We start from the raw sequence: 115,343 nt of genomic DNA on the forward strand, positions 1-115,343 counted from the left end.
GGTCGGTTTGAATTTAAATGGCCTATCTAAAGAAGAGAAACAGGCTGCATATGCTGCTGACATCACGTACAGCACGAATAACGAGCTTGGCTTTGATTACTTGCGCGATAATATGGTTCTTTACAAGGAGCAAAAAGTACAGCGCCCGTTATTTTATGCTGTAATTGATGAGGTTGACTCGATTTTAATTGATGAAGCTCGTACTCCGTTAATTATTTCTGGTACAGCACAAAAGTCGACTTCTCTTTATATTCAAGCAAATGCGTTTGTCCGTACTTTGAAAAAAGAAGAAGATTTTACGTATGATGAAAAAACAAAAGGGGTTCAGCTGACAGAAGAGGGCATGACGAAGGCTGAGCGTGCTTTTGGCATTGACAACTTATTCGATATTACGCATGTTTCTTTAAACCATCATATTACACAGGCATTAAAAGCTCATTCAAGCATGCATCTTGATGTCGATTATGTCGTTCAAGATGGAGAAATTGTCATCGTTGACCAATTCACAGGCCGTTTGATGAAGGGACGTCGCTATAGTGATGGTCTTCATCAGGCAATTGAGGCAAAAGAAGGTCTGGAAATTCAAAATGAAAGCATGACGCTTGCTACGATCACTTTCCAGAACTACTTCCGTATGTATGAAAAGCTTGCGGGAATGACGGGTACTGCGAAAACAGAGGAAGAGGAATTTCGCAATATTTACAATATGTATGTTATTGTGATTCCGACGAATCGTCTGATTGCTCGTGATGATCGTGCAGACTTGATTTATTCATCGATTGATGGAAAATTCCGTGCCGTTGTTGAGGATATTGCTGAACGTAATGAAAAAGGCCAGCCTGTCCTCGTTGGTACCGTTGCGATTGAAACATCAGAAGTGATTTCAAAATATTTAACGAAAAAAGGGATTCGCCATAATGTCTTGAACGCGAAAAACCATGGCCGTGAAGCTGAAATCATTGCCGATGCTGGTGAACAAGGATCCGTTACGATTGCAACGAATATGGCAGGTCGTGGTACGGACATTAAGCTAGGTGAAGGGGTTAAAGAATTAGGGGGCTTAGCCGTCATTGGGACGGAGCGTCATGAGAGCCGCCGGATTGATAACCAGCTCCGCGGACGTTCTGGACGTCAAGGAGATCCGGGGGTTACCCAATTCTATCTTTCAATGGAAGATGAATTAATGCGCCGCTTCGGTTCTGATAATATGAAATCAATGATGGATCGTCTAGGCATGGATGATACACAGCCAATTCAGAGTAAAATGGTGTCCAAGGCTGTTGAATCTGCACAGAGACGTGTTGAGGGCAATAACTTTGATGCTCGTAAACAGCTTCTTTCCTATGATGATGTTCTCCGCCAGCAGCGTGAAATTCTTTATACACAGCGTAACGAAGTATTAGAGTCAGAGAATCTTCGCGAAATCGTTGAGAACATGATTATGGCTAACATTGAGCGTAATGTTGAAGGCTTCGCTCCTAATAACGGAGATGAGGAAGAGTGGAATTTACAAGGTCTGATCGATTTTGTGAATGGAAATCTTCTGCATGAAGGAGATATTACAATCGATCAGCTCCGTGGCAAGGATTCAGAAGAAATCGTTGAAGTCATTTTTGCAAAAGTGAAAGAACGATACGATGAAAAAGAAGAAGTTCTTCAGTCTGAGCAAATGCGAGAATTCGAAAAGGTAATCGTTCTTCGCTCTGTCGATTCGAAATGGATTGATCATATCGATGCGATGGATCAGCTCCGCCAAGGGATCCACCTTCGTGCATATGGACAAATTGATCCGCTCAGAGAATACCAGCAAGAAGGCTTTGCAATGTTTGAGCATATGATTGCTGCTATTGAGGAAGATGTTGCGAAGTATATTATGAAAGCAGAAATTCGCAATAATCTTGAGCGCCAGGAAGTGGCAAAAGGCCAAGCCGTGAATCCAAAGGAAGACGGAGAAAAGGTGAAGAAAAAGCCAGTCACCAAACAAATTGATGTTGGCCGAAATGATCCATGTATATGTGGAAGCGGGAAAAAGTATAAAAACTGCTGTGGCATTTAATAAATAAAGAAGGCCGGCGAGCCGCTAAAGATAGCTAAGCCGGCTTTCTTTTTTCTTTTTTAGAAGGTTGTTTAGGGTTAGGAATTTACAAAAATATACCTTTAATAAAAATAAAATTGACGAACACGAACTTTTATGTGAAATTATTTTAGTGAAGCAGTATAATAAGTATCATGTTTTTAAGCTAATCTGAAAGTTTAGTTTTTTAACGTGCTAAAGTGAAATTGAGACTTTACTTTAGTCTCTGCAAAAAACATCGCATAAGAAAGACTAAGGCATCGCCGGAAAAACTTAGCGAGTGCCAAGTCTTTCTAATAATGGTTACGATTTAAACTAAATAAGAGGTGACGAAATTGGAATTAGCAGAAATTCGCAATGAATTAGAAAAAACAGCTAAGCGATTGGCGGACTTTAGGGGGTCTCTTTGACTTAGAAAATAAAGAGGCACGGATTGCTGAGCTTGATGATACAATGCTTCAGCCTGGATTTTGGGATGATCAGCAGCAGGCGCAGGTTGTAATTGGGGAGCTTAATGGATTAAAGGATCAGGTTCATGAACTATATGATTTAAATGAAACATATGAAAACCTTGAGTTAACATATGAGCTTGTTAAAGAAGAAAATGATCAAGAGCTGCAGGAAGAGCTCGAGAGTGAATTAAAGGAAATGGCGAGGCGCTTGAATGAGTTTGAGCTTCAGCTTCTTCTTAGTGAGCCTTATGATAAAAATAATGCGATTCTTGAACTGCATCCAGGAGCTGGAGGAACGGAGTCTCAGGATTGGGGTTCCATGCTTCTTCGTATGTATACTCGTTGGGCAGAGAAGAAAGGCTTTAAGGTTGAAACATTGGACTATCTCCCGGGTGACGAGGCCGGAATTAAAAGTGTAACACTTGGAATTAAAGGTCACAATGCATATGGATATTTGAAGGCGGAAAAAGGCGTGCACCGTTTAGTAAGGATTTCACCGTTCGACTCTTCTGGTCGCCGACATACTTCCTTCGTTTCCTGTGAGGTCATGCCTGAATTTAATGATGAGATTGATATTGATATTCGCACAGAAGATTTAAAGGTAGACACTTACCGTTCTAGTGGTGCAGGTGGTCAGCACGTAAACACAACAGATTCTGCCGTGAGGATTACCCATATTCCAACCGGAGTTGTCGTTACTTGTCAAACTGAGCGTTCACAAATTAAAAACCGTGAACATGCCATGAAAATGCTTAAAGCAAAGCTTTATCAAAGGAAAATTGAAGAGCAGGAGCAGCAACTCGCGGATATCCGCGGCGAACAAAAGGAAATTGGCTGGGGAAGTCAAATTCGTTCCTATGTTTTCCACCCTTATTCAATGGTAAAGGATCATCGGACAAATACAGAGTCCGGTAATGTTCAAGGAGTTATGGACGGAGAACTTGATCCTTTTATTGATGGATTCCTTCGTTCGAAGTTAAGTTAAAATTAATGCCTTTGCCTAATTTTCAGTTTGGCAAAGGCTTTTTTATGTTGGAAAAATTGGCGTTTGCCTATGAAAGAAATGAGGCAATTACTTGACGTGGAATTTTTCTTACGACTGTATGCACTGCTGCTTAGTGAGTGCCGCTTTTATCATTGAAATCTTTACTATCGTTTTTTTCGCCTGTTAACTTATCAGATATAATGCGAAAGGTTTCTTCATGCTGATCCAGCTTGAACTCGATATGTTTAAAATGGCTTCTAAATTCTGTTGCATTATTTTGAACAGTGTTTTCAAGCTTGTTTAGACCTTTTTCAACATTCTCTAGGTTATTTTCAACATTTCCTAGACGGTCTTCAACATTCTCTAGCTTATTTTCAACATTTCCTAGACGGTCTTCAACATTCTCTAGCTTATTTTCAACATTTACAAAACGGTCTTCAACATTCTCTAGCCTATTTTCAACATTTCCTAATCTTCCTTTTACTTCGCCAAGCTCTTGGTCAACGGTATCAAATCTCTTCGAATGCTCTTTTAACTCGGCCAAAATTTCATTAAGAATATTCTCCATTTTCTCACCTCCTTATCGAGATTATATCACAGAGTCTTAATGAAAAATCCTATCAAAAATTATTTAATAGTTCGAGGGAAAAATCCATAATCTACTACAAAATGAGGTCTAACAATCTAAATCAGTATATTCCTTTAATACAGCAATCAAATGGCATTTACACATGATTATCCCCATGCTATACTCTGTCGGTAACTGTCGAATTAACAAAAAAATTAAGGCTTTTCGAGGCAGTATTTTTCACATGAATAGACGATACTTTGCTGACAGGGAATTAAAGGAGAAGTTGTATGGGAAAAAATAAGCTTGATTCAATAAAAAGCTCAAAATCGGGAATCATTCGAGAATATATTTACGTACTGATTGGTGCTGCTATCATCGCTTTTACTTTTAATGTGTTTTTGCTTCCGAATCGGGTCGCCTCTGGAGGGGTGAGCGGAATTAGTACGATTTTAAATGAGCTTGTTGGTTGGGAGCCTGCGTATGTACAGTGGGCTTTAAATATTCCGCTTTTTATTGCAGGAGTAATCTTACTAGGTAAGCAATTCGGTGTAAAGACACTTGTTGGAACGATTTTTCTTCCTTTTGTCGTTTTTTTAACAAAGGATTTTGAGCCATGGACACATGACCCTTTGTTAGCTTCTTTATTTGGCGGAATCGGGGTTGGTCTAGGTTTGGGAATTGTTTTCAAAGGGAAGGCATCTACTGGCGGGACAGATCTCGCTGCGCAAATTATAAATAAATATACCGGTCTTTCTTTAGGGACATGTGTTGTGATGATTGATGGCTTAATTGTTCTTACAGCAGCGATTGTGTTTGATATTGAAAGAGGCCTTTACGCCTTGCTGGCCCTCTATGTAACAAGTAAAACGATTGATATTGTTCAGATAGGGTTTGGCCGTTCAAAGATGGCATTGATTATTACGGATAAACAAATTGAAGTTCGTGAAGGAATTTTGAATAAAATTCACCGTGGAGTGACAAAACTAACAGCATACGGTGGTTATACTGATCATGAGCGCCCAGTTCTTATGTGTGTCGTTGACCAGACGGAGTTCACAAAGTTGAAACAATTAGTCAAAACCATTGACCCGACAGCGTTTATCGTGGTTACTGACGCTTCTGAGGTGCTTGGTGAGGGTTTCAAACGGGTGTAGAATATTGGTATAATGTAGCTGTAGTATGTAAATTTTCCAGAGGGAGGATTTTGCAGTGAAAAAGAAGCTTCTTGCATTACTTATGGGTACTTCTCTTGTTCTTGCAGCTTGCGGTGGCGCAAATGATGCAGATAAGAAGGACACAGACACAGGTACAACAAATGGTGGAGAAACCACTACAGCTGATGCTGGAGATGCTCAAAAGCTTTATGATCAAAAGTGCTCAAGCTGTCATGGAGGCGACCTTACAGGTGGAGTAGGTCCTGCACTTGATAAAGCAGGCTCTAAGCTTTCCAAGGAAGATATTGAAAACATCCTCGCTAACGGTAAAGGCCAAATGCCTCCTGGACTTCTTAAAGGCGATGAGGCATCAAAGGTTGCTGAGTGGTTAGCCGCTAAAAAGTAATAAGTTCTCAAAAGACGTTCTGTTATTGTTATTGCAGAACGTTTTTTTATTGCTTATGAATAATATTTTTCACTGTCTTTGGATGATAGAGGAAAATGACGGACAGTGGTCTATTTAGCTCTTTTTCAGACCACTTCTCCGCTGAAAACTACGAGTGGTGGTCAATTCAGCTTCCTTTCAGACCTCTTCTCTTCTTAAAAAATAGATTATTATAAAATTAGATAAAATAGGTATATTTTCATATTGAAAAGAAAATGTAATAATTTTTCAACGTAATAAGACAAATTATGATGTTATAATGGGGTGTATGGAATTTTCCAAGAGCATCGTAGTTATTTTCCGGTCGAATTTTGTCGTTTTTTAGCGAATGAAGTTTTCATAATATGAGATGAATGCGTTTTACTATATATAGGATTAATAGAAGCGAAGTCTCTTCCGCTTTTCTAAATAAACATAATAGATTAGGTGATGTTAATGATAGAAATGCAAGATGTATATAAGAAGTATCCAAACGGGGTTATCGCTGCCAATGGAATAGATGTGCATATTAAAGCAGGAGAGTTTGTGTACGTTGTAGGTCCAAGTGGTGCGGGGAAAACTACTTTTATTAAAATGATGTATAGAGAAGAGAAGCCAACAAGTGGAACAATCACAATTAATGGTGTAAATCTTGCAAAATTAAAATCTAGCAAGGTACCTCTTCTTAGACGTAATATTGGGGTTGTTTTCCAGGATTTCAAATTACTTCCGACTCTAACCGTGTACGAGAATGTTGCATTTGCTCTAGAGGTAACAGAGGAGCAGCCAAAGTATATTAAAAAACAGGTTATGGAAACTTTAGATCTAGTTAATTTGAAGCATAAAGCTCGGATGCTTCCGACTGAATTGTCTGGAGGGGAGCAGCAGCGTGTATCGATTGCACGTTCCATCGTGAACTCTCCTAAAGTGGTTATCGCAGACGAGCCGACAGGTAATCTTGATCCTGATACTTCATGGGAAATTATGAACATCTTTGATGAAATTAACACGAGGGGTACGACTGTGGTTATGGCAACGCATAATAAGGAAATTGTAAATACCATTAAACACCGCGTTATTGCAATAGAAGGCGGGAAAATTGTCCGTGACGAGCAAAGAGGTGATTACGGATATGAAAGCTAGAACCTTAAACCGTCATTTAAAAGAAAGTTTGAAAAGCCTCGCCAGAAATGGCTGGATGACCTTTGCGTCGGCTAGTGCTGTTACGGTGACTCTTTTATTGGTTGGAGTATTTTTTGTTATTATGATGAATATGAATAAAGCGGCAACGGATCTTGAACAGCAGGTAGAAATCCGCGTTCATATTGATGTCGCTGCAAATGAACAGGACCAAAAAGAGTTAGGTCAGAAACTTGAAAAGATTCCTGAAGTGAAATCAGTTCGCTATTCCCCTAAAGACGAAGAATTAGATAATCTTATCGATAGCTTTGGAGAAGAAGGGGAAGCCTATAGGCTGTTTGAACAAGATAATCCATTAAATGATGTTTTCGTTGTCAAGACGAAGGACCCGGCCGATACAATGATGGTCGCTAAGAAAATTGAAAAAATGGAATATGCAGCTAAGGTAAACTATGGGCAAGGGAGTGTTGAAAAACTCTTTTCCTTTATTAACTCAAGCCGAAATTTCGGAATTGTTCTGATCGTAGGATTGTTATTTACGGCGATGTTCTTAATTTCTAATACGATTAAGATTACGATAACGGCAAGAAGAAAAGAAATTGAGATTATGAAATTAGTAGGAGCGACGAATGCCTTTATTCGATGGCCATTCTTCCTTGAAGGGCTGTGGCTCGGTATTCTCGGTGCGATCCTGCCTATCATATTTGTCGCTACATCCTACCATTATATCTTTGATTTCTTAGAGCCGAAGCTAAAAGGCAATTTTATTGAGCTTCTCAATTATAATCCTTTTGTATATCAAGTATCTGCATTGCTTCTTCTAATGGGTGGTCTCATCGGGATTTGGGGAAGTATGATGTCTGTAAGGAAATTTTTAAGAGTATAGTGAAATTTGGAGGAAGAGGCTGCGGCTTCTTCCTTTTTTTGTTATATAGGAATTATAATTTTCGCTATCTGTTGATAACTTAAGATATAGTTTATCTACGTTCAGTTCCAGCGCCTACCTCCGACGTACAGGACGTACTAGTGTCGACAATGCGACAGGACAAGGAAAGCTACGTCAGCGACACATCGCACGACCAAAAGAGAAGCTTTTGGGAGGACGTCGCGTTTTTGTCGACCTCGAGGTCAAAGCTTGTCTAGTTACGGCTCCTAGGGACTCGCGTCATAAGCCGATCCCTTCCAGAAGACAAAGAGCGTCTTCTTACAGGGCTCGTCTTATGCAGTCGTCCCTAAACAGTCGCCTTCACATTTCGATCAATCCTCCCAGAAAGGTAAAGAACACCTTTCCGTGAGGCTCGTCTTGTGCTTGTCGGAGGTGAGCACAAAGGAAAGCTTCTTTGAATATTCATCTCAGAAACAATTTGTCCTTTAATTGTTCCGAAGGCGCTTGCGCATTTGTTCTTAGGCTATGATAAACTTCCCTGTTTATTTCCACTGCAGGCACTAAAGCGTAGCGGGCGGTCCGGAAGCCTCCTCGTCACTATCGCTCCTGTGGGGTCTCCCTTTGACTCGCTTTTCCCGCAGGACGTTGAATAATCTTCCCTGAATAAACACCGCACGAAGGAAATGCGAATGCATTTTCGAGGATCTCGCGCCTGCAGCAAGAATCAACAACAAATTAGCATTATCAACACTGAGCTTTAACACAGCATTTCGTTAAAAAATCTCCTCGCTATCCAAGCTACATTCCCACTTGTAATAAAATTCTCATAACCCGTCCCTTTTTTTCATATATTGAATTATTAATAGTCAACTTTGCCTATTTGCAATTAGGCAGATGTGAAGGAAAAAGCGGTAAGAAAGGAAGAGGGGTATGAACAGGAAATGGATAGCACTGTTAATGACTGGTTCCTTGTTGACCGGAGCTGGCGGTACCTATGCAGGAATGAAGTGGATCAGTCATCGTGCACTAGAGAATAGCATCGAAAACCATTCTTCCCAATTAGATGAGGGGAATTTTCCAGCAGAGATGAGCGACGAGGATCTAAAGAAAGTAGAGAAGGCTTATAGCTTAATATTAAACAGCTATGTAGAGAAGGTAGAAGTAAAGGAGCTTGTAGAAGGGGCAATTCAAGGGATGCTTGCGTCCCTCTCAGATCCATATTCCATCTACATGGACAAGGAGACAGTGAGGCAATTCAATGATACGCTTGAGTCCAACTTTGAAGGGATTGGAGCTGAAGTAGGCATGGAGGATGGGAGAATTGTTATTGTTTCTCCATTTAAAGATTCTCCAGCGGAAAAAGCAGGCTTAAAGCCGAGGGATCAAATTTTAAAGGTAGATGGTGAAAGTATTGAAGGCTTGGATTTATTTCATGCGACTTCAAAAATACGTGGGGAAAAAGGGACGAAGGTAAAGCTAGAAATTGCCCGTCAAGGATTGAAGGAGCCCCTCGTTATTCATGTCAAGCGGGATAAAATTCCTCAAATCACCGTTTATTCTGATTTAAAAAAGCAAAGCGGAAAGGCAATCGGTTATTTAGAGATCACTTCGTTTTCGAAAGAAACGGCATCTGAATTCAAGGGGCATTTACAAAAACTTGAGAAAAAAGGAATAGAAGGCTTAATTATTGATGTCCGTGGGAATCCAGGAGGGCTTCTTATATCAGTTGAGGAAATTTTGAATGAGTTTGTTACAGATAAAAAACCATATATACAAATTGAAAAAAGAAACGGAGAAAAGAAAAGATATTTTTCGAGCTTGAAAGAGAAAAAGGAATACCCTATCGCTGTTCTGATTGATAATGGCAGTGCCTCTGCTTCCGAGATATTGGCAGGTGCCCTAAATGAAGCGCAAGGCTATACCTTAATCGGGGAAAATACATTTGGAAAAGGGACTGTTCAGCAGCCATTTCCGATGGGAGATGGCAGTAATATTAAATTAACTCTCTTTAAATGGCTGACTCCAGATGGAAATTGGATTCATCATAAAGGTATAGTGCCAACACTTAAGGTAAAGCAACCAGCTCTTTATCATACACCTCCCCTTCAAGTTGAAGAAGCCTTAGTGAAGGAAATGAATAATGAACAGGTGAAAAATGCACAAGAAATTCTTGAATCTCTAGGCTTTGCCCCAGGTCGTAAAGACGGCTATTTCAGTGAATCAACGATGAACGCTGTAAGAGCCTTCCAACTGCAAAATGACTTAAAGGCTACCGGCAGAATTGATAAAAAAACCGCCTCGGCACTTGAACAGGCAGTAGCTGCGGAAAAGAAAAAAGAAGATAATGACATTCAGCTGCAAACGGCACTGAGATTTCTTGCTCGGTAATAAGTATTCATTAGCATGGGGAGTGGTCTCTGTGCTAATTTTTTTCGGTAATATAGCAATAGGCTTTAAGAGTACAATTTGGTAGAATATAGAGTAATAGATATTTGTGTGTGTAAGTGGAAAGCAACTTTTTTACATACTTTCAATCGTATTTTATTAGTAGAGGTAGGTGGATAGATTGGCTTTAGAATGGCTGATTGAAATATTAAAAGGAATAGGAAGGCTTTTTCTTCACCCTGTTTTCTATTACCTTTTCTTTATTGCGGCTGTATTGGGCGTTTCTCGTGTAAAGCGGGAGAGAAGGGATTTTCATGTTCGGGCAGAGAATGCATATTTTGAGCTAAGACAGCTGCTGCCGCTCGGAATCTTAATTGGGCTCATCACTTCACTTATTTCAATATCCGCAGGTCTCGTGATTCCAATGGAGACCATTCTCTTTACTGCTGCTTTTACAGTATTATGGAGTTTAACAACAAAGATACGGTGGATGGCGCCTGCGTATACATTGGGTTTCGCCTTCTTTGCTACGATATTTGCTATTGAGCAAAAATGGCCACTTCCATCCTTCTTAACCTCGGTTTCGGATCAGGAGCAGACGGTTTTTCCATCTATTGCTGTTCTTCTAGCTCTCCTTTTAATTGGGGAAGGGATCCTTATTTTCAAAAATGGACGGAAGGGAACTTCTCCTAAATTGATAAAAAGCAAGCGGGGGCAAAGGGTTGGCATTCATGAGGTGAAACGTATTTGGCTGCTTCCGCTGTTTTTAATTATTCCTGGTGAGGCATTGCAAGCTCCATTTGAATGGTGGCCAGTTTTTTCAGTTGGCGGAGGCACTTATTCCATTATACTCGTTCCTTTTGCTGTTGGATTTTTTCAGCAGGTTCAGGGAAAGCTGCCTACTGAAGCTATTAAAGCAGTCGGAAAAAAGGTCATGGTGCTTGGGATTCTCGTTTTGCTTTTATCCGTTTCGGGCTATTGGTATCCGCTCGCAGCCATTGCTGTCGTGACAATTGCGATTATTGGCAGGGAGCTTATTACTTTAAGACAGAGAATGATAGAGGGGAATCATCCTTTTTATTTTTCGAAAAGAAATAATGGCGTGATGATCCTAGGAATTATTCCTGGTTCTCCAGCTAGCAATATGGGTTTACAGGTTGGTGAACTTATTACAAAAGTGAATGGCGTGTCAGTCCATGATAAAAATAGCTTATATGAAGCACTTTTGAAAAATCGTGCGCATTGCAAGCTGGAAGTGCTTGATGTAAATGGACAAGTCCGCTTCGCACAAAGAGCCTTATACGAAGGAGACCATCATGAGCTCGGCATTCTATTTGTGCAGGATGAGGTTAGAAGGGGTAGTGAAGCGGTTTAGTGTCATTTTTCATAAATAATCGGAATCTAATCTTAATTCTTCGGAAACGAATTCATAAATAAATGGAATTTAACTAAAGTTTACCGGATTCTATTATCATTAAAAATTGGAGTGAATTAAACAAACATAAAAATTTAAAAAATGTACAAAAAAGCTAAGCGAGGACTTAGGTGAATAATAGAGGAACAGACCTTTTCATGAAAAAAGGTCTGTTTCTCTATTATTATTTTGTAAGAATATTCATAATAGATAAAAAGTAATTTCCGTTTTACTAGTTATCAACTTATAATAGGTTTAATCATTAAAAAATTCAATTATAGAGGAGTTTTTTAATTGAAATCTATAAAAGTCAAAGATATTTTGCAAAGGAAACACTTTGAAAATATTGAAGTGATCGCTAGAAATGAAGGGCTAAACCGTTTAGTTAAATGGGTTCATATTGTAGAAGCTCCTAATGTCGGCCATTTACTAAGGGGGGGTGAATTAATCTTATCAACAGGTGTTGCTTGGAGAGAAACAGAACTTTTTATCTCAATAGTTAAGCAATTTATTGAAGCTCAAGTGGCAGGTCTTTGCATTGAAGTAGGTACATACACCACTTCGATTCCGGAAAAGGTCATCGAGATTGCTGATCAATCACAGTTTCCAATCATACTTTTTCATAAAGAAGTACCTTTTGTAGAAATTACACATGACATCCATACACTCCTCATTAATAATCAATATAAAATGATTTCAGAATTAGAAGGCTACTCCCAAAGCTTAAATAAAAAAATATTAGCAGTCGAGCATTTTAGTGAAATTTTAAAGTTTATCCAGAGTTACTTACAAGTACAGGTAATCATTGTTATTAATAATAAAGAAATACAATTTACGCCAAATGTAACAGAATATGAAAGAATTAGACTTCTAAAAGTAATCCAAGCAAAAAGCGGGATTGATATTGCTGCACCTGAACGGCTATATTCAATTGCAAGATTACCGATTGATTTATTAGGTGATCATTATGCAGAGCTTGTTATTCTTTCTAAAGTAAGGGAATTAACAGAGTTCGATCAATTGATACTGGATAGAACAGCAACAGCTCTAGCTCATTTTTTTTTACGAGGACTTTATATAGAGGAAAAGCGTAAAGGAGAAGAAACGGAATGGATGACAAGATGGCTGGATGGTGAGCATAGTGAGGATTCAATAACTGAGTTTCTATCTTATCTAATACCTTCTAGTAATCTAAAGGGGGCGGTCACTTGCCTCTGTAAAATAGATTCATTACGAAATCACTCCCATGTCGATTTGACCTATTTTAAGTTATATTTCAGAACTATTTTTGAGCAGAGAGGTTTTACAATCCTATCAATTGAGAAGAGAAATATGATTATATTTATTTTGCTCAATGAAAGAAGTGCAGATACATGGAAGAAAAGAACAGAAGAAGGGATAGAAAGATTACTAGAGATAGAGTTGAAAATTTGCAAGCCGTTTATAGGGGTTGGAAAATATGTAGAAAAATTAGCCGATATCCCTATTAGCTATCAAACTTCTATTGAGACGATACGTATTAAAGATCGCTTGTCCAAACAGTCTCATAGTTATTTTTATGATGACTTGCATGTTTTTCGAATAATTTCCTTTTTAAATGGTCATTTAGATTTAAGTGAATATATTCTTGAATATTTAGGACCAGTTATTAATTATGACAAAATGACAAATAGTAAACTTATGGAAACCTTAAAGGTTTATTTAGCCTGTAATGGATCCAAACAAAAAGCAGCAAAGAAATTATTTGTTGTCAGACAAACTCTTTATCATCGATTAGAAAAGATTGAAGAATTACTTGGGCATGATTTTATGAATCATGAGAAAAGACTAGCAATTGAGTTTATGCTTATGGCATACGATTATTGTCTATCCTCAAAACCATTGGATGTATAGAAGTTAGAAACGCAGGGGTGTTCACAATGGGCATCCCTCTTTTTGTTAGTCAACTTTAGTCAATTCGTAAAAATATACAAGTTATTAATATAACAAAATGTCTAATGATTGGTGTGTAAGAATAAGAGATAATCGCTTTAATGATTTTCTAATAATTCAGAAAGAGGGGAAGGCGCAATGACAAAAACGAAAGAGGATTTAGATTTGATAAAAAAGGATACAGAATATGTATGGCATTCTATGAAGCCGTATAGTCCTGATTCCACTATTATTGCAGAAAAGGCAAATGGTTCTTGGATTACAGATCATAATGGAAATCGCTATTTAGATGCGATGGCAGGATTATGGTGTGTGAATGTGGGGCATGGGAGAACGGAATTAGCAGAAGCTGCCTATGAACAATTAAAAGAAATGGCGTATTTTCCTCTTAGTCAAAGTCATAAACCAGCGATCCAGCTTGCAGAAAAATTAAATGAATTGCTTGGAGAAGAGTATGTTATCTTTTTCTCGAATAGCGGCTCGGAGGCAAATGAAACCGCATTCAAAATAGCGAGGCAGTATCATCAGCAAAATGGAGAATATAGCCGGTACAAAATTATTTCCAGATATCGCGCATACCATGGGAGCTCAATGGGAGCACTTGCTGCAACAGGGCAGGCACAGCGTAAATATAAATATGAGCCATTAGCACCGGGATTTCTACATGTCCCGCCGCCAGATCTTTATCGTTCTTCTGATAAAAAGGATGCAAGACCACAAGATTTAGAGTCAGTCAAAGACATTGATCATGTCATGACATGGGAATTAAGTGAAACGATTGCGGCTGTAATTATGGAGCCTATTATTACCGGCGGCGGTGTAATTGTTCCTCCAGATGGCTATATGGCTGGTGTTAAAGAGGTTTGTGAAAAGCATGGAGCATTATTGATAGTCGATGAAGTGATCTGCGGGTTCGGCCGAACAGGGGAACCATTCGGTTTCATGAATTATGGCGTGAAGCCGGATATCATCACAATGGCCAAGGGAATTACAAGTGCCTATTTGCCATTATCCGCTACAGCAGTAAGGAAAGAAATATATAACGCCTTTAAAGGAACCGAAGAGTACGAATATTTTCGTCATGTGAATACATTTGGCGGAAACCCAGCTGCATGTGCGCTTGCACTCAAAAATATCGAAATCCTCGAAAAGGAAAATCTATTTGAGCGTTCCAAGCATTTGGGAGAGCAGTTGAAGAATAGTTTAATTGAGCTGCTAGCTAATCATCCATATGTTGGAGATGTTAGAGGAAAAGGGCTAATGATCGGAATTGAGCTTGTTAAGGATAAGGGGACAAAGGAACCGCTTGAAACTGAGCTGGTGAATCGAGTGATAACGGGCTGTAAACAGAAAGGACTAATCATTGGGAAAAACGGTGCGACCGTCGCAGGCTTTAATAATATTTTACAATTAGCCCCGCCGCTAAACATTCTTGAAGAAGACATTGAATTTATCATTCAGGTTTTAACAGAACAGTTACAAGCACTTTAAGGATGTTACGATAAGTAGCAATTTTTTTAAAGGTATGAAATGGTACTTTTAGATTTAGGGAGGTGGATCTTCTGTTTAACTTGCCGGCAGCAACATTTTGGTTGATTGTTCCATGGCCGTTTATTTGGATAGCGCTGGGTGTTATTTTGTATTTTAAATTGAAGAAAGAAGATGATGCAGAAGAAAGCGAAAACAATATTTAAGGGGATGTAGCCGTTGAACTTGGATGGGATTATTTTTGTCATTTATTTAGCAACCCTATTAGGTATTGGCCTTTGGTTTTCTCGTAAGTCATCACAATCTACTGAACTATATTTACTTGGGGGGCGCTCACTTGGTCCAGCTGTCACAGCGATGACGATGCAAACGACTTCTATGAGCGGATATATGTTTATGGGAGCACCCGCACTTGCTTTTCAATATGGCTGGTATGCACTCTGGTATGCCATTGGGGACGCTGGAGGCTCCATCATTAATCTTTCAGTTCTAGGAAAACGAATGAGAAGAATGTCAGAATTATTGGGAGCCCTTTCCCCAATTGAGTATTTAGAAAAAAGATTTGAAAGTAGTGCAGTACGCATCGTAGGGTCTATTATTGCGATTGTTTTCCTCTTTGCGTATGTTTTTGCTCAATTTATTGCTGCCGGAAAAGCGATGTCAACATTGACAGGTTTCTCTTATGAGGCCTCATTAATAATAGGGGTAAGTGTCATTATTATTTATACCGTTGCAGGAGGTTACCTTGCCGTTGCATACACCTCTTTCGTACAAGGTATCATTATGGTTGCAGGAGTTGTTGGAATAGGTGCCCTGGCGTATTTTCATGTTGGGGGTTTAACAGGATTAAATACTGCTTTGGAGCAAACTGATCCTACCTATTTAAGCATATGGGGGAAGGACTTGGCTTTTTATGGACAATGGGGTGTTGTGTTAGGTGCGATTCTGATTTTCTCCATCGTTTATATGGGGCTGCCTCATGTGGTCGTACGACATATGTCGATGCAAAGTACAAAGACAGTAAAAGGTGCGATCCTAATTAGCGCTTTGTGGAATCAATTTTTTATCTTTGTTCCCTATATATTAGGTCTAATTGGAATTATCGTCCTGCCTAATATTGGGGATCCAGAGATGGTTATAACCGAATTAGCCTATACTTTGTTCCCAGGATTTTTTGCTGCCATTCTTTTGTCAGCGATTATGTCGGCCGTCATGTCTACTGCAGACTCGATACTGATGCAAGCAGGTACGATTCTTTCCCGCGATGTATATCAACGGTTCATCAATAAAAAAGCAAGCATGAAAAATACAGTGCTCGTATCTAGACTATGTATTCTAAGCGGAGGAATTGCTGGGATCATTGTTGCGATTTATCAGCCGCCATCCATTTTTGGTTTAGTTATTTTTGCTGTAGGTACATTAGGAAACTGTTTCCTGGTCCCTTATTTGGCGTCTGTATATTCCAAAAAGGCGAATCATATTGGATGTTTATGTGCCATGATTGGTGGAGCAGCAACGAATATTCTTTGGACTTCTATGAACTTTGAGGCTGTCACGGGGCTTGATGCATTTTTAGCCGGTTTGCTCGTTTCTGTTTTAGGAATGGCAGTGGGTAGCCGCTTTGGGAGGAAACCATCACAGCCTATTATCGATATTTTTGAACAGGCAAAAAGTAACCGTTATTTTTCAAAGAAATTTGAACAAAATATCGCTCGTAATCTAGCACCGGAAGCCAAAAATATTGCTCAGTTTCTTGGCGATGAAAAGGAAAGCTTGAGGAATAGCCATTGATGAATACGATCTTAACTCAGGAACCTGAATTTGCAGAGAGTGATGTTTTTCGAGGATTGAAGCAATATGATCGGAAGGCAAATGTCTATGTACGACAATTACTCTTTTATCCATACTACTTTTTTGAATTTGAACTAAGCGCCAAGAGCTTGCTTAAGTTAAGTGGAAAAATCGCTTGTACGATTGATGGGATAAGCGGTAAAGAGGCAATCATTGATATGAAACCGGCCTTTTCTACTTGCTTTAATGAAACAGCTGACAAGCTTTCTGTTCAAGTTGAAGAAATGGAGGCAAGAAAGATAGCTGAGAGATTTGTCTTTCAAACGATTTCGCAAAAAACTAAGTTTATATCCATTCCCAGCTTGAAAATTTCAGATTGTTCTTTATTCTATAGGCCATTCTGGCTTGCAGAATACATCTTGAAAGAAAAAGGGAAACAGCAGCTAATTGTTGATGCAATTAGCGGAAGCTATCATCCATTATAGGCACACTATTAAAGAAGGGAGATTTAATTGACATGAATACAAAGGAACAAGTGACGGTTGAAAAGTTATATCATTTTATTGGTGGGGAAAAGAAAGAAGGCAAAAGTGATCGTTATGGTAAAGTTTTTATGCCATCGACTGGTGAATTGATGGCTTTAGTTCCGTATGCGACTGCCGAGGAAGTCAATGAAACGGTTGAAATTGCAAAAAAAGCTTCTATAGGCTGGAAGAAAACCTCAGTCGGCAAAAGAATTGAAGTGTTGCATCGTTTTAGAAGTTTTATAGTAGAAGAAACGGGCAAGATTGCTCATTTAATCGGCCAGGAGAGTGGAAAGACCATTTCTGATGCAATAGGTGAGATCTCAAGAGGGATCGAATCGATTGACTTGGCCATTAACGCTCCGCATTTATTAAAAGGGGAATATTCGGTTAATGTCGGCGGAGAAATCAATTCTTATTCCATTAAACAGCCGCTTGGTGTCGTTGCAGCGATTGCCCCGTTTAATTTCCCGTTTATGGTTCCAGTGGCCATGACTTCTATGGCGGTTGCTTGCGGGAACGCAGTTATTTTAAAACCATCTGAGCGTGTTCCAAATACAGCGCTCTATTTCTCAGAGCTATGGAAGAAAGCTGGCTTGCCTGATGGGGTTTGGAATATTATTAACGGTGATAAAGAAGTGGTAGATGCGATTCTTTCCCATCCTGATATTCCTGCGATATCATTTGTCGGCTCGACACGTGTGGCGGAATATGTTTATGAAGAAGGCTGCAGGCACCATAAGAAAGTTGCTGCTTTTGGCGGAGGGAAAAATCATATGATCATTATGCCTGATGCGGATCTGGATTTGGCCGTAAATTCCTTTATTGGTGCAGCCTATGGTGCCGCTTCCCAACGCTGTATGGCCATTTCAGCAGCAGTCCCAGTTGGAGATAAGACTGCTGAGGTTTTCGTTGCAAAGCTGAAGGAGAAAGTGGAAGAGTTAAAGGTAGGCACATTTGATGATAAGAGTGTTGACTTTGGTGCACTAATCACCCAAGAAGCAAAGGATACGGTCATCAAGTACATTGACGAGAGTATAGAAGAAGGTGCCTATTTATGTGTGGATGGACGCAATCCAAAGGTAGAAAATGAGAACGGCTTTTATCTTGGAGCAACTCTATTAGATCATGTTAAGCCACATATGCGTATATATCGTGAAGAGGTATTTGGGCCTGCTCGAATCGTTGTCCGTGTAGATAGTTTGGAAGAGGCCATTGAATTGATCAATAACCATGAATTTGGAAATGGTGTTACTATATTCACATCGAATGGCTCGGCTGCACGAACGTTTACGGAAAATATTGAAGTAGGCATGGTTGGAGTGAACGTGCCAATTCCGATACCAGTCGGTTATCATAACTTTGGCGGCTGGAAACGATCAAAATTTGGAGAAGGCCATATGTTTGGTCCAGATACAGCCCGCTTCTTTACCAAATCAAAAACCATTTCTGAAAGATGGCCTGAATCGAAGATAACTGACGATCAAGTAGCATTTGACTTCCCGAGTAATCGATAGTGTGATAGTATCTTATTTAACATGGCACCGGGAATTATTTACAAAATTGCACTCAAAAAGTTTATTACACAAAAACCCCCCTCCTTGAAAAGAAGGAGGGGGGTATAAAATTTATACCTTTATCGTGCTTGACTGATTCTTTTTTCCGCAAAGATCGTTTCGGTCATATAACACTTCTCCATTAACCATCGTGAGTTCAATTTTGACATCCTTTAATTTTTCTTGATCTACATGTAAAATTCTTTCACTTAAAATCGTAATGTCTGCCAGTTTTCCCACTTCAATGCTTCCCTTTATATTTTCTTCGAAGCTTGCATAAGCACCATTCCAAGTATAAGCACGAATCGCTTCTAATACGGAAATGCATTGATTTTCACCGACAACTTGGCCGTCTGTTGATTTTCGGTTTACAGCTGCATGAATACCGAGCAGCGGATCTAGGAATGTTACAGGGGCATCTGAAGCAAACGCGGCAATAATGCCTTTATCAATATAATCACGGGCCGGATACATATTTTGCACACGATCACCGTAATACTCGAGATAACGGTCACCGTTTACATACATAAACGCTGGATTAGGAATCGGGACGACGCCAAGCTTTTTCATACGATCTTGTAAATCGGGTGAAGCTATGCCAGCATGCTCGATACGATGGCGGTGATCTTCCCTTGGATGTTCGTTTAAAGCCGTTTCAATGCAATCTAATATCATCTCTATGGCGCAGTCACCTTGGGCATGCGCCGTAATTTGAAACCCCTTTTTATGCGCTGTGCCTAAAATATGATTTAATTCGTCCTGGCTATAATAAATCATTCCGTAATCATCTTGCTTATGAGAATAAGGCTGACGGGTAGCAATTGTCGGCCCGACACTGCTGCCATCAGTAAAAAGCTTCGCAGGGCCAATTTTAAAGCGGTCATCTCCAAGACCAGTAATCGGGCCTGCATTTACCATTTTTTCAACAAATTCATGTGAATTTGTCAAAGAGCCGATTAGTGCGTACACGCGCACCTTTACTTCCCCAGCATGAATGGCCTGCTGCATAATTCTTAAGGAATCTGCTCCATCTCCATAAGCACCGGCATCGTGAACACTTGTAATCCCCGCTTGAATGAATTCATCTGATGCAAGCTTCATCCCTTTGCGAATTTCATCTTCCGCATAGGTAGCATATTCAAATAACTGCATATGTGCATTTTCAATCAGCTTGCCTGTTAGCCGGCCATTCAAATCCCGTTCAATGATCCCTCCATCTGGATCAGGAGATTGTTCTGTAATACCTGCAATTTCAAGTGCTTTACTGTTGACTATCGAAGTATGGTTACATGTGCGGATGATGACAATTGGATGTTCGGTTGAAATAGCATCTAGTTCTTCCTTTTTCGGAAAACGGTTTTCCTTTAATGAAGATTCTTTAAAGCCCCAAGCTCGCACCCATTTTCCTTTAGGCGTTTCTTGACATTTTTTTCGCAAATCAATGAAAATATCCTCAAGTGATTTTATATGTGGAGCAATACAGCTTACTCCTAATAAATTGGTCCCATAAATCGTCAAATGTAAATGGGCATCATTGAATCCCGGAAGAAGGCTTTTTCCATTTACATTAATAATCTCTGTGTCCTCAGTTTGATATGATAAAACCTCTTCTGTGGATCCAACAGCTAGAATTCGGTTTCCTTTTACGGCCACTCCTTCTGCGATGCTGCTATGTTGATCGACGGTTATTACCTCGCCATTAATAAAAATTTTATCTGCCTCCATTATATCTACTCCTTCTATCTAAAATTAGATATATGAAAAAGCGCCGAGCCTCATCAAAGCATGGAGACACCGGCGAAAAAGCTTGCTGACTTATGCAGCATCAACATATTTTTCAACATCATGTTTCGCTTGTGGCTTTGTGATTAGGCTAACTGTAACCATGAAAACGATATTTGCCATTAACCCCATAATTCCAGCATGGATTCCAAATGGCGTGGATTCTGCGACAAGCTGATAATAATAGTTTACATATGTTCCAACTGCAAGACCTGTAACAACTCCAGGGGCAGTCGCGCGTCTCCAATATAGGGCACTATAAACACCAGGAGCGAATTGGACGATTGAGCCGTAGGCACCTAATAATAGTGCAACTAACCCTTGACCTCCGAAAACAGTAATATAGTAAGCTAATGCCCCAATGACGAATACACCAGCACGCATAATAAATAGTGTTGTTTTGTCAGAAAGGTTTTTCCATATATTCTTAATGACACCATCTGTAAATTCTAATGAGGCACTATGAGTAATCGCATCTGCGGTTGACATAGAAGCTGCTAATGCACCGGCTCCAACAAGCCCGTATAGCCATCCGGGAAGATTCATGACCGTTGTAATCAAAAATGGCAGGACTTGGTCAACGTTTGTGAGCTGTCCTGAATCAACAACTCCTATTGAAGCGAACCCGACTAATAATAGCGGGACAAGGAATAAAGCAAACACAGGATACGCAAGCACGGTCTTTTTAATTGTTTTTGGATTGGATGCGTATGATTTTGAGAACAGATGCGGCCACATTAAGAAGCCGATACAGGAAACGAGAATGGTTGTCGTATAAGCGACTTTGCCCATATTTGAGCCTTCTTTTCCAATCTGTAAGAACTCCGGTGTTTCACGGGCGATATTAGCAAACATTTCCGTTGTGCCGCCATGCAGCTGATAGACAATGGCTAACCCGACTGCCCATGACACAATAATCATTAATAAGCCTTGAAACACGTCTGACCATGCAGCCGCACGAAGTCCTCCTGTCGCAACATATACAACAACAATCCCATATGAAATAAGGGCACCTAACCAGAACGGAATACGTCCCTCTGTCATAATGTCAAAAATAATCGCCATTCCGGACATTTGTGTTGCTAAATATTGCACAGATGCAAATAGGGCAATTAACCCAACAATAATGGCTAATAAAGGACTTTTATATCTCCCTTTAAGAAAAGCTGAAATCGTGAAAAAACGAAATCTTTTCCCAATTTTCCTGATTTTTGGACCGATAATATACCATGGTAAAATAGCGAACGCTGTATAAGCAATAATATAAAGTGCAGGCGCACCTTTTGAATAAGCCCAGCCAGGAGCACCTAGGAATGAGAAGGCACTAAAGACAGATCCTCCCATTAAAAACCACATAACAAATAGGCTAAGTTTTCCGTCCGCAACAGCGAATTCATCTAAGGAACTGCCATCTCTTCCCCTTCCAGCCATGATTCCAACGATAAGAGCGATCACCAAGTAGGCAATCATCATGATTAAAGCAATTTGCCATCCGGGCATTAGACATCCTCCTCCTCATCTTTTTCTGGGTCAAGTCGGTATAGAGTGATTAATGCAATAAATGTAATCACAATCCATAATAATACCCAAAAAAACGAGAATGGCAGTCCCATAATAATTGGTGTAGCACGATTGCCTAATTCAAAGCCTGGAAAGATTAACATCAAAAACGGAATAATACCAATAACAATGTATAGCGTATTAAATGTTCGTTTACTCATGTTTCATCTCCTTATCGTGAAATTTTATAAGAGAGTGCTGAGTTTAGGGCCAGCACTGTTCCTAAAGTAGTTATTGATGTTTGGCTTGCAGGGAAATGACCGTTTCAAGAAGGACGTTTACTCCTTTTTCACAATCTTCCCAAGTCGTAAGTTCATCTTCACTATGGCTCTTTCCATTTAGACTCGGAACAAAAACCATTGCAGACGGCATCATCTCCGAAATAAATTGGGCGTCATGTCCGGCTCCACTTACCATTCTTCGATATGAATAGCCTAAGGATTTAACAGCTTGTTCAATATGAGCACAGACTTCTTCATCAAACCAAACAGTGTCGCGGCCCCATAATTTTTCTTTATTGATCGTACAGCCATTGTTATTTGAAGTTCTTCCTAAGCTTTGAATGATTTCTTCAATTTGTTTGATGACAGCTGGATCTTTATGTCTAGCCTCCAGTGAGAACACCACTTTGTTTGGAATCACGGTGTGGATGTTTGGAAAGACGTTTATTCTTCCGATTGTAAACACTAACTCTTTATCTAAAGCGCCAAGTTTTTCCCTGATTTCAGAGATAAGGTGATTGACAGCAAAAAGTGCATCTTTTCTCATATTCATTGGAGTTGTTCCAGCATGGTTGGATTCTCCTGACACTTCAATTTCATAGAAAACCATCCCAACTACACATTCTACAACCCCGATCGAAAGGGCTTCTCTTTCAAGGATTGGCCCTTGTTCAATATGCAGTTCCAAAAATGCTGTTCCGTTATTGAGGCGGGCCACTTCTTCGCCTGCATAGCCGATTTTCTGTAAAGCATGTTCAAACGTAATGCCATCAGAGTCGTTATTATTCATCATTATCTGTTTATCAAATTTTCCTGACAGAACGCCAGAGGCCATCATTGATGGTTCAAATCTAGCTCCCTCTTCATTGGTAAAATTAACAATAGTAATGGGCAACTGTAGTTGCATGTTATTTTCCACTAGCGTACGAACCACTTCTAATCCCGCAACAACTCCTAAAATTCCATCAAAGCGGCCGCCTTTTTTAACGGAATCCAAATGGGAACCTATAACAATCGGCGGCATGTCGAGAGCACCCTCGAGAGTGGCATAAATATTTCCCATGTCATCAATTTTGACAGTCAATCCTAGCTCACGGCAGCAAGCATAGAAATAATCACGTGCGGCTCGGTCCTCTTCTGACAAGGATAAGCGTGTAACGCCATTATTTTTTGTTCGGCCAAAGTTTGCAAATGATTCTAACGTATCCCTAAGCCTTTTTCCGTTAATCGCAACCTTTTGTTGTTTCAAAATAAAGATCTCCTCCTTTACCAATAGATCATTTGAAGCTGTCCTATCTATTTTTCACTAAAAAATTTTCTAACCTATTCAATAGAATGCTAGCTTTTTCCTTTTATTAATGTGAAAATCATTTTAAAGTCATTACTTTCCAAAAAGCGAAACATTAATTAAATTTGGCATTATTAGAATGATTAAATTTTATCAGAATTATCAGATAATATCTTTAGACAAAATGTAAAATGGTAATCGTTAAGAATTTTATTTTATGTAAAAAGGTGATCGCATACAGGGGGATTAAGTACGAAATGCAGCAGCATTTATATAAGTGAAATGAAAGTATAAAGATGAGTACAAAATATGAGAACTTGTTGAATAACCTCTATATTCATTATAAAACTGAAACAGAATAGGCGAATGTTGCTGATGTATTTCCTTTGTCTCCTATTCCTCTACTGATTCAGACGTAATAAACACGTGCCTTCGAAATAATATTCCATTTGCATGCATATAGTGGATTGCAGAGGGAGGGGTTGCCATGTGCGATGTGAAAAACGAAATAAAACAGATACAAATAACCTTTCGAAGATGGCCAAGATCGAAAAGGCTTGTGCTTATTTCCCTTTTAAGCAGCAGCGGGGCTATTTTTCAATCGGCAGGAGGATTCTTGCCGGGGATTGGGTATTTTATAAGTCCCTTGGCTACAGCACCAATTATTCTTTGCTCTATTTTTTCGATTCCGCTTGGTCTTGCTTCCTATGTATTAACAGCCCTTTTACTTTTGATTCTGCAGCCGTCCGAGCTCATTATTTTTCCATTTACCACAGGTTTATTAGGCCTTATGATCGGCAGTTCTTTTCATATTTTTCGAAAAAAAATCAGTTATATTTTGGGCGGATCGGCGGGGTTAACATTAGGGATTTGCCTTTTATTATATGGCGTGAAGTTCCCCGTGTTGGGGCCAGCCGTGTCTCATCAAATTAGTGTTTCCGTTATTGGATTGATTATTTTATTCTCTATTTTTTATAGTTGGATCTGGGTTGTATTGAGCACTAGGATCCTAAAAAGAATCAGAAGAATTATATGACTACCGGCCGGCTAGAATTTCATCGTTGACGGGAATCATGAAACACTTATGATAAAAAAATCGAGAGTGCAGGAGTTCAATAGTTTTCACTCATTCTCCAGCAGTATTTCAATAAGTGTCAGTTCATTTTTCGTTAATGCCTCTGTAAGCATGTTTTCAAATTCGTGTACATTCGCAGGCCGTACTCCTCTAATACCAAAGCTTTTTGCTAGCTGAACAAAATCAGGATTTCCAAAAGCTGTTCCATAATTATTAGCTAACTTTTTCATCATCATTTGTTCTTCCAATTTCAGTTTGGAATCATGGAGGACAATGATCACGAAAGACAAGCCTAATCTTGCTGCTGTCTCGATTTCAGCAAAGTTCATTAGGGCTCCACCATCCCCAGTAATACAGACTACCGGATCGGCGGGGCATGCTAATTTAGCTCCAATCGACCCAGGTATGGCTATTCCCATTGAAGCGAATCCGTTTGAAATAATAAGTTTCTCCGGCCTCTTTGGCTGATAAGTGCGGGCAATGGAGACTTTGTGAGAGCCTACATCCGAAATTACAATTGTATTTTCACTGGTTAATTTTTCGATAGAGTGCAGAAGAGATGTGATTGATAGAGCTGAAGCAGATTCTTCGTAAATATGGTAGGCTTGTATCATTTGTCCGCGTAAATTTCCGGATGGGATCCACGATTTTGCTTCTATTTCAAAATCGTTAATGGCTTGCAAAGTCTGTTTCACATTCCCAATCAGTTCGCTGTGAATAGGGTAATATTCATCCGATTCAGCAGGAACCGCATTAATATGGATAATCGGCACTTTCTTTTTATTCCATTCTTTAGGCAGATGTTCTACAAAATCAAATCCAATCACAATCAGCAGATCTGATTCCTCCATCCCGCGTAAAACCTCATCCTGCTCATTGAAACCAAATGTAAAATAATTGAGCGGATGGCTTCTAGGCAAAATTCCTTTTGCTTTCATGCTATGAGTTACAGGTGCTTGGAGGCGGTCAATAAATGCTTGCACCTCCTTTGCGGCCTCTTCTCTTACAACCCCGTTTCCGATAATAATAAAGGGCTTTTGACTGTTGTTGATACGCTGAATGGCCGCTTGAATTGCTTCACTTTCAGGCCTATAGATTGGAAGCGGTGTGACAGTCATTGCATTATCAGGAATCATTTGTGATGCTAAGTTTTCCGGTAATTCAATGATGACCGCGCCCGGTTTTTCCATTTTTGCCGTCCGAAACGCTTTATGTATTACTTCGGCAATCGTTTGTGAATCCTTGATTTGGATGCTCCACTTTGTCGCAGGTTCAAATATTCCTATAATGTCCAAATATTGATGGGATTCTTTATGCTGTCTATCATGTCCTGCTTGCCCAACTAGCGCGATAACAGGTGAATGATCCAGCGTTGCGCTTGCGATTCCGGTTAATAGATTTGTTGCCCCAGGCCCCAAGGTGGACGTGCAAACGCCCGCCTTTTTGGACAGCCTTGCATAAACATCCGCCATAAAGGCAGCTCCTTGCTCATGCCTCGTATTCACAAACTGAATCTGCTTTGATTTAGATATAGAATCAACAAGGTCAAGTGTCTCTTTTCCCACTATGCCGAAAATATAGTCCACACCTTCATTTTCTAAACATCGAACAAGAACATGGGTCGCTTTCATATGATCCTCCAAAAAAATATTCCACTTCAAATTTTGGTTAATCATAGTCTTACCAATTTGGTTAGAAAACTTCCATGGTTTTTACTAGCATTGTCATTTCTGTTAATCCTCAAGAATCCGAATGGCGTCCTGATCATAGCTTTCCACACCTTTTTTGAATGCTAGTCTTGTTTTAAATCGATAAGATAATGTGCCTGTCGATACTTGGGCAGAGTTCGGCAGGTGGAAAGTGAAAGGAATTTTATTGATAGCTTCTGACTGAATGCTCTTTGTTGTTAAAATAGTGACAGAATCTACAATTTTTTCGTTTTCTTCTGCTTCATCAATGATGACTAAATCACAATCTATCCTTTTTAGCTCTTGCAATATAGTGCCCCCCTTAATTAAGAAATATCCTTTTACCAGTTCACCTGGTCTATATGTTTCCTTTTCAAGTATGAGATCGATCTGTGCTGAACCTATTCCTAATAATGCCATATATTTTCTTAGTATCATGAATATCCTCCTGTTTTCATTTAGGGATCTGTTTTCGTCTATTTTTTTGCACTGCATGTTTTGCGTTGAGGCGTTTCTCAATTTTTGAATTCAGTTTTTTATCTTTCAAGAGATCCTCTTTGTTTTTTTGACCAATTCTACAAAGATCACTTTTCTTTCATAATTCCCTCTATTCTTTTAACGTTTGATAAGATTGAAAGTTTCATTTCATTTGCCTTTGATCTTGAAAAAATAAAAAACCTTTACCAGAGCCGGTAAAGGTTTTCTAAACAATAAAAGACCTTTACCAACAGGCAAAGGTCTTGCTAACAACGATTTCGCTGCCAACAAAGCCGAGAGATTAGGATCTCCGAAATGACGACTTCGTTGTAAAAGCTACTCCCCTTTAAAAGGATGTAGTATTAAATTTATAATTTTAGTTTAAAGATTCTTCTTTCATAAGTCAACTACTTCTCTCTAATTCCTAGTGCGTTTCTTAACCTATCAGAATATCATCACATGGATACCAAATTTTTTCTTATTCAGTAATCGAGCCATATTGTTGAATAAAACCTTCAAAGAAATATAGATTTACGTGTAAAAGTTTAGAGCTGTGAAAGTTTGTATTTAAAATAATATACGTAGGTTATTGTAAGAAGAACGTCACACTGAAATAGATAAAGTGAAACTTCCATCAGTGGGGGTCTTACTGCCCGTTAATCTGCGATAAAGTAATCTCATTTAATCGTCTTTTTAGGCGACTTTTTATTTTTATTGAAAAAACTTTTACAAATTTTAAGCCAAATCGAACTTTCAATTGTCTAATAGATGTAGGACGAAAAAAGAGAGGGTGAATTACGATTATACGTTTAGTGAAAAAAGCTCAAAAAGGGAATGACAAAGCCTTTTTAAAGATTTTTCAACAATATGAGGAAGATATTTATCGAATGGCCTTTTTATATGTGAAAAATCAAGTAGATGCTTTAGATGTTGTTCAAGAAGTAGCTTACCAGTCATTTAAAAAGATACATACATTGAAAAAACCAGAGTATTTCAAAACGTGGTTGATGAAAATTACGATAAACTGTGCAGTTAACATAGTTAAAAAAAATATAAAAGTGATTCAATTAATACCAGAGTTTGAAGAATTCGTTGGCTTAGATGATGAAGACATTCCCCTTTCTTTAACATTACAGAATTTGATAGACACGTTACAAGAGGATGAAAAGAGCATTGTTCTTTTAAGGTTTTATCAAAATTTTACGTTTAAAGAAATATCAGAGGTATTAGAGATCCCACTTGGTACGGCTAAATCGGTATTATATCGAGCGTTAGATAAACTTCGCAAAGAGTTTAAGGAGGCTGATATTTGTGAGTTATAAAATAAAGCAGGAATTAGAAAAAATTAAAATTCCAAAAGAATTACATGAGAGATCAAAATTTGGTGTAATGAAGGCGAAATCAGAAAAACCAAAAAGGAAATTAAAAAAGTTAGCGATTCCTTTGGTAGCTTCTGCATTTGTAGTATTTTCGGCTGGAGTAGGAGCAGCTCGTATACCAAGCTTTAATAATTTAGTAGCTACTGTTAGTCATGAAATTGCATTAATGCTTCAACCTATTGAAATCAGCAGCGAAAGTAATGGAATTAAAATGGAAGTGGTTGCTGCGATGAATGATAATGAAATGGCAGTTATTTATGTTACGTTACAAGACTTAACGGGTAACAGGATTGATGAAACTCTTGACCTTTACGATTATTCTTTAACTGGTGCTCAAATGTTTAATAGTCGAATTGTAGATTATGATGAAAAAATAAATACTGCTACATTACGAATCCAAGGAAATGGTGGGGAGAGCCTTAACGATAGAAAAATGAATTTTCGTATTACTTCCTTTTTTAGCGATAAACAAACATTTGAAGTCGTAGTTGATGCTAATCTTTCAGAAATAACAAGTAAACCACCTCAAACGGTTCGACTTGATATGAATAACATTCCAGGCGGCGGTGGAAATTTGTATAAAAAACTAGAAGGTCAAGGGGTAGTACAGGTTTTAAAGCCGAATGAAACTGAAATTACTCTTCCAGAAATAGAGTTTATGCATATTTCAAATATAGGTATCGTTGGTAATCGCCTTCATATTCAAACAAGATGGAATAAAGAAAATATTGATGATCATGGTTATTTTTATTTTGTTGATGATTCAGGTAATGAAATACATCCTACAAGTATCAGTTTTGGAATAGATGAAGCAGGTCATGCCAACTATGGTGATGAATATACTGAATATATTTTCGATTTAGATAGTGTAGATTTTGAAGAACAAGAATTACTGGGACATTTTGTTTCAAACGGAAAATATACAACAGGGAACTGGAATACTACCTTTAAAATGCAATCTGTTCAAGACGAAATTAATAGTGACTTGAATAAGGATTTTGGAACATGGAGTTCGGAAAGTGTTTCTATTTCACCATTAGGAGTAACTTTATACGGGAATGGTAAATTCAACGATTCAACCGAAATCGATGTAAGAGCTAAAATGACCGATGGCAGTGTTCAAACTTTGGATTCTATGACTAGTTTTAGTGAGGATGAAAAGGTTAAAGTTAAATTCATACCTTCTTTGCCTTTAGATGTTTCAAAGATTAAATCAATCAATATTGATGGTAAGGAAATAGAATTTTAATGATTGGAATTAAGTAAGAAAGATCATACACTGTATCTATTAAGCTACAGGTTTTGTTACTATCTTCAATTAAAGGGCGCGTTTATTTAGGAACGCGTCTTTTTCATGTCTCGGGCTTGACTGTGGAAAAAAGAAGACAATAATTCCTTATATTGTATTGTTTATGTAATATATATATGTAAAAAGTAAAATATATGTTACAATTTGAATATAGGCATAGTAGAGGTGAGTTTAGAGTTGAAGGATTTTACAGTGAAAAATAAGGTTAAGGTCGCTCGAATTGAGAAAGGCGGTTTAAATCAAGGTGATCTTGCAAAATTGGTTGGAGTAACACGACAGACAATGAATTTAATTGAAGCACAAAAATATAACCCCACTATTCGAGTATGCTTGCTAATTAGTAAGTATTTAGAGCGACCATTAGATGAATTATTTTGGATAGATGACTAACTTATTAAGGAGATGATAAAACGATGCAAGTAAATTTAATGACGATTATTATAGGCGTAATTGCTAGCTTTGGTATTGTAAGTATTCTAACGGGACAAATTCATTGGGGAATAATTGCAGGACTTCTTGTTGGAGTTGGCGGCGCTAAATGGATAAGGGTGGAAAAACAAAAAGCTAGTGATGAAATTGAGTATGATGAAAGAGTCAATAACAATATTAAACAAGTTTCATTTCAGACTTTTTCTATTTCTAACTTGTTACTGTTAATTTATTTGTTAATCTCAGACCAAATTCTGAACGAATCCTTGGTTAAGGCAAACTACCTGATTATTTATATAAGCATCACTTACCTTATTGCTTTCTATATCCTTCCGATAATTGTTAGGAAGAGATAGAAGAAATTAATAATTATATAGGTTCCAAAAAGATGAAGTAAATTTTAATGAGGGAGACATTATCATGAATCAACATTTTATAATCATATCAATCATTCTCTTTATTTTAGCGTATCTTGTAGGAGTTAGAAAGCAAACTTGGCTTTTATCGGGATATAATCAAAAACGTGTTAAAGATCAAGATAAACTGGCAAAATTGGTAGGTTCATTTAATTTTGCGATGGGGATTGTTATGTTGGGAGGTGCTTTTATAGACCATCCAGATACCCAAGTGTTAATTCCAATATTGATAATTGGTTATGTCATCTTACTTGGCTATGTAAATACAAGAATGGTTGAATAACTTTAATTTGTTCAAAAGTTGGGTTAATAATTTATCCCGCATTAACGGGCAGTAAGACCCCCACCTCAAGATTGAGAGAGAAGCGAGGAAGATAGGTGGGGGACAACCCAAGCTGCTTTCCAACAGCTTTTCTGATTTTTTTTAGACCCCGCCTTGCGTTGCTTTGCGGTAGCCAAATAATCCTTGAGGCCTCCAAGTGCAAAGGTTTTTAGCATTTTTCGAGAAAATCCTTACACTTATATTCGACAAAAAGAGGCTAAAACCCTTGTTAGAACTGGAGCTTTTGGTTATTCAGCAAGCCCTAATTATAGAAAATGGGTAGAAACATACAAAAATTGGCTGCATGAGTCCGGTTCAATACGGCATTCACACCAGCCAATTAGCTGTTAATATAAACTCTAACTTTTGGGGTCACATCACATCTTAACCTGTCCCTTTAGTCCCATTAAATAATATCTATCCAGATTTTTACAGCAGTGACCAATATTAGAATGGCTAAAATCGCTTGCAAGATTTTTGTGTTTATTTTTTTTCCGGCATTTGCACCAAGTGGGGCGGCGATTAGGCTAGCGATTATCATCACTGCTGCCGGTCCATATAGTACTTGATCAGTAATAACTTTACCTATTGTCGATCCGATAGATGACAAAAAGGTTATTGCTAATGATGAAGCGATTGTGACCCTTGTAGGTATCTTTAGGATTACAAGCATAATTGGTACAAGTAGAAATGCACCTGCTGCCCCAACAATTCCGGACCCGATACCAACAATAAATGCGGCTATAATTGCAATCAAGTAATTAAATTCCACTTGGTTGCTTGTTATATCATCTACATTTCCTTTTGGTACAAACATCATGATTGCAGCAATGGTTGCCATGATTGCATATACAAAATTGATACTATTGTCTGTTAACAAGTTAGAGCCAAACCCACCTATGAAACTACCAACTAAAACAGAAATTCCCATTGATAATATTAAAGCTTTATTCAGATATCCATCTTTTCGGAAGGCCCACACGCCACCAATGGTTGCGAAAAAAACTTGAACAGCTGAAATGCCGGCAACCTCTGCTGCAGACAGTGAACCTACCCCAAGCATGGTAGGGACATATAATAGTAGTGGATATTTAATGATGGAACCACCAATGCCTACCATTCCGGAGATAAAAGAACCGAAAAATCCGATTAAAAATAATACAATAATAAAGTCTAAATCCATTTGATCACCTGTTTCTAATCGGTGTTAGAATGTTACTATTGTGAATTACTCCTTATTGTAAGTCCCTAGCGAATACACGATATTTATGCATTTACTAGAGGCGATTAAGCGCTCCATCAATGTGTGATTGGAAACTTTCCCTTCGTCCAGGCTAAATATCCGCCTTTCACATTCAATACATTCTTAAATCCATTTGCCTGCATGAGACTTGCGGCAATTGCTGAACGAGCACCAGAACGACATTGCATCAAATATGTTTTTCCTTTAGGTAGTTCATCAAGTTGATCGACAAGTACACCTAGCATGTTGTGGTGTGCGCCAGCAATTCGACCTTCCTCCCATTCAGATTTATTTCGAACATCAATAAGATAATAACTATCATCCTGTAAATATTCCTGTAATTGTTGGACTGTTATTTCCCCATAACTTTCAACCCGGTCCTCATTTTCTAATGTAAGTGCTGGTTCAATCGCTGCAACTACCCGATCTAAACCAATGGAATGCAGACTATCTTTTATTACTTTTACATTTTTTTCGGAAGTAATTAAGACAATATTTTGGTCATATTTCAACAGCCAGCCAGCCCAGTTTGTAAATGATTTATTAAATGGAATATTGATTGTCCCCTGGTAATGTGCTTTGGCAAAATCGGAAGCACTTCTCGTATCTAACAATACAGTTTCATTTCCGAATTTTTCTAGCTCTGAAACATCTAACCACTGAACTGTTTGCTCTTGATTTATAAGTTCTGGTCCGATTTTGTTTAACTTTTTCATCATGACAAAGTATTTAGGGGGCTCAGGTTGACCGGATAAAAGGATCTTGACAAATTCCTCTTCATCCTCTGTTCGTAATGCCCAATTATTCAATTTTTCATAGCCTACCGTTGACATAGGAACTGCCCCAAGCGCTTTCCCGCAAGCACTACCAGCTCCATGTGCTGGCCATACTTGAAGAAAGTCAGGTAGTTTTTTGAATTTCTGAATGGAATGAAACATTTGTCTAGCACCTGATTCGGCAGTACCAGCTATACCAGCAGCTTTTTCCAATAAATCAGGTCTGCCAATATCACCAACAAAGACAAAATCTCCGGTAAAAATCCCCATCGGATGTTGGGATCCCCCACCTTTATCCGTTAAAATAAAGGAAATGCTTTCAGGGGTATGGCCAGGTGTATGCATAACCTTAAAGTTAATCATACCAAGACTAAATTCATTACCGTCTTTAAGCAAAGTATAGTTCAGATTATCCAAATATTCGTACTTCCAATTTTCATCACCTTCGTTGGATAGGTAAAGGTTCGCATTATTATGTACCCCCAGCTCTCTCGCTCCAGAAAGAAAATCGGCATGTATATGTGTTTCCGCAGCAGCTACGATTTTTAAACCTTCATTTTTTGCAGTTTCAAAATATGGTTTGGTATAGCGCGCAGGATCAATCACAATTGCTTCGCCAGTACGTTGACAGCCAATTAAATAAGACATTTGTGCTAAATTTTCATCAAAAAATGAACGGAAAAACATTCTCATTCCTCCTTAAATTATTTTTTATTGTTAATAATTCCGAGAAGTAATTCTAAGTACCGAAATCCTTTTTGAATCGTTGGGTCCTTTAATAAACGGTACATACCATAGAGAGAAAAATTGGGTGAGCTTTTATCCTCTTTGAATTGTTCATTTGTTTCTTTAATGACCCCGACTGCTTTATCCAATGGGACGATATCATTAATGCCCTTTAGCGCATATTCGACAGACGTTGTGTCTTTTAAAAAGTCATTTATAAATAGGGAAATTTCTTCTGTCTTTTTCATCAACGAAACTAATCTTGGTAACAGGTGTACGATTTCAAGTAAGGCAGCAAAATGTTCCTGGTTGATATGCAGTTTTTCCACTTTTTCTTCTACTTCTTGACTAAGGGTAGATAAAGATTGCTTGTCTCCTATAATACTTTCGATGAATTCCAATTTGTCATCCATCGCCTGTATCCTTGACGTAAAATCTGGCAGCTTTTGTACAAGGTAATATAGAGAGTCCATCTGTTCTTTATTTTCTAGTTCTCGTAAAATGTTCTCCAAGGTAGATTGCTTTTGAGTCGCTTCCAATTTCAAGCCTCCTTATTTTGGTGAGTATGTTGATATTGGCAGAAAAGTAGCTTTGCATTACATGGTTCCTTTCAGCATTCCATTCCAATACATGATTGGCAGAAGATTTTTCTTGATAAGATACATGCTCATTCTTTCTTTTGACTGGTCGATTGGAAACGTCTCCTGAGGAACATTATCATATTCAAATTCTGCCATTACTAATTTATTAACACCTGTCACCAAAGGACAAGAAGTGTAGCCATTATACTTCGCTTTCATTGTGCTGCCATTCATGACCGAAAGTAGATTCTCGGCTGCTACAGGTGCTTGTTTGCGTATTGCTGCACCAGTTTTGGAAGTAGGTAGACTAGCTGAATCTCCAGCACTGAAAATATTTTTGTACGTATTATGTTGTAGTGTATGTGGATCAACATCGACCCAGCCTGTCGCATTTGCGATCGGGCTACTTGCTATAAAACTTGGTGCCCCCATTGGTGGGGTAACGTGAATCATGTCATAAGCGACTGACATTTTTTCATTCGTTTCTATGTGCTGGAAAATTGCTGTTTTATTTTTGCCATCTATTTCAATCAGGTCTGTCATAAAGGTCGTTTCTATTTCTTTTCGATTAATGACCTCTTCCAATGTTTTCGCATAGCGTGGAACTGAGAAAATACTTCCTGTACCAGAAATGAATTTTATATTTGTTTTCGAGCGGACATTGGCTTTGTTAAAATAGTCGTCTGCTAAATACATAATTTTTTGTGGTGCGCCTCCACATTTAATTGGTGTGCTTGGTTGAGTGAATATAGCAGTTCCACCTGAAAAGTTTTTAATATTCTCCCATGTACTTTCCACATATTCAGCAGCGTAATTACTACATACACCATTCTTTCCGATTGCTTCCTTCAAGCCGTTAATCCTGTCCCACTTTATTTCAATTCCAGCTGTTACAACTAGAAAATCGTAATGGATTTGTGTGTTTTTATCCGTAACAACCGTATTTGTATCTGGAAGAAATTCCGTCGCTGCTTCCTTGAGCCATTGAACTCCGTCTGGGATAAGCGTATCTTGTTTTCGATGGGTGTCTTCCAGTTTAGATTGACCACCACCAACTAAGGTCCATAAAGGTTGATAATAATGATCTTCTGAGGGGTCGATGATCATTATATTTTCTTTTAAATATGGTGCATTTCGGATAATTCGCGATGCAATCGAAATCCCTGCTGAACCTGCACCAACAATAACAATTTCAGCATACTTAGTTTGACTCAATTTTCATACCTCCTATTGTGAATGATTTCATTTATTTTTAAAAAATCAGAACTCCAAATGGAAAAGGGAGTTCCACTTATTGTCGAGATATCTCAGTTATGACAGCCCGATAATCACGAAGTACAGTTTGTTTATATTAAGCTAATTCACCCTTTCTATAGGGGGTTATTTCCAGGAATATTGGTAAATTTTGAATTTGGTATTATCATTATCTTACTATAAGAAGATAATGGGGAGTGATAAAAAAATATTATAGGGTATAAATCTTTGTCATTTTTTGTGATAGGCTATGGGAATCTGAGTTATTCTGAAGGGTCTATATTGAAGCCCGCCTCTTTTAAAAAATGATTAAACAAGTTGATACTGTTTTTTGGAAATCTTGTTGGTCTTTTTACTATCCATAAATCTCTAGAAATGGTTGTATTCGAAATGGGCAGATGCTTGACAACCCCTAGTTCAAGTTCGTGTGTAACGGAAAGTTTAGGTAATATCCCAATCCCATGGCCTGATTCAACTGCACTTTTAATTGCCTGTGTACTTCCAAACTCTATATAGGAATGTATTTGTTCCAATACATTATTTTCCGCTAATATGGTTTCAATTATTTTTCTAGCACCTGAATCTTTCTCTCTCAAAAGTATTCTTTCTTCTGCTAACTCTTCGATGTTTATTTCCTTTTGACTATTCCAGCGGTGATTCCTAGGGATGACTAAGATCAACTCATCTTTAGCAAACCTCTTAATTTGAAAATCTCTATGCATTACGATACCTTCCACCAGTGCGATGTCGATTTCCAAATTTTCCAGCTTAGACATGATGGTAGGTGTATTTCCAATTGCTAAACTAAATTGAATCTGTTTATGCTTCTTTTGAAATTTACCCAGTATATCTGGAAGTAGATATTCTCCGATTGTTAAGCTAGCCCCGATATGTAAAGGTTCCTCGTAATCATTAGAGATGTTATTCATCACTTCTTCAGATCTATTGAAATATCCGACGATTTCTTTAGCATAAGGGTATAAGCTGGAACCTGTTTTTGTCACACGTAGCATACCACCAGTACGATCAAACAAAGCAACACCATAATGTTTTTCCAATTGCCGTATTTTACTTGTAACTGCAGGCTGGGTTACGTAGCTTGTCCGAGCAACCTGACTAATACTACCTTGCTCAACCACTTGACAAAACAATTTCAAATTTTCTATGTTCACATTGATTACCACCTTTGCTTAAATAGTATTGTTGGTAGGGGAGAGGGTTCTAGATGCTGAATGTGGGAAAAGCGGGATGGTGGGGGACGGTGAAACCTGTCCCCCACCATCCCGCTATTCGTAAACGGCTATTGACGTAAAAGTTTGCTCCAGATCAGTGATAATATCTTCGGTTCTGGTGCAAAACTTCAAGATAAATACAATTAATCTTTAAATCTAGGACATACTGATACTACTACTCTAAAAAAAGGTGTGTGATCAGTATGGAAAAGCAAAATGTATTCAAACGTTAAGTCCATTTTCAAGATGATTACCCCGATTTTATCAAGGTTCAGAAAATTTAAATGGTCTTAAAGAATCTAATGAAACCATTTTTTTCGAAATAAAAATAGTATTCTCCTAGTAAATTAATAGGCTCCTAACCTAATAGAGGCATAAAAAATCTAATTTTGTGATGGCCATTGTTATGATAGGAGGTGCTTTTATAGACCATCCAGATACCCAAGTATTATTTCCAACATTGATAATTGGTTATGTCATCTTACTTGGCTATGTAAATACAAGAATGGTTGAATAACTTTAATTTATTCAAAAGTTGGGTTAATAAATTTATCCCGCATTAACGGGCAGTAAGACCCCCACATCAAGATTGAGAGAGAAGCGAGGAAGATAGGTGGGGGGACAACTGCCCGTAAAAGCCCGTAAAATGAACACAGACTAAAAGCGCCACATCGTGTGGCAACGTCTGCACTAGCACGTCCTGTGCGTCGAAAACCCCCACTGATGGAAGTTTCACTTTATATATTGTTAGCTTGGTTTTTGAAGAACATATGTTAAAGTTTCCTTAAATATATGATTAAAAAAGACCGAAAAGGGGTGAGTAAAAGTGTTAGAACGTTCAATGGAGAATACAAGGGGATTAGAAGAAGAAAAGGGAGTGTTTTTATATAAGTGAAATTAAAGCATTAAGGTGATCGCAAAATATGGAACTTGTATACTAAATTTGGACATGCTATCACAGCTACTTTAAAGGGTTTTCCTTCTTCACGTTTCTTACCCCTTATGGGGAAAGGTAATTTACAAAGTATAAGATTTTAAACAACTATTTTAATCCCGTTCGGATTATCCGTACAGGATTATGCATGTTTAAACACAAGTCAAGATTAACGCGATTTGTCGGTAGGATTTCTTTTGAAATATATCCCTTTACTTATTTTCCATCTTTAACAAACTTGACCTTTTAAACCTAAATGTTCGATCACTTTCTAATAAATCCTTCTCTAACTCAAGAAGATGAACCTTTTCATTGTCCTATATCCCTTGTCCGAGTTTTTGCTGGCATTGTCATTTCTATTAATTCTCAAGAATCCGAATGGCGTCCTGATCATAGCCTTCCACTCCTTTTTTGAAGGCTAGTCTTGTTTTAAATCGATAAGATAATGTGCCTGTCGATACTTGGGCAGAGTTCGGCAGGAGGAAAGAGAAAGGAACTTTATTGATAGCTTCTGACTGAATGCTCTTCGTTGTTAAAATAGTGATAGAATTCACAACTTTTTCGTTTTCTTCTGCTCTATCAATGATGACCAAATCTTCTTCTTTAATAAGTCAACTACTTCTCTCTAATCCCTTGGATATAGGTCAAATCTCCTCATTTGTTTAGTCTGCATTTTTTTACGTAAAATTAATAATAGATTAATATATTTTAATTATTTTAAAGATAGCGTCGGATTTTAAAGAAATCCCCGAAATTTGACGAAATATATTTACGATGGAGACTCAAAATGAGGAAAAATTGGAAAAAAAGGCTATTACTCTTTACCGCATCTCTTGTTTTGGCAAGTAGTATCATTTCCCCAAGCTTTACATTAGCCTTGGGCAATTTCGATTTAAGCTCTGTTGTTGTACAAACACCTATCAACGAGTATCAAGCTGATCTGGCACCGGGTGTAAAAGAAAAGCACTACAGTTTTGAAGGAAAAGACGGAAATAAGATTGAGAGTTTCGTAGTAGAAGTTGATGCAGATAATCCGACGGTATCTATAGAAGCAGGGACACCTGATGACGGAGAAGCATTTGGTCTTCAGCCTGTAAGGGAGCAAGCGAATGCAGCCAATGGGGCTAACCATAAAGTCGTGGCAGCGGTGAATGCAGATTTCTATAATATGGCCACAGGTGAACCTATTGGCGTTGTTTACAAAGATGGACAAGCTGTAAAAGCTCAAAATGGACAAGGCTGGAATTTCTTTGGCATAAAGAAAACCGGGGAGGCTGTCATTGGCAGCAATACAGAATATGAAGGAATGAAGGACCAATTACAGGAAGCTCTTGGCGGAAATGCAATTCTAGTAAAAGACGGCCAAATCTATCAGACTCCACAAACAGGAGCAGACAAAGAGCCGCGAACAGCTGTTGGAATAAAAGAAGACGGCGATGTATTTTTTGTTGTAATTGACGGAAGACAAGAGCCTTATTCAGCTGGAATCTCCATGCCAGACTTGGCACAATTGATGATTGATTTAGGAGCAGTAAATGCTTTAAACCTAGACGGTGGAGGCTCATCTACCTTTACAACTCGTGAACTTGGCGGCGACGATCTTGAGGTAGATAATAAACCATCCGACCGTACTGAAAGAAGTGTAGCGAATTCTTGGCTGATAGTTTCTAAAGAGCCATCCGATCATCTTTTCAAATCGGCTCATGTTGAACCATATGATCAATCCTTTACCCCTGGCTCAACCATTCAATTTAGTGCTAAGGGAAGAGACAAGTCTATGGCATCTGCTCCTCTGCCTGCATCTGGTTTAACTTGGGAACTAGCCGATTCTTCATATGGTACAATCGATGAAAATGGAAAATTTATTTCAAACGGGAAAACTGGTCAATTTCATATTTTATTGAAACATGAAGGTAAAGAGGTTGGAAAAAGTATGATTGAAATCGCAAAGCCTGACGAGATGTACTTCACCTCATCTGAATTAACAGTGGCTAGAAATAGTGAAACCTCGTTAAACCTAGTAGCAAAATTTCAAAAGAGATTTGTAGACTGGAGTTTACGAGATATTGAATTTGAAATTCCAGAAGGTATGGGAACAATTGATGAAGCTGGAATCCTGCACACCGGAGATCAACCTGTTTCAGGGACAATCACAGCTTACTTAAAGGACTCAAATCTTACAGCTCAAGTGAATGTTTCAGTTGGAAAGCTTCCTGAAGTCTTATTTGACTTTGAAAATGAGCTTGGCGGATGGAAGACATCGACTGCAAATCGCGGTGAAATAGGGACGCTGAGTTTAGCTAAATATCCTGCACCAGTAAGATTTGGTGATCAGTCATTAAAAATGGATTTCGATTTTACAAATGCACAAACAGGGACAACACTTGGTGTTTATGCAGGCTCTGGTACAGATACAGAGATTGATGGAGATCCATCAAGTATAGGAATGTGGGTTTATGGAACTCCAGAAGTTCAAGGCTATTGGCTGAGAATGTTAATAGTAGATGGAAATGGTAAAAATCAGACACTTAACCTTACTCAGGAAAAGCCAGGTATTGACTGGATTGGATGGAAATACATTGAAGCGGAAATTCCTGAATCATTTACAGGCCCTTTCAAATTATCTGGGACCCAAGCGATACGATTGATGTCTACCAAATCTGGAATTACCGGACCTATGACAAAAGGCTCCATTTATTTTGATAATATCCGGGCAGTTTATGGAGAAAAAGTGGATGATCTATATCCCCCAGTTATTGAATCCATTAACGCAGACGGAAAAGAATTTACGAAAAATGCTGTCAATCTGACTGCAAAGGTTCATGAATATGAAGAGGATCCTTTTAAAACAGGAATTGATTGGGATAAGATTAGTATTTTCGTAGATGGGAAAGATTATTCCAAATCGGAAGGTCATTTTTCTTACGATATGGATGGATCGGTCTCATTAAGCGGTTTTAAATGGGCAGATGGAACACATAAGATCACCCTAATGGTTCCTGATAAATTTGGAAATCAGGCGATTAAAACTAGCTATTTTACTGTCAATACAGGTTCAGCAAAGATTGAAATCGCTAAAAAACAAGAGCAAGCATTCCTTGGGGATGTATTTGAACTAGCAGTTAAAGTCAAGAATCCATCTGAAATCTCGGGCTCTGCAATAAAAATGCACATTGATAAAAACTATCCAGTGGAAGATATCAAGTTTTCCAATGGATTTAATACAAGTACTTCGAACTATGAAGCGGAAACAGGTATCCTTACATTGAATCTTGTGAACAACGGTGAAACAGCAGAAATTTCAGATGCTGCAACCATTCAGATCAGAATTCCTGAATCGATGAAAGAAGACAGTAAGTTAAACTATGAAATAATGGAAGCTAACTTAACCTACAGGGATCCTAAAGAAGAAAACTTTGTCACCACTTATTCAATGGAACCAACTAGCATAGCAGTTGAAAGTGCTTACGACATTATTCCACAGCCTATACTAATCGGGAATCCAGTTGTCATAACTGTAAAAAATATCCATAACGAATTAGTAAGTGATATGGAAATCTTCGCAATTATTGAAGGTAGCACAGAGCCAGTTTTGCTAGGGAAAACGGACAAAGATGGTACCCTTCGTGTAGATTCGATCACTAATGATGTGAAGAAAATCGCTTTATATGGAGTTAAAGATGGGAAGTATTCATTTAAAGTGAACACGCAAACTTATCCATCTCTTACAACTGCAACAGAGATAAAAAATGTAATTTCAACTCCTACAGGTGACCCTAATAAATCAAAAGGCTTCACATGGATGTCGAGTCCTTTAGGAAAGGAAAATTCAACCTTCATTCAATTTGCAAGAAAAAAAGATTACGACAAGAAAGGTGAGCCATCACTTCAAACAGTCTCTGGTTCCTCAAGTAACCAGGTATTTTCTGGTGAGCAGGATATTACGAAAAATGGAATCGTTAGAGTGAATGAAGTAACATTAAAGAATTTACAGCAAGATACGACATATGTTTATCGTGTTGGTGACGGAGTCAACTGGTCACAAATGCAAGAATTCACAACATTAAAAAGTAAGAATAGCTTTGAGTTTGCTATTTTGGGAGACACTCAATCACCTTCTGATTTAAGTCACTTTCAAAAAATACTAGGAGATTTAGATAAAAAAGATTTATCGTTTTTGATTCATGTTGGTGATTTGATTGATGAATCCGCTAAATTCAAGCAATGGGATGATACACTAGGAATTATGAACCAATACACGAATATTCGTTCAACAGATCTTGTCGCGACTTTAGGAAACCATGAATACATGGGAGATACGGATGGACATTTAGCTAAATCCATTTTTAACTCTCCTAAGAATGGACCAGATGTAGACAAAGGCGGTACGTACTCTGTTGATTACAATAATATTCACATTAGCGTTTTAGGATATACAAGTGATAGTGAGATTCTTAATAAGCAGCTTGAGTGGCTTAAACAAGATGTGAAAAATTCGGACCAGCCTTGGAAAATACTTGTTACTCACCAGCCTCCTTATTACACAAATCCGTTTGGCGGCAATGAAATTATGAAAGAAAAATTACCGCCAGTCGTCGATGAATTAGGGATTGACATCGTTTTCTCTGGTCATGATCATGCCTATGGCAGAACGAAGAAACTGAAGGACGGCAAAGAGGATCCAAACGGAGCTGTTTATGTTCTCGCTGGTACGACTGGAAATAAACACTATGATGCAGTTGCTGATGAGAAATTTGAATTTGTAAACACGGAAAACATTGCCGTTTCAATAACTGCCAAGGTTGACAAAGATCAAATAACCTTTACGACAACTACATCTGACGGTGTTACAATTGATCAATTTACTGTTGTAAATGAAGATTATGATCTTGAAGAAGAGCAATAAATAGTGAGTATGTGCGAGGTACCATCTAAAATAATGGGTGGTGCTTTGCACTTTTTTTAGCTAATTGGAAAGTTTAAGTTTTTTAACGTACTAAAGTAAAGTGTGTTTTCAATTAAATATCTGCTAATAAGTTCGCATAAGAAACACAGATTTTTTAGAAGAATGTAATTTCAATTCATTTTCTTGGATCATAGAGGATTTGTTAAGCCTACTCGAGCTATACAACCAGAAGACTATACACTAGATAAAGTATTAGATGATATAGAAACGGCAAGACAATCCCTTAATCTTGAGAACTTTATCATACTCGGGCATTCTGGACATGCTTTTATGGCTATGGAATATACTAGAAAATACCCTAAACATGTTCAGAAAGTTGTCTTATTAAATTCAGCACCTACTAATAGTGAAGAAAGACAGCTTCAAAGTTTTTCATTTTTTAATGAGACTGCAAGTTCAGAGAGAAAGAGGCATTTTGAAAAAGAGATTGTCTTATTGGAAAATGATATCAAAAAGGATCCAGCTAGGCGATTTGTTCACATGGTATTCGTATGGGAGCTCAAAGTTTTTACGATTATACATTTAATGCAGCTTACATGTGGGATGGTGTATATACGAATATGCCAATTATTGATTATCTATGGGGAGAAGCATTCGGACAACTTAATCTGATACGATCATTGGCTAATTTCAATAAACCAGTATTTATTGCTTTAGGGAGATATGATTATTTGGTCGGACCCATTTCTCTGTGGGATCCTATTGATGACACATATGAGAACGTGAAAAAAGTAATTTTTGAGCATAGTGGGCATAATCCTATGTTTGAAGAACCTCATTCTTTTGATAAAATATTGACCGAATGGATCAATGAAAGCAAGTAGAGGTTTCAACCATAATCTAACGCAGAAAAACGCTCAGTAACTATGATTCATCACCGCTTATGTGTTATTCCATAATAAGTGGTGATGAATCTATTTATTTTTATTAATGAATACAGCGGATAAACAATGTAATTTGGCGGATAAACGATGTGATTCGGCGGATATACCAAGTAAACTAGCGGATAAACGGTGTATTTGGCTGATAAACGCAGTCTGAATGGGGGCTTTTCTTGAATTTAAAACAACAGGCCAAGGTCTATATCAACCTTGGCCTGTTGTTTTTCATCTATCAAATCTGTTTTTCAGTTATAAGATTTTACAGTTGGTGGTACATATTTATTAAATTGATCGAGCAGGCCATTTGGCTCTGCATCTACTAGCGCCATCGTGCGGTATTTTTCATGCATGAACTGTTCACTGGTCATATGATTGAATAAAGCAACAAGAGGATCATAATAATGATTAATATTTAAGAGTCCAATAGGTTTTTGATGAAGCCCTATCTGAGCCCAAGTAAAAATCTCAAAGAACTCTTCTAATGTTCCTGGCCCACCTGGCAAGGCTATAAATCCATCTGCCAAATCTGCCATTTTCGCCTTCCTCTCGTGCATGGAATCCACAACGATTAGCTCTGTTAAGTTCTTGTGGGATATTTCTCTTTCATCTAGGAAACGGGGCATTACCCCAATTACTTGTCCGCCCTCTTCTAAAATGGAATCTGCAACTGCGCCCATAATTCCTACACTTGCCCCGCCATATACAAGTGCAATGTTCCGTTTAGCAAGCTCTCTACCCATTTTTTTTGCAACTTCTATATAGACATTAGATGCTCCATTACTTGAACCACAAAATACAGCTAGCTTTTTCATTGTTGATCACATCCTATTAAGTTCTCTTTCTTTTATATCATACAGAACATTGCAAATTTGTTAAACTAAAAACAATAAAATGGAAGATGGAAAAAATATATAGATTAGTAAAAAAACGAAAAATTTAAAAACAAAAAGCATTGGATAAAATTCCAATGCTTTATATATTTTTCTTTAATGCGAACCAGGTTAGTGGATTAGAAATACACTATTCTTTCCCTAAATCACATTCTTCTAATGGAATTAACTTTGTTTTGTACTTTATTTTATAGACAAGCCAAACGATTAAGAACAGAGGTAAACCAATATAGGAAACGAATATGCCATTCCAATCAATGGTACCGCCAATGAAAGCTTGATAGTTTTGGCCTAATATAATGAAAGTACATAGGATAAATGCTAATAAAGGACCGATTGGAAACCATTTCGCCCGGTATGGAAGAGCGTTTAAATCTTTACCTTGAGCAATGTATGCTCTACGGAAACGGTAATGGCTAATAGCAATACCTAGCCAAGTCACAAAACCAGCCATACCAGAAGCATTTAGCAGCCAAATATATACGACGCCATCTCCGAAAAAAGTAGTTAAGAATGCAAGCGAGCCAACTAAAGTTGTTACGAGTAAAGCATTAACTGGTACACCTCTTCGATCTAATTTTCCTAAGAATTTCGGTGCTTTTCCATCGCGAGCTAAATCCCAGAGCATACGAGTGGCTGCGTACATTCCAGAGTTGCCGGCAGATAATACGGCTGTTAAGATGATTGCATTCATGACAGATGCTGCAAAAGCAAATCCTGCTCGTTCAAATACAAGTGTAAACGGGCTTACGGAAATATCGCTGCTTAATAAGCGTTCATCTGTATAGGGAAGAATCATTCCAATGACGAAAATCGCTAAAATGTAAAATAGCAGGATGCGCCAAAATACGGAGTTGATCGCTTTTGGAATGGTTTTTTCCGGATTTTCGCTTTCTCCGGCAGCTACTCCAAGCAATTCTGTCCCTTGGAATGAAAAGCCCGCAGCCATAAAAACACCAAGGATCGCAAAGAACCCCCCGTTAAATGGTGCATCTCCAATTGTGAAGTTTGAAAATCCAATTGCTTCTCCACCCATAATTCCAAAAATCATCAAAATGCCAGTAATGATGAAGATGATGACTGTCACTACTTTAATAAGTGAAAACCAGAATTCGGCTTCCCCAAAACCTCTGACAGACAAGTAGTTCAATCCGAACATAATGACAAGAGCAATTCCGCTCCAAATAAACGAAGGGCTTTCGGGAAACCAAAACTTCATAATTAATACAACTGCAGCAAGTTCAGCGGCAATCGTAATCGCCCAGTTATACCAGTAATTCCAGCCGATAGCAAAACCAAATGCAGGATCAACAAATTTTGTAGCATACACTTTAAATGAACCCGCTACAGGCATATATGCTGCCATCTCAGCAAGACTGGTCATTAAGAAGTAAACCATGATCCCGATAGCAGCATAAGCTACCAGCGCTCCGCCAGGTCCGGCAGTAGAAATAGCCCCACCACTAGCTAAAAATATACCGGTACCGATGGATCCTCCTAGAGAAATCATGGTAAGATGGCGTGCTTTAAGTGATCTTTTTAATTGAGATGAATCTGTTGATGTATTTGTGCTTGTCAAGGTTGTACACTCCTTATAAATTGGAGGGTTAAATGACTATAAGAAAAGCGCAAGCGCCTTGGTCACCCCCGACAAGCATAAGACAGGTCGACAAAAACGCGACGTCCTCCCAAAAGGTTTACTTTTGGTCGTGCGATGTTTTGCTGACGAAGCTTTCCTTGTCCTGTCGCATTGTCGACACTAGTACGTCCTGTACGTCGGGGTAGGCGCTCCTCCTAAAAGCTACCGCTTTTAGTCGTGCGATGTATACGCTGTCGAAGCATTCCTTATGGAGCTAGACATTTCTCTAACTCGAGAAAAGTTATACCTTTTCTTAAATAAAAACAGCCGTCGAAAAAGATCGACGGCTGTTTGAATAAGTCCGTTTAATCCTTCCGAAGATAGTTCTCCACGTCAAATTAACGTGACAGTGATGTTCCTATTCGAAAACATCCCCAGCATGGATTTCCAATGAAAAATCCAAACTTCGGCAGCGTATCCTTTCAAACAGAGTCACAAATGTCATTGAATCTCGTCTGTTCTACTTTTAAATGCTGCAGCCTCTATCCCATCGAATGGGAATATTGAATTAATATCGGAAGTATAAACAATTATTTGTTATTTTGCAATGGTTAAAAATCCCAATATGTTATTTCTCCTTCATTCGTTCCTGTGCCATGCGGACAAGTTCTTTAACCATACTGCCTCCAATTTTGCCGCCGACTTTTCCAGCTTCCTTGGAAGTTAATCTTCCATTATAGCCATTTTGAAGGGGGACGCCGACTTCATTCGCTACCTCAAATTTCACATTGTCTGGATTTTCTTTGTCTATATGATATCCTTCATTAGCCATGACTTGATTCTTAAATTGATCTAAGGCACCTCTTGAATCAGGAACAAGTGGGCGGCGTTTTCTTCTTGCCATATTTTTAGCCTCCATGAAAATGATATATAGAATTAGTGTTTGACGAATTAAAAATTTTATCCCGCATTAACGGGCAGTAAGACCCCCACCTCAAGATTGAGAGAGAAGCGAGGAAGATAGGTGGAGGGCAACTGCCCGTAAAAGCCCGTAAAATGAACACAGACTAAAAGGCGCCACATCGTGTGGCAACGTCTGCGTGACCCACTTCCTGTGGGCCGCAGCTAACCATCAGTGGGGGGGCAAAAAACCCCCACTGATGGAAGTTTCACTTTATCCAAGTGGCAATGTGTTAGAAAATACTTGTGTATCTCATTGTTTACAGATATTCTAGTGTTATGCATAATGGAAAGCAAAATGAATGCTAATTTATGAAAAAAGAAGGTGTAATCATTGTTATTAAAATTCTTATCAGCCTTGCTGCTTCCGGGTTTGTTAGTCGTATTTTTTACGAGAGTAGCATATAATCAGGTGATTGGACTTGTTTTGACGGTAGCATTAATTGCAGCTTCTGTTTATAAAGGCTATACAAATTCAATATGGCTCATCATTGTAGATGCATTTTCATTGACCGTAGGCTTCTGGTATTCGAATCGGATGAAACAGAAAGCTAGGCAAAAATCTTAATAAAGCCAGATAAATGACTGTCAAAAGGAAAAGAATAGTCCTCAAACGAGGAGAAATAAAAAAGGCGTTCTTCATATTTTGAAGAAACGCCTTTTCATATTTAATTTGGAGTATCTCGTAATATTAATTTAATTTTTCCTTAACCTGTGGAGCCTGATAACTTCCTTTTTTCCTCAAGCTAAATACATAGCCAATCAATCCGCCGACAATCGCTGGAACGAGCCAGCCAACTCCTACTGAATATAAAGGAAGGATGTTAGTAAATAGTTCATTGATTGCCTGGATTTGAATGCCAGCTGCATTTAATCCGTCGAATATGCTGACAATAGCAGTGAATAGAATACTACCTTTATAAACCCCTGAATTTCCCTTGAATAGAGGGTGCAGGAAGGTTAAGACCAATAAACAAATAGCTAATGGGTATAATGCGACTAATACTGGAACTGAAAATGCAATTAATTTAGATAAACCAGCATTTGCAATGACTGTGCTAAATACAGAGAAGATGACAGCCCACTTAGTATAAGAAATGCTTGGTACTAATTTATTGAAATAGGACGAACATGAAGTGATAAGACCAATACTTGTAGTTAAGCAAGCTGCGATAACGATGACAGCTAGAAGAACTTTACCGAAAGATCCGAAATAATGACTTGATATAGCAGCAAGTACTGCGCCGCCATTTTCTAATTGCCCAAGACCCTCAACACTAGTTGCTCCCATATAAGCAAGTGATGTGTAAATAATAGCTAAAAGTCCTGCCGCAATGAAACCTACCTTCATACTAGAAGTCATAATTTGCTTCTTTGTCGCTGCGCCATTTTCTTTCATTGTATTGATAATAATGATACCAAACACAAAGGCAGCAAGAACATCCATAGTCAAGTAGCCCTCTTTGAAGCCATTAAAAAATGCATTTGACATATAAGCTTCAGTAGGTGCTTGAATTTCTCCGATTGGGTTTACAAAAGCTGTTACAATAAGAATTCCGATAAAAATTAGCAATAATGGCGTTAAAATTTTTCCAACAATATCAACAAGCTTAGAAGATTTTAATGAAAAGAATAAAGTAACTCCGAAAAAGATAATAGTAAAGATGATTAAAGGCATTATACCAGCGTTCTCACCTAGGAATGGTTTAATACCGATTTCAAAAGAAACTGTACCTGTTCTTGGAATTGCGAAAAGTGGTCCAATGGATAAATATAGTGCACATGTAAAGAAAATTCCGTAAATTGGATGTACTCGACTCGCTAATGATTGTAAATCACTTTTGCCAGAAAAACCTAAAGCAAGAATAGCAAGTAATGGCAAACCAACACCAGTTACGACAAATCCAGCATTAGCAGCCCAGACATTTTCTCCAGCCATTTGCCCGAGCATAACTGGGAAAATTAAGTTACCCGCTCCGAAGAACAAGGCGAATAGCATAAAGCCAACCGCAATAAGAAATGAAAATGACCCTCTTGATGACATAAAAAATACCTCCAATAATTTTTAATAGTGATAACTACTATTCTGATATGGGCGATTTCATCTTTTAAAAGAGTAAATTCTTGCTCCACAAGGAATGCTGTGACAGCAGAAGCTTTTAGGCGATATATCTCTTTAATGGAGCTTTCAATTTACTATATAAACCCCATATCGCAGTTAATATTCTAATTTATCAAAATATTTAAGTTATTCTATTGCTAGAATAATCAGAATAAAAATTAACTGTTACGTAAAAAAAATCCTTTGATGTGCAAAATATATCACAGCAATTATACTTATGCAATATATTTCTGAAAATAAAATTATATAAAAATATTAATATGATCGATAGAGTTGAAATGATTGGATTGTGTTTTTATGTAATATATTGTATTTGTATTATTAGTTCAATATAATAAAATCATTATTTAAGTAGTTTTTGTACAAGGGGGTCTTAACATGCCGATACCTGCTAATTACTCTGCTCCAACTCGTATGTCAGCCAAAAAACGTGCCTTTTCACAAATACTAGAATGGATTATTGATGGGACACTGCATCCGAAAGAAAAGCTGAATGATGCGGATCTAGCACAAGCTTTAGGTGTCAGCCGCACACCTATTAGAGAGGCTTTACAATTACTTAGCTTTCAAGGGTTTGTCGAAATGTATCCGGGAGTGGGGACCCAAGTTACGGAAGTAAACAAAGAGGATATTTCAAAAATTTTACCCCCATTAGGAGTACTGCAAGCTTTAGCTACTGAACTAGCAACACCTATTATCAGTCAAGAAACAATTCGGAAGCTGCGTGAAATTAACGCAATGTTTGCTCGTGCAGTAGAAACTGGCGATTCTTATACAGCATTGAAGCTAGATGAGGAATTTCATCTAAATATTGTGAATGTGACTGAGAATTCTTATATTGCCAGTACTGTGTCAACACTTCAATCACATGTTCGGCGCCTATACTTTCATAATTCAATTTTTCTTACTTCACACTCTATTGATGAGCATGAAGCGATTTTAAGGGCATTTGAAGAGAATAATAAAGAAGAAGCTGCCCGCATTGCCAAATCGAATGTGATCAATGCAATTGATATTTACTATGCAAAACAAGGAAAAAACAGCGAGGTAGAATAAAAAAGAGAACCTGTCGAAATCAATGCATCGACAGGTTTTTTGATACTTGTATGTGAAATCGGGGAGTTAATCAAACGTTTGATTAACTTTTTTCAGCCAAAATCCTCTGTTTTTCCACAATATTTATTTCCTATTATTTAACTCAAACTTGGTAGAGTGAAGTTATCAAATGTGCTTTGATATAATTAGGGATTATATGCTGAAATTGGTTTTTAAACTTGATAGTGGTTTATAACAGCCGTTTATGTTACTAATTCTAATCCTATCTCACTGCAACCTTGTCCTTATTGGGCTTGAAAGAAGCCATCAAACAATTAAATTGCTCGAAGCATGTCCACATTAGGCTTGAAAGAAGCCATCAAACAATTAAATTGCTCGAAGCATGTCCACATTAGCTTGAAAGAAGCCATCAAACAATTAAATTGCTCGAAGCATGTCCACATTAGGCTTGAAAGAAGCCATCAAACAATTAAATTGCTCGAAGCATGTCCACATTAGGCTTGAAAGAAGCCATCAAACAATTAAATTGCTCGAAGCATGTCCACATTAGGCTTGAAAGAAGCCATCAAACAGTTAAATTGCTCGAACCATGTCCTCAAAGGGCCAGAAAGAAACCACCTCCCGGCTAAAAAAGGTATTTTAATTTTTTTAATGCAAGTACCAAGGATCACCAAAAATCAATTGCACTTTCTAACACAAGGAATTGACCTATTTTTTAAGAGTAAAGTTTGTGTAATTTTTTTTAAAAAAACGAATATCCGTTCGTATATTAGTGGTTTGTTTTCCTGTCTTTGTGGTAGAATGTTTATATGAGTTTTTAGTTAAAAAATGACAAATCAGTACACATCAGGTCCTGATATTGCAAGTAGAGGCTGATTTGTTTATATAGAGAACGCTTCGTTAAATATCTTTAAACAGCCAGTGGGGCACTCGTTCAATCAAAAAGCGGATCAAAAATTTTCCCGCATTCCCCATTGGCGAGTTTCAACAATAGATATGAACTGAGTCATAGAGAAAAATAATTGGGAGGCTTTTTAATGAAGGACCAATTTAAGCTAGTCTCAAAGTATTCACCCCAAGGAGATCAGCCGGAGGCCATTCGAAAAATTGTTGAAGGGTTAAACTCAGGCAAGAAGCATCAAACATTATTAGGAGCGACAGGAACAGGGAAGACGTTCACGATCTCTAATGTCATCAAAGAGGTTAATCGGCCAACGCTTGTTATTGCTCATAATAAAACGCTTGCCGGTCAGTTATATAGTGAGTTTAAAGATTTTTTTCCTGACAATGCGGTTGAATATTTCGTCAGCTATTATGATTACTATCAACCGGAGGCATACGTACCGCAGACTGATACGTTTATTGAAAAAGATGCAAGTATTAATGATGAGATTGATAAGCTTCGGCACTCGGCGACATCCTCTTTATTTGAACGGAGAGATGTTGTTATTATTGCCAGTGTTTCTTGCATTTATGGTTTAGGATCTCCAGAAGAATATCGGGAGCTTGTATTATCTCTTAGAACAGGGATGGAGATGGAAAGAAATCAGCTTCTTCACAGACTGGTAGATATTCAATATGAGAGGAATGATATTGCCTTTCAGCGTGGTACGTTCAGAGTGCGAGGAGATGTAGTTGAAATTATTCCAGCTTCCAAGGATGAGCACTGTATTCGCGTGGAGTTTTTTGGGGATGAAATTGACCGTATTCGAGAAGTGGATGCTTTAACAGGAGAGATTCTAGGAGATCGTGATCATGTGGCGATCTTTCCAAGATCTCACTTCGTTACTCGTGAGGAAAAGATGCGTGTAGCTATTGAAAACATTGAGAAGGAATTAGAAGTGAGGCTTGTGGAATTAAGGTCGCAGGACAAACTGCTTGAGGCTCAGCGTCTCGAGCAGAGAACCCGCTATGATCTTGAAATGATGAGAGAAATGGGCTTTTGTTCAGGAATTGAGAACTACTCAAGGCACTTGACTTTAAGACCTGCAGGCTCGACTCCATATACGCTACTGGACTTTTTTCCTGAAGATCTCCTTATTGTCATTGATGAGTCCCATGTTACGTTGCCGCAAGTCCGAGGAATGTACAATGGCGACCAAGCACGCAAATCCGTCCTCGTTGAGCATGGCTTCCGTCTTCCGTCTGCATTAGATAATAGGCCATTAATGTTCAACGAATTCGAAGAGCATATTAATCAAATTGTCTATGTATCTGCAACCCCTGGGCCATACGAAATGGAGCACACTCCTGAAATGATTCAACAAATCATCCGTCCGACAGGTCTACTTGATCCAACCATTGATGTTCGTCCAATCGAAGGTCAAATTGATGATCTAATTGATGAAATACAAGACCGAATCAAACGAAATGAACGTGTCCTTGTAACGACCTTGACGAAAAAAATGTCTGAAGACTTGACGGATTATTTAAAGGAAATCGGCATTAAAGTGAATTATTTGCATTCCGAGGTAAAGACTTTAGAGCGGATTGAAATCATTCGTGAGCTGCGCCTAGGTACCTATGATGTTCTCGTAGGGATTAACCTATTAAGGGAAGGGCTTGATATTCCAGAGGTTTCACTTGTGACTATACTAGATGCGGATAAGGAAGGATTTCTGCGTTCTGAGCGTTCGCTTATTCAGACAATTGGCCGTGCTGCCCGTAATGCAAGCGGTCATGTCATTATGTACGCGGATAAAATCACAAATTCAATGGAATTGGCGATTAGCGAGACGAAACGCCGCCGCTCTATTCAAGAAGAATACAATCAAAAGCATGGCATTACACCACAAACGATTCAAAAGGAAATCAGAGATGTTATCCGTGCAACACATGCAGCAGAAGATCAGGAAGAATACAATGCTTCAGCTAAAATTGGCAAGTTGAATAAGAAAGAACGCGAGAAGCTTATTACGGATATGGAAAAAGAAATGAAGGAAGCTGCCAAAGCACTCAATTTCGAACGTGCAGCAGAGCTTCGTGATTTAATTCTAGAGTTGAAAGCGGAAGGATGACGTAGACATGGCGATGGATAAATTAATAGTAAAAGGCGCCAGAGCACATAATTTGAAAAATATTGATGTTACCATTCCGCGTGATAAGCTAGTAGTGCTGACGGGGCTTTCCGGTTCAGGAAAGTCCTCGCTCGCTTTTGACACAATCTATGCGGAAGGTCAGCGCAGATATGTTGAATCTTTATCTGCATATGCAAGGCAGTTCCTTGGTCAAATGGATAAGCCCGATGTGGATGCAATTGAAGGATTATCACCAGCCATTTCGATCGACCAAAAAACGACGAGCCGGAATCCCCGCTCAACCGTTGGAACTGTAACAGAGATATATGATTATTTAAGATTATTGTATGCGCGAGTTGGGCGACCAACCTGTCCGAATCACAACATTGAAATCTCTTCACAAACGATTGAACAGATGGTGGACCGTATACTTGAGTACCCAGAAAGAACAAAGCTTCAAGTACTCGCACCACTCGTATCTGGAAGAAAAGGTACACATGTAAAAATTTTAGAGGAAATTAAGAAGCAAGGCTTTGTCCGCGTCCGCATTGATGGGGACATGCTTGACCTTGGTGAAGAAATTGAGCTGGAAAAGAATAAAAAGCATTCCATTGAAGTTGTTATCGACCGGATTGTAGTGAAAGATGGCGTTAGCTCTCGTCTAGCCGATTCGATTGAAACAGCTTTGAAGCTTGGGAATGGCAAAGTGCTCATTGATGTGATCGGAGAAGAAGAGCTATTATTTAGCGAAAATCACGCTTGTCCTCATTGCGGTTTTTCTATCGGTGAGCTTGAGCCGCGGATGTTTTCATTTAACAGTCCATTCGGAGCATGTTCTGTCTGTGACGGGCTTGGTTCAAAGCTAGAAGTCGATATGGATTTAGTAATTCCTAATCGAGAATTATCATTAAATCAGTATGCCATTGCTCCATGGGAGTCAACGACTTCACAGTACTATCCGCAGCTTCTCGAGGCAATCTGTACCCATTTTGGGATTGACATGGATACTCCTGTTAAGGATATCCCAGAGAATCTATTGGATAAAATTCTATATGGCTCGAATGGAGAGAAAATCTTCTTCCATTACGAGAATGATTTCGGACAAGTAAGAGAGACAATGATTGAATTCGAGGGAGTCATCCGTAATGTGGAGCGCCGCTTTAAGGAGACAAGCTCAGATTATATCCGCGAGCAAATGGAAAAATACATGGCTCAGCAGCCATGTCCAGGGTGTAAAGGCTATCGTTTAAAAGAGGAAACACTTGCTGTTCTCATTTCTGGCCAGCACATTGGAAAGGTAACTGAGCTTTCGATAGAAGAAGCCTTTACATTCTTTGATCAACTAAATTTATCAGAAAAAGAAATGAAAATCGCGAATCTTATTTTCCGTGAGATCAAAGAGCGTTTAGGCTTTTTAGTTAATGTCGGGCTTGATTATTTAACATTAAGCCGTGCAGCAGGAACTCTCTCAGGCGGGGAGGCTCAGCGGATTCGACTGGCTACTCAGATCGGGTCTCGATTAACAGGCGTGCTATATATATTGGATGAGCCCTCAATTGGTCTTCATCAACGGGACAATGATCGCTTAATCGATACAATGAAGAATATGCGTGACATTGGAAATACGCTTATTGTCGTTGAGCATGACGAAGATACGATGATGGCAGCAGATTACTTAATCGATATTGGTCCAGGTGCAGGAGTCCACGGCGGAGAAATTGTTTCTGCTGGAACTCCACAGGAAGTAATGGACGATCCTAATTCTTTAACAGGTCAGTATTTATCTGGGAAAAAATTCATCCCACTGCCGGTTGAACGCCGTAAAAATGATGGCCGGTTTATCGAAATTAAAGGGGCCAAGGAAAACAATCTGAAAAATGTCAGCGTTAAATTTTCATTAGGAACCTTCACAGCTGTCACAGGTGTTTCCGGCTCTGGGAAAAGTACATTAATAAATGAAATCCTTCATAAAGCCTTAGCGCAAAGGCTGAATAGAGCGAAAACAAAGCCTGGTGAGCATAAAGAAATTAAAGGAATTGAGCATTTAGATAAAGTCATTGATATTGACCAATCACCAATCGGAAGGACTCCGCGTTCAAATCCAGCAACTTATACAGGCGTGTTTGATGATATTCGTGATGTCTTTGCGACGACGAATGAAGCAAAGGTTAGAGGATATAAAAAGGGCCGTTTCAGTTTTAATGTGAAAGGCGGCCGTTGTGAAGCCTGCCGTGGGGATGGAATCATAAAAATTGAAATGCATTTCTTGCCTGACGTCTATGTCCCGTGTGAAGTGTGCCATGGAAAACGCTATAACCGAGAGACACTGGAGGTTAAGTATAAAGGCAAAAATATATCAGAAATTCTAGATATGACTGTAGAAGATGCTGTGGTATTTTTCGAGAACATTCCAAAAATAAGCCGCAAGCTCCAGACAATTGAGGATGTCGGCCTTGGCTATGTGAAGCTAGGTCAACCTGCTACAACGCTTTCCGGCGGTGAAGCTCAACGCGTTAAGCTCGCATCAGAATTACATCGCCGCTCAACGGGACGCTCGCTTTATATTCTTGATGAGCCGACAACTGGTTTACATGTAGACGATATTTCAAGATTGCTCGTTGTCCTTCAGCGACTCGTTGAAAACGGGGATACCGTTTTAGTGATTGAGCATAACTTGGATGTCATCAAAGCTGCCGACTATATCATTGATCTGGGACCAGAAGGTGGAGATAAAGGTGGAACAATTGTCGCTACTGGTACACCTGAAAAAGTGGCAGAAACCCCTGAATCCTATACTGGAAAATATTTAAAACCAATTTTAGAGCGAGACCGCTTAAGAATGAAAAAGGAAATTGAAGAAAAAGAAGCTAGTGTAACAAATGTATAAATATTTTAGGCAGCAGCCCCGTCATTGCTCGGAGCTGCTTTTTTTATTGTATAGGAAATCATAATTTTCGCTATCTGTTGATAACTTGAGATATAGTTTATCTACGTTCAGCTCCAGCGCCTACCTCCGACGTACAGGACGTACTAGTGTCGACAATGCGACAGGATAAGGAAAGATACGTTAGCGAGACATCGCACGACCAAAAGAGAAGCTTTTGGGAGGACGTCGCGTTTTTGTCGACCTCGAGGTCACAAGCTTGTCTAGTTACGGCTCCTAGGGACTCGCGTCATAAGCCGATCCCTTCCAGAAGACAAAGAACGTCTTCTTACAGGGCTCGTCTTATGCAGTCGTCCCTAAACAGTCGCCTTCACATTTCGATCAATCCTCCCAGAAAGGTAGAGAACACCTTTCCGTGAGGCTCGTCTTGTGCTTGTCGGAGGTGAGCACAAAGGAAAGCTTCCTTGAATAAACTTCGCAGAAACAATTTGATCTGTAATTGTTTTGAAGGCGCTTGCGCATTTGTTCTTGAGATAAATGTTTGTTTGCCGACATTAGAATCCAATGTACAGGCTGTTATGAATCCGTCATAGAGCCCACCCTAAAAGTAATGGTAAAATTAGTCTTTGTGAAGTCTTCATAGAGCTTGATTCCCAAAGTAAACGCTGTAACAACAATCTTTTAAAAGAGAGATTAAAAAAGAGAATCCAATGATAACGCAATGTAATCTAATAGAAATGTTGGTGTAAATCAATTAAGTTATAATCTCGCTAAGGACAACTATAGCGATTGGTGGAAAATATTTTGAGGAGGGTCAAATTGGAAGCGTATTTGGAAAAATCTTTAGACGAGTGGAGAGAGGATATTTCAGAGGTTCTTGATCAGATCACTCATGAGTATGAAGATGTTATGAGAGAATTGAAGATTTATAAGTATAAATATGGAATCACAAAGCAAGTAATACAATCAACTGTGAACGAAGAAATAATCGAAACGATTCGTGAAAATTACCATAAGCCCTTTGAAAAGAAATATAATGAGCTGAAAGAGTACATAAAGGATCTGGATGAAAAAAGAAAAGTATTTCAAATGTTTGTCAATAAAATTGATGAAGTAAAAAGAAAGGAAGCGCCAAATATTGATTTGGCAGCTGCCTATAGATAAGATTAACCATTGAAGCCGTCAAAAAAGACGGTTTTTTATTTTTATAGGAAATCATAATTTTCGCTATCTGTTGATAACTTGAGATATAGTTTATCTACGTTCAGCTCCAGCGCCTACCTCCTCGAGGTCACAAGCCAATCCTCCCAGAAAGGTAAAGAACACCTTTCCGAGAGGCTCGTCTTGTGCTTGTCGGAGGTGAGCAAGGCGCTTGCGCATTTGTTCTTTTATCGCAGATTAACTGGCAGTAAGACCCCCACTTCAAGGATTCGCATATGCAAAGAAGAGTAAGTGGGGGATCAACTGCCCGTAAATGCCCGTAAAATAAACACAGACTAAAAGGCGCCACATCGTGTGGCAACGTCTGCGTGACCCACTTCCTGTGGGCCGCAACTAACCATCAGTGGGGGAGGAAGGCCGACTAAGAACGCCACGTCCTGTGGCAACGTCGGCACTAGCACGTCCTGTGCGTCGAAAAACCCCCACTGATGGAAATTTCACTTTATATGAAACCTTTCTAATCCATTTTTCGTAATGATTAGGTAGGGAGCTGATGAAATGGAAACGAGCAGGGTACTTTCGGGTTTAAGTTATTTAAGTGTATTGTTTGCAGGGATTCTATTTCCGTTAGTAGTATTCCTTGTAACTGAAGACAAAAAGACGAAGTACCATGCCAAAAAGGCACTTCTTTCACAACTTATTATGCTAGTACCTATTCCTGTTGTCGTTTATTCAGCCATTACTCAGATCGTGATGAACCAAACAGAGGTGCCGATGCTGTTTATAAGCAGCGTCATATTTACTTTCCTATTATGCCTTATTGTGGCGGTTTGGAATATCGTGAAGGGGATCAAGGTTTTTACAAATGAATCATATTAAGTATGACGAATCAGTAAATCAAGTATGAGGATATGCATTATTGAAAGCAGTAATCAATATAAATTCTATTATGGAGGGATTATCATGCAGGAAGAACGTAAACGAATACTTAAAATGGTTGAAGATGGAAAGTTAACAGTGGATGAAGCTCTCTTTTTGTTGGAGGAGCTCGAAAAAACTAGTAAAACAGCCGAGGTTAAGAAGGAAGAGCTTATTCAGGAGTTATCAACGACAGTAAAATTTGAAGAAGCGAAAAAAGAAGAGCCATTCAATTATAAATTTCAATCAGCAAAGGACAAAATTTTTGACTTTGTCGATACGACATTCAAAAAAATAAAGGATTTAGACTTGGATTTTAATTTTGGTCCGTCTGTGGAGATCACACATATTTTCCAACAAGGAGATGTTTTCTTTAAAGATATCGACATTGATGTGGCAAATGGCAAGATTGAAGTGATTCCTTGGGGACAAAAGGATGTCCGTATTGAATGCATGGCGAAGGTATACCGAGTGGAAACTCAGGAAGAGGCAAGAAGAAACTTTTTGAATGATGTCAATTTCACAATTGTTGGTGAAAAGCTGCGCTTTGGGACAACTCAAAAATGGATGAAGGTTGACTCCGTCATGTATATTCCACAAACAGAATATGATCAAATCAAAATTCGTCTTTTTAATGGGGCTATTGAGAGCAATCATTTACATGTAGAAAGTTATAAAGCGAAAACAGCGAATGGAAAAATTACTTTTCAAGATATTAAAAGTAGGTATACAGAAGCTGAAACGGCTAATGGTCAAATTTCTATTCAAAAGAGTAGTATTGAACATGTTGATGCCGAAACGCTTAATGGCGCCATTCATATTGATGGGGACTATCGAAAAGTAGATCTTCAGTCCTTTAATGGTGATATTTTCTGTACGGTTAACGAGGAGAAATGTGATTTTATTGAGGCAAAAGCAGTAACTGGAAAAATCGAATTACACGTGCCAAATCATATTGGAGTTAACGGGGAATTAAAGACAAATATCGGAAGCCTGAATGTGAACCTTGATGGGATTCAGATTATAGAGGATAAAAGTGATGTGATCCAAAAGGTTCTTCGCTTTAAATCGGTGAAGGAGCCTAATCATTCATTAAGGCTGGTTGCAGACACAAAAACAGGATCCATTCAGATTAATAAAGCAAAATCAGTTGAATTATAATTTAGAAGTGAATAGTATATAATAACAATAATTAATCTTCAAAGTGGGATTCGAGTTAGAATCAACGGGAAATAGAATCCCGCCTCTAACCTTCCCACCTCCAAAAATTGAGGTGCTATTATCATGAGATGGGTCGTTGGAATATTAATAAATGCTATTCTTTTCATAGCGATAGCAGGGTTTTTAGATGAAGCATTTTACGTATCGAATTTCGGAGCAGCGGTAGGAGCAAGCGCCATCCTCTCGATCCTAAACATCCTTGTTCGCCCGATACTGATTATTTTAACTTTGCCTATCACGTTAGTAACATTAGGGCTATTCCTGTTTGTCATCAATGCTTTTACATTGCTTATTACCGATAATATTATGGGGAAATCTTTTGAAATTTCAAGCTTTGGAACCGCTATTCTAGTGGCGTTCATCATGTCTGTTGCCAATCTTGTTATTCAAAAATTTGTTTTTGCCCGATCTAAGGAATAGTAACTAGAAAAGAGGTCAGCACAAATTTAAGTGCTGGCCTCTTCTTATTGATCGGCTATTTTAGAGAATCTTTGTTATTAAAGTATATTTATTGTTAGGCGTGAAAGGAGGAGAATTTTGTTCTTCAATGTACCCAAGTTCTTTTGTTTATCGGATAAACGAAATAATGAGCCCGAAATCCTTCAATAATCGACTAAACGGTAACAAAGAAGCAATCAATGAGCCCGAAATCCTTCAATAATCGACTAAACGGTAACAAAGAAGCAATCAATGAGCCCGAAATCCTTCAATAATCGACTAAACGGTAACAAAGAAGCAATCAATGAGCCCGAAATCCTTCAATAATCGACTAAACGGTAACAAAGAAGCAATCAATGAGCCCGAAATCCTTCAACAATCGAATAAATGGTAACAAAGAAGCAATCAATGAGTCCGAAATCCTTCAATAATCGAATACCCGGTAACAAATAGGCATTCAATGTCTCCAGCAAATCTCCTTTTTCTGTTTTAGAGTAATGATTAAGCATTAATCATAATAAACTAAAGACTATTCATAATAGACATAGGATGAATATCCAAGCTTTTGCAAGGCTTCTGCCAGCTCATCTGCCTTTTTCTTATCTTTATAGGCACCGACTTGAACTTTATAGAGACCAGTTTTGGTAGGGGTTTTTGTTGGTGAAGGTGATCTTTTGGAATTAGTTTCACTCTTTAGCTTGTATTGATCGACAACAGCTTTTACAATGGCTTCAGCACAAGTTTGACGGTACTTGTCCGAGCGCAATAATTCCGCTTCATTACGGTTTGTCATAAATCCGCATTCAACTAATACGGCAGTCATTTTCGTTTCGCGAAGGACATGAAAATCGGCTGTTTTAACACCTCGATTGTTTAATCCTGTTGAAATAACAAGATTATGCTGAATTTTCTGAGCGAGCTCATAGGCTTCTTTTGGTTTAGAGGGGTGTATGTAGGTCTCGATGCCGTTTGCGTTATTCCAGGTTGACCCGAAGGCATTTGCATGGATGGCCACATAGGAATCGACCTTAAGCTGATTGGCTTGATTCGTTCGTTCCTTAAGTGGAATGTCTCGTTCGTCTGAATGTGCAAAATAAACTATTACATTTTCATAGTTTTCTAGAGCCTCCTTGGCATAATTAGTGACTGCTCTATTAAAATCATATTCGCGCAGACCATCAGGGGATCGTTTTCCAGCTGTATGATAACCATGGCCGGCATCAAGCATAATTTTCATACTACCACTCCTTTCAAATGATTAACCTATTTCAAACGATTATTATTAGCCCATTCACCTTTATCATATAAATCGATTTTCAAAAAGGACATGGTATTTAAACAAAAAAAGAACAGCTTTATTAAAATGGTACCTGTAGTTAGGACACTTGAAAAAGAGTGTCTTATCTACAGGTATTTTTTTATATACTTTAATTTCAAGATATAGGGGATTAGGGGAAATCATACCGCCGTGGGTCAAAGGGATACCGGACTCCCCCCTGGCAAGCAGATCCACTTCGTATCTTATGCGAGGAGTTAGTTTACGAAGGAATAGTTGTAGTGGCATCAGGAAACAGCAATGAACTCACTAGTAGTTCTGTCATATTACCTTCCGTAATTTCTGTGGGGGGAGATTATAATACCTAAAAATGGAGAAAGAGGATACTGAAACCTTTTTGGGGAGTAAAGGGTTAACTTTTGATCAAAAATGGAATCCAGATATTTTCGCACCAGCGATGAAGGTTGTTTTGACATTTCCATTTAAGTCAGAAGAAGAACGCATAAATCATTATACTGTAATGAATGACAACCTTCCTCCTAATTATGCTCGTCAAATGGGTACCTCTTATGCTGCCCCGATTGTGTTAGGACTGGTAGCGTGTATTTGGCAAATACACCCCAATTGGTCTGCTAAACAGGTCATAACATCCTTAATTTCTAGTTCTACATTTAATGGAAAATGGGAATCGTTAAAAGCTGGGTTGGTGCATTTAGCAGGAAAGATAAAAAGTAAGCAATTTATTAAACTCTGATGGATGGATTAGAAGAAGATGCAAGATATAAAAGAGTTGCAACTTTTGGGAAAAGACATTTGGCATTAGAAACGATAACTGGTAACGAAATAAGAAGAGAACCTGAATGGCAAGAGGGGGAAGATCCATATTCAAATAGGAGTATCGAAGCTTTGTTAAAGATTGCGGAAAAATGGAAGTCCTTTTTGAACTAACGCGCGCCCTAAAGAAGAGTAAATAAAAGTCCCGTATCCAATAAAGTATACGGGACTTTGAGTAAATTACTTATTTAATAAGAAAAATTAGATTCCAGCCCAAACATCTTTTCCATATCGTCCTTCACGTTGTAACTGATCCAACCAATTTTTTGCCTCTTGTTCACTGACCCCATGATGTTCTTGGTAAGTCTGACAAAGAGTATCTTCCACATCCGGAGCCATCCGACTTCCATCACCGCATATATAGAGGTGAGCCCCATTACCTAATAATGAAATTAATTTAGCCCCATCTTGTTTCATTAAGTGCTGTACGTATGTTTTGGGATGTCCTTCTAAGCGAGAAAAAGCTGTGTGCAAAGATATTAAGCCATCCATTTCATCTTTTTCCAGCTCTGTACGATAAAGATAATCTTGTTCGGGATGACGACAACCGAAATATAGATGAGCTTCTCCTAACTTTACCCCTTTTTGTTTTTGAACACGACGAGCTTGTAAAAAACCTCGAAATGGTGCAATCCCAGTTCCTGGTCCAACCATGATAATTGGCGTTTCTGGATCTTTTGGCAACTGAAAACCGGATTGTGGAGTACGAATAAAACAAGTAATATTGTCTTCGTTGTGACGTTGAGCTAAATAGTTAGAAGCAACCCCTTTATATTTGCCTCGTCCACTCCATGCAGGTCCGCTTACAACACCGACTGTAATACTCAGGCGATCCTGGGCAACGAGTGGTGAGCTTGAAATAGAATAGTAGCGCGGTTTGAGTGCAGGGAGAAGTTCTAAAAACCGCTCAAACGGTATTTCACATGCTTCGTACTTTTCGAGAAGATCTAACATAGAAATACGTTTCTCTAATATTTGCTCCTGGTAAATTCCCTCTTCCACTAAAGTTTCTAATTCGCGTTTGTGCGGAGGGCAAACCGTAAACGAAGCCAGTTCCCGTATTTGGGCTCTGGTTGCTACTTCCTGCACTTCCACACTATAGCTGAGAAGATCATGTAAACTAACAGGCACAGCAAGTGGCAGATGAGCTGCGTTTCGTCCACTTGCTGTCAGCACTACTTGATCATTCCCATTCAAATTATATCTACGGAGAATGCGGCTGACATTTTCCCCACTGTTGTGTGGAAGCACTCCGAGATGGTCTCCTTCGTGATAAGTAACTCCTTGCGGTAAGGCCACCTCGATATGCCGAGTGCTCTGATCACTGCCAGCTGATTGGAGTTCGCGATTTTCCACAATAGTTGCATTCACTGCTTCGTACGAATGAGCAAGAGGAGATCCTCCAAGACCACTGACAAACTGAAGACTTAGGGTACTGCGTTCTTTTTCTACATTTTCATTGAGATCCAATCCAAAAGCTTTCATCGCGTCCGACCACATGCTGCATTTCCATTGGTCAAACTGTTCCTCAAAGTCTCCGCTTGCATCGCCCTCCCCGCGTGCCGAAAATCGGGTTGCCCCTTTTTGGGCAAGCTGTTCATCGATGAATCTCGGGACATGCTGAAAGGTACTGGCCCAGTTATGATCTCCACAGCCAAACACCGCATAATGGACACCGGTAAGCTCACCCGGGTTTAGTTCCTCCAGCCACTGCACAAACTGACCTGCATTACTAGGCGGCTTTCCGTTATAAGAGGAAGTCACAATAAGAACCGCCCCTTCTTTTGGCAGGCTTCCTATCCGATCGTTAAGGACTGCCACTTCCGTCTGAACACCGTGTAAACTAGCTGTGTCCGCCAGTTCTCGTGCAATTCCTTCTGCTGTCCCTGTATCAGAACCGTAAAGAACAAGCAGCGGACGGTTATTGATTCCAACGAGAGAAGCTGCATTCTGAACGTGCTGTTCGATCTGGCCATCCTCCGGCGTCTCTACTATGGGAGCAAGGACAGATGGATGGATGGTAGCTTGATTTCGGGATTGAACCCTAATCTTAAAATCGCCCGGCTTTAGCGTTAATGTTTGCTTGACATCCAGCTGATAGTTTTGATAATCGATCAAATCAAAATGTTGAAGAAGAATTCCCAGTACGAGAGTGGCCTCATGAAGGGCAAACTGCATACCGATACATGCCCGCTGGCCATTTCCAAACGGCTTATAAGCATGATGAGGGACTTTATCCGGGTCTTCAAACCGTTCAGGATGGAATTCTTCCACATTGTCTCCCCATGCGTCTTTATCTCGATGAAGCTGTGGAATAAGAACGGTAATGCGATCTTCTTCTTTCTTAATTGGGTATTTCCCGCCAATGACAGTGTCTTCTTTTGCGGAAAGGCTGAATGCTGGTGCGGTAGGCCATAGACGCAGTGATTCATTTAAAATCATCCGAATATACTTAAGCTGCAGAACTTGTTGATATGTCGGAGTTGGACCTGTTAATACCCGGTCTACTTCTTCATAGGCTTTTCTCAATTTATCCGGATTTTTCAATAAGAAATAGATCGCAAAGGATAACAATCCACTTGTTGTCTCATGTCCGGCTATTAAAAAGGTGATGATTTGGAAACGAATATTTTCATCATCCAGTTTTTCGCCCGTTTCCGGATCCTTCACATTCAGCATACGAGCGAGCAAATCATTTTCTCCCTGGTCCCCACTGGCCTTACGTTCGGCAATGATATGATCGACTAGAGAAAACATCGTTTGGATATCATGTTGAAATTGACGTTTCGTTCTTACCATGAATTTGTCCTGTATATCTAATCGTTGTGTTTGATGCATCGCTTCATCTAGAGCACGGACCATGCTGGTGATAAAAGGATGAGGGGTCTCACGATAGAAACTATTAAACCGGTAGTTAAAGCCGCATAAACCAATCGTGTCTAATGTCAGACGGGTCATATCCTCCGGAACATCCACCTCTTCATTGGGGTTAAGGCGTGCCCATTTTTGAACAAGCTGGACGGCAATATCGACCATCATGGAATGATATCCTTTCATAGCTCGTTGACTAAAAGTAGGCATAAGTATGTTATGGGCTTTTCTCCAGTTAGGCTCGTGAGTCCAGCTTGTAAATAACCCGTCTCCACCAAAGGGACGTACTTTTTCTAACGAACCTCCAGCACTTTTATCAAACCGGGACTGATTACAGACTTCCGCCACCAGTTCATGTCCGGAAACGATAATAGTACCGCCACCTGGAGTTTGAAGCCGAAAAATGGGACCGCACTCTTCTGCTAGTTTGATAAACGATAAAATTGGTTTATCTTTATCGATCAATGGAAGATGGCCAAGTGGGCCATATGTTTTCGGTTGAGGGATCGTGGTCAACTCTTTCATTCAAAACATCCTTTCAAAAAAGTATTATTTAAAAATCTCTGACTATCGGTATTACTTGATAAAGTTTACTTTTAAACTGTGTTTGATTACTTGTTTCCATTTCTCTTCATCTTTTGTTACATTTGTGAAGTTCCCCATAACATGAGGAGTGGCTTGTTGGTATGCAACGGATGACAACAACATGACACTGAGTTCCTCTGGATGCTGGTCTGCGAGAACACCCAATTCAATCCCTTTTACAATAAAAGGATAGGTTTGGTCGTGAAAAGGCTTGATTAATTTAGCAAATAAATGGTCAAATCTTTCACCTTGTTGAACCGTTTCGTTAATGATAAACAAACTGAATTCTCGATGTTGAAAAGTCATTTCAACCAGCTTGTCGAATAATTCGACTAATAAGACTCTCATATCAGAAGCATTATTTACATCTTTTAGACTGAAGTCATTGGTTTGCAGCACCCTATGGGAGAGTTTTGACATCACTTCTTTCCATAAGTCTAATTTTGAACCAAAATGGTACTTTACAAGAGCCATATTTACATTAGCATTCAGGGCAATTTCGCGGAGACTCGTTTCCTCAAACCCCTTAGTGGAAAAAAGCTTAGTAGCAGAGTCTAAAAGCTTCATTTTTGCCACTTCTTTATCTTTGACAGGTCTTCCGGGTGCGTTTTTACTATCACCATTATTCATAATAGAATTTCCTTTCTATAATTAATCATTCGATTAATTAATATGCGCTTATTATTAATCGAATGATTAATAAAGTCAAGAGAAATACGAAGGCTCCATCTTTTTAAACGAATCAAACCGAAAGTAAAAGAGGAGGTAGATGGTATGAAATAATGGACATATTGATGTAAAAGGATTGGAATTAAAGTTAATCATATGGAATTATTCATCTTATTTCCGTCCTTATCCTTTCCCTATATGCTCATGATTATGATGCTGGGTATAGGATTGGGGAAATCCAGGCCGATTCCTAGCAATGATTCTTTTAGTTTTACAGCTTGCAAGTAGTGGAGCAATGTTTCCGTGCTTTATGGGAGTACGATAACTTCATAAGAAGTCTATATTTTCTTAATTATATTGATTCTCCGCCTTTAGGAGAAAGTTATCATAAGTTACGTAAAGCAGTATCCTATGCTAATTTCGGTAAATTACGCTTTAAAAACGAAAATGATCAACATATCTGGAGTGAATGCAGTCGTTTACTTGCCAATTGCATTATTAATTACAACGCCAGTATTTTATCTAATATGTTGGCTTACAAATTTCCCGAACGAGAAAGCCCACACCGGGCATAGCCTGTCTTTAGACGTGTATGAAAGTGTGGTCAGATACGGAGTGCCGCTAAAAAGTCTAATTGTTAGCGGTACTTCAAGTATCTGAAGATTAATATAGAAACATATGTTCTTTTTTCTGTAAATCTGATATAATAGGAATAACATTAAACAAACAAAACAAAATAATCAGTTTTGTAATTTAAAGAAATATTGGGTTAGAAACGAGCCCAGCAGTCGATAAGCACCACTGAGGTGTTTGGCTGCGGAAGTCTTGAGCAAACGCTTTGTAGTGTCTATATGTTGTACCCTATTTGGTGGATTAAAATGGGGGAGAGTATAGAAGAAACAAGCTAGTCGTTCAAGAACCCCATTGCTTTAGCTATGGGAGTTTCAGATGGCAACATATTAACCTCTATGGACGATACGAATTTAATAAACAACAGGAGTCTGTTGATATGGATGCAATCATCCAAGAATTAGCTCAATCAAAAGTGATATCTGAAACAGAGTAAACATTATTTTAGGAGTACTTCCTTTATTTTCAATGAAGTACTCCTTATTTCCCTTTTTCGGGGGATGGGCAAAAACATCCTATAATAATTATCGATATCAGTGGAACTTAAAAAAGATGACCCCTATTCAATATGAGGGCAGTGAAAAACTGGAGTTTTTTGAAAGCATAACCGATTTCCATCAATATAAAGACAACAAAAGAAGCGAACAACCTATATATAGTAGGTCATTAGCTTCTTTTTCTCTTTAAACGGACTTTTTCAGTGGCCTCATTCAATATAGGAATCATCTTCTAGTTGCTTAATCGCTTTTTTTATTGTGTCCTTGACATAGGTGCCAGTTTATATAATAGCTATCTCTTCTTTTTTCTATAAAAGTTTTAACGCTTCTTCATCAGCGATAATCGTTACATTTTCATGGCGCTTTAGTGCGGATGCAGGAAATGATTCATCGATTTCACCATTGATAAGTTTACTGATCGCTTCAGCTTTCGCCTCACCTGAAGCAAGCAGCAAAATTTCCTTACTTGCCATTATAGAGGCGATACCCATTGTAATCGCGTGAGTCGGAACTTCATCAATAGAATCGAAAAATCTCGCATTTGCCTGCCTCGTGTTTTCCTCAAGCTCGATGAGATGAGTGGTGCTGTCGAAAGGCGTTCCTGGCTCATTAAAGCCAATATGCCCATTTTCTCCGATACCAAGTAATTGCAAATCAATTCCTCCGACTTTGTTCAATAAATCCTCATAGCGAGAGCATTCCTCAAGTAAATCTTTTGTAGTTCCGTTTGGAAGATATGTTTGTGATGAAGGAATGTCAATATGATCAAACAGCTGTTCCTTCATAAAAAAATGATAGCTATTCGGATTACTAGAATCGATGCCGATGTATTCATCAAGATTAAACGTTAGGATGTTTTTATATGTCGTATTGTTTTGATTATGGTCTTCGATAAGCTTTTTGTAGACGCCCTTTGGTGTGCCTCCAGTTGCTAAACCGAGCTTTAACTCAGGATTCGTCTGGATTCGATCCAGCATGAACTGTGCTGCCTTCGTACTCATTTCTTCGTAGTTAGCGGTTCGTATGATTTTCATTATTTCCTCCTCAAGAATAAGCCGTTTTTTCTCTACAAATGCTAAAGCTGGCCTTCCATACATTGGAATTATTATGTAGTTGATTTCTCTGAAACCCATATTTACCAGCTTTGGTCAATACACACTTTTATTATAGGTTCTTTTATATGATAATGTCTATTGATTATATGTTTTTACAATTAGGAACTTCATAATGTTTTTGGAACGATTCCGATTCATTCGTTTGGTTCTTCGGTAAAAAGTGCTAAAATAAATGGATAAAGTTATAAAAAGGCAGTCCCTAACCAGAAACAAAACTGATAGAGTGATTTAAGTGCCGTTTCTATTCGAAAATGGAGGTTATCAAATTGGCTAAAGTATGCACGAAAGACGTTATAGATAAATTTGATCTTGAGCTAATTAGTGGTGAAGAGGGGATACACCGGCCGATTACCACAAGTGATATATCCAGGCCAGGAATAGAAGTGGCAGGATATTTCAAATTTTACCCAGCAGAGAGAATACAGCTGATAGGAAAAACTGAGCTCACCTTCACGGGAGAATTAAATGAGAATGATCGGCAGGCTCGATTTGATCGCCTTTGTACGGACATTACACCTGGTATTATTATTTCAAGAGGTTTGGAAATACCAAAGGAATTGATTGAGGCAGCTGAACGAGAAGCAGTACCACTCTTAAGAACAAAGTTAAAGACAACCCGTTTTTCAAGTTTGTTAACGAATTATCTTGAGAGCAAGCTTGCTCCGACAACGGCTATTCACGGTGTTCTTGTTGATGTTTATGGGGTTGGTGTGCTTATTACGGGGAAAAGCGGCGTCGGTAAAAGTGAAACTGCTTTAGAACTAGTAAAACGTGGACATAGGTTAGTAGCAGACGATTGTGTTGAAATCAGACAGGAAGATGAAAATACACTTGTCGGTACATCACCGGAATTAATTGAGCATTTATTAGAGATTCGCGGTCTAGGGATTATCAATGTGATGACGTTGTTCGGCGCAGGAGCTGTTCGCACCTTTAAGCGCATTACGATCGTCATGGATTTAGAGCTTTGGGATCAGAACAAGCAATATGATCGACTTGGGCTTGAAGAGGAAAAGATGAAAATCATCGATATGGAATTGCCGAAGCTAACGATTCCCGTTCGCCCTGGACGGAACTTGGCGGTTATAATCGAAGTAGCAGCCATGAATTTTCGGCTTAAACGAATGGGTGTCAACGCAGCTGAACAATTTTCCAATCGCTTGGCAGACGTTATTGAAGATGGTGAGAGGGATTAGGTACATGGAGCTAATCGTGGACACTATAGGGCTTGTTTTTAAGAGTAATCAACTAAATAGAGTAACATAACTTCCACAAACACACATAGTAATCGAACTAATTTTATCAAGGAATAAAAGGAGCAGTGAATATGGAATCAACGATACAGCCGCTTAATCCGATAGCTTTTTCGATCGGGCCAATTGAAGTCTATTGGTATGGAATTATTATAGGCTTCGGCATTGCTTTAGGATTAATACTTGCTATACGAGAGTCAGAAAGAAGGGGTTTGCCAAAAGAGATATTCCCAGATTTAATGCTTTGGGCCATTCCGATTGCGATTATTTCAGCAAGAATTTATTATGTTATTTTCCAATGGGACTATTATAGCCAAAATCCTAGTGATATTATCAAAATATGGGAGGGCGGCATCGCAATTCATGGAGCTTTAATCGGATCTGTCATTACCGCATACATTTTTGCAAAAAAGAGGAATGTTTCTTTCTGGAAGATTGCTGATATTGCAGCACCTAGTATTATTTTAGGACAGGCAATCGGCCGCTGGGGAAACTTTATGAACCAGGAAGCACATGGAGGAGAAGTTAGCCGTGCATTCTTGGAAAATTTGCATCTGCCTGATTTCATTATTAATCAAATGTATATTAATGGTGCCTATTATCATCCTACTTTTTTATATGAATCCATCTGGGATATTATCGGATTTGTCGTCCTTATCCTCTTAAGAAAAGTAAATTTGCGTCAAGGCGAGATGTTCCTAACCTATGTGATGTGGTATTCAGTTGGACGCTATTTCGTTGAAGGCTTGAGAACAGACAGTTTAATGCTGACGGAGTATTTAAGAGCCGCACAAACGATTTCGATCATCCTTGTAATCGGTGCAGTGATTTTGCTTGTGGTTAGAAGGATGAAGGGATATTCGGATGTACGTTATTTAGATAAGAGTGTGTAGAAAAGCTGAAAAAGGGAGAACTGACATGCTGGCTGAATCATTCAAAAGGGGAATCATGGTTGGATTAAAAACGACCTGGACATTGGGGAAGATTATTTTTCCTGTTACAGTGATTGTTGCTATCCTACAGCATACCGCTGTGCTTCCATGGGTCATAAAGTTAATTACTCCTCTTATGAATGTCATTGGCTTGTCTGGGGATGCAGCCATTCCAATTGTTTTAGGGAATTTCCTGAACTTATACGCTGGAATTGGGGCTATATTAACACTGGATTTAACGGTGAAGGAAGTCTTTATTATTGCCGTCATGCTTTCGTTCTCACATAATATGCTGATTGAATCAAGTGTTGCGATTAAAGTTGGGGTTAAGCTGTGGATTGTTGTTGCGGTGAGACTTGGCTTAGCGATCCTATCCGCATTTGTGATTAATCTTGTTTGGCATGGCGGGTCAGAAATAGCGAAATATGGGATCATTCCTGCGAAAGAGGATGAACTTGCTGGCTGGGCTTCTATTTTGTTAGATGCCTTTCAAAAAGCGGGACTGGGCATATTACAGCTAGCCATGATTGTGATTCCGCTTATGGTCGTTATTCAATTTTTAAAGGATTTAAATTGGCTCGCCGTTTTTTCAAAATGGATGTCACCAATAACGAGAGCGTTAGGGATGAAGGAAAATGCCTCAACTACTCTTGCAGCTGGATTATTATTCGGCCTTGCTTTTGGTGCGGGAGTGATGATTCAAGCAGTTCAGGAGGATGGTGTCAGTAAAAAGGATGTTACGCTTGCGTTTATTTTCCTTGTTGCCTGTCATGCTGTTGTGGAGGATACATTGTTATTTGTCCCACTAGGTATTCCGGTTCTGCCATTACTGCTCATTCGATTGAGTGTTGCTATATTATTAACATTAATTGTCGCATTTATTTGGAAACGCACTGAATTGAATAAAAGGAAGGAAACAGCTTATGAGCACACAAGTTAATACAGTATTATTTGACTTAGACGGGACGTTAATTGATACGAATGAATTAATTATTTCTTCATTTTTGCATACGTTAGGTAGCTATTATCCAGATAAATACAAGCGAGAGGATGTTCTGCCTTTTATGGGGCCGACACTAACGGAAACCTTCGCATCTATTAATCCGGAAAAATTGGATGAAATGATTGCTATGTACAGGGAATTCAATTTAAGTAAGCATGATCAGCTTGTGAAAGAATTTCCGACTGTTTTTGAAACCGTTCGTACATTGAAAGAATCGGGCTATAAAATAGCAATTGTATCAACAAAAATTCATAAAAATATTGAAAAAGGTCTTAAACTCACAAAGCTTGATCAATTTTTTGATGTCGTTATTGCATTAGACCATGTTCAAAAGCCTAAGCCTGATCCTGAGCCGATTTTAAAAGCATTAGATCTGCTGGGTTCAAAGCCAGAAGAGGCGATTATGGTCGGAGACAATTCTTATGATATTCTTGGCGGAAAGAATGCAGGCACGAAAACAGCCGGCGTTGCATGGAGTGCAAAAGGAAAAGAGCATTTAATGGGCTTCGAGCCAGATTATATTCTTGATACAATGGCTGATTTGCTTGATATTTTAAAGGTAGATGCGAAATGAGGAGAACGGATCGCTATCCAGTCGAAGGTGCCAATTCTCTATGGCATGTGTACAAAACGGTTCCTTTTTGGAAGGTTGTGAAAAACTTCCTCGTGATCCAGCTCGCCAGGTATACCCCTTTTTTAGGAATGAAAAACTGGCTTTATCGAACTTTTTTACGAATGAAGGTCGGAGATGAGACATCATTTGCTCTGATGGTGATGCTGGATGTGATGTTTCCTGAAAAGATTAGTGTTGGCCGTAATACAGTGATCGGCTATAATACAACAATCCTTGCTCATGAGTATTTAATTAAGGAATATAGATTAGGGAATGTGGAGATTGGCAGTGAAGTCATGATCGGCGCCAATACAACGATTTTGCCTGGTGTGACAATTGGGGATGGGGCGATTGTATCCGCAGGCACTTTAGTGCATAAGGATGTCCCTCCTGGCTCCTTTGTCGGCGGAAATCCGATGCGGGTCATCTACACGAAGGAAGAAATGGCAAAACGCTGGGCCGATGACCCGATATATGGAGAAGAAAAGGCTTAAAGCTCTGTTTGCAATGGCAAGCAGGGCTTTTTATTTTGGCTTTTTTTGCTGGATGGAAGTCAAATTGTGACCGTGAATGAGGAAAAAGATAGCTAACGGTCACAATGAATACTAATCATCACCCGAAAGACTTTGAGTACCAATTAATTGGGAGGCCGAAAGAAGCCATGAAAGCGGAAAAAGTGAATCCCCCTGTCCACATTGAGACTGAAAGAAGACACGAAACGGGAAAACGAGTATCGATCTGTCCTCGGGATCTGACCACTTTTTCTGGAATAGTAGCTTTTGATGGTCTATTTAATCAGGGATCAAAGCCGCCGAAAGAAGTCACGAAACGGGAAAAAGTGGATCCCCCTATCCGCATTATTCATGTTCATGTCTAAAAAAAGCTACTCTAACAAACACTAGTCAGAGTGTATTAAGCAAATTTTTAGTTATTGACGGATGTTGTCCGTGGCGTTAAAATACATATAACTTTATTTTACTACCATATTAGCGAACTAAAGGATTTTGAGGTGAATGAAAAATGAGTCGCTTATTTATGTTTGAAAAACCCTTAGGGATGAGAGATACATTACCAGAATTATTTGATCGTAAGCGGATGGTAAGGGCTTCGATTGAAAAGGAGATGGAGCGTTGGGGCTACCGGTTCATTGAGACTCCTACTCTAGAATACTATGAAACGGTTGGTTCTGCTTCGGCGATACTAGACCAGCAATTATTTAAGCTGCTTGATCAGCAAGGGCATACACTTGTTTTGCGTCCAGATATGACGACTCCCATTGCACGGATTGCGGCCTCTAGATTGTTAAAAAAGGATATGCCCATTCGCCTAGCTTATGCTGCTAATGTTTTCCGCGCTCAGCAAAGGGAGGGGGGACGTCCAGCAGAGTTTGAACAGATTGGAGTGGAATGCATCGGCGATTGTACGATTAGTGCGGATGCGGAAGGGATTGCATTAATCATCAGCTCCTTACAGGAAGCTGGTTTAGAGGATTTTAAGCTCTCCGTTGGACATATCGGCTTTGCCCATACATTTTTCCTGAAAATATTAGGAACGGAAGAAAGAGTGGAGGCTTTAAAGAGATTTTTATATGAGAAAAATTATGTAGGATACAGGGAGCATGTTAATGGGCTGGCCCTTTCCTCTATCGATAAGCAGCGGCTGTTAGCTTTTTTAAAGCTAAGGGGAGGAATAGAAATTATAGAATTGGCCATTAGCCTCCTTGAAAATGATGAAGGAAAAGAGGATGTTCTTCAGCTCCAGCAGCTTTTTGAAATGATGGTTGATTATGGACTGGAGGAAAAAGTAAAGTTCGATTTAACGCTGGTGAGTCATATGAGCTACTATACAGGCATTTTATTCGAGGTATATGCGGGAAAGGTTGGTTTTCCAATTGCGAGTGGAGGCAGGTACGACCAATTGCTTCAAAAATTCGGCAAGCAGGCTGGGGCAACAGGCTTTGCCATCCGGATAGACCGACTTCTTGAGGCACTTGGGGATGACATAGAGAGCTCTGCTGTTTCCTGTATTTTTTTTAGTCCAGAACGAAGGAAGGAAGCCTTTCAATATGCACAGGAACAGCGAAAATTAGGGAAAAAGGTTGTACTCCAGGATATTAATGGCGTTATGGATATAGATAATTGTTCGAACCAATATGAAGACATCACCTTTTTAGTCGGCAATGCTGGGAGGGAAACTGGGATATGAAAGACGTTTTAACCATAGCGATGCCAAAAGGCAGAATATTCGAAGACGCTGCGGATTTGCTTCGTCAGGCTGGCTTTCAATTGCCGTCAGAGTTCGATGATTCCAGAAAGCTAATCATTGATGTTCCTGAAGAAAGCTTCCGGTTTATTTTAGCAAAGCCAATGGATGTTCCTACCTATGTTGAACATGGAGTGGCAGACCTTGGGATCGCAGGAAAGGATGTCATGTTGGAGGAAGAGCGGGATGTATATGAGCTGCTTGATTTAAAAATTAGTGCCTGCTACCTTGCTGTGGCAGGCTTACCGAATACAAAAATGAATAATATAGCACCAAAGATTGCAACGAAATATCCGAATATTGCGGCAGCATATTTCCGTGAACAAGGGGAGCAGGTCGAAATCATTAAGTTGAATGGTTCCATTGAGCTTGCGCCGATGATTGGCCTTGCTGATCGAATTGTCGATATTGTTTCCACGGGGCGGACATTAAAGGAGAACGGGCTTGTCGAATATGAGCGAATTGTTGACATAACATCAAGGCTGATTGTAAATCCTGCCAGCTTTCGATTAAAGGAAGAGCGGGTTAATGAGCTTGTCGAACGGCTGGTAAAAAAATTGCAGAGCAGCAAAGGCCTCTAAGGAGCGTGACGAAATGAAGATTTTAAAAATAAATGAAGAAATTTCCATTAAGAGGTCGATTGATAATGGGACAGAAGAGCAGCGAGCCGTTGTTAAAAGTATTATTGAGAGCGTTCGACAGGATGGAGATGAAGCATTAAAATCCTTCACAAAAAAATTCGACGGGATTTCTTTAGTTAATATCACTGTTACGGAGGAGGAAAAAAGGGAAGCTTATAAAGAAATAGATGATGATCTTCTTGCTATTATTCGAGACGCAGCGGCAAATATTCGCTCCTTTCATGAAAAACAATTGCACCCGTCTTGGATGACACCTGATGAAAATGGGACGATTCTTGGCCAAAAGGTAACCCCGCTTGATTCAGTCGGTTTATATGTGCCTGGCGGAACGGCTTCTTATCCATCTTCAGTGCTGATGAATGTCCTGCCTGCAAAGGTTGCTGGGGTCGAACGCATAGTCATTACTTCCCCTCCTGATAAAAAAAACGGAAAGCTTCCAGCAGCCGTTCTTGTCGCCGCTCAGGAAGCAGGGGCTGAGGAAATTTATAAAGTTGGCGGTGCACAAGCAATTGCAGCATTAGCCTATGGGACAGAAACGATTGCTCCAGTTGATAAAATTACAGGTCCTGGAAATGTTTTTGTCGCACTGGCAAAGCGAGAGGTTTTTGGAGATGTGGATATTGATATGATTGCAGGTCCAAGTGAAATTGCGGTTCTTGCTGATGATACGGCAAGACCTGATGAAGTAGCAGCAGATCTATTATCGCAAGCAGAGCATGATATTTTTGCATGCAGTGTCCTAGTCACTCCATCCGAAGAATTGGCAAAGGCTGTTGCAGCTGAGGTAGAGAAGCAATTGTCAATACTTCCTCGTCAGGATATCGCTTCACAATCCATTGAGAACTTTGGTGCGATTTATGTGACGGATACGATGGAGGAAGCGATTGACACGATTAATAGACTAGCTCCTGAACATTTAGAAATCGTAACGGATAATCCGATGGAGCTTTTAGGGAAAATCAGACATGCAGGCGCCATTTTTATTGGCCGCTTTAGTCCTGAACCTGTCGGAGACTACTTTGCAGGACCGAATCATGTGCTGCCTACGAATGGAACGGCTCGTTTCTCTAGTCCGCTTAGTGTAGAGGACTTTCAAAAGAAATCCAGTATTGTTTTTTACAGTGAGAAGGCATTGAAGGAAAATGGGAAAAAGATTGCGGCATTTGCAAGGATTGAAGGACTTGAAGCCCATGCGAGAGCGATTGAAATACGATTGAAGAAATAAGTGAATCCGGAGGGGAGAACATGGCTAGAGTATCAGAGATTAAAAGGAAAACGAATGAAACGGATATCTTTTTAGCTTTCAATATTGATGGGCAAGGGAAGAGCAGGCTTGAAACGGGGGTTCCTTTTCTAACTCATATGCTCGACCTTTTTACAAAGCACGGGCAATTCGATTTAACGGTAAATGCGAAGGGTGACATTGGAGTGGATGATCACCATACGACAGAGGATATCGGCATTTGCCTAGGACAAGTATTAGGAGAAGCACTCGGTGATAAAAAAGGAATTAAGCGCTATGGAAATGCATTTGTTCCAATGGATGAGGCACTCGCCCAGGTTATCATTGATTTGAGTAACCGCCCTCACTTAGAGATGAGAGCAGAGTTTTCGAGCCAAAAGGTCGGAACCTTTGATACAGAGCTTGTACACGAATTCTTATGGAAGCTGGCGCTTGAGGCAAGGATGAATTTGCATGTAATTGTACACTACGGACAAAATACGCACCATATGATTGAGGCTATTTTTAAAGCGCTTGGCAGGGCATTACATGAAGCAACGACGATTGATCCAAATATAAGAGGAGTTCCTTCTACGAAAGGGATGTTGTAAATGCTCGGCATTATTGATTACGGAATGGGAAATCTTTTTAGTGTCAGCAAAGCCCTAGAAAGAATGAATGTTCCTTACTTTATTTCGGAGAACAGTAAAGATCTAATGAAGGCAGATGGACTCATCCTTCCTGGGGTCGGCTCCTTTAAGGACGCAATGGAGCAATTAGATAAATTAGGTTTAACGAGCATGATTAAAGAATATGTTCAGCTCGGGAAGCCGCTTCTGGGGATTTGTTTAGGCATGCAGCTATTGTTTGAAGAGAGTGAGGAGAACGGACTTACGAAGGGATTACAATTACTTCCCGGAACGGTAAGAAGATTTTCTGGTGTAAATACAGAGGGTTCTCCGTATAAGGTTCCGCATATGGGATGGAATCAACTGAATTTAGTTCAGCCGTCACCGATTCTTCAAGGGTTAAAGGGAGATTATGTATACTTTGTTCATTCTTATTACGTTGAAACCTCTCATACAGAGGTTGTCATTGCCAATAGCATCTATGATGTAGTTGTGCCTGCAATTGTTGGGCGTGGAAATATATATGGAATGCAATTCCATCCTGAAAAAAGCAGTGTTCTAGGCATGGAATTATTACGAAGTTTTACTGAGCTTGTCAATGAAAGGATGGGAGTCTCTTGAGTTTTACGATATATCCAGCAATAGATATGAGGGGCGGAAAATGTGTCCGCCTGCTGCAGGGGGACTATGATCAAGAAACGGTATATGGGGATTCTCCTTTTGAGATGGCAAGGAAGTTTACGGACGAAGGGGCTTCCTGGATTCATATGGTAGATCTGGACGGAGCAAAGGATGGTAAAAGGGTTAATGATGTTTCTGTGATTCAGGCCGCGAATAAGCTGAAGGCAAATATTCAAATTGGTGGCGGTATCCGGACAGAAATAGATATTGTCCATTATCTTGAAAATGGTGTATCTCGTGTCATTCTTGGAAGTGTGGCCGTTTCCAATCCGGCTTTTGCCATTGAAATGATTAAGAAATACGGCAGCCAAATTGCCATTGGACTTGATGCAAAGGACGGGTATGTTGCCACTCATGGTTGGCTGAATACATCTGAGGTAAAGGCAGTTGAGCTTGGAAAACAATTTGCTGATATGGGAGCTGAAACCTTTATTTTTACAGATATTGCAACAGATGGCATGCTTTCTGGCCCAAATGTAGAGGCAGTCAGGCTGCTTGCAAAGGAAACGGGAAAAAGTATCATTGCATCTGGGGGAGTTAGCAAGCTAGCTGATTTAACTAGTTTAAAAGAGTTTTATAACGACGGGGTTACAGGAGCCATTGTAGGGAAAGCGATTTACGAAGGACGCTTTACAGTCAAGGAAGCATTAGAAGAGGTGAAGGCATCATGCTAACAAAGCGGATTATCCCATGCCTCGATGTAAAAGAGGGCCGAGTTGTAAAAGGTATACAATTTGTACAGCTGCGTGACGCAGGCGATCCCGTTGAGTTAGCCTGTTTTTATGATGAGCAAGGTGCTGATGAGCTTGTTTTTCTAGATATATCTGCTTCTGTTGAAGGCAGAAAAACAATGGTTGAAGTCGTTCGGTCGGTTGCGTCTCAATTAGCGATTCCGTTTACAGTTGGCGGGGGCATTAACTCATTAGAGGATATGAAAAGGATATTACGAGCGGGTGCAGATAAGGTATCGCTTAATACGGCTGCTGTGAATGACCCGAATTTGATTACAGAAGGAGCCAAATTTTTTGGTTCACAATGCATCGTTGTTGCCGTTGATGCGAAGTATGATACAGAGCTTGGATCGTGGCGTGTATACACGCATGGGGGCCGCACACCATCCGAATGGGAAGTTATCGCGTGGGCGGAGGAAGTAGTCAAGCTTGGTGCTGGAGAGATATTACTAACAAGCATGGATTCAGATGGAGAAAAAAAGGGATTTGACCTTGCCTTAACAAAAGCAGTCAGCGAGGCGGTATCGATTCCAGTTATCGCATCAGGGGGAGCGGGGAATGCAGAGCATTTTGCTTCAGCCTTTCTTGATGGCAAAGCGGATGCAGCCTTAGCAGCTTCCATTTTTCACTATAAAGAAACTTCTGTATTAGAGGTAAAAGCTTATTTAAAGGAAAAAGGAGTGCCTGTCCGATGAATTTCGAAGAATTGACATTTGATGAAAAAGGCCTCATCCCAGCAGTTGTTCAGGATGCGACTACAAGAGAAGTACTGACACTAGCCTATATGAATCGGGAATCCCTTGAAAAATCAATGGAGTCAGGAGAGACTTGGTTTTTCAGCCGCTCAAGGCAGGAACTTTGGCATAAAGGGGCGACGAGCGGGAACACGCAGAAAATTGTGGAGATGAAATTCGACTGTGACAAGGATGCAATCGTTGTACTCGTTGATCCTACAGGGCCAGCTTGCCATAAGGGGACAGTGAGTTGTTTTGATGGGAGCCTTTTTCAGTCGGGGGAACCAGCTGCTTGCCTAGCAGACTACAGCATACTCTTGTCCCTTGAGAAAATTATTAAGGAGCGGGAAGAAAATCGACCTGAAGGAGCCTACACAACCTATTTATTTGAAAAAGGCGTGGACAAAATTTTGAAAAAGGTCGGAGAAGAAGCAGCAGAAGTCATCATCGCAGCAAAAAATCGTGACAAAGAAGAGCTTAAATGGGAAGCAGCCGACTTAATTTACCATTTACTCGTTTTGCTAAGAGAACAGGATCTTCCGTTTGAAGAAGTGTTAAGCGTGTTGGATAAAAGACATGAAGGGAACCCGGCTGATTAGAGGGTGGGCTCATTAAAAGTGGAAGTTCCGTAAATGGGTTATTGATTAATTGGACCATCCAAAGCTAGCATTACAAGAAAAGCGGTCAGTTCCCTGATTAAATGGACCATCCAAAGCGGTTTTTCCAAGGAAAGTGGTCAGATACTAGGCTAAATAGACCATCCAAAGCGATTTTTCCAAGAAAAGTGGTCAGATCCTTGATTAAATGGACCATCCAAAGCGGTTTTTCCAAGAAAAGCGGTCAGATCCTTGTCAAAATGGACCATCCAAAGCTAGTATTACAAGAAAAACGGTTATGAAGATATATTCCGTGGATAAATAGCTAAGAGTGATTTCATAAGAAGTAAAAAAAGTAGCCAAGAGTGTCTTCATTAGCTGATAATGAAGACACATTCTTTAAAACTTCATCTTCCTCGCCATTGGTTCTACCACCTTATCCATCAAACGTATCAAAAAATCCCATACTAATCGCGACCTAGAAGGCAAATCTTTATAATAGAAAAAAAGAGCATTCAACCTCTTGAACAGCACCGCGATTTCTTTTAAAATTGTCGGCACCTGCGCTGAAAAGGCCAGTATAATTTATATCAATGACCTCATTGGCAATTAAGAAGGATAATATTCGATACAAACCATCGGCATGGCCTTTCTCTATTTCATTGCCGTCAGCACATGGTTTCGATGAAAATAGCCAATGACCCAAATATATGAAAGCCCTTTTAACCGTGTGATATGAACTCTAGTGCTAATATCCTCCAATCCCTTCTCCAATAGCTTGCTTCTATGATATACTACTTGAGTTAATATGAAGGTGGAGGATTTCATGGGCAAAGACTCTAAAGCAAGGAAAACAAAGGGGAAATTACTGTTATTTAACCCTACAGGTGAGTATTATTTTTCAAAAGGATTAAAGGCTTACCACAAAAGGGATCTTTATAAAGCAAAAAAATATTTACAAAGAGCGATTCAGCTTGAACCAGATGAATCTATGATTGTCTGCCAATTAGCTGTTATTCATTCTGAAATGGGCGATTACCAGCAAGCTAACCGTCTTTTGCATCGAATTATTGAAGAGCTTGATGCTGATATGGTGGAATGTCATTATTTTCTCGCCAATAATTATGCACATTTAGGGTTCTTTAAGGATGCCTACCATCATGCCAATTTATATTTGGAATTGGACGAGGATGGGGAATTTGCTGATGATACTTTTGATCTTCTTGAGCTGCTCACAATGGAAGCGGAGGAATTAGATGAGGAGCCTTACGAACAAGATGATCTCATTACAAAACAGGAGCATGCACGAGAGCTTCTTGAGTCGGGTCATTTTCCGAAGGCGGTAGAGATTCTTAATTCTGTTATAGATGAGTATCCCGAATACTGGTCAGCATATAATAATCTGGCGCTTGCGTATTTTTATCTTGGAGAAATTCAAAAAGCAGCTGACATTCTTGATAAGGTATTTGAAGAAAATCCAGGAAATTTACATGCTTTATGCAACAAGCTTGTTTTCGCTTTTTATGAGCGTGATTATAAAGAAGTAAAAGCACTAAAAGAGGTTCTAAAAAAAGTCAATCCTTTATCCATTGAGCATCAGTTTAAACTTGGAGCAACTTTTGCATTAATCGGTGAGTACGATGCTGCTTTTTTATGGCTTCGCAGGCTGCAGAAAAAAGGATTTGATGGAGATGGCGCTTTTTACTACTGGCTCTCCTATGCTGCTTATTTTACGGGCAGAGAAAAAATTGCAAAATCTGCTTGGGAGAAATCTGTTGAACTAAATCCTGAAAAAGAAGGATTTGAGCCTTGGAATGATGAAAAAACGATCCAGAATGGACTGGAGAATCATCCTTCATCGATTCTCAGGAAATTAGACAGTGATTATATTGAGGAGCGTCTTTTTGCATTGTTCTTAACTGCTATGTCAGATGGGAAGGAAGAAATACTATCTTCAAGAGAAATAAACCAAAACCAGAGATTTTCTCATTTGGAACGGGAGTATTTATCCTTCATACGCAAAGGGAATGCCTGGAAGACGATGCCGGTACACGATACTGCGGCGCTTCTTTATGAAACTAATCATCCTATTGGAACCGTAGAAGCAGGCTTATTTTTAATGTGGTTTACTGTTTTTGTAGAAATATCTAATAGTAATCAATCCATTAAAAATCATAAAGGATGGGCTGCCGCTATCGAAACCGTCTGGATTAAGTTAAGAGGGGGAAAGGCTTCCCAGAAGCAAATCGCTGACAAATACGGTATGGCTGCTTCAACACTGGCTAAATATATAAAATTAGTGAACAGCTTCCTTTCATAAGCATATATTTGGACGAAATCCTTTTATTTTTATAGGATGATTGTAGTTGGTCATATTATTAATAATTATAAAATTGGCTTACTACATGTGGCCGTTTACTATAGGAGGATGAAATAACGTGTCTGAAGAAAAAATTTATGATGTTATTATTGCCGGTGCAGGTCCTGCAGGGATGACTGCTGCTGTATATACTTCTAGAGCGAACATGTCTACCTTAATGATTGAACGCGGTGTTCCAGGCGGTCAAATGGCAAACACAGAAGAAGTTGAAAACTATCCAGGATTTGATCATATTTTAGGTCCTGATTTATCAACAAAGATGTTTGAACATGCGAAAAAGTTTGGTGCAGAATACGCATATGGCGACATAAAGGAAATTATTGATGGGGAAGAGTATAAGATAGTAGTAGCAGGTTCAAAGCAATATAAAGCTCGAGCTGTCATTATTACCACAGGTGCAGAATATAAGAAGCTTGGTGCCCCTGGTGAGAAAGAATTAGGGGGACGCGGTGTTTCTTATTGTGCAGTATGTGATGGGGCTTTCTTTAAAGGAAAAGAGCTTGTCGTAATCGGCGGAGGGGATTCAGCCGTTGAAGAAGGAGTTTACTTAACACGCTTTGCGACTAAGGTGACGATTGTACACCGTCGTGATGCTCTCCGTGCTCAAGCCATCCTGCAAAAACGTGCATTTGATAATGAAAAGATCGATTTCATTTGGAATCATACGGTTAAGCAAATTAATGAAGAAAATGGAAAAGTCGGAAGTGTTACACTTGTCTCAACTGAAACAGGTGAAGAGCAAGAGTATAAAACAGATGGTGTATTCGTATACATCGGCATGGTTCCATTATCGAAGCCGTTTGCAAATCTTGGTATTACAAACGAAAACGGATATATTGAAACAAATGAAAAAATGGAAACAAAGGTCCCAGGCATTTTTGCAGCTGGAGATATTCGCGAGAAAATGCTTCGCCAAATTGTGACAGCAACAGGTGACGGAAGTATCGCAGCTCAAAGTGCTCAACATTATATCGAGGAATTAAAAGAGAAGTTTTAATATTATTCAGCAAAAGTTACAACTGCTTCTAAATAAAGACTCGATCAGCTTTAATAATCGGCTTTTCGGAAAAATTTACAAAAAGTAATTGTGTTTTAATTTTCCTGTAACAGTGGTGAAATAAATTTCGGGTAATATAAAAATAGAAATTGACCCCCTTTTAAAGATATAATCCTTTGTTAAGCACAGATTCTTCTGTGCTTTTTTTTTTGTATAGGAAATTATAATTTTCGCTATCTGTTGATAACTTGAGATATAGTTTATCTATGTTCAGCTCCAGCGCCTACCTCCGACGTACAGGACGAACTAGTGTCGACAATGCGACAGGATAAGGAAAGCTACGTTACCGAAACATCGCACGACCAAAAGAGAAGCTTTTGGGAGGAGGTCGCGTTTTTGTCGACCTCGAGGTCACAAGCTTGTCTAGTTACGGCTCCTAGGGACTCGCTTCATAAGCCGATCCCTTCCAGAAGACAAAGAACGTCTTCTTACAGGGCTCGTCTTATGCAGTCGTCCCTAAACAGTCGCCTTCACATTTCGATCAATCCTCCCAGAAAGGTAAAGAACACCTTTCCGTGAGGCTCGTCTTGTGCTTGTCGGAGGTGAGCACAAAGGAAAGCTTCTTTGAATATTCATCTCAGGAACAATTTGTCCTTTAATTGTTCCGAAGGCGCTTGCGCATTTGTTCTTTGCACATTAATAAAGTATAAATAGGCAGCGGAGAAGATAATTCGACGCAGTTGCTAATTTTAGGAATTAAGTACGACGGACAGGTTTTTTATTCCATAGCTTAAATATACCCATTTCATTGTTACTGTTTGACAAAAATAGTATAATGAATTCATTAAAAGCCAGAACGGAAAATAATGGGGTGAATAAAAATGCAGCGAGTCACCAACTGTGTGTTAATAAAGAGTGATCAAGTTTTGCTTTTACAAAAGCCAAGACGCGGCTGGTGGGTAGCCCCAGGTGGAAAGATGGAGCCGGGAGAATCGGTTAGGGACTCCTGCATACGTGAGTTCAGAGAGGAAACGGGCATTTATTTGCGCAATCCGAAAATTAAGGGGATTTTTACCTTTATTATGAAGGAAGGCGATCGGGTTGTGTCGGAATGGATGATGTTTACCTTTTTGGCAACGGAAGCTGATGGATTGAATTTAGATGAATCAGAGGAAGGAAAAATACGTTGGCATCCCTTTGAGGGAATTAAAAATCTGCCAATGGCAGTTGGAGATTATCATATCTTAGAATATATGATACATGGGAAAGCGATCATTTACGGGACTTTCACTTACACTCCGAATTTTGAGTTAATTAGTTACCGATTAGATCCAAGTTAATTCTAGATTCTGTCAGGGGGAGAAAACATGAGCACGAGTGCTGTGAATGAAACTCAAATCGTTATTATTACAGGGATGTCCGGCGCAGGTAAAACAGTTGCAATCCAAAGCTTTGAGGATCTTGGGTTTTTCTGTGTAGATAATCTGCCGCCAACATTATTGCCTAAATTTCTAGAACTTATGAAGGATTCTGGGAATAAAATGAATAAGGTAGCGTTAGTCATGGATTTACGGGGCCGCGAATTTTTTGATCACTTGTTTAAAGCGCTCGATGATCTTTCGGAAACTTCATGGGTGACCCCGCAAATTCTTTTTTTAGATGCAGAAGATTCGACTTTAGTGCGTAGATATAAAGAAACAAGAAGATTTCACCCGTTAGCACCCTCTGGTCTTCCTTTGGAAGGAATTAAGCTTGAACGAGAGCTATTAGAGGAGCTAAAGGGAAGGGCACAGATTGTTTATAATACAACGCAATTAAAGCCTAGAGAACTGCGTGAAAAGATTCTTACGGAATTTTCCATGAATAAAACAACTATGTTTACTGTTAATGTCATGTCCTTTGGGTTTAAACATGGAATCCCGATTGATGCTGATCTTGTCTTTGATGTGAGATTTCTGCCTAACCCTCACTATATTGACCATATGCGTCCGAAAACTGGACTTGACGAAGAAGTATACAACTATGTTCACAAATGGACGGAAACGAGCAAATTCCTTGAGAAGGTAACCGAACTGTTAGCCTTCATGCTTCCACACTACAAAAGAGAAGGCAAGGCCCAGCTAGTGATTGCGATAGGATGTACAGGTGGTCAGCACCGTTCAGTTGCATTAGCAGAATATCTTGGTAATTATTTCAAGGAAGATTACCATACACGAATTACACATCGTGATATCCAGGGGAGAAGGGAAATAGGAAAATGAAGACGAACAGACAGCCTAGAGTCGTCATAATTGGTGGAGGTACAGGATTACCAGTTTTATTACGGGGATTAAAGCAATATCCTGTTGATATTACTGCAATTGTAACAGTAGCCGATGATGGAGGCAGTTCCGGAAGATTAAGAAACGACTTGGATGTTCCTCCTCCTGGTGATATTCGCAATGTACTGGCAGCCCTTTCTGATGTTGAGCCTTTTATTGAGGAGATGTTTCAGCACCGTTTTTCAACATCGACTGAATTGTCGGGTCACTCACTAGGTAATTTAATTCTAGCCGCAATGACCTCCATTACAGGGAATTTTGTACATGCCATCCAGGAAATGAGTAAGGTTTTAAATGTAAGAGGAAAGGTATTGCCAGCAGCTAATCAAAGTGTTATTTTGCATGCAGAGATGGAAGATGGCACAATTGTATCGGGAGAATCTAAAATTCCATACTCTGGGAAAAAGATTAAAAAAGTATTTTTAACACCTAAGCATATAAAGCCTCTCCCTGAAACCATTACCGCGATTAGGAAAGCAGATCTCATTATTATTGGACCAGGCAGTCTTTATACGAGTATTTTGCCAAATCTTCTTGTGCCAAAACTCGGTTCAGAGGTTTGCCGTGCAAAGGCAAAAAAAGTATATATTTGTAATTTAATGACGCAGGCTGGGGAAACATATAATTATACAGCGAGCAATCATGTAAAAGCGATCTATGATCATATGAGCTGTGCCTTTATTAACACGATTCTCGTCAATAATGAAGATATTCCTAAACAAGTGCAAGAACGGTATAGTGAAGAAATGGCAAAGCCCGTTATTTTTGATATTGACCGACTTCATGAATTAGGTCTGAAAGTCATTCCAGGTAAAATTGTTAATTATGATGGCGGAAAGATTCGTCACGATACAAAAGAAGTCGCAGAAATGCTATACTCTTTCCTAATGAATGAAATAAATATGCAGCATAAATATTGAAGTTAGGAATAGAACACCTTTCCGAGAGGCTCGTCTTGTGCTTGTCGGGGGTGATCACGGCGCCTTACGCTTTTTTACTGTCTAGCTCCAGGCGCCATCGGCTCGCCGACTAAAGACGCCACGTCCTGTGGCAACGTCGGCACTAGTACGTCCTATACGTCGGAGGTCATAAGTCATTCCGTCCAGAAGGTTAAAGAGCAACCTTCTAGTTGGCCTGTCTTATGCTTTTCTATAAGGGGGTGAAGGAATTATGTCTTTCGCTTCAGAAACGAAAAAGGAATTAACGAATCTGGAGGTTAAGGATTGCTGCGGAATAGCAGAGTTGTCTGCTCTTATTCGAATGAACGGATCGCTATCTTTCTCCAACAGAAAGCTAATTGTCGATATACAGACTGAAAATGCAGCTATCGCAAGAAGAATCTATATTCTTATAAAAAAGAACTATCAAGCACAGGTAGAGCTCCTTGTCAGAAAGAAGATGAGACTAAAAAAGAATAATGTTTATATTGTCAGATTGTCGGAGAAGGCAAGTGAGATTCTAGATGATTTGAAGATATTAAGCGATGGCTTTGTTTTTACACATAATATTTCTGAAGCCTTGATTAAAAAGAAATGTTGTAAGCGTTCTTATTTACGCGGTGCTTTTCTAGCGGGAGGATCGGTTAATAATCCAGAAACCTCATCCTATCATCTTGAAATTTTTTCACTATATAAGGAGCATAATGACTCATTAAGTGAATTAATGAATACTTTTGGCTTGAATAGTAAAACGCTTGAAAGGAAAAAAGGGTTCATTACATACTTAAAAGAGGCTGAAAAGATTACAGAATTTTTAGGTGTGGTAGGTGCATACAATGCACTTTTGAAATTTGAAGATATTCGAATTGTCCGTGATATGCGAAATTCGGTTAATCGTCTCGTAAATTGTGAAACAGCGAACTTAAACAAAACGATTGGTGCTGCACTTCGTCAAGTAGAAAATATTCGATTTATTGATGAAACAGTCGGCCTTCATATATTGCCAGACAAACTGAAGGAAATTGCTGAACTGCGAGTTGCCTATCAGGATGTTACATTAAAGGAACTTGGTGAAATGATTTCTGGAGGTACAATTAGTAAGTCAGGGATTAATCACCGCTTAAGAAAAATAGATGAGATTGCAGATAAACTGAGAGCAGGAGAATCGATATGACAAATTATCAGATTCTATTAGGGGAGGAAAGCGAGCAATGGTAGAGAAAAAGGTTGAAGTGAAACTGAAAACAGGATTACAGGCAAGACCTGCGGCATTATTTGTTCAAGAAGCAAACAGATTTTCATCAGAGGTTTTTCTAGAAAAAGAAGGAAAGAAAGTCAATGCAAAAAGCATCATGGGCTTAATGAGTCTTGCTGTTAGCTCGGGTTCAGTCGTGACATTAATTGTAGATGGCAAAGACGAAGTCGAAGCGATTGAAGAATTAGCTGATTTTATTCAGCAGGAAAATTAGTAAAAAACAACTCGCATGATTAGGTATGCGAGTTGTTTTTTATTGTATAGCGAAATTATAATTTCGCTATCTGTTGATAACTTGAGATATAGTTTATCTACGTTCAGCTCCAGCGCCTACCTCCTCGAGGTCACAAGCCAATCCTCCCAGAAAGGTAAAGAACACCTTTCCGTGAGGCTCGTCTTGTGCTTGTCGGAGGTGAGCAAGGCGCTTGCGCATTTGTTCTTAGCTTATTTACTTTTTTTCTTCTGTAGTATTTCGTGAAATAATTTTGTCAACTAACCCGTATTCTACAGCTTTTTCAGCAGTCATGAAGTTGTCGCGGTCTGTATCTTTTGCGATGACTTCTAATGGCTGACCTGTGCGCTCTGAAAGAATCGTGTTTAGTTTGTCACGAAGGAATAGAATACGCTTAGCAGCAATTTCAATTTCAGTTGCCTGACCTTGTGCACCACCTAGTGGTTGGTGGATCATGACTTCACTGTTTGGCAGCACGAAACGCTTGCCTTTTGCACCAGCTGCAAGGAGGAAAGCTCCCATAGAAGCAGCCATTCCCGTACAAACTGTTGATACGTCTGCTTTAATGAATTGCATTGTGTCATAGATCGCCATTCCAGCAGTAATACTGCCGCCTGGGCTGTTAATGTATAAGGTAATATCTTTCTCAGGGCTTTCTGCTTCCAAGAATAATAATTGTGCAACAATGGAGTTTGCTACATTATCATCAATTGCACTTCCAAGCATGATAATACGATCTTTTAAAAGACGAGAGTAAATATCGTATGCACGTTCTCCACGGTTTGTTTGTTCAATAACTGTAGGGATTAAGTTCATCTTCTAAAATCCTCCTTTAAAAATGAGATAAACATACAAAGATGTAAGTAAACGATTTTTTGCTGTATGTAGTATTATGATACACTGATGGTCAATAAAGGTCAAACAAATCGCTTATGTAGATTAACTTATTTATTCGACACACTTTTCTTATACCTCCGTTCCCATCATTCCCGTTGCATCAGTTTTTAATCAAAAGTTTCCTTGCAAAGTTTAAAAAATTAACCTATAATAAATAATCGTAACACAATAAAAGGTGCGATTTTTTCAAAGCAAATAATTAAAAAACGTTCCTTCATATTTGCCCTCGTGGTGCAACGGATAGCACGTGAGATTCCGGTTCTTAAGATGTGGGTTCGATTCCTGCCGAGGGCGTCACCAAGACTTTTTTAGTCTTTTTTAAAAACAATAATAAACACTGAGAAATATTGATATATCAACGATATTTGGCGTTTTAAATTCCTGTAAATCCTTTGTGAGAATACGATAGAAAACGGTATAAATTTAATTTTTTTTACACATATTTTACACAATCAATTGTTCAAATGTGTTAATCGTATTTTTAGTATCTTCTTCACGTAATTCTTTGATTACATGTGAGTAATGCCTTAAGGTTGTGTCGATAGTGGCGTGTCCAAGTCTTTCTGATACAAAGTAAATTGATACTTTTCTATATAACAATACACTGGCATGTGTATGTCGTAGCCCATGAACAGAAATAGGTTCTATATTTAAATCTTTTAATGTTTTTTTAAGAATTTTATTAGCAAATTCATTAGTTAATACTTTATTTTTACTACTAGGACTAAAGAAAACAAGATTATGAATATTGGCTGGAGTGTTTCGAAATAATTTTTTGAAGGTACTCATAGTTCGACTATCCATTTTGATAACTCGATTTGAAGGATCATTTTTTGTTTTATCGAAACCTTTTCCTGTTTTGTAATCCCAAGTTTTATTTATATTAATTTCGTTTATTTTGAAATCAAAGTCCTTTCTTGTTAAGCCGATCATTTCAGCAAAGCGCATTCCTGATGTTAACCCTAGTAATAGTAAGTAATAACCTAAACTACGATCAAGGCGTATATATATCTCACTCATTAACTGTTTGCTTTCACTATAGTTCAAATGTTTTTCCTCTGGCCTTTTAGCTTCTACACTACCAGTTATTACTGCATCCCTTGTAAAATCTACCCTTATAATTCCTTCATCAATTGCTTCTTTCACACAAGCTCGAATATGAATATTAATTTTCCTTGTTGTTTCTTTCGCATGAGTAAGTCCATATTCGTTCAAAAATACTTGATATTCCCGCTTTGAAATCTCTTGGATGGGTTTATCACCAAAATAGCTTTTTATTGTTTCTAAAGTATCGTTATATCTTTTTAATGTAACATGACTAATATCTGATTTATAAACCTTAACCCATTCATTGAAATATTCATCAAAAGATTCTTTCTTGAAATGTGGAGATATTCCTTTTTGTAAATTAGCTTCTACTTCTGCCGCAGCCACTTGAGCTTCTTTTTTGGTTTTAAATCCACCTTTGCGTATCGGTTTAGGTTTGGCGCTAATCGTAAACTGCCAAGTCTTACCTCGTTTTTGGAAACTTGCCATAGTTCATCACTCCTTCAATTCTTTTATAGTTATTCTTTTGCCACTTTCAAACTCCCCAATGACTTTGTTTTTTTCTATGAAAATACGTGAAAATACAGGAATTAATATTTTGCTTTCTTTTTTTATCTTCTTTTTTCTATAACTCTCCAAATTTATAACTATTGTTATTACCTCCTCACAACAGAATATATGTTTGGTTTTAAGGTTAAAAAATTTTAAAACTCTCTGCACTTAAATAATGCTAGTTCTTTAGGAACTCCGTATTCTTCTATTGCTTCTTGAATACAGATAGATTCATGATTATGGAACCGTTCATTGAAGATTAAATTTACAGCAAAAATATTAGCTTCAATCTCTTTTTTTGTTTGCTGAAAAAAATGTGTTTTTCTTTAAAAAAGAAGTATTATCATTAGGGTGAAAAATAGCATGCCCAAGTTCATGTGAGCAAATATATATTTGCTCTTTTTCATTTGCATTCTGGTTAATATGGATAAATTTCATTCGAAAATGTTTACTATAATATCCTAATGTATCTCCAAGATCTTCATGTGAAACGAATATCCCTAAATATTTTGCTAGCTTAAATGGACAGTTTGTTTCATAAGTATTAATCAAGTATTGAATCTTCTTGTTGATCAAAGGGGGACACCTTCCTATTTACGATACTTCTTTGGAGTAAATTTTTGTTTAGATAATCTTTTTGCAAGACGTAAAGTATTTTCTAAACTTGCAATTAGGAGCTCCTTATCTTCTTCATCCATATCATCAATTGTTTGACCATCGAATGCAGCATAGCCATTTTTTGAATTTAATCCGTCGATCATTTTTTGCAACTCTTTTTGAATATCCTTTTCATCTTTTTCAGTAAGTTCAGGTTGAAAAGGTATTACTGTAGTATCTGAAATACCTAATAAAAAGTCTGATGAAACTTTAAAGAAATCAGCAATTACCCGTACATTTTCCATCTTGGGATCAGCTTGTCCGTTCTCGTATCGTGAAATCATACTTTTGCTGATACTTGTTTCGTATGAGCTGTTTAATTTTGAAACTAGCTCATCTATACTTAGATTCTTTTGGTTTCTTAGTTCCCTAAGCTTTTCACCAAATTTGTTCATTAGAGTTTCTCTCCCGTCAATATTCCTTGTATGGGAATATTGTATATTAGATGTTCCTTAAATGCAACATTATTTCAAAAAACATTCCTGTAGAGGAACATTTTTTGTTGACACAAGAAAGAATGTGTTTTATATTTGAGTTGTTCCTAAAACGGAACGGCAGGAGGTGAGCGCATTGGATACAAGTAATAGACAGCCGTACAATAAAATTAAAGCCTTCTTAGTTGAAAATAAAATTAAACACAGGGATGTTGCTAACATCTTAAAAACAAAACCTAATACTATCAGTAAAAAACTAAACGGCTTTGGTGGTGATTTCACACTAAAAGAAGCACAATTAATGCATATTGAACTTGGCGTACCAATCGCCTATTTTTTTGAACCTGGTGTTCCTAAAAAGGAACAAAGGTATATTTCATAGAGGATGTGGTAGCAGGTGCAACAACTTCAAGTTAGTTTAACCATTCCGATTCCTGATGATTCGGTTTTAATTAAAAAAGTTGAATTGGAACAACTCAAACAAAATGAGCTCAAAGGCGTCTACTGGTCCATGAAGGATTTAGAAAAACGTTTAAATCGCAAACACGAGTGGATAAAGGAGAATATTCTTTATCCTTCGAAATTCCGAAAAATACTAGATTGTGAGATTGGAGGATTCGTTTATTATCCGAAATCGAAAGGACAAACGTGGTCTTTTCAAGCAAATGAAATGTCAAAGTTCCTAGATAAACATTTCGCAGATATTTTTAAAGTATAGAGGAGGCAAATAAAAATGAACTTCGGTCAAATGAACACTTACACAAAACGTCTTAAAGAAATTTTATCAACCAAGCAGTCAAGTCATATTAAAAGTGTCCATCTTGCAAGTTTAATGACGGACCTTGAAGGCTCATTTCAAATCCCACTATTTGGAAAGGAACGCATTCAAGTTTTTGAGAAACAGAATCCTCAAGTGATACAGCTGTATCGGACCGTTTCGGAAGCGAGGGAGTTTTAATAATGAAACTTAAAATCATTGAGAGAAATGGATTAAGAGCTTTGACTACTGCACAGTTAGCTGAATCATACGGAACTGACGTTAAAGTGATTAATAGAAACTTCCAACGTAATTCGGAAAGATATGTGCATGGAAAGCACTATTTTTCACTAACGGGTGATGATCTAAAGGAATTTAAAGGGTCACGTCAAAATGACGATAGCCTTAAATATGCATCTGTTTTGTACCTTTGGACAGAAAAAGGTGCATGGCTTCACGCAAAGTCTTTAAATACTAACCAAGCTTGGAATGCTTACGAAATGTTAGTTGATGATTATTACAATGTTCAACAACAAGTAAAAATTTTAACGGAGCGTGAGCAACTTATTGCTTCTATGAAATTATCACTTGAAACTGCCGAGGAAATTAATCTAGTAAAAGGTGAGATGAATGAGATAAAAAATATGGTAAAACAGCAAATTACTCTTGACTATGGTGAGCAAAGGAGGATTCAAAAAGCAGTTGGACAAAAAGTATATCAGCTTGAAAATAAAAAATCTGCAAGAGCGTCTTTATTCGGTGAATTATATAAGGATATTAAAGATCGATTTGGAGTAGCAAGCTATAGGGACATTAAACGTAAGGATATGCAACCTGCTATTCGTTACATAGAAGCTTGGTTACCGAGGAAAATCACTTAATTATTCATTAAATGCTAAAGGTGGTGAGAGAAATTGAAAATAAGCACTAAGCTGTGGAGAGAAATGAATTACGCAGATCGATATATGGCTATCTATCGTACGTTTGTAAAATGCCAGGAACAAAAATAAGGATCGTGCGGCAACACGAGTCCTCTGAAAAATATTAGTAACTTATTATACCATTTTTGAAAAAGGTGGACAAGTTATGTTATTCACTGTTGATTTTTCTATCCTCATAAATAAAAACTTTAAAACAATTCACACGGCTTTTATCCATGAGGAAACTGTTTCAGCATGCATGGATGTAGCAGAAGGCATTAAGTCTGAGATCCCTGAAAATAAACAGCATCATGTTTATATTTTCATCGAAGAATGATTCTCTTAAATAATCAAACAAGAGTACTGCTTCCAAAATGGCTACTAGAAAAGGAAAATGAGCCATTATTTTTAATTGAGGTTCACAAATATTTAGTTCGTTATCCTGATTATCGTTTTATACAAATTGAGGACGGTATGGCTTTATGCGAAAGACTTGGAGGAGTAAAGAATGGCTAAGTTTAGAATGATTCACACGGAATTTTGGGATGATCCAAGAGTAGTCGAGGAAATGACGCCTGAGGATAAATTCTTTTTCCTTTATCTATTAACAAACTCAAATACTACCCAAATAGGAATCTATCAAATCACCAAAAAGCAAATGGCTTTCGACATGGGGTATTCGATTGAAAGCGTCAACTCGTTATTGGATAGGTTTATTAATCATCATAAAATTGTGGCCTATAATTATGAGACGAGAGAAATTGCAATCAAAAATTGGGGGAAATATAACTTCAACCGTGGAGGTAAACCCGTTCTTGATTGTGTAAAAAGTGAACTAAAAACAGTTAAAGATATTTCCTTAATTCCTTTTGTTGGCGAGAGAGTTAAGAAGAAAGACATTAAGGAATTATACGACTCATATACGTTACGTGAACGAATAGAAAACGAAAAAAAACAAATAGAATCAAAAAAGAAGGAAACGTTGCTAGAACAACCTTTTGACGATTCGTTAACGATACGGGGGCAAGAAGAAGAAAAAGAAGAAGAAAAAGAAGAAGAAAAAGAAGAACAACAAGAACCGAATACTGCTGCTGATTTTTATCAAGAAAATTTTGGACCCATTAGTTCTTTTATCGGAGAATACCTAGGTCATTGGGAAAATGACCTAGGTGAAGAAATAGTGATAGAAGCAATGAAACGGGCTCTTAAACAACAAAAAAAGTGGAGTTATGCAGAGGGCATATTAAAAGCCTGGGCTAATAGCAATGTCAAAACCATTAATGATGTTTTTGCTCTTGACGTTGAATTCGAAAGAAAACGAGGTAAACCAAAACAGGGATATTCTCGAAGGACTGAAATGCTACCTGCTTGGTTTTATGAAGATGAGAAAAAACAGCCTGATAAGCCAAAGGTTGACGATGCCGAGATTGAACGTAAACAACGAGAGCTAGATGAGACTCTAAAAAAGCTAAGAGATTCAAAATTAAATGATTAGACAACTAAGATCTTAAGGAGTGAAATCATTGAAGACCGTTCAGCCAATACGGGAACTAGAAAAAATTGAGGAAATGAAAGAGGCTTTGATGCGTCAGCATTACAGAAACTATTTTCTATTCGTTTTGGGAATCAATACCGGACTTCGAATTAGTGATCTTCTTGCTCTTAGAGTAAGTGATGTAAGAGAGAAATCTCACATAATAATCACTGAACAGAAAACGGGGAAGATGAAGCGGTTCAAGATAAACAAGGAGCTCCAACAATTAATAAATGAATTTACCATAAATAAAAACGATGAAGAAAATTTATTTAAATCACGTCGCGGGAACCAGCATATCAAAAGGATACAAGCTTGGAAAATATTAAATGCTGCAGCTAATGAAGTTGGGATAAGTGAGGTTGGGACTCATTCACTAAGAAAAACTTTCGGCTACCATTTTTATCAAAAATATAAAGATGTTGCGGTATTACAGGAGATATTTAACCATAGTTTCCCAGCAGTTACGATGCGATATATCGGCATAAATCAAGACATCATGGATGAAAAAATAGATGGATTCACTTTATAGGAGGGGCATTAGATGCAGAACGTTTTTATTATAAAAACTGATTCAGACAGCGTTGATTTTCAGAAAAAGATCGGCAAGTTTCTTACAAAGCATTGCAAAGATACAGATACAAAAGCAGCCATTTTTGAACTCAATATGTATGAAACGGAAAAAGTAGAAGCGATCATTTCAAATAAATAGATTTTGTATTATGTTTTCTAGTTATGAGGTGAAACAATGTCTGAATACAAGAAGTTACAAATCATAAAGCACGCATTGCAGCATTACATCAAAAGACCAAATGCAACCGAAAAGGAATTACTGGAGGAAAAGCGATTGCTTGATAAGGTAACTATGGATGTTGAATCTTTGCAAGAAAAGTACGGAATAAGGAGGAATGATCGTGCGTGAGCCAAAATTTCGAGGTTTTAGCATTGAAACAAACAGTTGGCATTATGGTCACGGTTGGTTCAAATGCGACTACACAGAAGAGTATAAGCAAGAAAAGGGAATTACCGACAATGCCATCTTGTACACAGACGGTAGTCCTGTTGAATGCGAGTTGAAATCTATGGGGCAATTTATCGGCAGACTGGATCAGAACGGTAAAGAGATTTTTGCAGGCGATATCATGCGACGAGAATTTGAGATTAGCAGAGACATCATTGATCCTGTTTCTCTTGGATTTGTTGATAGAGAAATTGAAGAATCCGGTTATTTTATAGGTGTGGTAAATTATAGGCCTTCTGAGGGATTTGTCCTTAACAAATGTAAGAAATTTAACGAAGATGGAGAAATTATTAGTCAGCTTAGTGGAGTGAAGATTTATCCCAAATACGCAACTGTCATCGGCAACATTTACGAGAATCCAGAGTTAATCAACTCTTGAGTAATTATGTAGCGAAAAAAAGAGCCATTAAGGCTCAAGTATAAGCAAACTGGTTTAGCGAAGTATATTCTGTTCGATTTATAATATGTCACTAATTAAAATAATGACTTGGATATGCCGAAGGGAAATTTATCTTCCCCACAGTCTTTCAGTATCAATGGGTACTATTACTTGACCATCTATACGTTTATGGATAATGGGATTTTTAAAAGGATCATTATTATCTTTTTTAGTTGAATTACGTGCACGCCCATTTACACCGAAAATATCTTTAATACTGTGGTAAGACATTTAGTTCATCTCCTGGATCTTTTATCTAAAATTATTATCTGTTCTTGGTAAATAAAAAATTCATAAAGATTTTTGGTTATATGAATAAATACATTAAGCAAAGTGTTCATTAGATATAGAATGTTTAGGAGGTTAAGAAATGAGTAAAAAATGGATGGTTTATGATACTGCATCGGGAGAAATCTGCTTCCACGGAACAAAAGAAAAAGCACAAAAAGATTATGATGATGCTAGTAAGGATTTGGAAAGCGGAGAGCTTTTAGGTGAGCATGAAGTTTATATGTTCAGAGTTGAAAAAGTACAAACCATTACTAATTATCCAGAGGATTAATAAACAAAAGAGTAAGCGAAGTTCCTAAATAAAAAAGAGCCATACAGGCTCAAAAGTAAACTGGTGAACGAAAGGAAATCACTTCTATTTAGTCTATGCCTTTGATAATGAGAAGGATTGGGCTGAATGGTGTTGGCACAAGGCATTCTTGAGGCAGACTCCAACGTGATTACCTTGTCCAACAAAAATATTTTTTCCTAAAAAGTAAAATAAATTCATTAAGCAATAAGTAAATTAGGGGAGGGAGCTTGAATTGAAATTAGGAGAACACCCTTGGAAGCTTTATGGTATTGTCTATGACGGAAATGGAAACGAAGTTCAGATATTTATTAATGCATTTTCCACCGAAAAAGAAGCGTTAGAATTTCCGATAAATAATGAGTTTCATGATAGATGGGTAGGAGTTGAGGAAGATTTTTAATTAACAAATTAAGCAAAAGTGTTAATTAGGGAGTGTGTTAATCATGTTAAGAAAAGAGGATAGGGTTAGATTCAAGGAAGGGCTTGAACATATGAATCTCAAAGGAACGACTTGGGTATATAAATGCGAATCTGATGAAATAGAAAGTAACGGACAAAAATGTGTCTATTTAAAAGGATTTAGCAAAATTATACCTGTTCATTTTTTGCAAAAGTTCAATGAAACAAAATGATAGGTCAGTATAGGAGTTTTGGGGGCTGTTCAAAAAAGAAAAAGCCACCTGACGGTGACTATTTCTTATTCACTAAGGAAAGTTTTGCTTTAGATGGTGTTTCGTACTTTAAATGACCTATATTACGACCGCCATACCCATCACTTTGTACCACATAAAAGCCACCACCAACATCATAAAGAGGAGCATATCCTTGTATAGTTTTAGTACCATATACACGGTATTCTTCACCTGGTTTTAATTCGCGCACAGGGTCATAAGTTACAGGTCCTGAAGTGCCATCTTCTACTTTGAATAAAGTGGTTGATTTTAAGATTGTTACTTTCCCAATTTGTCCAGGTTTCAATTCGGTTTTCCCCCACATTACTTTTTGTGCAGAAGCGGCATCAGGAGAGAGCGTAAACCCGAATAACGCAAATAGAGCAACAAATAGGATGGATAGTTTTTTCATATAAAGACCTCTTTCTTATAAGTATATGAAAATAATAACATTTTAGGGAAAGGGTTTCATTGGGTAATTTGTAGCATTATTTGTGGATAAATAAACAAAAGGTAGGATTTGTTTTTTTAAAAACTAAATGGAAACACTAAAATGAGGTGAAAATAAATGATTAGACTTTATGCTTTTATAGTATTTTCCTTTTTAGTGTTAAGTTTAAATTATGTAACTTATGCAGAGTCTGAAAACAATTATAAATATATGGACAATAAGGAGAAACACTTTATTAGTGCAGAGGAGTTCTTTCGAAGCTATCCTGGTTATTCACAAAATATTGTGGCAGATATAATTTTACGGAAAAAAGTACTTTATAAAAATCTAGAAGATTTTATCAAATCAAATGTAACTAAACACTACTTTATAAATTTGTACAATGTATACGCTCATCCGCATACTGGAGTAAGCCCACACCGTCAAATATACTTCTATTGTGCTATATGGGACAATGACAAAACTCTTGAACATAAATACATTATTGTGGATGCCGAGACTGGTGAATACCTAGTTAGAGGTAGTGGAGTATCTTATGAACCTGTCGATTAAATTTAAAAATGCTTCTGGTTAAATAAGGAAACACAAGATAGACTAAGTATAGAACAATAATCATACTCGATAATTTTTTTGAATGGGGGAGAAAGAATGAAGGTCGGTCTCATAGAGGTTTCATGAGACCACCAAAGTCAAAAAATCGCCGAGAAGAGGTCTCATGGAGGTTTCATGAGAACCACCAAAGCCAAAAAATCGCTAAGAAGCGGTCTCATGAAGTTTTCATGCGACCACCAGAGTAAAAAAATCGCTAAGAAGAGGTCTCATAGAGGTTTCATGAGACCACCAAAGCCAAAAAATCGCTAAGAAGTGGTCTCATAGAGGGTTCATGAGACCAGCAAAGCCAAAAAATCGCCATGAAGCGGTCTCATAGAGGTTTCATGAGACCACCAAAACGAAGATATCTCCAAAAAGCGGTCTCATAAGACAACCTCACTTTACACAAAAGAGAGAAAGCTCAACCAAGATAAAAAAATAAAAATTTAGAAGAATGAACTGTCCTTTGTTTACCCAAAAGGCACTCCCACTTTCCTTAATGCCAATATCTTTCCATTCAACATTCTACTGCGTTATTGTAAAATGGAGTGAAGGGGGGATGTATGATGAATTTACAGGCTGGGTTATGGCAGCAGCAGACATTAAAGTTAACGATGACTCAGGAGCTGACTCAGGCGATAGCCTTGCTGCAATACAATGCGCAGGAGCTCTCTGCATTCCTAGAAAATAAAGCTTTGGAAAATCCCTTACTACAAATTGAATCCAATCATGTTCAGGCGATGGACCCCCGCTTTGATCGCGCAAAACCAGCGAAAAAAAAGATAGAAAAAGATAAGCAAAATTGGATCGAACAAATCGGCAGGAATGAACTTTATCTAGAAGAGCACTTAAAGGCTCAGCTTGATTTTAATCTTCTTAATGCTGAAGGAGAAAAGGTATTTAACTATCTTATTGATTGTTTGGATGAAAACGGTTACTTGCGAGTAGAGCTGGATGAAATCGCTATTCGCTTTCATATTTCGGAAGAAAAAGTCTTGCAAACTCTTAATCTATTACAGGGATTAGAGCCTGCTGGTATTGGCGCTCGTAATTTGCATGAATGCATTCTTTTGCAGCTAAAGAGGCTAGAGAAAAGAAATCCCTTAGCTGAAGAAATTATAGAGAATCATTTCGGTGCATTCGCAGAAAAAAAGTGGAGGGACACTACAAAAATTCTTGGGATTAAAATGTCTGATATTCAAGAGGTTTTTGACTTTGTTCAAACATTAAATCCAAGACCTGCTTCCTCTTTTCAGCACGAAAAATCGGCCTATATCATTCCAGATGTAGTCATTGATTGGGATGGAAATTCTTTTTTTGTCAGTGTTTTTGATGAAGCTTTACCAAAGATCAGCTTTAATAATGAATACTACAAACAATTTTCCTCCAATAAAGATAAACAGGTTAAACGCTTTTTACAGGAAAATCAACAAGATTATTATTGGATTATGAGAAGCATAGAGCAGAGAAAAGAAACATTATCCAAGGTTTCTTTGAAAATTGTCGAAAAGCAGCAAGAATTTTTCATCAAAGGACCTTCATATTTAAGTCCGATGACGATGAAGGATATTGCCGATGAGGTGGAAATTCATGAATCAACGGTGAGCAGGGCTGTTCGAGAAAAATATGCTCAAACTCCTTTTGGCACTTTTGAATTGCGCTCTTTCTTTTCAAGCACGATTAAAACCACTTCTGATGAGAATACTTCATCAAAGCAAGTCAAGACGATCATAAGTAAAATGATTGAAGGAGAAAATAAGCAAAGGCCATTATCTGATCAAGAGATTGTACAATTGTTAAAAGAAAAGGAAGGGATGGTTGTTTCAAGGAGAACGATTGCGAAGTACCGCGATCAGCTTGGCATCCCATCATCTTCAAAAAGAAAAAGATACGATTGAAAAGGAGAATAACGGTGAAGCAAAGTACCCTTGTGCTTTATACACGGAACCGCTGTCCTTTATGTGATAAAGCCAAAAACATAATATTGGAATTACAAGAAGAGTGGGATTTTCTTTATAAAGAAGCGGATATTGATCAAAGTGATGAACTGACTGAAAAATATGGACTAATGATTCCCGTTGTCGAAATTGATGGTGTGGAAGTCCAATATGGCCAGATAGATAAACAATCGATTATAGAAGTGTTTTCAGAAAAAAGCAAAAGTTAAAAGTTGAACTTCCAGATCACTCCTGTTAAAATGAAATTGAGGCAAGGGTGATTTTTTTTATCTTAAGTGGGACATTATATGACTATGAGGGACAAAAAATGTCCACATCTATATATAAAGGAGCAAGAAAATGTACTCACTCATCGATATTCAAAAAAGATTATTGCCCGAATTGCTAGTTGTTATGCAAAAGCGCTATCAGATTCTACAATATATCGGCTTAATGGAACCGGTAGGGAGAAGGAGTCTTGCAGTAAGTCTTAACCTGACGGAAAGGGTCTTAAGAGGAGAAGTCGAGTTTCTGAAAAGCCAGAATCTAATCGTGATTTCAAGCCAAGGAATGAGCCTTACTTCTGATGGAAAGGAGCTGCTGGATAAACTTGAGCATATGATGCGGGAAGTATCAGGAATAAATGAATTAGAAACTAAACTGCAAAGAAAGCTTGAGATTCAGAAAATTATTGTTGTTTCAGGTGACAGCGATGAGTCTCCATGGGTAAAAAGTGAATTAGGAAGAGCTGCCGCGGAATTCATGAAATCATGTTTAAATAGAGGAAATATTATTGCTGTAACGGGTGGATCGACAATGGCGGCTGTGGCAAATATGCTGTCCCCTGAGTTTGCGGATTATGAGTTGCAGTTTGTTCCTGCTAGAGGCGGAATTGGCGAGGATGTGAAAAATCAAGCAAACACCATTTGTGCAACCATGGCAGATCGTACAGCTTCAAAGCATAGAGTTCTTTATGTGCCTGATCAAGTAAGCGATGAAATGTACAGATCTATTATAAAAGAGCCTGAAATTAACGAGGTTCTTAGTTTAATTAAATCCGCAAGCATCGTTTTACATGGAATTGGGGACGCTATGACAATGGCAAAACGCCGTAAAACAAGCGATCAAGAGATAGCTTTCATCCAAAATGGCAGAGCAGAAGGAGAAGCGTTTGGGTATTATTTTAATGAAGCAGGAGAGGTCGTTCATAAAGTACAAACCATCGGATTACAGCTTCAGGACTTATCTAATATCCCGAATATCATTTCCGTTGCTGGAGGAAAATCAAAAGCAAAGGCTATTGCTGCTTATATGAATCAAGCGCCAAAATCGACCGTTCTTGTAACAGATGAGGGAGCAGCAACTGAATTGCTTAAGAACTAATACCTATAAGAAAATTTCATTAATAATAAATATAAATTAAAATAATTGGCTGTGTTAAAGCTCAGTGTTGACAATGCTATTTGTTGTTGATTGGAGCGGAAGGCGCGAGACTCCTCGAAAATGCTAACGCATTTTCTTCGTGCGGTGATTATTCTGGGAAGCTTATTCAATGTCCTGCGGGAAATGCGAGTCAAAGGGTGACCCCACAGGAGCGATAGCGACGAGGAGGCTCCCCGACCGCCCGCGATCGCTAAGCGCCTGCAGCGGAAATCAACAGGGAAATATAACTTAGCCAAATAATTAGGAGGAAAAAATAATGACTGTTAAAGTTGGTATAAATGGATTCGGAAGAATTGGACGTGTAGTTTTCCGTGCAGCATTAAATAACCCGAATATCGAAATTGTTGCCGTAAATGATTTAACAGACGCAAACATGCTTGCACATCTTTTAAAATATGATTCTGTTCATGGTACATTGAAGGAAGAAATAGTAGTAGATGGTGAATACTTAGTAGTTGGCGGCCATAAAGTAAAAGTGCTTGCTGAACGTGATCCTGCTCAGCTGGGCTGGGGAGATCTAGGGGTGGACGTAGTTATTGAATCAACAGGGCGCTTTACAAAACGTGAGGATGCAGCGAAGCATTTAGAAGCTGGCGCGAAAAAAGTAATCATCTCTGCACCAGCATCAAATGAAGATATTACGATTGTAATGGGTGTAAACCATGAAAAATATGATGCGGCTAATCATCATGTCATCTCAAACGCATCATGTACAACAAACTGTTTAGCGCCATTTGCTAAAGTTTTGAATGATAAGTTCGGAATTAAGCGTGGAATGATGACAACCATTCATTCCTACACAAATGATCAACAAATTCTTGATTTACCTCATAAGGATTACCGCCGTGCTCGTGCAGCTGCTGAGAATATTATTCCAACAACAACAGGAGCAGCAAAGGCAGTTTCCCTTGTGCTGCCTGAGTTAAAAGGAAAATTAAATGGAGGAGCGGTTCGTGTTCCAACTCCAAATGTTTCTTTAGTAGATTTAGTTGTTGAACTTGAAAAAAATGTAACAGTAGATGAAATAAATGGAGCATTAAAAGAAGCGGCAGAGGGCGAATTAAAAGGCATTTTAAGCTACAATGAGTTGCCGCTCGTATCTGGAGATTATAACGGAAGCACAAGCTCATCAACAATTGACGCTCTTTCTACAATGGTCATGGAAGGCAATTTGGCAAAAGTAATCTCTTGGTATGACAATGAAACAGGCTATTCTTACCGAGTTGTTGACCTTGTCGAGTATATTGCTCAAAAAGGAATTTAAGGGGAAATTGGATTTACCGATAGAAATGAAAACTTTCATTAATTAAAATGGCTAGAAAGTACTTAGACCTATTGGAAATTAGAACAATAAACGACTATAATGATAGAGGGTAAAAGGGGAGCGGGAATTCATCCCCTCTTCTTTTTGGCTAAAAAAAGAAGGTTTAAATTTATTAGCCAGCTAAAGTGGATGTGAAGTTTCGATAAAGTCTCTATTAAGGAGACCGCATAAGAGACTAAGCATTTACCGGAAGGACTTGGAGAACGCCAAGTTTTTCTAAAAAAATAAGAAAATATAACTTTTCTCGAGTTTGAGAATTGTCTAGCTCCAGCGCCTACCCCCGACGTACAGGACGTACTAGTGTCGACAATGCGACAGGACGTCGCGCTTTTGTCGACCTCGAGGTCATAAGCCAGTCCGCCAAGAAAGTTAAAGAACAACTTTCCCGTCGGCCTGTCTTATGCTTGTCGGGGGTGAGCAAGGCGCTTGCGCTTTTCTTATTATAAACAATTTTTGCAGCAATTGTAGATGGTTGTCCATCGCATTTGCTTAAAAGAAATGATTCAACAGCTATCAGATTAGTGCCAGTTACTAGCCAAAAATCAGGAGGGCCATTTCTATGAACAAAAAAAGTGTGAAAGATGTAGAGTTAAAAGGGAAACGAGTTTTTTGCCGTGTTGACTTTAATGTGCCGATGGAAGATGGAAAAGTAACGGATGAAACTCGAATTCGTGCAGCAATTCCTACTATTACATATTTAATGGACCAAGGAGCTAAAGTTATTTTAGCAAGTCATTTAGGTCGTCCAAAGGGGAAGGTTGTCGAGGAATTACGTCTTACACCAGTTGCAGGGCGTTTATCCGAGCTTCTTGGCAAGGATGTGAAAAAAGCGGATGAAGCGTATGGCGATACAGTTAAAGCCATGATCGAAGAAATGGAGCAAGGGGATGTCCTTCTTCTAGAAAATGTTCGCTTCTATCCTGGTGAGGAAAAAAATGATTCAGATTTAGCGAAATCCTTTGCTGAATTAGCGGATATTTATGTAAATGATGCTTTCGGTGCAGCACACCGTGCACATGCTTCAACAGAAGGAATTGCGCATCATATCCCTGCTGTATCAGGACTATTAATGGAAAAGGAACTAGATGTACTTGGAAAAGCCCTTTCAAATCCAGAGCGCCCATTCACAGCGATCATTGGCGGTGCGAAAGTAAAGGATAAAATCGGCGTCATTGAAAATCTTCTTGAAAAAGTAGATAACTTAATTATTGGCGGCGGATTAGCTTATACATTTGTGAAAGCGAAAGGCTATGAAATTGGAAATTCTCTTTTAGAAGAGGATAAAATTGAATTAGCAAAATCCTTTATGGTGAAGGCTGAAGAAAAGGGCGTTAAATTTTATATGCCTGTTGATGCCGTTGTTGCTGAGGAATTTTCACAGCAAGCTAATTCTAAAACAGTTTCCATTGATGAGATTCCAGCTGAATGGATGGCCCTTGATATCGGTCCGAAAACAGCAGAGATTTATAGCGATGTTATCCAAAACTCCAAGCTTGTCATTTGGAATGGACCAATGGGTGTGTTTGAATGGCAAAAGTTCGCTGGTGGAACGAGAGCAGTAGCGGAAAGCTTAGCAGAAGCAAATGATACATATTCTGTCATTGGCGGGGGAGACTCTGCTGCAGCTGTTGAAAAATTCCATTTAGCAGATCGTATGAGTCATATTTCTACTGGCGGTGGAGCGTCATTAGAGTTTATGGAAGGAAAGACCTTACCTGGTGTTGTTGCTTTAAATGATAAATAAGAAGCTTGAAAGGTTACTAAAATTTTAGCATAGAGGATGTGCCAGCATGCGTAAACCCATTATTGCAGGAAACTGGAAAATGCATAAAACACTACCGGAGGCTAAAGCATTTCTAGAAGAAATCGATGGCAATATACCGGATCAAGAAAAAGTAGAAACAGTGGTATGTGCTCCAGCTCTATTTTTGGAATCCTTAGTAGGCTATGGTGTTGGAATTGGTGCTCAAAATATGCACTATGAGGAAAGCGGTGCTTTTACAGGGGAAATTAGCCCAGTGGCGCTTGAGGATATCGGTGTGAAATACGTCATTCTTGGCCATTCAGAACGCCGTGAAATGTTTAATGAAACAGATGAAGCTGTGAACAAGAAGACACTTGCTGCTTTCAAGTTCAATCTGACACCAATTGTGTGCGTTGGTGAAACACTTGAACAACGTGAGAATGGCGAAACGAATGCTATCGTAGGCTCGCAGGTTGAAAATGCATTAAAAGGCTTATCAGAAGAGCAGGTCAAACAGACGGTCATTGCTTATGAGCCAATCTGGGCAATTGGAACAGGTAAATCTTCAAGTGCTGAAGATGCAAATGAAGTTTGTGCCTATATTCGACAAGTCGTTGAAAAGCAATTTTCAAAAGAAGCAGCAGGCGCTACTCGCATTCAATATGGCGGCAGTGTGAAGTCTTCTAATATTAAAGAATATATGGCACAGCCTGATATTGATGGTGCGTTAGTGGGCGGAGCAAGTCTAGAGGCGCAATCATTCCTGCAATTATTGGAGGCAGGGAAGTATGAGTAAAGCACCTGTAGCATTAATCATCTTAGACGGCTTTGGTCTAAGAGATGAGCAAAAAGGGAATGCCGTTACTCAGGCAAAGAAGCCTAACTATGATCGTTATTGGAACTCCTATCCCCATGCCACATTAACCGCATGCGGGGAAGCAGTCGGACTCCCAGAGGGACAAATGGGAAACTCGGAGGTCGGGCATTTAAATATCGGGGCCGGACGTATCGTGTACCAAAGCTTAACAAGAGTGAACGTGTCGATTCGCGAAGGAAAATTCGAAAAAAATGAGACCTTCTTAAAAGCAATGGATCATGTAAAAAAGAATGGCACAAGCTTACATATTATGGGCTTGCTATCTGATGGCGGTGTTCATAGTCATATTAATCATCTGTATGCCCTTCTCCATTTGGCTGCAGAAGAGGGTGTCGAAAAAGTCTATGTTCATGGTTTCCTAGATGGCCGTGATGTCGGTCCGCAGACAGCAGAAGGCTATATAAAAGCTGCTGAGGAAAAAATGAAGGAATACGGTGTCGGGAAATTTGCCACAATCTCAGGCCGCTATTATTCCATGGATCGCGACAAGCGCTGGGAGCGCGTTGAAAAATCTTACCGTTCTATGGTGTACGGAGAAGGTCCAACATACTCCAATGCGATTGACTTGGTTGAGGATAATTATCACCATGGAATTTATGATGAGTTCGTCATTCCTTCAGTGCTTACACAGGAAAATGGCAAGCCTGTTGCAACCATTCAAGACAATGATGCGGTAATATTTTATAATTTCCGTCCGGACCGGGCCATCCAAATTTCTAACACTTTTACAAATAAAGATTTCCGTTCCTTTGACAGAGGTCCTAAGCATCCAGAGAATCTTTTCTTTGTCTGCTTAACTCATTTCAGTGAAACGGTTGATGGTTATGTAGCATTTGAACCAACGAATTTGGATAATACATTAGGTGAGGTATTATCACAAAATGGATTGAAGCAGCTGCGGATTGCTGAAACTGAAAAGTATCCTCATGTGACGTTCTTTATGAGCGGAGGACGCGAAGCAGAATTTCCAGGCGAGGAACGGATTTTGATAAATTCTCCGAAGGTTGCTACTTATGATCTAAAGCCGGAAATGAGTGCTTATGAAGTGACCGATGCATTGTTGAAAGAAATTGAAGCAGATAAATTTGATGCGATTATCTTAAACTTTGCTAATCCGGATATGGTTGGTCATTCCGGTATGCTAGAGCCAACCATTAAGGCAGTGGAAACGGTTGATGAATGTCTAGGGAAAATTGTTGATTTAATTATTGAAAAGGGCGGAAAAGCCATCATTACGGCTGATCATGGAAATGCGGATGAAGTAGTGACGCTTGAAGGAAATCCAATGACAGCTCATACTACAAATCCAGTGCCAGTCATCATCACACAAGCTGGTATTGAGCTTCGTCATGATGGAATCCTTGGGGATCTCGCTCCAACCGTGCTTGATTTACTTGATGTAGAAAAGCCAGCAGAAATGACTGGAAAGACGCTAATTAGCAAGGAATAGTGTGCTGATTGAAAGCTTTAGTGATAGGCACTAAGTGGAAATTGTTAATTTTTAACATTCATTATAAAACCAATTTTAAAGGAGAGAATTGATATGCCATTTATCCAACATGTTTATGCTCGTGAAGTACTAGATTCCCGTGGTAATCCAACAGTTGAGGTAGAAATTTTAACTGAATCTGGTTTCTTTGGCCGTGCGATGGTTCCATCTGGAGCTTCAACTGGAGAGTACGAAGCAGTTGAGCTTCGTGATGGAGACAAATCTCGCTACCTTGGTAAAGGGGTTCAAAAAGCAGTTGATAATGTCAATGATATTATTGCAGAAGCAATTATCGGCATGGATGTAACAGACCAAGTTGGGATTGACCGTGCCATGATCGAATTAGACGGCACTGAAAACAAAGGTAAGCTTGGTGCTAACGCGATTCTTGGTGTATCTATGGCTGCTGCACATGCGGCTGCAGAGTCTGTTGGTCTTCCATTATACCGTTATCTTGGCGGTTTTAATGCGAAGCAGCTTCCAACGCCGATGATGAACATCATTAACGGCGGATCACATGCTGATAACAATGTGGACTTCCAAGAATTCATGATTATGCCTGTTGGAGCTCCTACTTTTAAAGAAGCAATCCGCATGGGTGCAGAAGTCTTCCATTCTTTGAAAAAGGTTTTATCAGGTAAAGGTTTAAATACAGCTGTTGGGGATGAAGGTGGATTTGCTCCTAACCTTGGATCTAACCGTGAAGCATTAGAAGTTATTATTGAAGCTATTAAAAATGCAGGCTATGAGCCAGGAAATGATATCTATCTTGCGATGGACGTTGCTTCTTCTGAATTCTATAATAAAGAAACTGGCAAATATGATCTTGCTGGTGAAGGACGCACTGGCTTAACTTCAGAAGATATGGTGAACTTCTATGAAGAGCTTGTAAACGAATTCCCGATCATCTCAATCGAAGACGGCTTAGACGAAAATGATTGGGAAGGCCATAAGCTATTAACTGAACGCATTGGCGGCAAAGTACAGCTTGTTGGTGATGACCTATTTGTAACAAATACGAAAAAGCTTGCTCAAGGCATCGAGCAAGGAGTAGGCAACTCCATCCTTATTAAAGTAAACCAAATCGGTACATTAACGGAAACATTTGAAGCAATCGAAATGGCGAAGCGTGCAGGCTACACTGCAGTTGTTTCTCACCGTTCCGGCGAAACAGAAGATGCTACGATCGCTGATATCGCTGTTGCCACAAACGCTGGCCAAATCAAAACAGGATCCATGTCCCGTACAGACCGTATCGCGAAATACAACCAGCTTCTTCGTATCGAAGACGAGCTTGGTGAATTAGCGGTATATGATGGGTTGAAGAGTTTTTATAATTTGAGTAAGTAATATATTGGGTGACTGCCTTCGTAGCAGTCGCCCTTTTTAATGGAAGTGGCCGATATATTTGAAAAGTGACCGATATATTGTTGAAACTGACCGATATATTGGAAAAGTAGCCGATATATTAGCGAAAGTGACCGATATCCCCATTTAAGAGGGAGTCTAAATGATAAATGCGACCTTTATTTGAACCAGAATAGGGTAAATTCATTGAAAATAGTAACTTTTTTGCAATATCTGCAGAAGAAAGGCAAAGGAACTCACGAAATTGCTGATTTGTAATCGAGGAATTGATCAAAAGGGAGTAATCTAGTAAAGCTTGATGGTGAGCCGTTTTATCTTTTTGCTTACAGCTGGTACAAAACCAAGTTCCGTATATACGTTTCATTGGGGTAGCATTACATTTGGGGCACTGTACTCCTGTTATTAAGGATGCTCTAGGGATTTTAAATAGATCTAAAACTTTTATCTGTTCAGGCGTATGGTTTTTTACTAGTACTTTGGCTAGCTTTGCTATTTCCTTTTGCGTTAATATCTCTTCGGTAAATGGCTTTTTTATTTTCCCAATTCGATCTAATAACTCGTGAGCATGTATTACGGTTTTAAAAGCTAGATAATTTTGCGAATCTGTTTTTATAACGGTCGAAGGGTTGCTGATAATTACCAAATATTCAATAGGAATAGATATATTTTTATTCATGAACCATTTTCGTAACTCTCTTTTTTGTCGTTCTGCTTGCGTAATTGGATCTAGGAATCCTTCTTCATTGTCATTAATAAAGCGGATTAGCTGTTTGAATTTGGAATCAAAGTAGAGTGTACCACCAATATTTTTGGATTCAAGGATGAGAGCAAATGTGGAGGAAATCATTAATGTATCTAGCTGGAAGTATTCTTGCCCGTTTTGTAAGCGGAGGTTTCTGAAAATGGTGTATTCCTTATTGGGGAGTTTGTTGACGTAGTAATCAGTTGCTTCTTCTCCGATATAGCCTTTTCTTCTTTTACTAAGATCTTTCTCAATCAGTTGTAGTTTGTCAAAATTTTGAGGGAGACGCCTTAATAATGATTCATTCGCTAAAATTCTGAGAGGGATGGATCTTTCCTTTGCAATCAAAGTTTTCACTCCTTTATTTTTGTTCAAAGATAGATTCGATATAATTCGGAATAATCCTCTATTTAGTTAAAAAATCGATTTGCCCAAGTTGAGGAAAGCCTTCCATTCAGAAGGCTTTTCAGCTGCCTTGCCATTGCAAAGTGGATTGTGGAGAGCCATTAAGAATCTCTATTTATTACTTTAATTTTTGGCACGCTAAAGGAAACTCCCGCCCCTTTTCAAAAGAAAAGAGACGGGAGTTATTTTGATTTCGCGTTACCACTGTAATTGTTCTATAAAACCACTTAATTCCAAAATGTGGTTACACCCGCCCTCTAATACTTCAAAATTCAACTTATATTGGTTATATATTGATTCATTCTAAATGAAAAAAGTTTTGATGATTTGAAGCTAAAGCCTTGCAAGCTTTATTGGCGATTGTCTAAAACATCCTCTCCTGATAGTCCAAGCAATAAGGACATGACCAGAATAACGTATTCATTAGGAAAGGGGGTGAATAGATGACCACAAATGATGTTGTTACGATTGGTTCTAACTGTATTATTGATAACGATGGCCGTTTCTTCTTGTTAGCTGAAATTGAAGCAAAGGTTCCTGGGGTTGAAATTGATCCTATTGTCATTATTCGGATTACAGCAGATCAGGCAGATAAGCTAATAGAAGGCGGCCTGCAACTTTGTACAATACAGGATGAACCTCCAGTGGCGCCTCCGGGATTTGAAGTTGAGTTTAAGTGCATCTTTCAAGATAACTGTAAAGCATTTTCTATATTCGATGTGGAAAACAGCACAGATGAAGCAGTTCTTGTACGAATTTCGTTAGAAGAGGCTTGTCAACAAATTGCCAATGGAGCACGTCGCTGTACGAAAATTAGAAGGCCATTTCTTTAAAAATAACACATTTCGGATTTGGACTAGATTAAATAAGAGTATTTGATAATATTCAACGGAATGTATAAAGAACCTTTCCATTAACAAGGCCAAATTCAAAAATGTTAGCAGTATCCTGTAATAAAAAAAGGATCTTCCTCCTAGAAGATCCTACAGTCTTTTTTCATTTACAATAATTATTTAAATTTTGAGGTGATGGATTATGATGACGAGAAGCAATAATACTGAAAGAGACCAATTAGAAGTGATCGCAATAGACCAACTAGTACCAGAAGATCATTTAGTTCGTAAAATGAAGCAGCTATTGATTTCTCCTTCATTTATCCATTAGTTGAAAATCTCTATTCGATCCTAGGTCGTCCGAGTGTTGATCCGGTGAATAAGAGCATTCCCAAATGCCTTTTGTCGTCAATCTGGAAAGCCTTCCATTCAGAAGGCTTTTTTATTTGTTAAAAAATATTGAAATTTTCAAATAAATCAATATAATAAAAACTGAGAGGTGATTCATGTGTCAGAAAAAATCCTAACAGAGGAAAAAAATTTAACGCAAAAAGGCCAGGAAACAAGAGAGAAGTTATTATGGGCGGCAGAAGAGGTTTTTGGGCAGAAGGGATATTATGAGGCTTCCATCGTGAATATTGCTCAAGAAGCGAAGGTGGCTCAAGGGACATTTTATAATTATTTTCCTTCCAAAAAGGATATTTTTGACGAGCTCATTCGCTTGTATAGCCGTGAATTACGTTCGGCGATCAAGGAGGAAATGGGTCAGGCTGCTACTTATGAGGATGCACAGCGAAAAGGGTATCAAGCATTTTTTAACTGGGTAAGAAATCATCGGAATTTGTACAGCATTGTTCAGCAAGCAGTTGTCGTTGATCAAGAATTATATCGATGGTATTACGCAAAGCTTGCGAATGGATTTTTAAGAAGCTTGTCATCAGGTATGGCTGCAGGCGAATTTAAAGAGCTTGACCAAGAGACGGTTGCCTACTGCCTCATGTCCATTGGCCAGTTTTTAGGAATGCGCTGGGTTTATTGGGAAAAGCAAGATGTGCCTGAAGAGGCCTTTGATGCTGCAATGACATTAATTTTTGAAGGGCTGAAAAAACAATAGAGAGGATGAGAATACATGCAGGGCATTGCTTATTGGATAGAAAAAAGAGCGCAAATAAATCCGGAGCGCATTGCCGTTATCTCAGAGAATGAGCAAATTTCCTACAAAGAAATGGAGCTGCGGGTAAGGGCTGTTGCTTCTTTTCTAGAACAAAGCCTTGGAATGACAAAGGGAGATCGTATTGCGATATTGTCGCAAAATAGCTTAGAGTATATAGTCTTGCTCTTTGCGATTGCAAAAATAGAGTGTATTGCTGTCCCACTTAACATTCGATTAACTGCAAACGAGCTAATCTTTCAATTAAACGATAGTGAAACAAAGGTTTTATTTGCCGAAGAACCATTTCTGCAAATGGCAAAATCATTACAGGAGCAAACAAAGATAGAGGATATTGTTCCAATTGAGTCCATATCCCATTTTGAATGTCCCTTAAACTATTCTTTTTCTAGCATAAATGAAAGCGCTCCCTTTATTATTTGCTACACATCCGGGACGACTGGAAAGCCAAAAGGCGCTGTTCTAACGCAAAATAATATGTTTTGGAATGCGATTAACAATATGCTGTCAATCGACTTAACTTCAAAAGATCGGTCGATCGTATTACTTCCTCTCTTTCATATTGGAGGCATTGGGCTTTTCGCTTTCCCTTCTTTATTTGCAGGAGGAACCATTATTATTCCGGGTAAGTTTGAACCTATTAAAGTACTTTCTATGATAGAAGAGCATCGGGCAACCATCGTCATGGGGGTACCTGCCATACATAGTGCCTTATTAGCTTGCCCGTCTTTCAATACGACAAATCTTCAAACTGTACGATGGTTTTATAATGGCGGTGCCCCGTGCCCACATGAACTTATTCAAGCTTTTACAGATAAAGGCTTTTTATTTGGGCAAGGATTCGGCATGACCGAAACATCTCCTACAGTCTTCATGCTCTCAGAGGAAGATGCCAAAAGGAAAAAGGGCTCGATTGGTAAACCAGCTATGTATTGTGATTACAAGCTGGTAGATCCACAAAGGTGTGAAGTGGGGAATGGTGAGGTTGGTGAATTAATCGTACGTGGGCCAAATGTTATGAAAGAGTATTGGAATCAAACAATCGCTACGAATGAAGCTATTAAAGATGGCTGGCTTTATTCAGGAGATTTAGCCAGAACGGATGAGGAAGGTTTTGTATATATCGTTGGCAGAAAGAAGGAAATGATCATTTCTGGTGGAGAAAATATATATCCCCTTGAGGTCGAGCAGGTGATTAGTCGGCTTTCAGAGGTTGTGGAAGTTGCGGTGATTGGTGTTCTAGATCCTAAATGGGGGGAAGTGCCTGTCGCTTTCGTAGTAAGAAATAAAGAAAGCAAGTTGTCTCAAAATGATATATTGGAGCATTGCAGACAATTTTTAGCAAAGTATAAAATCCCAAAGGAAGTAGAATTTTTAGAGGAATTGCCTAAAAATGCAACGGGAAAAATTCAAAAAAATCGCCTAGTACGAACTAGAAATGAGGTGTAAGAATGACATCATATACAATTGGTCAGCATGCATCATGCAGCAAAACGATCACAGAAACTGATTTTGTTTTATTTGCAGGCTTAAGCGGTGATTTTAACCCTATTCATATTGATCATGAATATGCAAAAAAAACAAGATTTAATCAGCGTATTGCCCATGGATTATTAACATCAAGCTTATTATCACAGCTTTTAGGTGTGCATTTACCTGGAAAGGGCTCTGTGTACATGGAACAAACCATTCGTTTTACAGCGCCAGTTTTTATCGGAGATACGATTACTGCATCGGCTATCGTTCAAGAATACTTGGAAGAAAAGAGGATCCTCAAGCTACTGACGGAATGTCATAATCAAAAGGATGAGCTTGTCTTGACTGGGGCGGCTACAATGAAGGTTCCTAAGGAGGGTGGAATGATATGACGAATATTGGGATTGAAGCAACGAATGTTTATTTTCCAAAAGGGATCGAAACAGCAGCGGTCTTAGCAGAAAAAACAGGCATTCCTGAAAATATCATTATTGAGAAGTTTGGTTTATTTCAAAAGCATGTAGCAGATGATACCATGCATGCCTCAGACTTAGCGATTGCTGCAACTAGGCCAATTTTATCTAAGGTAGATCCATTATCCATTGATGTTGTAATCTATTTCGGTAGTCCGTATAAAGACTATCAAGTATGGTCATGTGCTCCGAAAATACAGCATGAGCTTGGTACAAAGAACGCCTACGCTTTTGAAATTATGAATGTAAGTTCATGCTTTCCAATCGCATTAAAAGTTGCTAAAGACATGCTTAAATCGGATGAGACGATTGAAAATATATTACTTGTTGGCGGGTGTAAAGAATCGCAAATAATCGATTACGATAATCCGCGCTCCCGATTTATGTTTAACTTCGCGGATGGAGGAACTGCCGCCTTAGTGAAGCGTGGAGCCACAATGAGTGATATTTTAGAAAGTGCTATCATAACCGATGGATCGTTTTACGAGGATGTCAGAGTTCCTGCAGGAGGATCTAGGCTTTTTGCCAGTTATGAAACAGTTGAAAAGCGGCAGCATTATATTGATGTGCCAGATCCTTTAAGCATGAAAGAACGCCTGGATCCCGTATCTATCCCTAACTTCGAGCAAGTCATACGAAAGTCACTACAAAAAAGCGGTCTAACTCCTCAAGATATTAAACTTCTGCTTCCACTGCATACAAAACGCTCGATGTTTTTAGATTTATTACAATCCTTGAATTTACCCGAAGAAAAAGCGATATATCTAGATCACTATGGGCATATGTCTGCACTTGATCCTTGCATCGGCCTGCATATTGCTTCCGAACAAGGAAGGCTAAAGCCTGGTGATATTGCCGTAGCTGTCAGCGCGGGAACTGGCTATACATGGGCCGCTACCGTTATTGAATGGAAAGGTTAATTAAAAAAATGGTTCATTCCTGTTAATCCCGCATTAACGGGCAGTAAGACCCCTACCTCAAGATTGAGAGAGAAGGGAGGAAGATAGGTGGGGGCAACTGCCCGTAAAAGCCCGATTGGTTCAACTAACCACCAGTGGGGGATGAAAAAAACCCCCACTGATGGAAGTTTCACTTTATCGCTTACCAATCTATTGTACATCTCATGAAAATATGATAAATTAAAAATATTGTTGTTGTTCGTTTTCAGGAGGTGGACTTCATGCTTCATACAGTATTAATCGTATTATTAGCTATCGTATCTGTTGGATTGATTCTTGTAGTACTTCTCCAATCTGGTAAAAGTGCTGGTCTATCTGGTGCCATTTCTGGGGGAGCTGAGCAGCTTTTTGGAAAGCAGAAAGCGCGCGGTCTTGATTTAATTCTTCACCGTATTACGATCGTTCTTTCAGTACTTTTCTTTCTTTTAACGATCGGAGTTTCTTATTTTGCTTTGTAAAATGCCTGGCCTTTAGAGGGTCAGGTTTTTTTAATGAGAAAAGAAAATATAACTTTTCGAGTTAGAGAAATGTCTAGCTACAGCGCCTACCCCCTCGAGGTCACAAGCCAATCCTCCCAGAAAGGTAAAGAACACCTTTCCGTGAGGCTCGTCTTGTGCTTGTCGGGGGTGTGCAAGGCGCTTCCGCTTTTCGTTTTTATGCTTTTCATTGGATTGTTCACGAACGGTTTGCTAAAAATATAGATATATACTATTAATCAAACGATTGATTAAGATAAATTTTTACATAAAGGGAGTTCTACATAGATGAAAATTGTTGCACCAAAGCCGTTTACTTTTGGAGATGGAAAAAGAGCTGTATTACTGCTACATGGATTTACAGGAAATACAGCTGATGTGAGAATGCTGGGACGATTTCTCGAAGGAAAAGGCTATACATGCCACGCGCCTTTATATAAAGGGCATGGTGTACCACCCGAGGAGCTAGTTCACACGGGACCTGAGGACTGGTGGAAGAATGTAATGGTTGGATACGAATTTTTGAAAAATAAAGGACATGAAGAAATTGCAGTTGCGGGTCTTTCCTTAGGCGGCGTATTTTCCTTGAAATTAGGATACACTGTACCTATAAA

General features: G+C 38.7%; 110 protein-coding genes, 1 tRNA gene, 3 pseudogenes and 1 riboswitch (2 of these 115 only partly in view). Of the genes and pseudogenes, 85 read left to right on the forward strand and 29 right to left on the reverse strand.

Annotation, left to right across the window (positions count from 1 at the left end):
- Both secA and prfB read left to right on the forward strand, forming a co-directional pair.
- Positions 1-2,056, forward strand: the 3' portion of a protein-coding gene (gene secA, locus KHA94_RS08660; protein WP_213101734.1) for a preprotein translocase subunit SecA. 452 nt of this gene lie to the left of the window's left edge; 2,056 of the gene's 2,508 nt are visible here — the last part of the coding sequence; the start codon falls outside the window, past its left edge; its stop codon occupies positions 2,054-2,056.
- 353 nt (positions 2,057-2,409) lie between these two features.
- Positions 2,410-3,511 (forward strand): peptide chain release factor 2 gene (gene prfB, locus KHA94_RS08665; protein ID WP_213101735.1). Its coding sequence is split into 2 segments (ribosomal slippage): positions 2,410-2,481 and positions 2,483-3,511, totalling 1,101 coding nucleotides; the frame shifts between segments, so codons are not numbered across the junction.
- 130 nt (positions 3,512-3,641) lie between these two features.
- Here the strand turns inward: prfB and KHA94_RS08670 are convergent.
- Positions 3,642-4,079, reverse strand: a complete 438-nt coding sequence (locus KHA94_RS08670) for a DUF4349 domain-containing protein (RefSeq protein ID WP_213101736.1) — start codon at positions 4,077-4,079, stop codon at positions 3,642-3,644.
- Between the two features lie 290 nt (positions 4,080-4,369).
- Here KHA94_RS08670 and KHA94_RS08675 point away from each other — a divergent pair, with 290 nt between their 5' ends.
- The 12 genes from KHA94_RS08675 (at position 4,370) to KHA94_RS08725 (ending at position 18,737) form a co-directional block, all read left to right on the forward strand.
- Positions 4,370-5,236, forward strand: a complete 867-nt coding sequence (locus tag KHA94_RS08675; protein ID WP_213101737.1) for a YitT family protein — start codon at positions 4,370-4,372, stop codon at positions 5,234-5,236.
- A gap of 55 nt (positions 5,237-5,291) precedes the next feature.
- A complete protein-coding gene (gene cccB / locus KHA94_RS08680) occupies positions 5,292-5,642 on the forward strand; it encodes a cytochrome c551 (protein ID WP_213101738.1) in 351 nt (116 codons plus the stop codon).
- A gap of 474 nt (positions 5,643-6,116) precedes the next feature.
- Complete coding sequence (ftsE, locus tag KHA94_RS08685) at positions 6,117-6,803, forward strand: cell division ATP-binding protein FtsE (protein ID WP_213101739.1); 687 nt, start codon at positions 6,117-6,119, stop codon at positions 6,801-6,803.
- Positions 6,793-7,686 (forward strand): permease-like cell division protein FtsX, encoded by an 894-nt coding sequence (gene ftsX / locus KHA94_RS08690; RefSeq protein ID WP_213101740.1) that lies wholly within the window; start codon positions 6,793-6,795, stop codon positions 7,684-7,686. The genes ftsE and ftsX overlap by 11 nt, the downstream gene beginning before the upstream one ends.
- Before the next feature lie 930 nt (positions 7,687-8,616).
- On the forward strand, positions 8,617-10,074 hold the full coding sequence (locus KHA94_RS08695; RefSeq protein ID WP_213101741.1) for a S41 family peptidase: 1,458 nt from the start codon (positions 8,617-8,619) through the stop codon (positions 10,072-10,074).
- A 178-nt stretch (positions 10,075-10,252) separates the two neighbouring features.
- On the forward strand, positions 10,253-11,446 hold the full coding sequence (locus KHA94_RS08700; protein WP_213101742.1) for a PDZ domain-containing protein: 1,194 nt from the start codon (positions 10,253-10,255) through the stop codon (positions 11,444-11,446).
- A gap of 333 nt (positions 11,447-11,779) precedes the next feature.
- On the forward strand, positions 11,780-13,378 hold the full coding sequence (locus KHA94_RS08705; RefSeq protein ID WP_213101743.1) for a PucR family transcriptional regulator: 1,599 nt from the start codon (positions 11,780-11,782) through the stop codon (positions 13,376-13,378).
- 177 nt (positions 13,379-13,555) lie between these two features.
- Positions 13,556-14,908, forward strand: a complete 1,353-nt coding sequence (locus tag KHA94_RS08710; protein WP_213101744.1) for an aspartate aminotransferase family protein — start codon at positions 13,556-13,558, stop codon at positions 14,906-14,908.
- Between the two features lie 80 nt (positions 14,909-14,988).
- Positions 14,989-15,111, forward strand: coding sequence for a hypothetical protein (locus KHA94_RS26255; RefSeq protein WP_275950873.1), 123 nt, complete (start codon positions 14,989-14,991; stop codon positions 15,109-15,111).
- Positions 15,112-15,124: 13 nt separating this feature from the next.
- Positions 15,125-16,696, forward strand: coding sequence for a sodium/proline symporter (locus KHA94_RS08715; protein ID WP_213101745.1), 1,572 nt, complete (start codon positions 15,125-15,127; stop codon positions 16,694-16,696).
- The gene (locus KHA94_RS08720; RefSeq protein ID WP_213101746.1) at positions 16,696-17,181 is read left to right on the forward strand and encodes a hypothetical protein; all 486 of its coding nucleotides are present in this window, start codon (positions 16,696-16,698) and stop codon (positions 17,179-17,181) included. The genes KHA94_RS08715 and KHA94_RS08720 overlap by 1 nt, the downstream gene beginning before the upstream one ends.
- Before the next feature lie 32 nt (positions 17,182-17,213).
- Positions 17,214-18,737: a CoA-acylating methylmalonate-semialdehyde dehydrogenase gene (locus KHA94_RS08725; RefSeq protein WP_213101747.1), complete on the forward strand. Its 1,524-nt coding sequence runs from the start codon at positions 17,214-17,216 to the stop codon at positions 18,735-18,737.
- A 111-nt stretch (positions 18,738-18,848) separates the two neighbouring features.
- On the opposite strand, the gene KHA94_RS08730 is transcribed toward KHA94_RS08725, so the two are convergent.
- The 4 genes from KHA94_RS08730 to KHA94_RS08745 form a co-directional block, all read right to left on the reverse strand.
- Entirely contained in the window at positions 18,849-20,501 is a 1,653-nt protein-coding gene (locus KHA94_RS08730; RefSeq protein ID WP_213101748.1) for an amidohydrolase, read from the reverse strand.
- A 90-nt stretch (positions 20,502-20,591) separates the two neighbouring features.
- Complete coding sequence (locus KHA94_RS08735; protein ID WP_213101749.1) at positions 20,592-22,058, reverse strand: sodium:solute symporter family protein; 1,467 nt, start codon at positions 22,056-22,058, stop codon at positions 20,592-20,594.
- Complete coding sequence (locus KHA94_RS08740) at positions 22,058-22,279, reverse strand: DUF3311 domain-containing protein (protein WP_213101750.1); 222 nt, start codon at positions 22,277-22,279, stop codon at positions 22,058-22,060. Before KHA94_RS08740 ends, KHA94_RS08735 begins: the two co-directional genes overlap by 1 nt.
- Before the next feature lie 70 nt (positions 22,280-22,349).
- Positions 22,350-23,588, reverse strand: a complete 1,239-nt coding sequence (locus KHA94_RS08745; protein WP_213101751.1) for a Zn-dependent hydrolase — start codon at positions 23,586-23,588, stop codon at positions 22,350-22,352.
- Between the two features lie 526 nt (positions 23,589-24,114).
- Here KHA94_RS08745 and KHA94_RS08750 point away from each other — a divergent pair.
- Positions 24,115-24,663, forward strand: a complete 549-nt coding sequence (locus tag KHA94_RS08750) for a hypothetical protein (RefSeq protein WP_213101752.1) — start codon at positions 24,115-24,117, stop codon at positions 24,661-24,663.
- An 86-nt stretch (positions 24,664-24,749) separates the two neighbouring features.
- Here the strand turns inward: KHA94_RS08750 and KHA94_RS08755 are convergent, their stop codons facing one another.
- Positions 24,750-26,333: an acetolactate synthase large subunit gene (locus tag KHA94_RS08755; RefSeq protein ID WP_213101753.1), complete on the reverse strand. Its 1,584-nt coding sequence runs from the start codon at positions 26,331-26,333 to the stop codon at positions 24,750-24,752.
- A 102-nt stretch (positions 26,334-26,435) separates the two neighbouring features.
- A complete protein-coding gene (locus KHA94_RS08760) occupies positions 26,436-26,828 on the reverse strand; it encodes a sporulation protein (protein ID WP_213101754.1) in 393 nt (130 codons plus the stop codon).
- 851 nt (positions 26,829-27,679) lie between these two features.
- Between KHA94_RS08760 and KHA94_RS08765 the strand changes: the two genes are divergently transcribed.
- The 5 genes from KHA94_RS08765 (at position 27,680) to KHA94_RS08785 (ending at position 30,683) form a co-directional block, all read left to right on the forward strand.
- The gene (locus KHA94_RS08765) at positions 27,680-28,189 is read left to right on the forward strand and encodes a sigma-70 family RNA polymerase sigma factor (protein ID WP_338030730.1); all 510 of its coding nucleotides are present in this window, start codon (positions 27,680-27,682) and stop codon (positions 28,187-28,189) included.
- Positions 28,179-29,495 (forward strand): DUF4179 domain-containing protein, encoded by a 1,317-nt coding sequence (locus KHA94_RS08770; RefSeq protein ID WP_213101755.1) that lies wholly within the window; start codon positions 28,179-28,181, stop codon positions 29,493-29,495. The genes KHA94_RS08765 and KHA94_RS08770 overlap by 11 nt, the downstream gene beginning before the upstream one ends.
- A 237-nt stretch (positions 29,496-29,732) precedes the next feature.
- Positions 29,733-29,945 carry a helix-turn-helix transcriptional regulator gene (locus KHA94_RS08775; protein ID WP_057776328.1) on the forward strand — a complete coding sequence of 71 codons (213 nt, stop codon included), beginning with the start codon at positions 29,733-29,735 and terminating at the stop codon, positions 29,943-29,945.
- Between the two features lie 23 nt (positions 29,946-29,968).
- Positions 29,969-30,340: a hypothetical protein gene (locus KHA94_RS08780; RefSeq protein ID WP_213101756.1), complete on the forward strand. Its 372-nt coding sequence runs from the start codon at positions 29,969-29,971 to the stop codon at positions 30,338-30,340.
- Positions 30,341-30,404: 64 nt separating this feature from the next.
- On the forward strand, positions 30,405-30,683 hold the full coding sequence (locus KHA94_RS08785) for a DUF3784 domain-containing protein (protein WP_213101757.1): 279 nt from the start codon (positions 30,405-30,407) through the stop codon (positions 30,681-30,683).
- A 445-nt stretch (positions 30,684-31,128) separates the two neighbouring features.
- Here the strand turns inward: KHA94_RS08785 and KHA94_RS08790 are convergent, their stop codons facing one another.
- The 6 genes from KHA94_RS08790 to KHA94_RS08815 all read right to left on the reverse strand — a co-directional run bounded on the left by KHA94_RS08790 (position 31,129) and on the right by KHA94_RS08815 (position 38,061).
- A complete protein-coding gene (locus KHA94_RS08790; protein WP_213101758.1) occupies positions 31,129-31,905 on the reverse strand; it encodes a sulfite exporter TauE/SafE family protein in 777 nt (258 codons plus the stop codon).
- A 116-nt stretch (positions 31,906-32,021) separates the two neighbouring features.
- On the reverse strand, positions 32,022-33,428 hold the full coding sequence (locus KHA94_RS08795; protein ID WP_213101759.1) for an MBL fold metallo-hydrolase: 1,407 nt from the start codon (positions 33,426-33,428) through the stop codon (positions 32,022-32,024).
- A 17-nt stretch (positions 33,429-33,445) separates the two neighbouring features.
- Positions 33,446-34,006, reverse strand: a complete 561-nt coding sequence (locus KHA94_RS08800) for a helical membrane plugin domain-containing protein (RefSeq protein WP_213101760.1) — start codon at positions 34,004-34,006, stop codon at positions 33,446-33,448.
- A 57-nt stretch (positions 34,007-34,063) separates the two neighbouring features.
- Positions 34,064-35,263: an FAD/NAD(P)-binding oxidoreductase gene (locus KHA94_RS08805; RefSeq protein WP_213101761.1), complete on the reverse strand. Its 1,200-nt coding sequence runs from the start codon at positions 35,261-35,263 to the stop codon at positions 34,064-34,066.
- A gap of 302 nt (positions 35,264-35,565) precedes the next feature.
- Complete coding sequence (locus tag KHA94_RS08810; protein ID WP_213101762.1) at positions 35,566-36,474, reverse strand: LysR family transcriptional regulator; 909 nt, start codon at positions 36,472-36,474, stop codon at positions 35,566-35,568.
- A 1,353-nt stretch (positions 36,475-37,827) separates the two neighbouring features.
- Positions 37,828-38,061 (reverse strand): sporulation protein, encoded by a 234-nt coding sequence (locus KHA94_RS08815; protein WP_213101763.1) that lies wholly within the window; start codon positions 38,059-38,061, stop codon positions 37,828-37,830.
- A gap of 194 nt (positions 38,062-38,255) precedes the next feature.
- On the opposite strand from KHA94_RS08815, the gene KHA94_RS08820 reads away from it, so the two are divergent.
- Complete coding sequence (locus tag KHA94_RS08820) at positions 38,256-42,374, forward strand: phosphodiester glycosidase family protein (protein WP_213101764.1); 4,119 nt, start codon at positions 38,256-38,258, stop codon at positions 42,372-42,374.
- A 168-nt stretch (positions 42,375-42,542) separates the two neighbouring features.
- Positions 42,543-43,258: pseudogene (locus KHA94_RS08825) on the forward strand (alpha/beta fold hydrolase); the annotation flags it as partial.
- Positions 43,259-43,560: 302 nt separating this feature from the next.
- On the opposite strand, the gene KHA94_RS08830 reads toward KHA94_RS08825, so the two are convergent.
- The 3 genes from KHA94_RS08830 to KHA94_RS08840 form a co-directional block, all read right to left on the reverse strand.
- Positions 43,561-44,127, reverse strand: coding sequence for an LOG family protein (locus KHA94_RS08830; RefSeq protein ID WP_213101765.1), 567 nt, complete (start codon positions 44,125-44,127; stop codon positions 43,561-43,563).
- Between the two features lie 208 nt (positions 44,128-44,335).
- Positions 44,336-45,805, reverse strand: coding sequence for an amino acid permease (locus tag KHA94_RS08835; protein WP_213102258.1), 1,470 nt, complete (start codon positions 45,803-45,805; stop codon positions 44,336-44,338).
- A 352-nt stretch (positions 45,806-46,157) separates the two neighbouring features.
- Positions 46,158-46,337: riboswitch (Lysine riboswitch) on the reverse strand.
- A gap of 75 nt (positions 46,338-46,412) precedes the next feature.
- Positions 46,413-46,688, reverse strand: coding sequence for an alpha/beta-type small acid-soluble spore protein (locus KHA94_RS08840; protein WP_213101766.1), 276 nt, complete (start codon positions 46,686-46,688; stop codon positions 46,413-46,415).
- 390 nt (positions 46,689-47,078) lie between these two features.
- On the opposite strand from KHA94_RS08840, the gene KHA94_RS08845 reads away from it, so the two are divergent.
- Positions 47,079-47,312, forward strand: a complete 234-nt coding sequence (locus KHA94_RS08845; protein ID WP_213101767.1) for a CsbA family protein — start codon at positions 47,079-47,081, stop codon at positions 47,310-47,312.
- Positions 47,313-47,435: 123 nt separating this feature from the next.
- Here KHA94_RS08845 and brnQ read toward each other — a convergent pair whose 3' ends face one another.
- Entirely contained in the window at positions 47,436-48,788 is a 1,353-nt protein-coding gene (gene brnQ / locus KHA94_RS08850) for a branched-chain amino acid transport system II carrier protein (RefSeq protein WP_213101768.1), read from the reverse strand.
- A gap of 456 nt (positions 48,789-49,244) precedes the next feature.
- Between brnQ and KHA94_RS08855 the strand changes: the two genes are divergently transcribed.
- The 7 genes from KHA94_RS08855 (at position 49,245) to KHA94_RS08885 (ending at position 59,543) form a co-directional block, all read left to right on the forward strand.
- Entirely contained in the window at positions 49,245-49,922 is a 678-nt protein-coding gene (locus KHA94_RS08855; RefSeq protein ID WP_213101769.1) for a GntR family transcriptional regulator, read from the forward strand.
- A 1,037-nt stretch (positions 49,923-50,959) separates the two neighbouring features.
- On the forward strand, positions 50,960-52,939 hold the full coding sequence (uvrB, locus tag KHA94_RS08860; RefSeq protein WP_213101770.1) for an excinuclease ABC subunit UvrB: 1,980 nt from the start codon (positions 50,960-50,962) through the stop codon (positions 52,937-52,939).
- A gap of 7 nt (positions 52,940-52,946) precedes the next feature.
- Positions 52,947-55,826 carry an excinuclease ABC subunit UvrA gene (gene uvrA / locus KHA94_RS08865; RefSeq protein ID WP_213101771.1) on the forward strand — a complete coding sequence of 960 codons (2,880 nt, stop codon included), beginning with the start codon at positions 52,947-52,949 and terminating at the stop codon, positions 55,824-55,826.
- An 816-nt stretch (positions 55,827-56,642) separates the two neighbouring features.
- The gene (locus KHA94_RS08870; RefSeq protein WP_213101772.1) at positions 56,643-56,987 is read left to right on the forward strand and encodes a hypothetical protein; all 345 of its coding nucleotides are present in this window, start codon (positions 56,643-56,645) and stop codon (positions 56,985-56,987) included.
- 555 nt (positions 56,988-57,542) lie between these two features.
- Positions 57,543-57,863: a magnetosome magnetite crystal formation protein family gene (locus KHA94_RS08875; RefSeq protein WP_213101773.1), complete on the forward strand. Its 321-nt coding sequence runs from the start codon at positions 57,543-57,545 to the stop codon at positions 57,861-57,863.
- A gap of 84 nt (positions 57,864-57,947) precedes the next feature.
- Positions 57,948-59,063, forward strand: a complete 1,116-nt coding sequence (locus tag KHA94_RS08880; RefSeq protein ID WP_213101774.1) for a DUF4097 family beta strand repeat-containing protein — start codon at positions 57,948-57,950, stop codon at positions 59,061-59,063.
- Positions 59,064-59,186: 123 nt separating this feature from the next.
- Positions 59,187-59,543, forward strand: a complete 357-nt coding sequence (locus tag KHA94_RS08885) for a phage holin family protein (RefSeq protein WP_213101775.1) — start codon at positions 59,187-59,189, stop codon at positions 59,541-59,543.
- A 547-nt stretch (positions 59,544-60,090) separates the two neighbouring features.
- Here KHA94_RS08885 and KHA94_RS08890 read toward each other — a convergent pair.
- Positions 60,091-60,798: an N-acetylmuramoyl-L-alanine amidase gene (locus KHA94_RS08890; protein WP_213101776.1), complete on the reverse strand. Its 708-nt coding sequence runs from the start codon at positions 60,796-60,798 to the stop codon at positions 60,091-60,093.
- A gap of 409 nt (positions 60,799-61,207) precedes the next feature.
- Between KHA94_RS08890 and KHA94_RS08895 the strand changes: the two genes are divergently transcribed.
- Positions 61,208-61,591 (forward strand): S8 family serine peptidase, encoded by a 384-nt coding sequence (locus KHA94_RS08895; protein ID WP_213101777.1) that lies wholly within the window; start codon positions 61,208-61,210, stop codon positions 61,589-61,591.
- A 281-nt stretch (positions 61,592-61,872) separates the two neighbouring features.
- Here KHA94_RS08895 and KHA94_RS08900 read toward each other — a convergent pair whose 3' ends face one another.
- Entirely contained in the window at positions 61,873-65,067 is a 3,195-nt protein-coding gene (locus KHA94_RS08900) for a bifunctional cytochrome P450/NADPH--P450 reductase (RefSeq protein ID WP_213101778.1), read from the reverse strand.
- 51 nt (positions 65,068-65,118) lie between these two features.
- Positions 65,119-65,757: a TetR/AcrR family transcriptional regulator gene (locus tag KHA94_RS08905; protein ID WP_213101779.1), complete on the reverse strand. Its 639-nt coding sequence runs from the start codon at positions 65,755-65,757 to the stop codon at positions 65,119-65,121.
- A 332-nt stretch (positions 65,758-66,089) separates the two neighbouring features.
- Here KHA94_RS08905 and KHA94_RS08910 point away from each other — a divergent pair.
- A pseudogene (locus tag KHA94_RS08910) lies at positions 66,090-66,329 on the forward strand (Tn3 family transposase); the annotation flags it as partial.
- A 902-nt stretch (positions 66,330-67,231) separates the two neighbouring features.
- On the opposite strand, the gene nagB reads toward KHA94_RS08910, so the two are convergent.
- Positions 67,232-67,957, reverse strand: coding sequence for a glucosamine-6-phosphate deaminase (gene nagB / locus KHA94_RS08915; RefSeq protein WP_213101780.1), 726 nt, complete (start codon positions 67,955-67,957; stop codon positions 67,232-67,234).
- A gap of 347 nt (positions 67,958-68,304) precedes the next feature.
- Here nagB and hprK point away from each other — a divergent pair, with 347 nt between their 5' ends.
- The 14 genes from hprK to hisIE all read left to right on the forward strand — a co-directional run bounded on the left by hprK (position 68,305) and on the right by hisIE (position 79,338).
- Positions 68,305-69,234, forward strand: a complete 930-nt coding sequence (hprK, locus tag KHA94_RS08920) for an HPr(Ser) kinase/phosphatase (RefSeq protein ID WP_213101781.1) — start codon at positions 68,305-68,307, stop codon at positions 69,232-69,234.
- Between the two features lie 131 nt (positions 69,235-69,365).
- A complete protein-coding gene (gene lgt / locus KHA94_RS08925; RefSeq protein WP_213101782.1) occupies positions 69,366-70,184 on the forward strand; it encodes a prolipoprotein diacylglyceryl transferase in 819 nt (272 codons plus the stop codon).
- A gap of 25 nt (positions 70,185-70,209) precedes the next feature.
- Positions 70,210-71,163, forward strand: a complete 954-nt coding sequence (locus KHA94_RS08930; RefSeq protein ID WP_213101783.1) for a nucleoside recognition domain-containing protein — start codon at positions 70,210-70,212, stop codon at positions 71,161-71,163.
- A complete protein-coding gene (gene ppaX / locus KHA94_RS08935; protein ID WP_213101784.1) occupies positions 71,147-71,800 on the forward strand; it encodes a pyrophosphatase PpaX in 654 nt (217 codons plus the stop codon). Before KHA94_RS08930 ends, ppaX begins: the two co-directional genes overlap by 17 nt.
- Positions 71,797-72,333 (forward strand): acyltransferase, encoded by a 537-nt coding sequence (locus KHA94_RS08940; RefSeq protein WP_213101785.1) that lies wholly within the window; start codon positions 71,797-71,799, stop codon positions 72,331-72,333. The genes ppaX and KHA94_RS08940 overlap by 4 nt, the downstream gene beginning before the upstream one ends.
- A 167-nt stretch (positions 72,334-72,500) precedes the next feature.
- Positions 72,501-72,716, forward strand: coding sequence for a hypothetical protein (locus KHA94_RS08945; protein ID WP_213101786.1), 216 nt, complete (start codon positions 72,501-72,503; stop codon positions 72,714-72,716).
- 143 nt (positions 72,717-72,859) lie between these two features.
- Positions 72,860-74,044: an ATP phosphoribosyltransferase regulatory subunit gene (locus KHA94_RS08950; protein WP_213101787.1), complete on the forward strand. Its 1,185-nt coding sequence runs from the start codon at positions 72,860-72,862 to the stop codon at positions 74,042-74,044.
- Positions 74,041-74,682: an ATP phosphoribosyltransferase gene (gene hisG / locus KHA94_RS08955; protein WP_213101788.1), complete on the forward strand. Its 642-nt coding sequence runs from the start codon at positions 74,041-74,043 to the stop codon at positions 74,680-74,682. The genes KHA94_RS08950 and hisG overlap by 4 nt, the downstream gene beginning before the upstream one ends.
- 13 nt (positions 74,683-74,695) lie before the next feature.
- Positions 74,696-75,967 (forward strand): histidinol dehydrogenase, encoded by a 1,272-nt coding sequence (gene hisD, locus KHA94_RS08960; RefSeq protein WP_213101789.1) that lies wholly within the window; start codon positions 74,696-74,698, stop codon positions 75,965-75,967.
- Between the two features lie 20 nt (positions 75,968-75,987).
- Positions 75,988-76,575: an imidazoleglycerol-phosphate dehydratase HisB gene (gene hisB, locus KHA94_RS08965; RefSeq protein WP_213101790.1), complete on the forward strand. Its 588-nt coding sequence runs from the start codon at positions 75,988-75,990 to the stop codon at positions 76,573-76,575.
- Positions 76,576-77,214 carry an imidazole glycerol phosphate synthase subunit HisH gene (gene hisH / locus KHA94_RS08970; RefSeq protein ID WP_213101791.1) on the forward strand — a complete coding sequence of 213 codons (639 nt, stop codon included), beginning with the start codon at positions 76,576-76,578 and terminating at the stop codon, positions 77,212-77,214.
- Positions 77,211-77,948, forward strand: coding sequence for a 1-(5-phosphoribosyl)-5-[(5-phosphoribosylamino)methylideneamino]imidazole-4-carboxamide isomerase (gene hisA / locus KHA94_RS08975; RefSeq protein ID WP_213101792.1), 738 nt, complete (start codon positions 77,211-77,213; stop codon positions 77,946-77,948). Before hisH ends, hisA begins: the two co-directional genes overlap by 4 nt.
- Positions 77,942-78,700 (forward strand): imidazole glycerol phosphate synthase subunit HisF, encoded by a 759-nt coding sequence (hisF, locus tag KHA94_RS08980; RefSeq protein WP_213101793.1) that lies wholly within the window; start codon positions 77,942-77,944, stop codon positions 78,698-78,700. Before hisA ends, hisF begins: the two co-directional genes overlap by 7 nt.
- A complete protein-coding gene (gene hisIE / locus KHA94_RS08985; RefSeq protein ID WP_213101794.1) occupies positions 78,697-79,338 on the forward strand; it encodes a bifunctional phosphoribosyl-AMP cyclohydrolase/phosphoribosyl-ATP diphosphatase HisIE in 642 nt (213 codons plus the stop codon). The genes hisF and hisIE overlap by 4 nt, the downstream gene beginning before the upstream one ends.
- Before the next feature lie 490 nt (positions 79,339-79,828).
- Here hisIE and KHA94_RS08990 read toward each other — a convergent pair whose 3' ends face one another.
- Complete coding sequence (locus tag KHA94_RS08990) at positions 79,829-80,041, reverse strand: hypothetical protein (RefSeq protein WP_213101795.1); 213 nt, start codon at positions 80,039-80,041, stop codon at positions 79,829-79,831.
- Between the two features lie 120 nt (positions 80,042-80,161).
- On the opposite strand from KHA94_RS08990, the gene KHA94_RS08995 reads away from it, so the two are divergent.
- The 7 genes from KHA94_RS08995 to KHA94_RS09025 all read left to right on the forward strand — a co-directional run bounded on the left by KHA94_RS08995 (position 80,162) and on the right by KHA94_RS09025 (position 87,440).
- On the forward strand, positions 80,162-81,655 hold the full coding sequence (locus KHA94_RS08995; protein ID WP_213101796.1) for a tetratricopeptide repeat protein: 1,494 nt from the start codon (positions 80,162-80,164) through the stop codon (positions 81,653-81,655).
- Between the two features lie 118 nt (positions 81,656-81,773).
- On the forward strand, positions 81,774-82,712 hold the full coding sequence (gene trxB / locus KHA94_RS09000) for a thioredoxin-disulfide reductase (protein ID WP_213101797.1): 939 nt from the start codon (positions 81,774-81,776) through the stop codon (positions 82,710-82,712).
- An 881-nt stretch (positions 82,713-83,593) separates the two neighbouring features.
- Complete coding sequence (locus KHA94_RS09005) at positions 83,594-84,052, forward strand: 8-oxo-dGTP diphosphatase (RefSeq protein WP_213101798.1); 459 nt, start codon at positions 83,594-83,596, stop codon at positions 84,050-84,052.
- Between the two features lie 27 nt (positions 84,053-84,079).
- Positions 84,080-84,973 (forward strand): RNase adapter RapZ, encoded by an 894-nt coding sequence (rapZ, locus tag KHA94_RS09010; protein WP_213101799.1) that lies wholly within the window; start codon positions 84,080-84,082, stop codon positions 84,971-84,973.
- Entirely contained in the window at positions 84,970-85,953 is a 984-nt protein-coding gene (locus KHA94_RS09015; protein ID WP_213101800.1) for a gluconeogenesis factor YvcK family protein, read from the forward strand. The genes rapZ and KHA94_RS09015 overlap by 4 nt, the downstream gene beginning before the upstream one ends.
- 250 nt (positions 85,954-86,203) lie before the next feature.
- Entirely contained in the window at positions 86,204-87,145 is a 942-nt protein-coding gene (gene whiA, locus KHA94_RS09020) for a DNA-binding protein WhiA (RefSeq protein ID WP_213101801.1), read from the forward strand.
- Positions 87,146-87,182: 37 nt separating this feature from the next.
- Positions 87,183-87,440: an HPr family phosphocarrier protein gene (locus KHA94_RS09025; protein WP_213101802.1), complete on the forward strand. Its 258-nt coding sequence runs from the start codon at positions 87,183-87,185 to the stop codon at positions 87,438-87,440.
- A 234-nt stretch (positions 87,441-87,674) separates the two neighbouring features.
- Here KHA94_RS09025 and clpP read toward each other — a convergent pair whose 3' ends face one another.
- Positions 87,675-88,274, reverse strand: coding sequence for an ATP-dependent Clp endopeptidase proteolytic subunit ClpP (gene clpP, locus KHA94_RS09030; RefSeq protein ID WP_213101803.1), 600 nt, complete (start codon positions 88,272-88,274; stop codon positions 87,675-87,677).
- Between the two features lie 303 nt (positions 88,275-88,577).
- Here clpP and KHA94_RS09035 point away from each other — a divergent pair.
- Positions 88,578-88,649: transfer RNA gene (locus KHA94_RS09035), tRNA-Arg, on the forward strand.
- A gap of 150 nt (positions 88,650-88,799) precedes the next feature.
- Here the strand turns inward: KHA94_RS09035 and KHA94_RS09040 are convergent.
- From KHA94_RS09040 to KHA94_RS09050, 3 genes are all read right to left on the reverse strand, one after another.
- Positions 88,800-89,891, reverse strand: a complete 1,092-nt coding sequence (locus KHA94_RS09040; RefSeq protein ID WP_213101804.1) for a tyrosine-type recombinase/integrase — start codon at positions 89,889-89,891, stop codon at positions 88,800-88,802.
- A gap of 348 nt (positions 89,892-90,239) precedes the next feature.
- Positions 90,240-90,530, reverse strand: coding sequence for an ImmA/IrrE family metallo-endopeptidase (locus KHA94_RS09045; protein WP_249365407.1), 291 nt, complete (start codon positions 90,528-90,530; stop codon positions 90,240-90,242).
- A gap of 14 nt (positions 90,531-90,544) precedes the next feature.
- On the reverse strand, positions 90,545-91,006 hold the full coding sequence (locus KHA94_RS09050; protein WP_213101805.1) for a helix-turn-helix domain-containing protein: 462 nt from the start codon (positions 91,004-91,006) through the stop codon (positions 90,545-90,547).
- Between the two features lie 166 nt (positions 91,007-91,172).
- Here KHA94_RS09050 and KHA94_RS09055 point away from each other — a divergent pair, with 166 nt between their 5' ends.
- From KHA94_RS09055 to KHA94_RS09105, 11 genes are all read left to right on the forward strand, one after another.
- Positions 91,173-91,427, forward strand: a complete 255-nt coding sequence (locus tag KHA94_RS09055) for an XRE family transcriptional regulator (protein ID WP_338030732.1) — start codon at positions 91,173-91,175, stop codon at positions 91,425-91,427.
- Positions 91,428-91,442: 15 nt separating this feature from the next.
- Positions 91,443-91,763: a DUF771 domain-containing protein gene (locus tag KHA94_RS09060; RefSeq protein ID WP_213101807.1), complete on the forward strand. Its 321-nt coding sequence runs from the start codon at positions 91,443-91,445 to the stop codon at positions 91,761-91,763.
- 15 nt (positions 91,764-91,778) lie between these two features.
- Positions 91,779-92,003, forward strand: a complete 225-nt coding sequence (locus KHA94_RS09065) for a hypothetical protein (RefSeq protein WP_213101808.1) — start codon at positions 91,779-91,781, stop codon at positions 92,001-92,003.
- A 2-nt stretch (positions 92,004-92,005) separates the two neighbouring features.
- Positions 92,006-92,683, forward strand: a complete 678-nt coding sequence (locus tag KHA94_RS09070; RefSeq protein ID WP_213101809.1) for an ORF6N domain-containing protein — start codon at positions 92,006-92,008, stop codon at positions 92,681-92,683.
- A gap of 205 nt (positions 92,684-92,888) precedes the next feature.
- Positions 92,889-93,059, forward strand: a complete 171-nt coding sequence (locus tag KHA94_RS09075) for a hypothetical protein (protein ID WP_213101810.1) — start codon at positions 92,889-92,891, stop codon at positions 93,057-93,059.
- Entirely contained in the window at positions 93,056-93,238 is a 183-nt protein-coding gene (locus KHA94_RS09080; protein ID WP_213101811.1) for a hypothetical protein, read from the forward strand. Before KHA94_RS09075 ends, KHA94_RS09080 begins: the two co-directional genes overlap by 4 nt.
- Positions 93,231-94,217, forward strand: coding sequence for a DnaD domain-containing protein (locus KHA94_RS09085; RefSeq protein WP_213101812.1), 987 nt, complete (start codon positions 93,231-93,233; stop codon positions 94,215-94,217). Before KHA94_RS09080 ends, KHA94_RS09085 begins: the two co-directional genes overlap by 8 nt.
- Before the next feature lie 28 nt (positions 94,218-94,245).
- Positions 94,246-94,788, forward strand: a complete 543-nt coding sequence (locus tag KHA94_RS09090) for a site-specific integrase (protein ID WP_213101813.1) — start codon at positions 94,246-94,248, stop codon at positions 94,786-94,788.
- 12 nt (positions 94,789-94,800) lie between these two features.
- On the forward strand, positions 94,801-94,968 hold the full coding sequence (locus tag KHA94_RS09095) for a hypothetical protein (protein ID WP_213101814.1): 168 nt from the start codon (positions 94,801-94,803) through the stop codon (positions 94,966-94,968).
- A 36-nt stretch (positions 94,969-95,004) separates the two neighbouring features.
- Entirely contained in the window at positions 95,005-95,178 is a 174-nt protein-coding gene (locus tag KHA94_RS09100; RefSeq protein ID WP_213101815.1) for a hypothetical protein, read from the forward strand.
- The gene (locus tag KHA94_RS09105; protein WP_213101816.1) at positions 95,171-95,656 is read left to right on the forward strand and encodes a YopX family protein; all 486 of its coding nucleotides are present in this window, start codon (positions 95,171-95,173) and stop codon (positions 95,654-95,656) included. The genes KHA94_RS09100 and KHA94_RS09105 overlap by 8 nt, the downstream gene beginning before the upstream one ends.
- A gap of 129 nt (positions 95,657-95,785) precedes the next feature.
- Here the strand turns inward: KHA94_RS09105 and KHA94_RS09110 are convergent, their stop codons facing one another.
- Positions 95,786-95,947, reverse strand: coding sequence for a hypothetical protein (locus tag KHA94_RS09110; RefSeq protein ID WP_213101817.1), 162 nt, complete (start codon positions 95,945-95,947; stop codon positions 95,786-95,788).
- A 139-nt stretch (positions 95,948-96,086) separates the two neighbouring features.
- Between KHA94_RS09110 and KHA94_RS09115 the strand changes: the two genes are divergently transcribed.
- The 3 genes from KHA94_RS09115 to KHA94_RS09125 all read left to right on the forward strand — a co-directional run bounded on the left by KHA94_RS09115 (position 96,087) and on the right by KHA94_RS09125 (position 96,931).
- Positions 96,087-96,278 carry a hypothetical protein gene (locus tag KHA94_RS09115; protein WP_213101818.1) on the forward strand — a complete coding sequence of 64 codons (192 nt, stop codon included), beginning with the start codon at positions 96,087-96,089 and terminating at the stop codon, positions 96,276-96,278.
- 253 nt (positions 96,279-96,531) lie between these two features.
- Positions 96,532-96,699 carry a hypothetical protein gene (locus KHA94_RS09120; RefSeq protein WP_213101819.1) on the forward strand — a complete coding sequence of 56 codons (168 nt, stop codon included), beginning with the start codon at positions 96,532-96,534 and terminating at the stop codon, positions 96,697-96,699.
- 43 nt (positions 96,700-96,742) lie between these two features.
- Positions 96,743-96,931 (forward strand): hypothetical protein, encoded by a 189-nt coding sequence (locus KHA94_RS09125; RefSeq protein WP_213101820.1) that lies wholly within the window; start codon positions 96,743-96,745, stop codon positions 96,929-96,931.
- Positions 96,932-96,989: 58 nt separating this feature from the next.
- On the opposite strand, the gene KHA94_RS09130 is transcribed toward KHA94_RS09125, so the two are convergent.
- Positions 96,990-97,382: a hypothetical protein gene (locus KHA94_RS09130; RefSeq protein WP_213101821.1), complete on the reverse strand. Its 393-nt coding sequence runs from the start codon at positions 97,380-97,382 to the stop codon at positions 96,990-96,992.
- A 156-nt stretch (positions 97,383-97,538) separates the two neighbouring features.
- Here KHA94_RS09130 and KHA94_RS09135 point away from each other — a divergent pair, with 156 nt between their 5' ends.
- The 9 genes from KHA94_RS09135 to eno all read left to right on the forward strand — a co-directional run bounded on the left by KHA94_RS09135 (position 97,539) and on the right by eno (position 108,176).
- Complete coding sequence (locus KHA94_RS09135) at positions 97,539-97,973, forward strand: hypothetical protein (RefSeq protein ID WP_213101822.1); 435 nt, start codon at positions 97,539-97,541, stop codon at positions 97,971-97,973.
- 605 nt (positions 97,974-98,578) lie between these two features.
- Entirely contained in the window at positions 98,579-99,910 is a 1,332-nt protein-coding gene (gene rpoN, locus KHA94_RS09140) for an RNA polymerase factor sigma-54 (protein ID WP_213102259.1), read from the forward strand.
- Positions 99,911-99,924: 14 nt separating this feature from the next.
- Positions 99,925-100,179, forward strand: coding sequence for a glutaredoxin family protein (locus KHA94_RS09145; RefSeq protein ID WP_213101823.1), 255 nt, complete (start codon positions 99,925-99,927; stop codon positions 100,177-100,179).
- A 130-nt stretch (positions 100,180-100,309) separates the two neighbouring features.
- A complete protein-coding gene (locus KHA94_RS09150; protein WP_213101824.1) occupies positions 100,310-101,332 on the forward strand; it encodes a sugar-binding transcriptional regulator in 1,023 nt (340 codons plus the stop codon).
- A 316-nt stretch (positions 101,333-101,648) separates the two neighbouring features.
- The gene (gap, locus tag KHA94_RS09155; RefSeq protein WP_213101825.1) at positions 101,649-102,656 is read left to right on the forward strand and encodes a type I glyceraldehyde-3-phosphate dehydrogenase; all 1,008 of its coding nucleotides are present in this window, start codon (positions 101,649-101,651) and stop codon (positions 102,654-102,656) included.
- 619 nt (positions 102,657-103,275) lie between these two features.
- The gene (locus tag KHA94_RS09160) at positions 103,276-104,460 is read left to right on the forward strand and encodes a phosphoglycerate kinase (protein ID WP_213101826.1); all 1,185 of its coding nucleotides are present in this window, start codon (positions 103,276-103,278) and stop codon (positions 104,458-104,460) included.
- A gap of 46 nt (positions 104,461-104,506) precedes the next feature.
- The gene (gene tpiA, locus KHA94_RS09165; RefSeq protein WP_213101827.1) at positions 104,507-105,256 is read left to right on the forward strand and encodes a triose-phosphate isomerase; all 750 of its coding nucleotides are present in this window, start codon (positions 104,507-104,509) and stop codon (positions 105,254-105,256) included.
- Positions 105,249-106,787, forward strand: a complete 1,539-nt coding sequence (gpmI, locus tag KHA94_RS09170) for a 2,3-bisphosphoglycerate-independent phosphoglycerate mutase (RefSeq protein WP_213101828.1) — start codon at positions 105,249-105,251, stop codon at positions 106,785-106,787. The genes tpiA and gpmI overlap by 8 nt, the downstream gene beginning before the upstream one ends.
- Positions 106,788-106,880: 93 nt before the next feature.
- Complete coding sequence (gene eno, locus KHA94_RS09175) at positions 106,881-108,176, forward strand: phosphopyruvate hydratase (protein ID WP_213101829.1); 1,296 nt, start codon at positions 106,881-106,883, stop codon at positions 108,174-108,176.
- A gap of 118 nt (positions 108,177-108,294) precedes the next feature.
- Here the strand turns inward: eno and KHA94_RS09180 are convergent, their stop codons facing one another.
- Positions 108,295-109,284 (reverse strand): nuclease-related domain-containing protein, encoded by a 990-nt coding sequence (locus KHA94_RS09180; protein WP_213101830.1) that lies wholly within the window; start codon positions 109,282-109,284, stop codon positions 108,295-108,297.
- A gap of 500 nt (positions 109,285-109,784) precedes the next feature.
- Between KHA94_RS09180 and KHA94_RS09185 the strand changes: the two genes are divergently transcribed.
- The 8 genes and pseudogenes from KHA94_RS09185 to KHA94_RS09220 all read left to right on the forward strand — a co-directional run.
- Positions 109,785-110,174, forward strand: coding sequence for a hypothetical protein (locus KHA94_RS09185; protein ID WP_213101831.1), 390 nt, complete (start codon positions 109,785-109,787; stop codon positions 110,172-110,174).
- Between the two features lie 202 nt (positions 110,175-110,376).
- Positions 110,377-110,552: pseudogene (locus KHA94_RS09190) on the forward strand (transposase); the annotation flags it as partial.
- Positions 110,553-110,682: 130 nt separating this feature from the next.
- Positions 110,683-111,288, forward strand: a complete 606-nt coding sequence (locus tag KHA94_RS09195; RefSeq protein WP_213101832.1) for a TetR/AcrR family transcriptional regulator — start codon at positions 110,683-110,685, stop codon at positions 111,286-111,288.
- 15 nt (positions 111,289-111,303) lie between these two features.
- Positions 111,304-112,794, forward strand: a complete 1,491-nt coding sequence (locus KHA94_RS09200) for an o-succinylbenzoate--CoA ligase (protein ID WP_213101833.1) — start codon at positions 111,304-111,306, stop codon at positions 112,792-112,794.
- 2 nt (positions 112,795-112,796) lie between these two features.
- Positions 112,797-113,213, forward strand: coding sequence for a MaoC family dehydratase (locus KHA94_RS09205; protein ID WP_213101834.1), 417 nt, complete (start codon positions 112,797-112,799; stop codon positions 113,211-113,213).
- The gene (locus tag KHA94_RS09210; protein WP_213101835.1) at positions 113,210-114,214 is read left to right on the forward strand and encodes a 3-oxoacyl-ACP synthase; all 1,005 of its coding nucleotides are present in this window, start codon (positions 113,210-113,212) and stop codon (positions 114,212-114,214) included. The genes KHA94_RS09205 and KHA94_RS09210 overlap by 4 nt, the downstream gene beginning before the upstream one ends.
- Before the next feature lie 260 nt (positions 114,215-114,474).
- Positions 114,475-114,711: a preprotein translocase subunit SecG gene (gene secG / locus KHA94_RS09215; RefSeq protein ID WP_213101836.1), complete on the forward strand. Its 237-nt coding sequence runs from the start codon at positions 114,475-114,477 to the stop codon at positions 114,709-114,711.
- Between the two features lie 306 nt (positions 114,712-115,017).
- Positions 115,018-115,343, forward strand: partial view of an alpha/beta hydrolase gene (locus KHA94_RS09220; protein WP_213101837.1) — the 5' end (the start) only. The gene runs 421 nt beyond the window's last position; only the first 326 of its 747 coding nucleotides appear in the window; the start codon lies at positions 115,018-115,020; the stop codon falls past the right edge of the window.

It is taken from the genome of Cytobacillus citreus, from assembly GCF_018343665.1.
In the GTDB taxonomy this organism is placed as follows: domain Bacteria; phylum Bacillota; class Bacilli; order Bacillales; family Cytobacillaceae; genus Cytobacillus; species Cytobacillus citreus.

Bases quoted from the DNA above. Each gene is read 5' to 3' on its own strand.
- KHA94_RS08670 (WP_213101736.1), bottom strand. From the start codon at position 4,079: ATGGAGAATATTCTTAATGAAATTTTGGCCGAGTTAAAAGAGCATTCG.
- KHA94_RS08675 (WP_213101737.1), top strand. From the start codon at position 4,370: ATGGGAAAAAATAAGCTTGATTCAATAAAAAGCTCAAAATCGGGAATC.
- ftsE (WP_213101739.1), top strand. From the start codon at position 6,117: ATGATAGAAATGCAAGATGTATATAAGAAGTATCCAAACGGGGTTATC.
- ftsX (WP_213101740.1), top strand. From the start codon at position 6,793: ATGAAAGCTAGAACCTTAAACCGTCATTTAAAAGAAAGTTTGAAAAGC.
- KHA94_RS08695 (WP_213101741.1), top strand. From the start codon at position 8,617: ATGAACAGGAAATGGATAGCACTGTTAATGACTGGTTCCTTGTTGACC.
- KHA94_RS08710 (WP_213101744.1), top strand. From the start codon at position 13,556: ATGACAAAAACGAAAGAGGATTTAGATTTGATAAAAAAGGATACAGAA.
- KHA94_RS08720 (WP_213101746.1), top strand. From the start codon at position 16,696: ATGAATACGATCTTAACTCAGGAACCTGAATTTGCAGAGAGTGATGTT.
- KHA94_RS08725 (WP_213101747.1), top strand. From the start codon at position 17,214: ATGAATACAAAGGAACAAGTGACGGTTGAAAAGTTATATCATTTTATT.
- KHA94_RS08730 (WP_213101748.1), bottom strand. From the start codon at position 20,501: ATGGAGGCAGATAAAATTTTTATTAATGGCGAGGTAATAACCGTCGAT.
- KHA94_RS08735 (WP_213101749.1), bottom strand. From the start codon at position 22,058: ATGCCCGGATGGCAAATTGCTTTAATCATGATGATTGCCTACTTGGTG.
- KHA94_RS08740 (WP_213101750.1), bottom strand. From the start codon at position 22,279: ATGAGTAAACGAACATTTAATACGCTATACATTGTTATTGGTATTATT.
- KHA94_RS08750 (WP_213101752.1), top strand. From the start codon at position 24,115: ATGTGCGATGTGAAAAACGAAATAAAACAGATACAAATAACCTTTCGA.
- KHA94_RS08755 (WP_213101753.1), bottom strand. From the start codon at position 26,333: ATGAAAGCGACCCATGTTCTTGTTCGATGTTTAGAAAATGAAGGTGTG.
- KHA94_RS08760 (WP_213101754.1), bottom strand. From the start codon at position 26,828: ATGATACTAAGAAAATATATGGCATTATTAGGAATAGGTTCAGCACAG.
- KHA94_RS08780 (WP_213101756.1), top strand. From the start codon at position 29,969: ATGCAAGTAAATTTAATGACGATTATTATAGGCGTAATTGCTAGCTTT.
- KHA94_RS08785 (WP_213101757.1), top strand. From the start codon at position 30,405: ATGAATCAACATTTTATAATCATATCAATCATTCTCTTTATTTTAGCG.
- KHA94_RS08790 (WP_213101758.1), bottom strand. From the start codon at position 31,905: ATGGATTTAGACTTTATTATTGTATTATTTTTAATCGGATTTTTCGGT.
- KHA94_RS08795 (WP_213101759.1), bottom strand. From the start codon at position 33,428: ATGTTTTTCCGTTCATTTTTTGATGAAAATTTAGCACAAATGTCTTAT.
- KHA94_RS08820 (WP_213101764.1), top strand. From the start codon at position 38,256: ATGAGGAAAAATTGGAAAAAAAGGCTATTACTCTTTACCGCATCTCTT.
- KHA94_RS08830 (WP_213101765.1), bottom strand. From the start codon at position 44,127: ATGAAAAAGCTAGCTGTATTTTGTGGTTCAAGTAATGGAGCATCTAAT.
- KHA94_RS08840 (WP_213101766.1), bottom strand. From the start codon at position 46,688: ATGGCAAGAAGAAAACGCCGCCCACTTGTTCCTGATTCAAGAGGTGCC.
- brnQ (WP_213101768.1), bottom strand. From the start codon at position 48,788: ATGTCATCAAGAGGGTCATTTTCATTTCTTATTGCGGTTGGCTTTATG.
- KHA94_RS08855 (WP_213101769.1), top strand. From the start codon at position 49,245: ATGCCGATACCTGCTAATTACTCTGCTCCAACTCGTATGTCAGCCAAA.
- uvrB (WP_213101770.1), top strand. From the start codon at position 50,960: ATGAAGGACCAATTTAAGCTAGTCTCAAAGTATTCACCCCAAGGAGAT.
- uvrA (WP_213101771.1), top strand. From the start codon at position 52,947: ATGGCGATGGATAAATTAATAGTAAAAGGCGCCAGAGCACATAATTTG.
- KHA94_RS08875 (WP_213101773.1), top strand. From the start codon at position 57,543: ATGGAAACGAGCAGGGTACTTTCGGGTTTAAGTTATTTAAGTGTATTG.
- KHA94_RS08880 (WP_213101774.1), top strand. From the start codon at position 57,948: ATGCAGGAAGAACGTAAACGAATACTTAAAATGGTTGAAGATGGAAAG.
- KHA94_RS08885 (WP_213101775.1), top strand. From the start codon at position 59,187: ATGAGATGGGTCGTTGGAATATTAATAAATGCTATTCTTTTCATAGCG.
- KHA94_RS08890 (WP_213101776.1), bottom strand. From the start codon at position 60,798: ATGAAAATTATGCTTGATGCCGGCCATGGTTATCATACAGCTGGAAAA.
- KHA94_RS08895 (WP_213101777.1), top strand. From the start codon at position 61,208: ATGGAGAAAGAGGATACTGAAACCTTTTTGGGGAGTAAAGGGTTAACT.
- KHA94_RS08900 (WP_213101778.1), bottom strand. From the start codon at position 65,067: ATGAAAGAGTTGACCACGATCCCTCAACCGAAAACATATGGCCCACTT.
- KHA94_RS08905 (WP_213101779.1), bottom strand. From the start codon at position 65,757: ATGAATAATGGTGATAGTAAAAACGCACCCGGAAGACCTGTCAAAGAT.
- nagB (WP_213101780.1), bottom strand. From the start codon at position 67,957: ATGAAAATCATACGAACCGCTAACTACGAAGAAATGAGTACGAAGGCA.
- lgt (WP_213101782.1), top strand. From the start codon at position 69,366: ATGGAATCAACGATACAGCCGCTTAATCCGATAGCTTTTTCGATCGGG.
- KHA94_RS08930 (WP_213101783.1), top strand. From the start codon at position 70,210: ATGCTGGCTGAATCATTCAAAAGGGGAATCATGGTTGGATTAAAAACG.
- ppaX (WP_213101784.1), top strand. From the start codon at position 71,147: ATGAGCACACAAGTTAATACAGTATTATTTGACTTAGACGGGACGTTA.
- KHA94_RS08940 (WP_213101785.1), top strand. From the start codon at position 71,797: ATGAGGAGAACGGATCGCTATCCAGTCGAAGGTGCCAATTCTCTATGG.
- KHA94_RS08945 (WP_213101786.1), top strand. From the start codon at position 72,501: ATGAAAGCGGAAAAAGTGAATCCCCCTGTCCACATTGAGACTGAAAGA.
- KHA94_RS08950 (WP_213101787.1), top strand. From the start codon at position 72,860: ATGAGTCGCTTATTTATGTTTGAAAAACCCTTAGGGATGAGAGATACA.
- hisG (WP_213101788.1), top strand. From the start codon at position 74,041: ATGAAAGACGTTTTAACCATAGCGATGCCAAAAGGCAGAATATTCGAA.
- hisD (WP_213101789.1), top strand. From the start codon at position 74,696: ATGAAGATTTTAAAAATAAATGAAGAAATTTCCATTAAGAGGTCGATT.
- hisB (WP_213101790.1), top strand. From the start codon at position 75,988: ATGGCTAGAGTATCAGAGATTAAAAGGAAAACGAATGAAACGGATATC.
- hisH (WP_213101791.1), top strand. From the start codon at position 76,576: ATGCTCGGCATTATTGATTACGGAATGGGAAATCTTTTTAGTGTCAGC.
- hisF (WP_213101793.1), top strand. From the start codon at position 77,942: ATGCTAACAAAGCGGATTATCCCATGCCTCGATGTAAAAGAGGGCCGA.
- hisIE (WP_213101794.1), top strand. From the start codon at position 78,697: ATGAATTTCGAAGAATTGACATTTGATGAAAAAGGCCTCATCCCAGCA.
- KHA94_RS08995 (WP_213101796.1), top strand. From the start codon at position 80,162: ATGGGCAAAGACTCTAAAGCAAGGAAAACAAAGGGGAAATTACTGTTA.
- KHA94_RS09005 (WP_213101798.1), top strand. From the start codon at position 83,594: ATGCAGCGAGTCACCAACTGTGTGTTAATAAAGAGTGATCAAGTTTTG.
- rapZ (WP_213101799.1), top strand. From the start codon at position 84,080: ATGAGCACGAGTGCTGTGAATGAAACTCAAATCGTTATTATTACAGGG.
- KHA94_RS09015 (WP_213101800.1), top strand. From the start codon at position 84,970: ATGAAGACGAACAGACAGCCTAGAGTCGTCATAATTGGTGGAGGTACA.
- whiA (WP_213101801.1), top strand. From the start codon at position 86,204: ATGTCTTTCGCTTCAGAAACGAAAAAGGAATTAACGAATCTGGAGGTT.
- KHA94_RS09025 (WP_213101802.1), top strand. From the start codon at position 87,183: ATGGTAGAGAAAAAGGTTGAAGTGAAACTGAAAACAGGATTACAGGCA.
- clpP (WP_213101803.1), bottom strand. From the start codon at position 88,274: ATGAACTTAATCCCTACAGTTATTGAACAAACAAACCGTGGAGAACGT.
- KHA94_RS09040 (WP_213101804.1), bottom strand. From the start codon at position 89,891: ATGGCAAGTTTCCAAAAACGAGGTAAGACTTGGCAGTTTACGATTAGC.
- KHA94_RS09050 (WP_213101805.1), bottom strand. From the start codon at position 91,006: ATGAACAAATTTGGTGAAAAGCTTAGGGAACTAAGAAACCAAAAGAAT.
- KHA94_RS09065 (WP_213101808.1), top strand. From the start codon at position 91,779: ATGAACTTCGGTCAAATGAACACTTACACAAAACGTCTTAAAGAAATT.
- KHA94_RS09070 (WP_213101809.1), top strand. From the start codon at position 92,006: ATGAAACTTAAAATCATTGAGAGAAATGGATTAAGAGCTTTGACTACT.
- KHA94_RS09075 (WP_213101810.1), top strand. From the start codon at position 92,889: ATGTTATTCACTGTTGATTTTTCTATCCTCATAAATAAAAACTTTAAA.
- KHA94_RS09080 (WP_213101811.1), top strand. From the start codon at position 93,056: ATGATTCTCTTAAATAATCAAACAAGAGTACTGCTTCCAAAATGGCTA.
- KHA94_RS09085 (WP_213101812.1), top strand. From the start codon at position 93,231: ATGGCTAAGTTTAGAATGATTCACACGGAATTTTGGGATGATCCAAGA.
- KHA94_RS09095 (WP_213101814.1), top strand. From the start codon at position 94,801: ATGCAGAACGTTTTTATTATAAAAACTGATTCAGACAGCGTTGATTTT.
- KHA94_RS09100 (WP_213101815.1), top strand. From the start codon at position 95,005: ATGTCTGAATACAAGAAGTTACAAATCATAAAGCACGCATTGCAGCAT.
- KHA94_RS09110 (WP_213101817.1), bottom strand. From the start codon at position 95,947: ATGTCTTACCACAGTATTAAAGATATTTTCGGTGTAAATGGGCGTGCA.
- KHA94_RS09115 (WP_213101818.1), top strand. From the start codon at position 96,087: ATGAGTAAAAAATGGATGGTTTATGATACTGCATCGGGAGAAATCTGC.
- KHA94_RS09125 (WP_213101820.1), top strand. From the start codon at position 96,743: ATGTTAAGAAAAGAGGATAGGGTTAGATTCAAGGAAGGGCTTGAACAT.
- KHA94_RS09130 (WP_213101821.1), bottom strand. From the start codon at position 97,382: ATGAAAAAACTATCCATCCTATTTGTTGCTCTATTTGCGTTATTCGGG.
- KHA94_RS09135 (WP_213101822.1), top strand. From the start codon at position 97,539: ATGATTAGACTTTATGCTTTTATAGTATTTTCCTTTTTAGTGTTAAGT.
- rpoN (WP_213102259.1), top strand. From the start codon at position 98,579: ATGAATTTACAGGCTGGGTTATGGCAGCAGCAGACATTAAAGTTAACG.
- KHA94_RS09150 (WP_213101824.1), top strand. From the start codon at position 100,310: ATGTACTCACTCATCGATATTCAAAAAAGATTATTGCCCGAATTGCTA.
- gap (WP_213101825.1), top strand. From the start codon at position 101,649: ATGACTGTTAAAGTTGGTATAAATGGATTCGGAAGAATTGGACGTGTA.
- KHA94_RS09160 (WP_213101826.1), top strand. From the start codon at position 103,276: ATGAACAAAAAAAGTGTGAAAGATGTAGAGTTAAAAGGGAAACGAGTT.
- tpiA (WP_213101827.1), top strand. From the start codon at position 104,507: ATGCGTAAACCCATTATTGCAGGAAACTGGAAAATGCATAAAACACTA.
- gpmI (WP_213101828.1), top strand. From the start codon at position 105,249: ATGAGTAAAGCACCTGTAGCATTAATCATCTTAGACGGCTTTGGTCTA.
- eno (WP_213101829.1), top strand. From the start codon at position 106,881: ATGCCATTTATCCAACATGTTTATGCTCGTGAAGTACTAGATTCCCGT.
- KHA94_RS09185 (WP_213101831.1), top strand. From the start codon at position 109,785: ATGACCACAAATGATGTTGTTACGATTGGTTCTAACTGTATTATTGAT.
- KHA94_RS09200 (WP_213101833.1), top strand. From the start codon at position 111,304: ATGCAGGGCATTGCTTATTGGATAGAAAAAAGAGCGCAAATAAATCCG.
- KHA94_RS09205 (WP_213101834.1), top strand. From the start codon at position 112,797: ATGACATCATATACAATTGGTCAGCATGCATCATGCAGCAAAACGATC.
- KHA94_RS09210 (WP_213101835.1), top strand. From the start codon at position 113,210: ATGACGAATATTGGGATTGAAGCAACGAATGTTTATTTTCCAAAAGGG.
- secG (WP_213101836.1), top strand. From the start codon at position 114,475: ATGCTTCATACAGTATTAATCGTATTATTAGCTATCGTATCTGTTGGA.